This window comes from Granulimonas faecalis (assembly GCF_022834715.1).
Lineage (GTDB): Bacteria > Actinomycetota > Coriobacteriia > Coriobacteriales > Atopobiaceae > Granulimonas > Granulimonas faecalis.
Genome location: NZ_BQKC01000001.1, coordinates 453,187 through 566,567, shown reverse-complemented (window position 1 = coordinate 566,567; position 113,381 = coordinate 453,187). Strand labels below are relative to the sequence as shown.

Here is a 113,381-nt window from a genome sequence, read left to right as displayed (position 1 = left end):
CATGCGGGACCGCCCTTTCTCCATGGAGCGCGGGTCTTGGGGGCCGAGAGCTACTCGGCGTCCTCGCCGAGCAGGGCCTGGGTCATGGACGCGGCGGCCTGCTTGCCGGCTCCCATGGCCAGGATGACCGTGGCGGCACCGGTGACGATGTCGCCGCCGGCCCACACGCGCGGGTCGCTCGTGCGGCCGTCCTCGTCGGCCTCGATGTAGCCCCACTTGTTGAGCTTCACCGGGGCGGCCTTGGAGGCGAAGGGGTTGGCGTTGGTGCCGATGGCGGTGATGGCCACGTCGCAGGGCAGCTCGAACTCGCTGCCCTCCACGCGCACCGGGCGGCGGCGGCCGGAGTCGTCGGGCTCGCCGAGCTCCATGCGCTCGAGCTTCACCTTGGCCACGAAGCCGTCCTCGCCGGCCTCGAACTCCAGCGGGGAGACGAGCTCCAGCACGCGGACGCCCTCCTCCTTGGCGTGGTGCAGCTCGGCCACGCGGGCGGGCATCTCCTTCTCGGTGCGGCGGTAGGCCAGGGTCACCGACTCGGCGCCCAGGCGCAGGGCCGTGCGCGCCGCGTCCATGGCCACGTTGCCGCCACCGAAGACCGCCACGTTCTTGCCGTGCTTGATGGGGGTGTCGAACTCGGGGAAGTCCATGGCCTTCATGAGGTTCACGCGGGTGAGGTACTCGTTGGCGCAGAAGACGCCGGGGAGGTTCTCGCCCGGGATGTTGAGGAACTTGGGAAGGCCGGCACCCACGGCCAGGTACATGGCGTCGAAGCCGTGCTCGTTGAAGAACTCGTCGGCGTCGTAGAGGTTGCCCACCACGGCGTCGTACTCGAACTTCACGCCGAGGTCCTTGAGGCCGTCGATCTCACGCTTGACGATGGCCTTGGGGAGGCGGAACTCGGGGATGCCGTAGGTGAGCACGCCGCCGCCGGTCTGGAAGGCCTCGAACACCGTGACGTCGAAGCCCTCGCGGGCGAGCGCACCGGCGCAGGCGATGCCGGAGGGGCCGGAGCCCACCACGGCCACCTTCTTGCCGTTGGCCGGCTTGCACTGGGGCGTGGCGCCCACGGACTCGGTCATGTCGCCGAGGAAGCGCTCGAGCTGGCCGATGGCGATGGGGTCGTTGCCGGTCTTGTTGAGGATGCAGTTGCCCTCGCACTGGTTCTCCTGGGGGCACACGCGGCCGCAGACCGAGGGGAGCATGTTGGAGTCGCGGATGGTGGCCAGGCCGCCGGCGAAGTCCTCGTCGCGGATCTGACGGATGAAGGTGGGGATGTCGATGCCCACGGGGCAGCCGGCGACGCAGTGGGGCTTCTTGCAGTCGAGGCAGCGGTTGGCCTCCTCGATGGCGTCCTCGGTGGTGTAGCCGGTGTCCACGGGCTCGAAGTTCTTGGCGCGGACCTCGGCCGGCACCTCGTTGGCGGGGACCCTCGGGTCCTTGTTGTTGGCGCGGTACTTGCCGTTTACGAGTGGCATTTGCAACCCCCCTCATGCTTGGCGTGCTCCAGGGCCTCGCCCTCCTCGGCGCGGTAGGAGCCCTGACGGGCGGCGAGGTCGGCCCAGTCGACCTTGGTGGCGTCGAAGTCGGGGCCGTCGACACAGGCGAACTTGGTCTCGCCGCCCACGGTGACGCGGCAGCAGCCGCACATGCCGGTGCCGTCGACCATGATGGGGTTGAGGCTGGCCGTGATGGGCATGTCGTACTTCTCGCAGGTGAGGGCCGAGAACTTCATCATGGGCACGGGCCCCACGGCGAAGACCTGGTCGATGGCGTGGTCGATGCACAGGCGCTCGAGCGGCGCGGTGACCACGCCCTTCTCGCCCTCGGAGCCGTCGTCGGTGGTGATGATGAGGTTCTCCAGGGGAAGCTCGCGGAACTGCTCGGTGAGGATGAGCAGGTCCTTGGTGCGGGCGCCCATGATGACGGTGACCTTGTTGCCTGCCGCCACGAGGGCGCGGGCCACGGGGTAGGCGATGGCGAGGCCCACGCCGCCGCCGATGACGCACCAGTTGCCGGGTTTCATCTCGGTGGGCTGGCCCAGAGGGCCGGTGACGTCGAGGATGGAGTCGCCCGCCTGGAGCTGGGAGAGGTCCTGGGTGGTCTTGCCGATCACCATGAAGATGAACTCGATCCAGCCCTCCTCGGGGTTCCAGTCGGCGAAGGTGAACGGCACGCGCTCGCCCTTCTCGTCCGTACGCACCATCAAGAACTGACCCGCCTTGGCCTTCTTGGCCATCTGCGGCGCATGTACGCGGAATTTGAACACCTTCTCCGAGTACTGCGTCTTCTCGAGGATTTCGAACATGCAGCGGCTCCTCTCTCCTCCTCGACAGACATCTGGTTCATGGGGACATGCGCGGCACGGACACATGGCCCGAATCCACGGTTGCGTTTCAGTTTAGCGCAACCGGTTAACCCCACAGGCCGCGGTGAGCCCCGCGCACCATAGTTACCCTCGGAAAACTCCCGTGGAACCGGCCCCTCACCACTCCTCGAGGGGGTGGCAGCCCACGAGGTCGACCTTCTCCGCGTCCACCGAGAAGTCGGCCTGCCAGAGCTCGACGCCACGGGCACGGACCTCGTCGACGCAGGCCATGACCTCGTCGTAGGTGGTGCCGTGGTAGAAGTGGAAGCCGTCGTTGGCGTAGTAGAGGCAGTAGAGGATCACAGCCCGGTCGTGGTCGGCCAGGGAGTCGGCCAGCTCGTGCAGGTGGCGCACGGCGCGGTCGGTGGACGAGAAGGGCGGCTGCGGCAGGCGCCCCACCCCCTCGGGGACGGCGCACTCCAGCTGGCGCAGGGGCGTCTTGACCTCCAGGTACACGGAGTCGTCCACGAGGAAGTCCAGGCGGGAGGAGCCCAGCGGCACCTCGCGGCGCACGGGCACCGGCTCGTCGACGATGCCGGGTACGGCCCCCTGCCGCAGGAAGTGCTCCACGTAGCGGTTGGAGGCGTTCTGGTTGAGGCCCACCCAGCGGCGGCCGGGGTCGCCCGGGGCCGTGAGCGAGAGGGCCTCGACGGTGAGCGGGAGCTTGCGCCGGGGGTTGTGGGAGTCCGAGACCAAGCAGGGCAGCCCCGCGGTGTCGATGTCGCCGATGCGGCTCACCACGGGGCAGTGGCACCGCACGGTCTCGCCGTCGAGGTCCACGTCCATGATGAAGCGGTTGGGCCGGGCGAGGATGGTGCCCTCGCGCAGGGGCTCGGGAAAGCGGTAGGGCTCGGCCACTACCCCACCTCGACGAGCTCGATCTCGAAGGTAAGGGGCTTGCCGGCAAGCTCGTGGTTGGCGTCCACGGTGACGGAGTCGTCGGTCTTCTCGGTCACCGCGGCGGCCACGGTGGAGCCGTTGGAGGTGGAAAGGGTCACGGTGTCGCCCACCTCGAGGGAGTCGAAGTCGGGGACGTCGTCCTTGGAGAAGGTGGTCACCATGGCGTCGGAGCGCTCGCCGTAGGCGTCGGCAGGCTCGAGACGCACGGTCTTCTTCTCGCCCACCTCCATGCCCTCCACGGCGGCGTCGAAGCCAGAGATCATCTGCCCGGCGCCGACGGTGAACTCTAGGGGCTCGCCGCGGTCGTAGGAGCTGTCGAACTGCGTGCCGTCGTCAAGGGTGCCGCGGTAGTTCACTTTCACGGTGTCGCCCTTCTCGGCCACGGTCTTGGCCTCGGCCTGCCCCTCCTGGGCGGGCGGGTCGCCGGCGTCCTGGGAGGCGGGCTGGCCGGAGCAGCCGGCGAGGGCGATGAGAGCGGAGGCGCTGAGGACTGCGAGGGCGCGCGGCAGCGTGTGAGTCATGGACTGGTCCTCTCGGTGGCGGCCGCCGATGGGGCCGGACGATTCTGTCTGGGTCGATGGTTCGGGAAAAGCCTACCGCGTCGACGCTCCCCTCCACAAACGGGCTGAAAAAGCACAAGGAGCCAAAACGCGACGACCCGGCGGTAGAATCGGTGGCGGTCAGATTCTACTAGCTGGAGGTTCGCCGTGTACGACCGATGCCGCGAGTGCGTTGCCAACAATGCCGCCAAGATCGCCAAGGCGGCCGGCGTGGACGAGGAAGGGTGCCACCGCCTTCACGACCGCGCCCTCACGCTCATCGCGCACTTCCCCTCCGACAACGACATCTCCCGCGCGCCCTACGCCATGAGCGAGGTGTGGGCGGACCTCGTCGACGCCGTGGGACCCGACCCCTACGCCGAGGTCAAGTCCACCTTCGAGCGGCTCACCACATCGCTTGCCCCGCGCATCCGCTCCGTCGTGGAGGCCTCCGACGACCCCGCGCCCCTCGCGGTCCGCTTTGCCGTGGCCGGCAACCTCATCGACGTGGGCACGCCGATGGGCTTCACCGAGGACCGCGTGGCCGAGCTCCTGGACTCCGTGCCGTCCCTCGCGTTCGCCCGAGACGACTCCCCCTCGCTCATCGAGCGCGCCTCCACGGCCCGCACTATCGTCTTTCTCGCCGACAACTGCGGGGAGTCGGCCCTCGACCGCATCCTCATCGAGACCCTGCACCGCCTGAACCCGTCGGCTCGCATGGTCTACGTGGTGCGCAACAACGTCATCCTCAACGACCTCACCATGGACGAGGCCCTGGCGGCCGGCATGGACGAGGTGGCCGACCTCATGACCAACGGCGACGCCGACTACGGCGCGGGCACCCTGCTCGACGGCTCGCTCTCGCCGGAGTTCAGGCACCTGGTGGAGATGGCCGACCTCGTGGTCTCCAAGGGGCAGGGCAACTTCGAGACCCTCTACGGCCGCCTCCACGACCGGCTCTACTTCCTGTTTATGGCCAAGTGCCAGCACATCGCCGACGTCCTGGGCGTCCCCATGGGCGGCCTCCTCTGCCTGGAGAACCGGGTGTAGGCCGGCCGCCGCAACGGGCGCCATCCCACCCCTCACGCCGTCGCCGCCGCGGCCTCCCTCGGCGACGAGAACAGCCCGCACGCCAGGCTCGCCCACAGGCGGGCCTTGGCCGCGGTGGCAAAGTCCACGCTCGCCTTGGCGCCCACCAGCTGTGCGCGCCAGACGTCCTTGTCCACCTCGACGACGGTCGCGACCTTGCCAGCACCCTCGATCCGCTCCACCATGGAATGCTCCCCTCTCTCGTCACCGGGGAACCCATGATAGAACATCTGTTCTGATTTGGGAGCGCCAACCGGTTACCGGTTTTCCAACGCTTCCGCCCAGGCTCGGGCCACTTCGCGGCAGTCCCCCACCACGGCGTAGTCCGCCGCCGCGAGGATCGGCGCCTCCGGGTCCTCGTTCACGGCCACCACGCAGCCGGCGCCGGAGATGCCGGCGAGGTGCTGCACGGCGCCGGACACACCGAGGCTCACGAGCAGCCGGGGCGCCACGGAGACGCCGGTCTGACCCACCTGGCAGCCGTGGTCGAGCCACCCGGCCTCCACCACGGGACGCGTACAGCCCAGACCGGCGCCGAGGGCGTCGGCCAGGCGACGGGCCACGGCGAGCGACTTCTTGTCGCGGATGCCGCGCCCCACCACCACGAGCACGTCGCACGCCGCGATGGAGGTGCCGTCGTCGGCGGGCTCCTCGGCGAGCACCTCCGGCGCCGCCACGTCGCACGGCGCGGGCGGCATCTCGTAGACGGTGCACACCCGCGAGGCGTCGCGCTCCGGGGCCGCGAAGACGCCCGGGCGCACCGTGGCCATCTGGGGCCGCGCCTCGGGCGAGACGATGGTGGCCATGAGGTTGCCGCCGAAGGCCGGGCGCGTCTGGAGCAGGAGGCCCGTCTCAGAGTCCACAGCCAGCCCCGTGCAGTCGGCCGTCAGGCCGCAGCCCAAGCGCTGCGCCACGCGCGGCGCGAGCTCGCGGCCGAGGTCCGTGGCGCCGAAGAGCACGGCCTCGGGCTTGGTGGCCCCCACGGCGGCGGCCACCGTGGCGGCCATGGCGGCGCAGTCGCGGGCGCCGAAGCGCGGGCTGCGGGACACGAGCACCTCGTCCGCGCCGTCGGCCCCGAGCCCGGAGAACCCGCCGGTGCAGGCACAGCCGTGGGTGCCCGGCGCCAGCACGAGGACCCTGAGCGCGCAGCCTCGGGCGTCGGCCAGGCCGCGGCCCACGCCCACGAGCTCGCTCGCCACGGGAAGCGGCGCGCCGTCGGCGTCGGTCTGGGCCACCACGAGCACGCCCGACCACTGCGAGAGGTCCGCGCCGGTGCCCTCGCGCACCATCTCGAGGGCGCCCACGGGGCAGGCGTCCACGCACATGCCGCACGAGACGCACCCCGGGAGCACCCGGGCGAGACGGTCGACCACCTCGATGCCGTCGTTGGCGCACACGCGCACGCAGCGCCCGCATCCCACGCAGAGGTCGGCATCCACGACGAGGCCGCTCATGAGGCCGCTCCTTCCAGGACGTGGGCGAGGAGGTCGCACAGGCGCGCCGCGGCCTCGGCCGGGGCGCCCTCCACGACCACGCAGGACGACGAGGTCTCGGGCACGGTGCAGGAGGCCACCTGGGTGGGCGAGCCGTCGAGGCCGCAGCGGGCCGGGTCGGCCCCCGCCTCGGCCGCACCCATCACGGGCACGGGCCGGCCCTCGGCCGCGAGCACGCCCTCGACGGAGGGCATCCGGAGATCGGCCGCGGCCTTCTCGACCGTGAGCACGCAGGGCAGCGGCACCCTCACGGTGCGGCGCACGCCGTCGGAGACCGCCGTGCAGGTGGCGCGGCCGGCGCCCACGGAGAGCGACCCCACGGCCGAGACACAGGGCACGCCCAGGGCCTCGGCCACCTCCGGGCCGATCTGCGCGGTGTCGCCGTCCACGGCCATCTTGCCGCAGAGCACGAGGTCGAAGCCGCCGAGCGCCCGGAGCCCGAGCGTGAGGGCGTAGGACGTGGCGAGGGTGTCGCTGCCGGCGAAGGCGCGGTCGGACAGCAGCAGGCAGCGGTCGGCGCCCCGGGCCACGGCGTCGCGAAGCAGGGCGGCGGTGGCCGGGATGCCCATGGAGAGCACCGTCACCGTGGCGCCGCAGCCGTCCTTGAGGCGGAGGGCCAGCTCCAGGGCCGCGGTGTCGAAGGGGTTCCAGACGGCGTCGCCGCCGTCGCGCACGATGGTGTGGGTCACCGGGTCCATGGAGACCTCGGTGGAGGCGGGGACCGCCTTCATGAGCACGCAGACGTCCACTACGCCTCACCCCCTTCCAGAAGCGACGCGTCGAAGAGGTTGCCGCGGCCGAGGACTCCGTCCGGGTCCAGCGCCCGCTTAACGGCGGCCATCTCGGCCACCCCCTCGCGCCCGTACATGGGCACGAGGAAGTCCCGCTTGATCTTGCCCACGCCGTGCTCGGCCGACACGGTGCCCCCCATGGCCGAGACCTCCTCGGCCCAACGGCGGAACAGCGCCTTGCCGCGCGCATGCTCCCCGGCGTTCCGGGGGAGCACGTTCACGTGGAGGTGGTTGTCGCCGATATGGCCCCATGTGGCGCTCTCGAGGCCCTCCTCGGCGAGCGTGCGGCGGTAGAGGGCCACGACGTCGCGGAGGCGGCCGTCGGGCACGGCCATGTCGCTGCCGAGCTTGGTGATGGCGGGGTCGGTGCGGCGGCGCTCGTCGATGAGCATGTTCACCGACTCGGGCACGGCGTGGCGGAAGAACCGCTGGCGCTCGCGGTCCACATCCGTCGTGCCCACCCACGTGGCCGCCGGGTCCGCGCCGGCCTCCCCCATGGCGCGGCCCACCGCGGCGAGCGCCTCGAGGGCCTCGGGGCGGCCCGGCTCCTGGAGCTCCACGAAGACGCAGCAGGCGTAGGCGGGCGGCACCTCGGGCAGCGAGGAGAACGCCGGGTCGCAGTGGCGCTGGGAGCGCAGGATGTCCAGGGCCGCCGGGTCGAAGTACTCCACGGCCCCGAGGCCCGGCACGGCGCCGCGCACGGCCCCCACGAAGCCCACGGCGCGGTCCTCGCCGTCGAAGAAGCAGTTGACACCCCACACGACGGGCGGCATGGGCGCGAGGGCCAGCTCCACCTCGGTGACGACGCCGAGGGTGCCGTCGGACCCCACGAAGAGGTCCACGGCGTCCATGGCGCCCGCGGCGAAGTAGCCGCTGGCGTTCTTGACGTCGGGCATGGAGTAGGTGGGCAGCGGCACCTCGATCACGGTGCCCTGCTCGGTCGTCAGGGTCAGGCGGCGCCCATCCGCCACGGCCGCGCCGCGGGAGAGGGCGAGGGTCTCGCCGGAGGGCAGTACGACGCGGAGGCCCCGCACGTGGCGGCGCATGGCCCCATAGCGGTAGCTCCGGGCGCCCGACGCGTTGCAGGCCACCATGCCGCCGACGGTCGCCGAGGTCTCGGTGGGGTCGCAGGGGAAGAAGACGGGATCGGCCCCGCGGAGGCGCCCGAGGGCGGCCAGGGACGCGTCGTCCCAGCCCGCGGTGTCGAACGCCCGCTTGGCCAGGGCGTTCCTGAGGTCCTGGAGCACCACGCCCGGCTGCACGCGCACGGAGAAGCCGCCCTCAGCGTCGCCGGAGACGCCGAGCACCCGGTTCATGCGCTGGAGCGACATCACGTGGCCGCCGTCCGGCACGCAGCCGGCGGCGAGGCCCGTGCGGGCCCCCTGCACCGTCACCGGCACCGGAGCACCGGGGACCGACGCGAGCTCGCGGAACACCTGCCGGACCTCGGCCTCGTCGGCCGGCTGCGAGATCGTCTCGGCCCGGCCCTGCGTGCGCGACTCGTCGCGCAGGAAGCCGGCGAGGGTCTCGTCGACAGGTCTGATCAGCGCCATGGCCGTGGCCTTTCTCGATCGGCGGAACCGTCCGTGGGGATAGAGCGTACGTCGCCCACGTTGCCCCGGCGTTACGCGGCGGGAACAACGGCGCTTCCCACGGGGCGCCTCCCCGCGAGACGAATCGCGCCGAGTGCCCCATAATGGGGTGATCCCAAGGGAGAGAAACCGAGAGAGGGGTCTTCATGCAGGCTCTGGAAGAGCGCATCCGCCGTGACGGGATCGTCCGCGAGGGCAACATCCTCAAGGTCGACAACTTCCTCAACCACCAGTGCGACACCGCCCTCTACGACGAGCTCGGGGCCGAATGGGCGCGGCTCTTCGCCGGGCGCCCCGTGGACAAGATCCTGACCATCGAGTCCTCGGGCATCGGCCTCGCCTGCGTGGCGGCGCGCCACTTCGGCAACGTGCCGGTGGTCTTTGCCCGCAAGACCGAGTCGCTCAACCTCGACGGCAGCCAGTACCGCAGCCACATCGTGAGCTACACCAAGAAGCGCGAGTACGACGTCATCGTCGCCAAGCGCTTCATCCAGGAGGGCGAGCACATGCTCATCATCGACGACTTCCTGGCCATGGGCTGCGCCTTGAACGGCCTGCTCGAGATCTGCGAGGACGCCGGCGCCGTGGTGGAGGGCATCGGCATCGCCATCGAGAAGGGCTTCCAGCCCGGCGGCAAGAGCCTCCGCGAGCGCGGCTACAACCTGGAGTCGCTGGCCGTCGTGAGCTCCATGGACCCGAAGACCGGCGCCATCGAGTTCGCCTAGGGCGAGACGGGCGGGACGGCCCCGGCGTCTTCGGACGTCGGGGCCTTTTCCATGGGCCGACACCGCCCCTGCCGCGCCACAGTGGCGCGTCCCGCCAGAAAAGGGCCCTTGGGCCGCAGGCCGCTACTCCCCCACCTCGACGAGCTCGATGTCGAAGTTCAGGGGCTTGCCGGCGAGCTCGTGGTTGGCGTCCACGGTCACGGCCTCCTCGGTGATGGAGGTCACGGCGGCCGGGATGGGCTGGCCCATGGGGCCCTGGAGGAAGATGCGGTCGCCCTCGGAGAGCTGGTCCAGGTTGGGCACCTGGTCCACCGGGAAGCTCACCACGAGCTCCTCGCGGGGCTCGCCGTAGGCGTCGGCGGGCTCCAGGTGGGCGGTCCTCTTCTCGCCCACCTCCATGTCCACGACGGCCTTGTCGAAGCCCGGGATCATCTGCCCGGCGCCGACGGTGAACTCCAGGGGCTCACCGCGGTCGTAGGAGCTGTCGAACTGCGTGCCGTCGTCAAGGGTGCCGCGGTAGTGGACCTTGACCTTCTTGCCGGTGTTGTCTGCCATGGTGTCCCCCTTCTGGGAAGGTTCCTCTCGTACCAGCTGGTGCCTACCCGCCCGCGACCACCCCAAGCGTCAGGCGCCCACACTCCACGGATACCGAGCGGCCCTACTCGTGCCTAGCGGCGGGCCTTGAGGGAGGCGAAGAGCCGCGGGTCGGCGCCCTTGACGAGGGAGATGACCCGACCCTCGAGCATGGCCATGGAGGCGTCCTTGCGGCGGATGGGCATGAGCATGGCCCGCATCATGGCGCTCCGGGGCTGAGCGAGCTCCACGGCCATCTGGGCGCGCGGCGTGGAGATCATGGCCTCGATCTGGGCGCGCTTCTCCTCGCGCGGGAGCGTGCAGGCGTCGTTGCAGACGTTCTCGATGCAGCCCACGAGGCGCTCGATGTAGCGACGCTGGACCATCTCCACCGACGACGGGTCGGCCGAGAGGCCCCAGTGGTCGTAGAGGTCGAGCATCCAGCCGTGCTCCTCCTCGCGCTTCTCGTACATGCCGGGGCGCCAGCGGGCGGTCTCGCTCTCCGCGCGGCTGCGGCCGAAGTGGTAGAAGCACTCGCCCATGACGCCCACGCGCCCGACGTCGCGGATGTAGTCGAGCACGAAGGGGAAGTCGTCCCAGAACGTGGGCCTGAAGCGCAGGCCCATCTCCTCGATGCGGCCCCTCAGGAACAGCTTGTTCCAGGGCACGTACAGGAGGTTCTGGTCGAAGAGGCGGAAGGCCTGGGAGCGGAACTCGGACCGGGTGGCGAAGACCTGCCCGTCCACACGCTTGGCCTCGGTGAGGTGCTCTCCGCCGTTGCCGTAGAAGGTCTCGATGTAGAAGCCGGCCACCACGAGCTCGAGGTCGTTGGCCTCGGCGAAGGCCACCTCGCGCTCCAGCATGGCCGACTCGACCCAGTCGTCGCCGTCGAGGAAGTGGATGTAGCGGCCCCGGGCGCGGTCGAGGGCGGTGTTGCGCGCCGCCGCGGCACCGTGGTTCTCGGTGTGGATGACCTCGATGCGCCAGTCCCGGGAGGCCAGACGGTCGAGGATCTGACCGGTGCGGTCGGTGGAGCCGTCGTCCACGACGATGAGCTCCCAGTCCCGCAGGGTCTGGTTCTGCACCGACTCCACGGCCCGGGCCACATAGGCCTCGATGTTGTACGCAGGCATGATGAGCGTGACGGCGGGCGGCTTGGGAGACATAGGGCTGGAACCCCCTGACGGGTCGTGTGGTCAGAGGTAAATGTAGCAGCGTCACAATATAAGCTTTAAAACGAGACGCGCCACCACACACCCGTCACCGAGCCTTCAGCAAACACCCACAGAGTCATCCGCGGAGCGTGCCCACGAGGACGCCGAGGGCCGCGCGGTCCACCCCGTCGCCCGCCATGGGGCAGGGCTCGGGCTCGGCGGCCGAGACGCCGGTCCCCGCGAGGGAGTCCGGCAGGTCCATGAGCTGCCCGGTGTCCATGTCGGTCCTGAGGGAGGAGAGGAGCTCCGGCCCGGCCTGGGCCGCCCCCTGGATGCCGCCGGCCACCGCGCGCTCGAAGAGCGACCAGCCCTCGCCGTCGAGCTCCACCACATGGGAGACCGCGAGGCCCGTGGCCGCCGAGACCGGGGCCACGCAGGCGCCCTCGCCCCGGGCGGCGAAGAGGTCGGCGAGGGTGGTGGCCGCGCCGCCCGCCGTCACGGCGAGGTCGGTGGGGAGCGTGACCCGGTGGCTGTCCTTGGCCGTGTGGTCGACGCAGAGGAGCTCGGCCCCCTGGAGGGCCGGGGCGTCGGCGCGGACGTCGCCCACCGTGAGGACGAGGAACGTCTCGACGTCGGCGCCGGTGGGCTCGGAGCCCTCGGGGACCGCGAGGGCGTTGTCCCGGGACGCCACGGCCTCCTGCAGGGCCCCGTCGCCCAGCGTGGAGGCGTTGGTCTCGTTGGCGAGGTGCCAGAGGGCCGGCAGGCCTACGAGGAGGGCGCAGCCGATGGCGACGAGCACCGCCACCGCGACGGCGGTGCGGTGCCTGCCGGGCTTGGGGACGTCGGGGCGCTCGTACACGGCTGCCTCCTCGGATACGCGCCCCGGGACCCGGGGCCTTGGGTCAGAACACGAACCCGCTGACGTTGACGCAGAGGCCGCACACCACGGCCACGACGTAGAGCACGGCCACGATGGCCAGGTTCGAGCGGAGCGGGCGGTTGGCCCTGAAGAGCACGAGCAGGCCCACGCCGGCACCCACGAGCAGGCCGCTGATCATGGCGCCGGAGCCCAGGGCCCCCTCGAGGAAGAGCTCGCTGATGAGGACGGAGGCGGCGCAGTTGGGGATGAGGCCCACGAGGCCGGCGTAGAAGACGGCCTGGCCGGGGTGGGCGAGCATGAAGGCGGCGAAGACGTCGGTGCCCACGGCCTCGATGACCACCTCGAGCACGAGGGTGATGACGAAGATGAACGCGGTCACCTGCACCGTGTGGACGAGGGCGCTCCGCCAGATGGAGCCGTGGCCGCCGTGGGAGTGGCCGTGGGAGTGGCCCTCGGCGTCGTGGCCGTGGCCGCAGGCCCCGTGACCGCCCCCGTCGTGGCAGCACCCGTGGCCGCGGGCCTCAGCCGGGAGCTCGTGGCCGCAGGACGGGCAGCACCCGCCGTGGGCCTCGGCCTCGGCAAGGTCGCCGTCGTCCTCGTAGACGCGCTCGGCGAGGCCCTCGACGTCCCCGCAGCCGCAGTGGTCGCGCTCGCACAGCTCGTGGATGCGCAGGGCGTTGGAGGCGGGTATGCGCAGCACGCGCACGGCGAGGTCCACGAGGAGGCCGGCCACCATGCCCACGGCCACCTTGAAGGCGAGGATGGCGGCGATCTGCGACACGGGCGCCCCGTTGGCCACGAAGACCGGCAGCATCTCGTCGGACGTGGACAGGATCACCGCCACGAGCGTGCCCACGGTCACCACGCGGGCGCTGTAGAGCGTGGCGCCCATGGCCGAGAAGCCGCACTGCGGCAGGGCCCCCAGGAGCGCGCCCACCACGGGCCCGGCCTTGCCGGCCCTGAGGATGACGCGCTCCGAGAACCCCGCCGCCCCGTGCTCCAGGGCCTCCATGGCCAGGTAGGTGACAAAGAGGAACGGGACGAGGACCAACGTGTCCTCGACGCTGTGCTCGAGCGAGTGCCCGAGCAGGTGCCAGAGACCCTCTTCCATACCGTTAGATCACATCCCGTTCTGATCGGAGGTTTCGGACCGACGCCCTACTCGCCGTCCTTGCCGAAGGTGTCGCGGTCGGGCGCGATGGCCTTCATACCCTCGATCACCATCGCGAACAGCTCGTCGAGCTCCAGCCCGTTGATCTCGGCGCCGCGGCGGATGTCGTCGCGGTTGCAGCCCGCCGCGAAGCTCTTGGTCTTGAACTTCTTCTTGAGCGACTTCACGTTGAAGTCCATGACGCTCTTGGACGGGCGCATGGCCACGGTCGCCGTCACGAGGCCCGAGAGCTCGTCGCAGGCGTAGAGCATCTTCTCCATCTTGAGCTCGGGCGCGGGGAGCTCCGGGTTGAGATCGGACTGGTGGGTCTGGATGGACTTGGCCAGCTCCGGCGAGGCCCCGGCCTCCTCGAGCAGACGCGCCGTCTCCACGGTGTGCAGGTCGGGGTCGAACATCTCCCAGTCGAGGTCGTGGAGGAGCCCCACCTGGGTCCAGAAGTCCACGTTCTCCGGGTCGTACTCGGCGGCGAAGTAGCCCATGAGGCCGCCGACGGTCTCACCGTGCTGGACGTGGAAGGGGTCCTTGTTGTAGGTGGTGAGAAGGTCGTGGGCCTGATCGTAGGTGAGCCCGCTCTCAAGGTTGGCCATGGCCGGTCCTCTCTCTCGCTCGCGGCCCGCAACCGGGCCTACGAATGAACGTCGCGCCGACGTGCGGCGCCTGTCCTCGCAACCCAGGTGCTGTGCCACGGCCTGGGCCGCGCCACTCCCCTACCAGGTGACAAGTGCTGATGGGGGATATTGTACCTCAACAAAGGTCAAACCCTCGGGAGGCGCCGTGGGGCCGGCCGCCTCGCGGTCGCACGCGGCCAGGACGTCGGCCACCCAGGACTCGGGCCTGCGGCCGGCGCCCACCTCCACGAGGGTGCCCACGACGATGCGCACCATGTTGTGGAGGAACGCGTTGGCCGCCACGTCCACGCACACGAGCTCCTCGCCGGCCTCCACCTGGCGCGAGACAGCGCACCCGGTGAGGCAGCGAAAGGTGCGCCGCCCCTCGGCCGACGACTTCTTGCAGAAGCTCCTGAAGTCGTGCTCGCCCACGAGGGCGCGGGCCGCGCGGTCCATGGCACCCACGTCCAGCCCGTCGCGGAGCCACCAGACGTGGTCCGCCAGCAGCACCGGCTGGGACCCGCACTTGATGCGGTAGCGGTAGCGGCGCCCCAGCGCGTCGAAGCGCGCCGAGAAGCCCGGCGCCGCCCGCCAGGCCCCCATGACCGAGATGTCCGGCGGCGTGAGGGCCGTGAGCGACCAGAGCAGGCGCCGGGCGGTGAGGCCCTCCCACTCCCCGCGCGTCACCGGCAGCGAGACGTGTTGGGCGACGGCCGAGACGCCGGCGTCCGTGCGGCCGGCGCAGGCGATCTCCACGGGCCTGCGGAGCAGGGTCTCCAGGGCGCGCACGAGCTCGCCAGCCACGGTGCGTTGTCCCTCCTGGGCCGCGAAGCCCGAGAAGCCGGCGCCCCGGTACCCCACCTTGAGCACGAGGGTCCCCGCGTCGGGGGCGTCCGTCGAGGTCTCGTCTGTCACGGCAGTCTCCTTCCTACAGGGCACAGCATAGGCACACGAGGGCCACCGCCGCCACCGCGCAGGCGACGTCGGCGGCCGAGGGGGGCCGGCGCGCGGGGGTCCGGGGGCCGTATCCCCAGCAGCGGTCGGCCATGGCGCGGGCGCTCTCGTCGGCGCGGCGGAACAGTGCCACCACGAGCGGCGCCAGCACGAGGCGCCAGCGGGCGAGCCGGGCCACGGGGCCGCCGCCGTCGAGCATGACGCCGCGGGCCCGCTGGGCGTCGCGCACGCGCACGAGCTCCTCGCCGCAGAGCGGCACGAACCGGAGCACGAGCGAGGCCACCATGGCCCAGGAGTCCACGGGGGCGCCCAGGCGCCCGAGGGGCGAGAGCGCCCGGGAGAGGGCGTCCACGGTGGCCTGCGAGGGCGTCGTGGCCGTGTAGACGAGGGCCCAGGCCACGAGGGCCACGATGCGCAGCACGGCGGTGACGCCCCGCACGAGGCCCGGGAGGCTCACCCCCACGGTGCCGAGCAGCACGACGTCGCCGGTGCCGTCGGCCACGAGGGCGTTGGCGGCCAGGGCCAGGACGAGGACGACGGCCGTCGGGGCCACGGCCTCCCCGACCCGGCGCCAGGCGACCCCGGCGACGCGGGCGCACACCGCGGCCCCGGCCACCAGGGCGAGGACAACGGCGGGCGACGGGGCGGCGAAGGCGGCCACGGTGACGCCGAGAAGCCAGAGGATCTTAGGGCCGGCGGAGAGCCGCTGGAGCGGCCCGTCCAGACCGAGGTAGGCCCCGGGGACGGTGCGGATCACAGGAGCCCCGCCTCCCTCGCCACCGCGAGCTCCAGGGGGAGCCTCACGCCGGCCGCCTCGAAGGCGCCCGAGGACGGCCCCTGGGCGGCCGGGCCCTCCCACACCGTGCGGCCCCCGGCCACGAGGGCGAGGCGGTCGGCCACGGGGAGCCACTCCCCCACGTCGTGGCTGACCACGCACACGGCCGCGCCGCCGTCGGCGAGGGAGCGCGCCACGGCGTGCACGGCGGCGCGGCCCGGGCCGTCGAGGCCCACCGTGGGCTCGTCGAGGATGTAGGCGCCGGACGGACGGGCGACCACGGCGGCCAGGGCCGCGCGCCGCCGCTGGCCGCCCGAGAGGCACCAGGTGGGGCGGTCCCAGAGGGACTCGTCGAGCCCCACGGCGGCCAGGGCCGCGGCGGCCCTCCCGCGGGCACCGGCCGGGTCGCACGGGGGCAGGGACGGCCCCATCATGGCGTCCGCGAGCACGGAGTCGGCGAGGGTCTGGTCCTCGGGGCGCTGGAAGGCGATGCCCACGGCGCCGGCCCGCACGGGGGCGCCGTCGAGGGTGGCCGAGCCGGAGTCGGGCCCGAGGAGGCCCGCCGCCACGCGGGCGGCCGTGGTTTTGCCGCTGCCGGAGACGCCGGCCACGAGCGTCACGGCGCCCCGGGGCACGGCGAGGGAGAGGCCGGCGAGCACGGGGCCCGAGGGGGCCGTCACGGACACGCCGTCGAGCACGAGCCCGCCCGCGGCGCCGGACGCCGTGTCGAGCGCCGCGGCCGGGCGCCGGCCGATGCCGCCCGCCGCTGCCGGGCCGAGGGCGCGCGCGAGGGCGCCGGGGTCTGCGAGAAGCGAGAGCGGCAGGCCGGAGAGCACGAGGTCGCGCGCCCACGCCGCGGGGACGGACCCCCCCATGCCGGCCTCGGCCACGAGGTCGAGGTCGCAGAAGAAGTCCCAGGGGCTCCCCTGCCAGGTGACACGGCCGCCGGCCATGACGGCCACGGACGTCGCAGACGCCACGTCGAGCACGTCATGGGTGGCCCGCACGCGGCCGCAGGAGGCCAGGGGCCCCTTTCCGAGGAGCGCCCGCACACCGGCCCGCGCGCCCTCGTCGAGCTCGCCGCCCACCTCGTCGAGGGCAAGGTACGGGGGCTCCATGGCGAGGGCCGACGCGAGGGCGAGCCGCTGGGCCTGGCCGCCGGAGAGCTCCGAGCACGGCTGTGCCGCGCGGTCCGCGAGCCCGACGGAGCCGAGGGCCCACGCGACGCGGCGCGCGACCTCCTCCGGGGCGAGCCCGAGGTTCCGGGGGCCGAAGGCCACGTCCTCCCCCACCGTGGAGCCGAGGATGCGCGACTCCGGGTCCTGGGAGACGAGGCCCACGGCCCGGGCGGCCCCGAGGCGCGACGACCGGCCTGCCCCGACGGTCGCACCGTCCACCACCACCCCGCCGCGCCTCGGGGCGAGGCCGCCGTTCAGCGCCGAGAGGAGCGTGCTCTTGCCAGAGCCGTTGCGCCCCACGAGGCAGAGGTCCTCGCCCGGCCGCACGGCCAGGGTGGCGTCCTCCACCGCCCAGGCCCCGTCCTCGCCGTAGGCGAGCCAGACGGCCCGCGTCTCGAGCATGTTCCCTCCCCTCTCCGTCGGGCGGTCAAAAGAACGGGGCCCCGAAGTAACCTTCGAGGCCCCGTTGGTCTGTCGCTGCCGCAGGGGCGCCTACTCGGCGTCCTCGGCCTTCTCGGCGACCGGCTCCACCTTGGTGGGAGCGGCGGCCTTCTTCACCGGCTCGTTGACGAGCTCGATGATGGCGATCTCGGCGTTGTCGCCCTTGCGGGGGCCGAGCTTCATGATGCGGGTGTAGCCGCCGTTACGGTCGGCCCACATGCCCTGCTCTGCCTTCTCAAAGACCTCGCGCACGATCTCCTTGTCGCCCACGGCGGCGATGGCAAGGCGGCGGGAGTGCAGGTCGCCCTTCTTGGCCCACGTGATGACGCGGTCCACGTTGCCGCGGATGGCCTTCGCGCGGGGGAGCGTGGTCTTGATGCGGTCGTTGGCAAGCAGCGCCGCGACCAGGCTCTTCTTCATGGCCTTGGTATGGCTGGCATCGGTGCCGAGCTTCATACCGCGCTTCTTCTGGTGCCTCATGTTGCGTTACTCCTAAAAGTTCAGTGTCGTCGACGTCAGGCCTTGAGGCCGAGGCCCATGGACTCGAGCTTGTCCTTGACCTCCTCGATGGACTTCACGCCGAAGTTGCGAATGTTGAGCAGGTCGTTCTCGGAGAAGTCCACGAGCTGGCGCACGGAGTGGATGCCGGCGCGCTTGAGGCAGTTGTAGGAGCGGACCGAAAGGTCGAGCCCCTCGATGGCCTTGTCAAGCTCGCTGTTGTCGTCCTCCTCGCCGGTGGCGAAGATGGAGACCTCCTCCTCGTCCTCGCCCTCCTCGTCCTCGCCCTCCTCGTCCAGCGACATGAAGGCGCTCATGTGCTGGTTGATGATGTTGGCGGCGTCGACCACGGCCTCGCGGGGGGTCATGGCGCCGTTGGTCTCGATCTCGAGGACGAGGCGGTCGAAGTCGGTGTGCTGGCCCACGCGGCAGGGCTCGACGGTCTTGGCGCAGCGGCGCACCGGCGAGTAGAGGGAGTCGACGTGGATGACGCCGATGGCGTCGTTGTCGCCCTCGTTGCTCTCGCCGGACACGTACCCGCGGCCGCACCCCACGTACATGGTCATCTTGAGGTGCGCGCCCTCGGCGAGGTGGCAGATGACCAGCTCGGGGTTGACCAGCTCGAAGCCGGCGGGGACGGAGAAGTCGGCGCCGGAGACGGTGGCGGGACCGTCGATGTTGACCTCGCACTCGGCGGTGTCGACGGAGCCGGTGCGCTGGAAGACGAGGCGCTTCACGTTGAGCACGATGTCGGTGACGTCCTCGTAGACGCCCTCGACGGTGGTGAACTCGTGCTGCACGCCGTCGATGCGGATGGCCTGGACGGCCGCCCCCTCCAGGGAGGAGAGGAGCACGCGGCGAATGGAGTTGCCCAGCGTGTCGCCGAAGCCGCGCTCGAGCGGCTCCACGGTCACGCGGGCGACGTCGCCCTTGACCTCTTCCACCGACACCTGCGGTCGGATGAACTCGGACATGTATACCTCCAACCGGGGTGACGGGCTACTTGGAGTAGAGCTCGACGATGAGCTGGGCGTTGATGTCGAGGTCGATCTGGTCGCGGGAGGGCACCTGAAGCACCTTGCCCGAGAGCTTCTCGATGTCGACCTCGAGCCACGACGGGACAGCCATGTGCTCGGAGGCGATGATGGCCTCCTTGATGGGAAGGAGGTCGGAGTACTTGGGGGCGACGGACACGACGTCGCCGCCCTTCACGCGGTAGGAGGGGATGTCCACGCGGTGGCCGTTCACCTGGATGTGGCCGTGGCGGACGGTCTGGCGGGCCTCCTTGCGGGTGCGGGCGAAGCCGAGGCGGAAGACGACGTTGTCGAGGCGGGTCTCCAGGATCGACATCAGGTTGTCGCCCGTGATGCCCTCGACCTTGAGGGCCTGCTCGTAGTAGCCGTGGAACTGCTTCTCGAGGACGCCGTAGATGAACTTGGCCTTCTGCTTCTCGCGGAGCTGACGGCCGTACTCGCTCTCCTGGCGACGCTGACGCTTGGGCTGACGGTTGGACTTCTTGTTGATGCCCATGACAATGGGGTCGATGTCGAGAGCCCTGCACCGCTTCAGGACAGGAGTCCTATCAACTGCCATGCTTGTATTCCTTCCTGATCCTGATTACATGCGACGACGCTTGCACGGACGGCAACCGTTGTGCGGGATGGGGGTCTTGTCCTGGATGCTCGAGACCTCGAGGCCGGCGGCCTGGAGGGAGCGGATGGCGGTCTCGCGGCCGGAGCCGGGGCCCTTGGTGAACACGGCGACCTTGTGCATGCCGTGCTCCATGGCCGTCTTGGCGCAGGCCTCGGCGGCCATCTGGGCGGCGAAGGGGGTCGACTTGCGGGAGCCCTTGAAGCCCACGGTGCCGGCGGACTGCCAGGCGATCACGTTGCCCTGGGGGTCGGTGATGCTGATGATCGTGTTGTTGAAGGTGCTCTTGATGTGGGCCTGGCCCACAGCGATGTTCTTGCGCTCGGCACGACGGATACGCGTCTGCTTCACGTTCTTCTTCTGAGCCATGTCTCTCCCTTAGCCCCTCTTCTTGGCACCGATCTGACGCTTCTTGCCCTTGCGGGTGCGAGCGTTGGTGTGGGTGCGCTGGCCGCGGACGGGCAGGCCCTTGCGGTGACGGAGGCCGCGGTAGCAGCCGATCTCCATCAGGCGGGCGATGTTGGTGCGGGTCTCGCGACGGAGGTCGCCCTCGACCGTGAGGTTCTGGTCGATGTAGTCGCGCATCTTGGAGACCTCGTCCTCGGTGAGGTCGCGGACGCGGGTGTCGGGATTCACGCCGGTGGCGGCGCAGATCTTCTCAGCGGTGGTGCGGCCGATGCCGTAGATATAGGTAAGACCGATCTCCACGCGCTTCTCGCGCGGGAGGTCGACGCCGTTGATACGGGCCAACTTGAAGCTCCTCTCGATTCTTTAACCCTGGCGCTGCTTGTGACGGGGGTTCTCGCAGATGACGAGGACCTTGCCGTGGCGCCTGATGATCTTGCACTTGTCGCACATCTTCTTGACGGAAGGACGTACCTTCATCTGTCATCCTTTCAAGTTGCGCTTGCTATATCTTCGCCCAGCCGCTGGCGTAAGTTTCTGCGGTTGGAATGCGAGGGCGTCGCCCTCCTATTTGTAGCGGTAGGTGATGCGCCCGCGGGTGAGGTCGTAGGGGGAGATCTCTACGACCACACGGTCGCCCGGGAGGATGCGGATGTAGTTCATCCGGATCTTGCCGGAGATCGTGCACAGGATGGTGTGACCGTTCTCAAGCTCGACGTTGAACATGGCATTGGGCAGGGGCTCGATGACCTTGCCCTCGAGCTCGATCGCGTCCTGTTTACTCACGTGGCAACCTTTCTCCACACGTTACGGCGATTTTCCAGTGTATCCGATGGTCCCCCACCCGTCCACGAGCACGACGGAGCAGGACCCCGTGACGGCGGTCCTGCACACAGGATGACCACGCTTGGCGTCAGTTCTGGCCGCCCTCCATCGGGCACCAGGGACCCTGGTCGTCCTCGGTGAGGATGACCGGGCCGTCCTCGGTGATGGCCACGGTGTTCTCGTAGTGGGCCGCGCAGCCGCCGTCGGCGGTGACGACGGTCCACCGGTTGGCCATGACGCGGGAGGCGTAGTCGCGCTCCACGATCATGGGCTCGATGGCGATGACCATGCCGGCCTGGAGCTTCACGCCCCGGCCGTGGTGCCCGTAGTTGGGGACGCTCGGCTCCTCGTGCATCTCGTGGCCCACGCCGTGGCCCACGTAGTCGCGGATGACCCCGAAGCCGTGGCGCTCGGCGTGCTCCTGCACGGCGTGGCCGATGTCGCCGAGGCGGTTGCCCGGGACGGCCTGCTTGATGGCGAGCTTGAGGCAGTCGCGGGTGACCTCGCAGAGCTCCTTGTGGGAGGGGGTGGGCGTGCCGCAGTAGAACGTCCAGGCGTTGTCCCCCACCCAGCCGTTGAGGACGGCGCCGGTGTCGATGGACACGATGTCGCCGTCCTTGAGGATCACGTCCGCGGACGGGATGCCGTGGACGATCTCGTCGTTGATGGAGCAGCAGATGGAGGCCGGGAAGCCGCCGTAACCCTTGAACGCGGGCACGCCGCCGTGCATGCGGATGATGCCCTCGGCCACGCGGTCGAGCTCGAGCGTGGAGACGCCGGGCACGATGCGCGCGCCCACGCGGCGGAGCGCCGTCTTGGAGAGGGCGCCCGCGTTCTTCATCTGCTCGATCTCTTCGGGGCGCTTGATCTTGATCATGGGGGATCAGCGTCCTTTACAGGCCCAGGAGGGTCTTGACGTCAGCGTAGACCTCGTCCTGGGAGCGGTCGCCGTCCACCTCGCGCAGCAGGCCCTTGTCGCGGTAGTAGCCCACGAGCGGTGCCGTTGACTCCTCGTAGACGTCGAGGCGCTGCTTGATGGTCTCGGGCTCGTCGTCGTCGCGCTGGTACATCTCGCCGCCGTCGCGCGGGCAGGTCTCGTCCGCGGCGGTGCCGGTGTAACCGCAGGTGCGGCAGGTACGCCTCGAGCTCAGGCGCTCCACGATGACCTCGGGCTCCACGGAGACGAGGAGTGCGGCGTCGAGGCTGACGCCCATCCCGGCGAGCTCCGCGTCGAGGGACTCGGCCTGGGAGGTGTTGCGTGGAAAGCCGTCGAGGATGAAGCCCGCGGCGGCCTCGGGCATGCCCAGGCGCTCCTTGACGAGGCCGATGACCACGGAGTCCGGCACGAGCTTGCCGGCGTCCATGTAGCCCTTGGCCTCCTTGCCGAGCTCCGTGCCGGCCTTGACGGCGGCGCGGAGCAGGTCGCCTGTGGAGATGTGGTCGAAGCCGAACTCCTCCACGAGCTTCTGGGCCTGGGTGCCCTTGCCGGCGCCGGGCGCCCCGAGAAGAACGATGTTCATGGTGTCTCCTTACGTTGGGGCGCTCCGGCGCCGGGATGTGGCATCTAGCGGATGAACAGGCCCTCGTAGTCGTGGGTCTTCAGCTGGCTCTCCACCTGGGTGAGGGTGTCGAGGGCGACGCCCACCATGATGAGGATGGAGGTGCCGCCGAAGGCCTGGATGAGGGTGTTCGACGTGAACGTGAACAGGATCGATGGGGCGACCGCGATCACGGCCAGGAAGAGCGCGCCCGGCAGGGTGATGTGGTCGAGGACGCCCTTGATGTAGGCGGCCGTGGCGGCGCCGGGGCGCACGCCGGGGATGTAGCCGCCCTGCTTGCGGAGCTGGTCGGCCGTCTCCTCCGGGTTGAACACCATGGAGGTGTAGAAGTACGCGAAGGCGACGATGAGCAGCACCGACAGGATCCAGTTGAGCCAACCGGCCGAGACCGCGTTGGCAAAGACCTGCATCCAGCCCACCGTGGGGAAGAACACGGCGATCTGGGCCGGGAAGTACAGGATGGCCGAGGCGAAGATGATGGGAATGACGCCGGCGGTGTTCACCTTGACCGGGAGGTAGGTGGACTGCCCACCCATCACGCGACGACCCTGGACGCGCTTGGCATAGGACACCGGGATGCGGCGCTGGCCGCGCTCGATGTAGATGATGAACGGGATGACGGCCAGGATCACCAGCACCACGAGCACGGTCATGAGGGCGCCGTTGTCGCCCTGGGAGACCGAGCTGAAGATGGCCGCGGGAAGGCCGGCCATGATGTTGGCGAAGATGATGAGCGACATGCCGTTGCCCACACCGCGCTGGGTGATGACCTCGCCGAGCCACATGATGATCATGGCGCCGGCCAGCATGGTGACGACCACCATGACGTCCATGAGCCACTCGGGGGCGGGGATGCCCGTGAAGTTGATGCCGTAGGCGTCGCTCTTGAACAGGAAGAGGTAGCCCACCGCGTTGAGCAGCGCGAGCCCCACGGTGATGTAGCGGGTGTACTGAGTGATCTTGCGCTGACCGGCATCGCCCTCCTTGGCGAGCTCGCCGAGGGAGGGAATCACGGCCTGGAGCATCTGCATGATGATCTGGGCCGTGATGTAGGGCATGATGCCGAGGCTGAAGACCGACACGCGGGCGAGCGCGCCGCCACTGAACAGGTTCAGGAGGGCGAGCGCGCTCTGATCGCCGAGTGCGGTCTGGAATTGGTTGAGCATGCCCTCGAAGGGGATGCCCGGCACCGGCACGTAGGCGCCGATGCGGTACAGCACGAGGATGCCGATCGTCAGCAAGATCTTGTCACGGAGTTCCTTCACACGGAACGCGTTGGCAATACCTTTTAGCACGATTACTCGACCTTTCCTCCGGCTGCCTCGATCTTCTTCTGGGCAGAGGCGGACACCTTGTCGACCTTGACGGTGAGGGCCTTGGTGAGCTCGCCGTCGCCGAGGACCTTCACGGGCGTGGAGGCCTTCTTGATGATGCCCTTGGCCTCGAGGGAGGCGCCGTCCACCACGTCGCCGGCCTCGAACTTGGCCTCGAGGCGGTCGAGGTTGACGGGGGCGTACTCCACGCGGTTGGGGTTCTTGAAGCCGGGGAGCTTGGGCAGGCGCATGGCGAGCGGGTTCTGGCCGCCCTCGAAGCCGGCGCCCTTGCCGCCGCCGGAGCGGGAGAGCTGACCCTTGGTGCCGCGGCCGGCGGTGGTGCCGTGACCGGAGGAGTTGCCGCGACCGATGCGCTTGCGCTTCTTCTTGGCACCGTCTGCGGGACGGAGATCATTGAGCTGCATGGGGGTACTCCTAGTTCTCTTCCACTTCGACCAGGTGCTTGATCTTGAAGACCATGCCCCTGATGCTGGGGTTGTCGGGCTGCTCGACGACGTCGCCGATACGACGGAGGCCGAGGGCGCGGGCGGTACGCGTCTGGTCGCCCTTGACCTGGGTGACCGCGCTCCTGACGAGCTTGATCTTGAGGGTGTTGGCCATCGTTAGTTCTCCTTCGTGCCGAACATCTGGGCCACGGTGATGCCGCGGCGCTCAGCGGTCTGCTCGGGGCTCTCAAGCTGCTTGAGGCCGTCGGCCGCCGCCTTGATGACGTTCATGGCGTTGGTGGTGCCGAGCGACTTCGACATGACGTTCTTGATGCCGGCGAGCTCGAACAGCGGGCGCACGGAGCCACCGGAGATGACACCGGTACCCTCGATGGCGGGCTGGATCAGCACGCGGCCGGCACCGAAGTGGCCCATGACCTTGTGGGGGATGGAGCCCTCGTCGGTGACGGGCACGTGGAACATGTTCTTCTTGGCGTCGTCGACGGCCTTCTGGATGGCCAGGGGCACCTCGGCGGACTTGCCCATGCCGAGGCCGACGTTGCCCTTGCCGTCGCCCACGGCCACGAGGGCGACGAGGGAGAAGCGGCGGCCGCCCTTGACGACCTTGGACACACGGTGGATGAAGACGACGCGCTCCTGGAGATCGGAGGCGTCACGCTGCTTCGGGTTACGAGCCATCTGTCATACCTCCTAGAACTTCAGGCCCGCAGCGCGGGCACCATCGGCGAGGGCCTTGACGCGGCCATGGTAGATGCGGCCGCCACGGTCGAACGTGACGGTGGTGACGCCCTTGGCGAGCGCGCGCTCGCCGATGAGCTTGCCCACGATCTCGGCGGCCTCCTTGTTGGAGCCCAGCTTGCCGGTGGCGCGGAACTCGGGGTCGAGGGTGGAGCAGGTGCAGATGGTCTTGGCGTCGACGTCGTCGATCACCTGCGCGTAGATGTTGGCATTGGTGCGGTGCACCGAGAGGCGCGGACGCTCCGCGGTTCCGGTGATCTTGCTGCGGACGCGACGCTCGCGGCGCTTCAGCCCGAGCTTCTTCGCCTTCTGCTTGTTCATGGAAACAGTCTCCTTCTATCACGCCGCCACCTGACGGGGTGGCGGACTTGAAAACCGGGCGCAGACACTACTTGGCGGCCTTACCGAGCTTGCGGCGCACGTGCTCGTCCTCGTAGCGGATGCCCTTGCCCTTGTAGGGCTCGGGGGGACGCTTGGCACGGATCTCGGCGGCAACCTGGCCGACCTGCTCCTTGGAGATGCCCTTCACCACGATGTGGGTGTTGTCGGGGACCTCGAAGGAGATGTTCTCCGGGGCCGCCATGATGACGGGGTGGGAGTAGCCAAGGGAGAGGTCGAGGTCGCGGCCCTTGAGGGCGGCGCGGTAACCGACGCCGACCAGCTGCAGGCGCTTCTCGAAGCCCTGGGACACGCCCAGGACCATGTTGTGCACGAGGGTGCGGGAGAGACCCCACTGGGCGTTGGCCTCGCGGGTCTCGTTCTCGGGGGCGACGAGCACCTCGTCACCCTCGACCTTGAAGGACACCAGGGGCGAGAAGGTGCGGGTGAGCTCGCCCTTCGGGCCCTTGACGATCACGGTGCTGTTGTCGACTGCCACGGTGACTCCGGCGGGAATCTGGACAGGCATCTTGCCGATACGGGACACGGTATCTCCTTTCAGTCCTGCCGGGTTACCACACGAAGGCGATGATCTCGCCGCCGACGCCGGCCTTGCGGGCGTCGCGGTCGCACATCATGCCACGGGAGGTGGAGATCACGGCAGTGCCGAGGCCGCCCAGCACGCGGGGCAGGTCGGCAGCGGAAGAGTACTTGCGCAGACCGGGCTTGGAGATGCGCTTGATGCCCTTGATGGTGCGGGCGCGCTTGGGCCCGTACTTGAGGGTGATGACGAGGGTCTTCTGGGGCTTGGTGTCGTTCACCACGTAGCCCTCGACGTAGCCCTCCTCCTGGAGCACACGGGCGATCTCGACGAGCACCTTTGTGGACGGCATGGCCACCTCGGCCTTGCCGACGGTGTTCGCGTTGCGGATGCGCGTGAGCATATCGCTGATGGGGTCGTTCACGTTCATGCAGATTCTCCTTCGTTACGGATGAAACCACCACGATCGGTTCGTCGGCACCCGTGGCGCCGACGCCTTCTCGCGGGTCCTCCTCCGAGGTCCCCCAGCCTTACCAGCTGGCCTTGCGGACACCGGGGAGATCGCCCTTGTTTGCCAGCTCGCGCAGGCAGACACGGCACAGGCCGAACTTGCGGTACACCGAGTGCGGACGGCCGCACCGCTGGCAGCGGCGCTGCGTGCGCGTGGAGTACTTCGGCGTGCGCTGGGCCTTGACGATCATCGAAGTCTTAGCCACAAATCCTCCTTCATCAATGCGTCCCGGCAGCTGCCGGGCGACACATGGAAACCTGGTTTACTTGCCGTTCTTCTTGAACGGGAAGTTGAAGCCCTCGAGCAGGGCCTTGCCCTCCTCGTCGGTGGCGGCGGTGGTGACGATGGTGATGTCCATGCCGCGGGTATGGTCGACCTTGTCGAAGTCGATCTCCGGGAAGATCGTCTGCTCGGTCACGCCAAGGGAGTAGTTGCCGCGGCCGTCGAAGCTCTTGACGGGGAGGCCGCGGAAGTCACGAATGCGCGGGATGGCGATGTCGATGAGGCGGTCGAGGAAGTCCCACATGCGGTCCTTGCGCAGGGTCACCTTGGCGCCGATGGGCATGCCGGCACGGAGGTGGAAGGTGGCGATGGACTTGCGGGCTCGGGTGACCATGGGCTGCTGGCCCGTGATGGTGCGGAGGTCGGCGACGGCGGCGTCGATGGCCTTGGCGTCGGTGGCGGCCTCGCCCACGCCCATGTTCACGACGATCTTCTCGATCTGCGGGACGGTCATGGGGTTGGTGTAGCCGAACTGCTCGATGAGCTTGGCGCGCACCTCGTCCTCGTACCTGGTCTTGAGACGGGGGACGTACTTCTCTTCTGCCATGGTTCTCCTTCTGGGGTTTTAAGCGCGGGGCTGTCCTATGGCTCCGGGGTCCTCGCGCCCCCTGGTCATGGTCTTTGGCCAGGGGCCGGCACAGTGCAATTCAGAATCATAGGACAGAGTCAATGGCAGGCACGCGAGAATCGCGCCCGCCACACAATGAATCCGACAAAAACGGGCCCCGGCGAACGTGTCGCCGGGGCCCACTGTCAGGCGTTGCCTGGGTTCCTTAGAACTGGGCGCCGCACTTCTTGCAGACGCGGACCTTCTTGCCCTCGTCGTTCCAGTCGTGGCCCACACGGGTGGCCTTGTCGCAGCTCGGGCAGACCAGCATCACGTTGGACACGTAGATGGGGGCCTCCTGGCTCACGATGCCGCCCTGGGGGTTGGCCTGGGTCGGGCGCATGGCCTTCTTGACCATGGCGACGCCCTCGACGACCACACGGCCCTCGGAGGGCAGCGCGCGCAGCACCTTGCCGCGGGCGCCCTTGTCCTTGCCGGAGATGACCTCGACGAGGTCGCCCTTCTTGACGTTCATCTTAGGCATATCGTCTGGACCTCCTACAGCGTCTCGGGTGCGAGCGAGACGATCTTCATGTACTTGCGGTCGCGCAGCTCGCGGGCGACGGGCCCGAAGATACGGGTGCCGACGGGATTGCCGTCCTTGTCGATCAGGACGCAGGCGTTCTGGTCGAAGCGGATGTAGCTGCCGTCCTTGCGGCGGGTCTCCTTGACGGTGCGCACGACGACGCAACGGACGACGTCGCCCTTCTTCACCGAGCCACCGGGGGTGGCCTCCTGGACGGCGCACACGATGACGTCGGCGATGCCGGCGTAACGGCGCTTGGAGCCGCCCAGGACCTTGATGCACTTCACCTTGCGCGCGCCGCTGTTGTCAGCGACGTTGAGCACGGTCTCCATTTGAATCATAGTTCTATCCTCCGTACCGCCGGGTTCCAGAGGTGCGCCCACGAGAGCGACGCACGTGTGCCGGGGTTCTGATGGCGGTGGCTACTTGGCCTTCTCGACGATCTCCACAAGACGCCAGCGCTTGGTCTTGGACAGGGGGCGGGTCTCCATGACCCTCACGGTGTCGCCGATGCCGCACTCGTTGTTCTCGTCGTGGGCGTGGAGCTTCTTGGTGACGTTCATCATCTTGCCGTACTTGGGGTGCGGCTTGCGCTCGGTGATCGACACCGTGATGGACTTGTCGCCGGAGATCGACGACACGACGCCGGTGCGGACCTTGCGCGAATTACGGGAATCGCTCATGTTTCTTCTCCCCTAGCGACTAGTTGGCGGCTTTGGCGGCCGCGATCTCGCGCGCGCGCATCTCGGTCTGGATTCGGGCGATGTCACGCTTGACGGTGGTCACCCGAGCGGTGTTGTCGAGCTGGCTCGTGGCCATCTGGAAGCGCAGGTTGAAGAGCTCGGCCCTGGCCTCCTCGAGCTTGGTGGACAGCTGCTCGTCGGTGAGCTCGCGAATCTCTTTGGCCTTCATACTGGTTAATCCTCCTCGGCCTGGTCGGCGCGGGAGACGATCTTGGTGCGGATGGGAAGCTTGTGCTGCGCCAGACGCAGGGCCTCCTTGGCAACCTCTTCGCTCACGCCGTCGATCTCGAACATGATGCGGCCGGGCTTGACGACGGCCACCCACTCCTCCGGGTTGCCCTTACCGGAACCCATGCGGGTCTCGGCGGGCTTCTTGGTGATGGGCTTGTCCGGGAAGATGGTGATCCAGACCTTGCCGCCACGCTTCATCTGGCGGGTCATGGCGATACGGGCGGCCTCGATCTGGCGGTTGGTGATCCAGTGGCACTCCTCGGCGCGGATGCCCCAGGAGCCGAAGTTGAGCTTGGTGCCGCCCTTGGCCTTGCCCTTCATGGAACCGCGCTGCACCTTGCGGTGGAGAACACGCTTGGGAGCCAGCATTAGTTGCCCCTCCTCTCGTTACGGCGACGGGGGCGGGACGGGCCCTCGAGCGCAGGGTTGGGCGCAGGCTGGCCCGGCAGCTTCTCGCCGAGGTAGATCCAGGTCTTCACGCCGCAGGCACCCATGATGGTGCGGGCAGTGGCCTCGGAGAAGTCGATCTTGGCACGGAGGGTCTGCAGGGGCACGCGACCCTCGCGGTACCACTCGCGGCGGCCCATCTCGGCACCACCGAGACGGCCGGAGCACTCGATGCGGATGCCCTTGGCGCCGGACTTGCGGGCGCTCTGGACGGCCTTGCGCATGGCGCGACGGAAGGCGATGCGCTGCTCGAGCTGCTCGGCGATGGACTGGGCGACCAGGCTGGCGTCGAGCTCGGGGCGCTTGACCTCGATGACGTCGACGGACACGCCGCCCTTCTCGGTGCCGGCGATCTTCTCGAGCTCACGACGGAGGGCGTCGATCTCGGAGCCCTTCTTGCCGATGACGATGCCGGGACGGGCGGTGTAGATGACCACCTTCACCTTGTTGCCGGCACGCTCGATGTCGACCCGGGAGAGGGCGGCACGCTCGAGGCGCTTCTTGAGGAACTTGCGGATCTTGAGGTCGTTGCCGACGTTGGCCGAGTAATCCTTATCGGCGTACCAGCGAGAACGCCAGTTCTCGGTGACGCCGAGACGGAATCCGGTGGGAGAAACCTTGTGACCCATGGATCTGTTACGCCTCCTTTCGGGGAGCGACGGTGACGGTGATGTGGCTGGTGCGCTTGTTGATGCGCGAGGCCGAGCCCTTGGCGCGGGGACGGATGCGCTTCAGGGTGGGGCCCTCGTCGACGTAGGTCTCGACGATCACGAGGTCGTCGGGACGGAAGCCCTTGTTCTGGTAGGCGTTGGCCACCGCGGAGCGGAGGACCTTCTCGACGTCGACCGCCACGGCACGCTCGGAGAAGCGGAGGATCTCCATGGCGCGCTCGACGGACTTGTTGCGGATCTGGTCGACGACCAGGCGCGCCTTGCGCGGCGCGACGCGCACGTACTTCGCGGTCGCGGACACGTGCGACGGATTAGTGGTGCTCTTTGCCATGCTTGTCTATCCCCTCTTTTAGGCCTTGTGTCCGCGGAAGGTGCGGGTGGGGGCAAACTCGCCGAGCTTGTGGCCCACCATGGACTCGGTGATGTACACGGGCACGTGCTTGCGGCCGTCGTGGACGGCGATGGTGTGGCCGACCATGTCGGGGAAGATGGTGGAGGCACGCGACCAGGTCTTGATGACCTCCTTGGTGCCGGCCTCGTTCTGCGCGACGACGCGCTGGAGGAGGCGGGTCTCCACGTACGGGCCCTTCTTGAGACTCCTGCTCATAGGTAATTGCTCCTGCTTCTCGCGACTGCGCTACTTCGTCTTGCGACGGCGGATGATGAGACGGTTCGAACCCTTCTTCGGGTCGCGGGTCTTGGCGCCCTTGGACGGCTTGCCCCAGGGAGAGACCGAGGGACGGCCGGAGGTGTGGTTCTTGCCCTCGCCGCCGCCGTGCGGGTGGTCGACCGGGTTCATGACCGTGCCGCGGACGGTGGGACGGATGCCCTTGTAGCGGTTACGGCCGGCCTTGCCGATGCGGATGTTGGAGTGGTCGGCGTTGCCGACCTCGCCCACGGTGGCGCGGCAGGTGACCAGCACACGGCGCATCTCGGAAGACGGCATGCGCAGGATGGCGTACTTGCCCTCCTTGCCCATGAGCTGCACCGAGGTGCCGGCGGAACGGGCGATGGCAGCGCCCTTGCCAGGCTGGAACTCGATGGCGTGGACCAGGGTGCCGACGGGGATCTCGGACAGCGGCAGGGCGTTGCCGGGCTTGATGTCGGCGCCGGGGCCGGAGATGACGGTGTCGCCCACCTTGAGGCCCTTGGGGGCCAGGATGTAGGCCTTGGCGCCGTCGACGTAGTGCAGCAGGGCGATGCGGGCCGAGCGGTTGGGGTCGTACTCGATCGTGGCGACCTTGGCGGGCACGCCGTCCTTGTTGCGCTTGAAGTCGATGCGACGGTACTTGCGCTTGACGCGGCCGCCCTGGTGACGGGTGGTGATGCGGCCGTTGTTGTTGCGACCGGCCTTCTTGGGCAGGGGCTCGAGAAGCGACTTCTCGGGCGTGGTGCAGGTGATCTCGGAGAAGTCCGAGACCGTCTGCCAACGCCTGCCCGCGCTGGTCGGCTTGAGATGCTTGACTCCCATGGTGATGTTCCCTTTCGAATATGTCCGATGGCCGCCCCGGCCAGGGATCGGCTTGACGCCGGGACCGGGACGACGCCGGATTACCACGGTACCGCGCGTATCCATTGCGGCACCGACCCGGACCCGCGACGGGGCCCGGGCCTCATCAGAGGACTACTCTGCGACCTGCTGGCCGAAGATCTCGATGGTGTCGCCCTCGGCGAGGGTGACGATGGCCTTCTTCCAGCGGCGGGTCTTGCCCTGGGCGTAGCGCACGCGCTTGTTCTTGGGCTTGACCCACATGGTGTTGACCTTGACGACCTTCACGTTGAAGATCTGCTCCACGGCGCTGGCGATCTCCTGCTTGGCGGCGTCACCGGCCACCTCGAAGGTGTACTTGTTGTCGCCCATCTGGTCGAAGGTGCGCTCCGAGACGATGGGGCGGATGATGACGTTGTAGACGGAGTTCATTAGACGAGAGCCTCCTCGAGGGTCTTGGCGACGGCCTCGGTCATGAGGAGGGCGCCGTTGTCGATGAGGTTGTGGGTGTTGGCCTCGTTGACGCCCAGGACGCGGACGTTGGGGAGGTTGCGGAACGAGATCATCTCGACGATGTCGTCGTTGCCCACCACGACGGTCACGCGCTTGTCGGCGATGCCGAGGGACTCGAGGAGGGCCTTGGCCTTCTTGGTCTTGGGCTCATCGCCGAAGTCGATGGAATCGACGAGGAAGAGCTCGCCGTCGGCCAGCTTGCCCGAGAGGACAGAGCGCATGGCCAGCTTGATCTCCTTCTTGTTGGTGCGCTTGTAGTGCGAGCGCGGGGTGGGGCCGAAGGGCACGCCGCCGCCGACCCACTGGGTGGCGCGGATGGAGCCCTGACGGGCACGGCCGGTGCCCTTCTGGCGCCACGGCTTCTTGCCGCCGCCGGAGACCTCGGAGCGGCCCTTGGTGTCATGGGTGCCCTGACGCAGGCAGGACAGGTAGTTGACCACCACGTGGTGCACCACCGGGATGTTCGGCTCGATGCCGAACACGCGGGAATCGAGCTCGACGGTCTTGACCGAGGCGCCCTCCGCATTCTTGACTTCGATGTTGGACATCTGGATTCTCCTTGTGAGCCTGAGGGTGAGAACGTTCGAAGGCCCTTAGGCCATGCGGATCTGGACCAAGGCGTTCTTGGGGCCGGGCACGGCGCCCTTCACGAGCATGAGGTTCTGCTCGGGGTCGATGCGCACCAGCTTGAGGTTCTTGACGGTGACGCGCTCGTGGCCCATGTGGCCGGCCATGTGCAGGCCCTTGCGCACGCGGGCGGGGTAGGCGCACTGGCCGATGGAGCCCGGGCGGCGCTGGTTGCGGGAGCCGTGGGTGATGGGGCCGCAGGCGAAGTTCCAGCGCTTGATGGTGCCCTGGAAGCCCTTGCCCTTGGAGGTACCGGTGACGTCCACGTTCTTGACGCCCTCGAAGTCCGCCACGCTCACGACGTCGCCCACCTTGTGGTCGGCGGCGTTGTCTACGCGGACCTCGCGCAGATAGCGCATGGGCTCGACGCCGGCCTTGGCGAAGTGGCCCTTCATGGGCTTGTTGACGCGGGAGGCCTTGATGTCGCCGAAGCCGATCTGGACGGCGTCGTAGCCGTCGGTGGCCTCGGACTTGACCTGCGAGACGACGCAGGGGCCGGCCTGGATGACGGTGACGGGGACGACGTTGTCCTCCTCGTCCCAGACCTGCGTCATCCCGAGCTTGCGGCCGAGAATCGTGCTGACCATTCCTGTTCCTTACCTTCGGTGGTCATGGGACGGCACGGGGACCGCATGCCCCCGTTCCCAGAGGACCACATCCTACGGATCGCCGCTCTTTGGGATACGCCCGACCCCGTGGTATGAGTCTCGGCACAGAACACCCCAAATTGCAGCCTGAATAGTATAGGGCCCGCCTTCCCCATTTCATAGATTCTCCCCAGAGGAAGAACAAAACGGGAATGGCGGGCCCAGGAAAAGGGGCCGGGCTTGCGGCCCGGCCCCTGTCGACTGCCTTGACTTAGGCGTCGAGCTTGATGTCGATCTCCACGCCCGCGGGAAGGTCGAGGCGCATCAGCGAGTCGACGGTCTCGCTCGGGGGGTCGAGGATGTCGATGAGGCGCTTGTGGGTGCGCATCTCGAACTGCTCGCGGGAGTCCTTGTCCTTGTGCGGCGAGCGGATGACGCAGTAGAGATTGCGCTCGGTGGGCAGGGGGATCGGGCCGGAGACGCGGGCGCCGGTCTTCTGGGCGGTCTCGACGATCTGCCGGGAGGACTGGTCGACGACCTCGTGGTCGAAGCCCTTGAGGCGGATCCTGATCTTCTGGTTAGACAACGTGGTACCTCCATCGATGGGCGGGCGGAATGCTCGCGGGCTTGGTGACTAGGCGTTTCCGCCGGCCTTGCTGACGATCTCGTCGGCAACGTTCTTGGGGACGGGCTCGTACTCGGCGAACTGCATGGTGTAGCTCGCGCGGCCCTGGGTCTGGGAGCGGAGGTCGGTGGCATAGCCGAACATCTCGCCCAGGGGCACCTTGGCCTTGATGACCTTGGTGTTGCGGCGGTCCTCCATGCCCTCGATCTTGCCGCGACGGCTGGAGAGGTTGCCCATTACGTCGCCCATGTACTCCTCGGGAGTCTCGACCTCGACGGCCTCGATGGGCTCGAGCAGGACGGGGTTGGACTTCTTGAGGGCGTCCTTGATGGCCATGGAGCCGGCGATCTTGAAGGCGGCCTCGGAGGAGTCGACCTCGTGGTAGGAGCCGTCGGTGAGGGTCACCTTGACGTCCACGACCGGGTAGCCGGCGATGACGCCGGACTGCAGCGCCTCCTGGATGCCCTTGTCGATGGAGGGGATGAACTCCTTGGGCACCACGCCGCCGACGATGGCGTTGACGAACTCGTAGCCGCTGCCGGGCTCGGTGGGCTCGATGTCGATGATGGCATGGCCGTACTGGCCGCGGCCGCCGGACTGGCGGACGAACTTGCCCTCGGCGTGGGTGACGGGCTTGCCGGCGGTCTCGCGGTAGGCGACCTGGGGCTTGCCCACGTTGCACTCCACCTTGAACTCGCGGCGCAGGCGGTCGACGATGATCTCGAGGTGCAGCTCGCCCATGCCGGCGATGATGGTCTGGCCGGTCTCGTGGTCGGTGTGCACCTTGAAGGTCGGGTCCTCCTCGGCGAGCTTGGCGAGGCCCACGGACATCTTGTCCTGGTTGGCCTTGTCCTTGGGCTCCACGGCGACGTCGATGACGGGCTCGGCGAACTCGATGGACTCGAGCACGATGGGGTGGGCCTGGTCGCAGAGGGTCTCACCGGTGGTGGTGTTCTTGAGGCCCACGACGGCGACGATGTCGGCGGTGGAGCAGGACTCGCGGTCCACACGGTCGTTGGCGTTCATCTCGAGGATGCGGCCGAAGCGCTCGCGGTCCTCCTTGACCGAGTTGTAGACGTAGCTGCCGGCGTCGGCGGTACCGGAGTACACGCGGACGTAGGTGAGCTTGCCCACGTAGGGGTCGGTCATGATCTTGAACGCGAGGGCGCTGAAGGGCTCGTCGTTGGACGGCTTGCGGACCTCGGGCTCCCCGTTCTTGGGGTTGAAGCCCTCCACGGGGGGCACGTCGAGCGGGCTCGGCAGGTAGTCGATGACGGCGTCGAGGAGCTCCTGGATGCCCTTGTTCTTGTAGGCGGAGCCCACGAAGACCGGATTCATGGCGTTGCCCAGGGTGGCGGCACGGATGGCGCCCTTGAGGACGTCGACGGGGATCTCCTCGTCCTCGAGCACGAGCTCCATGAGCTCGTCGGAGTAGTCGGCGGCGGCGTCGACCAGCTCGGTGCGCTTCTCGTTGGCGAGCTCGACGAACTCGGCGGGGATCTCATCGAGAGCCTCGGGGTAGATCATGCCCTTGGCGTCCTCCTTGAAGTCCCACGCGGTCATGGTGACCAGGTCGATGAGGCCCCAGAAGTCGTTCTCGGCGCCCATGGGGACCTGGGCGGCCACCGCGGGGGCGGACAGGCGGTCCTTCATGGTCTCGATGGCGTTGAAGAAGTCGGCACCCACGCGGTCGTACTTGTTGATGAAGGCGATGCGCGGGACGTTGTACGTGGAGGCCTGGCGCCACACGGTCTCGGACTGCGGCTGCACGCCGGCCACGGCGTCGAAGACGGCCACGGCGCCGTCGAGGACGCGCAGGGAGCGCTCGACCTCGGAGGTGAAGTCCACGTGGCCCGGGGTGTCGATGATCTGGATGGTGTGGTCCTTCCAGAAGCACGTGGTGGCGGCGGACGTGATGGTCACGCCGCGCTCCTGCTCCTGGGCCATCCAGTCCATGGTGGCGGCGCCGTCGTGCACCTCGCCGATCTTGTGGGTCTTGCCGGTGTAGTAGAGGATGCGCTCGGTGGTGGTGGTCTTACCGGCATCGATGTGGGCCATGATGCCGATGTTGCGCATGTTCTTGAGGTTGTACTTGCTCTTGGCCATTGCGGTGTTCTCCCTTAGCGCGGCTTACCAGCGGTAGTGCGAGAAGGCGCGGTTGGCCTCGGCCATCTTGAAGACGTCCTCGCGCTTCTTGACGGAGGCGCCCACGCCGTTGGAGGCGTCGATGATCTCGTTGGCCAGGCGGTCGGCCATGGTCTTCTCCTTGCGGGAGCGGGAGAAGCCGACGATCCAGCGGATGGCGAGGGTGGTGGAGCGACGGGAGTTGACCTCCATGGGCACCTGGTAGGTGGCGCCGCCCACGCGCTTGGGCTTGACCTCGAGGGTCGGGCGCACGTTTTCCATGGCCTTCTTGAACACGGCGAGCGGGTCCTGGCCGGTCTTCTCGGCCACCTGGTCGAAGGCACCGTAGACGATGCGCTCGGCGGTGGACTTCTTGCCGTCGAGGAGGACCTTGTTGATGAGCTGGGTCACGAGACGGTTGTTGTAGACGGCGTCAGGGGTGACCTCACGGCGGTTCGCTGCTGCACGACGCGGCATGTGTTTCTCCTTACGTGCTGATCTTCAGGGCTTGAGGCTAGGAGCGCTTGGCGCCGTAGCGGGAGCGGGACTGCTTGCGGTTCTGCACGGCGGCGCAGTCGTAGGCGCCGCGGATGATCTTGTAGCGAACACCGGGGAGGTCGCGCACGCGGCCGCCGCGGATGAGGACGATGGAGTGCTCCTGGAGGTTGTGGCCCTCACCGGGGATGTAGGCCGTGACCTCGATGCCGTTGACGAGGCGCACGCGGGCCACCTTGCGCAGGGCCGAGTTCGGCTTCTTGGGCGTGGTGGTGTACACGCGGGTGCAGACGCCGCGCTTCTGGGGGTTGCCCTTGAGGGCCGGCTTCTGGGACTTGGCCTTGGTGCTCTTGCGGCCCTGGCGGACCAGCTGGTTGATGGTAGGCAAGTTTTCTCTCCTTCGTACCTGTTTGAGGCTCACATCGACCATATGTAGAGGCGACGCAGCACAACATCGCCTGGATCGGCGCAAGACGGGATATTATGCCGGTGTTTTCTCGCTGTCAATTGTCCACGTAGCCGGGCGTATCCCATTCCACCCGCCCTCCATCCCACAGGGAAGGGGCCCTCCCGGACATTCCGGGAGGGCCCCTCGGGAAGAGCCGCTCGCTTAGCCGTTCTTGCGGGGACGGCCGCGCTTCTTGGGCCTCAGCGCCTGGGCACCGCCGTCGCGGTAGGCGGCGCACCAACGGAAGAAGGCGCTCTTGCTGGCAACGCCGTGGGAGAGCATGGCGTCGCTTGCCGTCATGCCACGGTCGAGATGATCCTCGACCGCCTTGAGCTTGGTCTCATAGGTGTAGGAATTCCTCTGAGCTCCTGGCTGCATAATCCACCCCAACAATGCATTGGTCCGGGGGTGCCGCATTGGGGAGACGGTCTCCCAGTCCGATGGCGGTCGGCCCCCATATCGATGTGACAAACACTGTTGGTTGGGTACCCAGCGCCCCTCCCCCATTACTTCCCGGTCCATCAAACGTGTCGACACCGTAAACGGCACACAAAAAGGAGCCGGTCCTTAAAGAAACCGACTCCTTTAATTACTAGAAAGCTGTAAGCAGAAAGCTGTTATGCCCCGCCTACTCGCCGCCCAGCATCTCGTCCTGATGGGCCACCTGGGTGAGGATGTCGTCGAGGGAGTTGAGGTCCTCGTTGATGGCGGCGGGGTTGACGTTGTCGCTCGCGGTGCCGCCGATGAGCTCGTCGTCGAACCCGTGGTGGGTGGACGGCGCGGCGGTGCCGAGCATGACGTTGTCGGCATCGGGCGAGAACACCATGTTGAGGAGCTGGGAGAGCTCGTCTACATCGGCGGCGTCGTCGTCCTCCGGCTGGAGCAGGTAGAGGAGGTTGCGCTCCTCGAGGCCCGCACGGAGCTCCTCGATGGCCTTGGCGCCGATGCCGTCGATGCGAAGCAGGTCGTCCTCGGTCTTGCCGATGAGGTCGCCGACGGTCTCGATGCCCACCTCGCTGAACTTGTTGGTCCAGCGCTGGGACACGCCGAGGTCGTCGAAGAGGTAGAGCTTGGCGTCCTCGGAGGACAGCGTGCGGCCGTTCTTGGAGTACACGCCGGGGTAGTAGTCGTCGCCGGCCCACTCGAGCTGCTTGGGCAGCTGCTCCTCGATGCTCTTGAGCTCGTCGGGGGCCCACTCGGGCAGCGACTTGTCGAGCGGCGAGGAGGGGTGGTCGATGGACTCGCCGTGGTAGGTGAGCTCGACGTCGCGGTAGGCCTTGAGGCCGGTGCCGGCAGGGATCTGCTTGCCCACGATGACGTTGCTCTTGAGGTCCATGAGGTGGTCGACCTCGCCCTTGATGGCGGCCTCGGTGAGGACGCCGGCCGTGCGGATGAACGAGGCGGAGGACAGCCAGGCGATGGAGCTCGCCACCTTGAGCGTGCCGAGGATGGCGGGCTCGGCCTCGGGCGGGGTGCCGCCCTCGAGGGCGATCTCGTTGACCTTGTCGGCGAACTCGTAACGGTCCACGTACTGGCCGAGGAGGTACTTGGAGTCACCGGGGTTGGTCACCTGGACGCGGCGGAGCATCTGGCGCGCGATGACCTCGATGTGCTTGTCGTTGAGGTCGACGCCCTGGGAGGTGTAGACCGACTTCACCGACTCCACGAAGGTGTGCATGGTGGACTCGATGTCCGTGAGCTTGCGCAGGTTGCGGAAGTTCACGAAGCCGTGGGTGAGCTGGTCGCCCGCGCGCACCGTCGCGCCGTCCTCGATGCCCGGCATGAAGCGCACCGACGCCGGGACGTCCTTGGTGGACAGCACGCGGCTGGGGTCGTCGGAGTCGAGGATGGTGATGTGGTACTCGTTCTGCTCGGGCACGATGTGCAGGAGGCCCGAGTAGGGGGCGAGGTCGGCCTCGCGTCCGAGGATCTTCTCGTTAACGTTGCCGACGACGTCGAACATGCGGCCGACGGTGGGCAGGCCCTGGGTGATGTCGTCGGCTCCGGCCACGCCGCCGGAGTGGATGGTACGCATGGTCAACTGCGTACCGGGCTCGCCGATGGACTGGGCGGCGATGATGCCCACGGCCGTGCCGATGTTCACCGGGCGGCGCGTGGAGAGGTCCCAGCCATAGCACTTCTGGCAGACGCCGTACTTGGAGCGGCAGGTGAGCAGGGCGCGGAGCTCCACCTTCTTGAGGCCGGCGTCCACCATGGAGCGGATGTCGTCCACGGACTCGATGTAGTCGCCCTCCTGGAAGAGCACCTCGCCGGTCTCGGGGGCCACGACATCATCGAGGACGCAGCGGCCCACGAGGTCGACGTTGAGGTCGTCGGTGCCGGGGAGCACGAGGTTGTAGGTCACGCCCTCGGCCGTGCCGCAGTCGGCCTCGCGCACGATGACGTCCTGGGCCACGTCCACCAGGCGGCGGGTGAGGTAACCGGAGTCGGAGGTGTGCGACGAGGTGTCCACGAGGCCCTTGCGGGCGCCGTAGGTGGAGATGAAGTACTCCAGCGGGCGCAGGCCCTCGCGGAAGTTGGCCTTGATGGGCAGGTCGATGGTGTCACCGGACATGTCGGCCATGAGGCCGCGCATGCCGGCGAGCTGGCGCAGCTGGGTCTTGGAGCCACGGGCGCCGGAGTCGGCGAGCATGTAGATGGGGTTGTCCTCGGAGAAGCCCTTGAGCATGACCGAGCCGAGCTCGTCGGTGCAGGAGGTCCAGGCGTTGACGACCTCGGTGTGGCGCTCGGCCTCGGAGAGGAAGCCCATCTCGTAGTTCTCGTTGATGGTGTCGACCGCGATCTGCGTGTCGGCCAGCATCTTCTCCTTCTCCTCCGGGATGACGGCGTCCCAGACGGACACGGTCAGTCCGGCGCGGGTGGCGTAGTGGAAGCCCGCGTACTTGATGGCGTCGAGGATGGGCTCGACGTCGGCCAGCGGGTAGCGGTCGCAGCAGTCGTTGACCAGACGGCCCATGTCGGAGCTGACCATCTTGTAGTTGATGAAGGGGTAGTCGTTGGGGAGGCACTGGCGGTTGAAGATCACGCGGCCGGCCGTGGTCTCCACGCGGACCGCGCCCTCGGTGACGTCGTAATCAGTGTAGGAGTCCTTGGAATCCATGACGCGGAACAGCAGGCGGTCATCCTCGGTCTGGATGTTGGCGTCCTCGGGCCCCACGCGCACGAAGACCTTGGCCTGGATGTCGAGGTCGGCGTGGGCGTCGTAGGAGGCGATGACGTCGTCGAAGTCGGCGAAGGCCCTCCCCTCGCCCGCGACGCCCTCGTGCTCGGTGGTGAGGTAGTACACGCCGAAGACCATGTCCTGGGACGGCACCGTCAGCACCTTGCCGGAGGCAGGGGTGCGAAGGTTGTTGGACGACAGCATGAGCACCCGGGCCTCGGTCTGGGCCTGGGTGGACAGCGGCACGTGCACCGACATCTGGTCGCCGTCGAAGTCGGCGTTGAAGGGCTTGCAGACGAGCGGGTGCAGGTGGATGGCCTTGCCCTCGATGAGCACGGGCTCGAACGCCTGGATGGACAGGCGGTGCAGGGTGGGGGCGCGGTTGAGGAGCACGAGGCGGTCGGAGATGACCTCCTCGAGGACGTCCCACACGCCCGGCTCGGAGCGGTCGATGGCACGCTTGGCACCCTTGATGTTCTCCACCTTGCCGAGCTCGACGAGGCGGCGCATCACGAAGGGCTTGAACAGCTCGAGGGCCATGGTCTTGGGCAGACCGCACTGGTGCAGCTTGAGCTGGGGGTCGACGACGATGACCGAGCGGCCGGAGTAGTCGACGCGCTTGCCCAGGAGGTTCTGACGGAAGCGGCCCTGCTTGCCCTTGAGGGTCTCGGCGAGGGACTTGAGGGGCCTGCCGCCACGGCCGGTGACGGGGCGCCCGCGGCGGCCGTTGTCGAACAGGGCGTCGACGGCCTCCTGCAGCATGCGCTTCTCGTTGTTGACGATGATGTCGGGGGCCTCGAGGTCGAGCAGGCGCTTGAGGCGGTTGTTGCGGTTGATGACGCGGCGGTAGAGGTCGTTGAGGTCCGAGGAGGCAAAGCGGCCGCCGTCGAGCTGCACCATGGAGCGCAGGTCGGGCGGGATGACCGGGATGACGTCCAGGATCATGTTGGTGGGGTCGTTGCCGCCCTCCATGAAGGCCTCGACGATCTCCAGGCGCTTGACGGCCTTCTCGCGGCGCTGCTTCTGGCCCTTCTCGTTCTCGAGGATGGCACGCAGCTCCTTGGCGGTGGCGGCGAGGTCGATGTCGGCGAGCAGGTCGCGCACGGCCTCGGCGCCCATGCCGCCGTCGAAGTACAGCGAGTAGTACTTCTTCATCTCGCGGAACAGGGCCTCGTCGGCGATGAGCTCGCCCTTGGCCACGGTCATGAACTTGTCGAAGGCGTCCGTGCGGAGCTGCTTCTCCTCGGCGTACTCCTCCTCGAGGTCGGCGATCTCGGCGCGGATCTCGTCGGCGGACATGGGTTCCACGTCGCCGAACTCGTCCTCGCCGCCCTCGCCCTGCTCGCGGATGCGGGCGATCTGCTCGTCGCGCTCGGCGTCGAGCTGCTCGAGGTCGGCGGCCAGCTCCTCCTTGAGGTCGGTGGCGTCGGCCTCGCGGGCCTCCACGTCGACCTTGGTGATGACGTAGCTCGCGAAGTAGAGCACCTTCTCGAGGTCCTTGGACTTCATGTCGAGCATGCGGGCGAGCGGGAAGCTCGTGGGGCTCTTGAAGTACCAGATGTGGCTCACAGGGGCGGCGAGCTCGATGTGGCCCATGCGCTCGCGGCGGACCTTGGAGCTGGTCACCTCGACGCCGCACCGGTCGCAGACGATGCCCTTGAAGCGGATGCCCTTGTACTTGCCGCAGGCGCACTCCCAGTCCTTGGAGGGCCCGAAGATCTTCTCGCAGAAGAGGCCGTCGCGCTCGGGCTTCAGCGAGCGGTAGTTGATGGTCTCGGGCTTCTTGACCTCGCCGTGGGACCAGGAACGGATCTGCTCGGCAGAGGCCAGGGAGATCTTGATGGCGTCGAAATCAGTGGTGTCGAAATCTGCCACAGGGCTACTCCTTATCAGAATCGAGGTCGGCGACGAGGTCGTCGGTGGCGACCTGGGCGGCACCGATCAGGTCGTCGGCGTCGGCGTCGGCGAAGGCCTCAACGGCGTCGACGGTGACCTGGGCCGGGGCGGCGGCGGGCGCCTCGGGACGCTTGTCGGAGATGGGCTCGATGTCGAGGGCGAGGGAGCGGATCTCCTTGACGAGGACCTTGAAGGCCTCGGGGATGGAGGCCTCGGGCACGTTCTCGCCCTTGACGATGGACTCGTAGGCCTTGACGCGGCCGTTGGTGTCGTCGGACTTGATGGTGAGGATCTCCTGGAGGACGTTGGCCGCGCCGTAGGCGTAGAGGGCCCACACCTCCATTTCGCCGAAGCGCTGGCCGCCGAACTGGGCCTTGCCGCCCAGCGGCTGCTGGGTGATGAGGCTGTAGGGGCCGGTGGAGCGGGCGTGGATCTTGTCGTCGACCATGTGGCCGAGCTTGAGGATGTAGCTCGTGCCCACCGTGATCTTGTCGCGGAAGGGCTCGCCGGTGCGGCCGTCGTACAGCGTGGTCTTGCCGAACGAGTTGAGCTGCGGCACGAACGACTCCATCATGGCATCGCCGTAGTCCTCGCGGGCGCGGTTGAGCAGGTTGACGTTGGTGCGGCGGATGCACTCGGCCACCTCGTCGCCCGTGGCGCCGTCGAAGACCGGCGTGGAGACCGGCATGGGGCCGGGCACGTAGCGGTCGGAGTCGGCGGACTCGGTGTCCCAGCCCTTGGCGGCGCACCAGCCGATGTGGCACTCGAGCAGCTGGCCCACGTTCATACGGGACGGCACGCCGAGGGGGTCGAGCAGGACGTCGACGGGGGTGCCGTCGGCCATGTAGGGCATGTCCTCGACGGGGAGCACCTTGCAGACGACGCCCTTGTTGCCGTGGCGGCCGGCGATCTTGTCGCCCTGCTGGATCTTGCGGCGCTGAGCCACGAAGACGCGGACCATCTCGTTGACTCCGGGCGGGAGGTCGTCGCCGGCCTCGCGACTGAAGCGCACGACGTCCACCACGCGGCCGTAGGAGCCGTGGGGCATCTTGAGGGAGGTGTCGCGCACGTCGTGAGCCTTGGCGCCGAAGATGGCGTGGAGCAGGCGCTCCTCCACCGTGGGCGTGGTCTGGCCCTTGGGGGTCACCTTGCCCACGAGGATGTCGCCGGGGCCCACCTCGGCGCCGATGCGGATGATGCCGTCGGCGTCCAGGTTGGCGAGCATGTCGGCGGACAGGTTGGGGATCTCGCGGGTGATCTCCTCGGAGCCGAGCTTGGTGTCGCGGGCGTCGATCTCGTGGCGGGAGATGTTGATGGAGGTCAGCAGGTCCTCCTGCACCACGCGCTCGGAGACGACGATGCCGTCCTCGTAGTTGAAGCCCTCCCACGGCATGTAGGCCACGGTGAGGTTGGCGCCGAGGGCGAGCTCGGAGTTCTCCACGGAGGTGGAGTCGGCCAGCGGCTGGCCGGCCACGACCTTCTGGCCCACCTCGACGATGGGGCGGTGGTTGATGCAGGTGGACTGGTTGGAGCGCTGGTACTTGGGCAGGTCGTAGCGCATGAGGCCGTCGGCGGCGGCGTCAACGACCACGTGGGCGGCGTCGGCCTCGACGACGGTGCCGTCGCGGTCGGAGCAGATGAGCTCGCCGGAGTCCAGCGCGGCGCGGTACTCCATGCCGGTGCCCACGAGCGGAGCCGTGGGACGGATCAGGGGCACGGCCTGGCGCTGCATGTTGGCACCCATGAGGGTTCGCTTGGCGTCGTCGTGCTCGAGGAACGGGATCAGCGTGGCGGCGACGGAGAGCATCTGGCGCGGCGAGACGTCCATGTAGTCGATCTCGGACACGGGGGTCTCGGCGGGGGCGCCGAAGGAGCCGTCGTAGTCGCGGGTACGGGCCACGACGCGGTCGGCCTCCACGAGCTCGCCGGTGAGCGGGTCGACGGTGAGGATGCGGCCGGTCTCCGGGTCGATCGCGGTGTCGGCCGGCGCGATGATGTGGTCCTCCTCCTCGTCGGCGGTCATCCAGTCGATGACGTCGGTGGCGCAGCCGTCCACGACGCGGCGGTACGGGGTCTCGATGAAGCCGTAGTCGTTGACGTGGGCGTAGAGGGCGAGGGTGCCGATGAGGCCGATGTTGGGGCCCTCGGGGGTCTCGATGGGGCACATGCGCGCGTAGTGGGAGTTGTGGACGTCGCGCACGGCGGTGGGCACGTTGGTGCGGCGGCTGGAGCCCGACTTGTGGCCGGCGAGGCCGCCGGGGCCGAGGGCCGACAGGCGGCGCTTGTGGGTGAGGCCGGACAGCGGGTTGGCCTGGTCCATGAACTGCGACAGCTGCGAGGAGCCGAAGAACTCCTTGATGGCCGCCACGATGGGCCTGATGTTGATGAGCGACTGCGGCGTGATGTCGTCGGGGTCCTGGGAGGCCATGCGCTCGCGGACCACGCGCTCCATGCGGCTCATGCCGATGCGGAACTGGTTCTGCACGAGCTCGCCCACGGTGCGGACGCGGCGGTTGCCGAAGTGGTCGATGTCGTCGACCTTCTTGGTGGTGTCGCCGTCGCGGAGGGCGAGGAGGTAGCGGAGGGCCGCCACGATGTCCTCGGCCGTGAGGATGGTCTCGTCGGCCGGCACGTCGATGCCGAGCTTCTTGTCGATCTTGTAGCGGCCCACGCGGGCGAGGTCGTAGCGCTGCGGGTTGAGGTAGAGGCCGTCCACCAGCGAGCGGGCGGCGTCCACGGTGGGGGGCTCGCCGGGGCGCTGGCGCTTGTAGATCTCGATGAGGGCCTCGTCGCGGGTGCGGGCGGTGTCGGAGGCCAGGGTGTCGCGCACGATGTCGGAGTCGCCCAGGAGCTCGACGATCTCGTCGTCGGACTCGGCGATGCCGAGGGCGCGGAGCATGACCGTGGCGTTCTGACGGCGCTTGCGGTCGATGGACACCACGAGCTTGCCGCGCTTGTCGACCTCGAACTCGAGCCACGCGCCGCGGGCCGGGATGAACTGCACCTTGAAGACCTCGACGTTGCTGTCGAGCTCCTTGGAGAAGTAGACGCCCGGGGAGCGCACGAGCTGCGAGACGACGATGCGCTCGGTGCCGTTGATGATGAAGGTGCCGCGGTCGGTCATGAGCGGGAAGTCGCCCATGAACACGAGCTGCTCCTTGATCTCGCCCGTCTCCTTGTTGGTGAAGCGGACCTCTACCAGGAGCGGGGCCTGGTAGGTGACGTCCTTGGCCCGGCACTCGGCCACGGTGTGGGCGGGATCGCCGAACTCGTGGTCACCGAAGGTGATCTCCATGGTGCCGGCGTTGTTCTCGATGGGAGAGCTCTCGGCGAAGGCGTTCGCAAGGCCCTCCCCCATGAACCGCTCGAACGACTCCTTTTGAATGGTGATGAGGTTGGGCAGCTCCATCGCAGGGGCGATCTTGCTGAAGCTCACGCGGCCCGTGACGTCGGTGGAGGTGACGGAAGAGTTTGCGGTACGCACCGGGCATTTCCTCCTTATAACGGCATACAGCGGCAATTGTCGCAAGGTAGTAATCTAGCCAAGAACGACGGGCCCGTCAATGAAAAGTATTGACATTGTCGGGGGCTTGGATAAACTATCCCGTTTTACCCCGACGTCCTGCAGGGATGCCCCTCCCCTCACCGCGGCGGATGTGGAGGGTCTGTGATGGGACGGGGCCCTTCGACCGCTCGTCGGCCGCAAGGCCCCGTCGCACAAGAAAAGGGGCCCCGCTCCCATGAGCGGGGCCCCTCGAAGGTTCGGTGGGAACCGGAGTTACTTGATGGAGACGGCGGCGCCGGCCTTCTCGAGCTGCTCCTTGGCGGCCTCGGCCTCGTCCTTCTTGACACCCTCGAGGATGGGCTTGGGGGCACCCTCGACGAGCTCCTTGGCCTCCTTCAGGCCGAGCTTGGTGAGGCCGCGGACCTCCTTGATGACGGCGATCTTGTTGTCGCCGAAGCCCTCGAGCACGACGTCGAACTCGGTCTTCTCCTCGGCGGGCTCGGCGGCGCCACCGGCGGCAGGCATGGCGCCCATCATGACGGGGGCGGCGGCGGACACGCCGAAGGTGTCCTCGAGCTCCTTGACGAGCTCGGAGAGCTCGAGGGCGGGCATGGCCTTGATGGCCTCGATGATCTCATCCTTGGTGACAGCCATGGCTGTTCTCCTTCTTCATAGGCGGGGCGCGCTGGCCCCGGACTTAAAAACGACGGTGATGCGGGAGCGCCTAGGCAGCGGCCTGGCCCTCCTTCTGCTCGGCGATCTGGGTGAGCGCGGTGGCGAGACCCTGGACGGGCCCGTTGAGGACGCGCACGAACCCGGTGAGGGGCGCGGACACGGCCGCGGCCAGACGGGCGAGCAGCTCCTCGCGGCTGGGGAGGTCGGCGATGGCGAGCGCCTGGGCGGCGTCGATGGCCTGACCGTCGGAGATACCGCCGAGGAACTCGACCTTGTTGAGCTCCTTGGAAGTGTCCTTGATGGCCTTGGCGGCCTCCACGGGGTCGACGGCGTAGAACACGCAGGCAGTGGTGCCCACGAGGATGTCGTCGATGTTGGGCATGTCGTGCTCGGCGAGGGCGATCTTGACGATGTTGTTCTTGTACACCTTCATCTCGGCGTCGGCGTCGCGGAGCTTGCGACGAAGCTCCTGGCTCTCCTTGACCGAAAGACCGCGGTAGTCGATGACGAACAGGCCCTTGGAGGAGTCGAGGGACTCGTTGACCTCCTTGAGCATGGCTTCGTTCTTCTTGGATGGCATGGTTACACCTCCTTGAGGGATTTCCCGGGCATGCCGTGCGGCTGAGGGGAAGCCTCGCAAAAGAAGAGGTCCCGTGTGGCGCCAGCCAGACGGGACCTCGAACCATCGGTTTCGAAGACCACCTCGGCAGGCGGGACTCGCGTCCCCTTGGGTCGCCTTGGCGACACCGGCTGTCTCTGGCAGCGGACATGCTGTGATACGTGCAGGAACCAGTATGGCCCCTTGCGCGGGGGAGTCAAGGGCCCTCGACGTCCCCCTCCCCCGCTCCACGAAAAAGGGACGCGCCGGAGCGGCACGTCCCTTCCTGCGATCGTCTGTGCTGGTGCGCTAGTCGTCGAGCAGGTTGCGCACCATGGTGGGGTCGACCTTGACGCCCGGGCCCATGGAGGAGGAGAACGCCACGGACTTGACGTACTTGCCCTTGGCGGAGGACGGCTTCACGCGGAGCAGCTCGTTGATGAGCGCACTGTAGTTCTCCACGAGGTTCTCCACGGAGAAGGACACGCGGCCCATGGGGACGTGCACGATGCCGTAGCGGTCGGCGCGGTACTCGACGCGGCCGGCCTTGAGCTCCTGGACCATCTTGGCGACGTCCATGGTCACGGTGCCCAGCTTGGGGTTGGGCATGAGGCCGCGGGGGCCGAGGATCTTGCCGATGCGGCCGACCTTGGCCATCATCGGCGGGGTGGCGATGGCGGCATCGAAGTCGATGTTGCCGGCCTGGATGGCGGCCACGAGCTCGTCGCCGCCCACGACGTCGGCGCCGGCCTCCTCGGCCTCGCGGGCCTTCTCGCCCTCGGCGAAGACGGCCACACGCACGGACTTGCCGGTGCCGTGGGGAAGGGAGATGGAGCCGCGGACGTTCTGGTCGGCCTTGCGGGTGTCGACGCCCAGGCGCACGGAGGCCTCGACGGTCTCGTCGAAGTTGGCGAAGTGGATGTCCTTCACCGTCTCCATGGCGGCCTTGGGAGTGTAGAGGCGGTTCTCGACCTTGGCCTCTGCGTCGCGGTACTTCTTGCCGTGCTTGGGCATGGTGGTGCCTTCCTGTGGTCAACGGGCGCGCCGCGCCCTCCCACATCGGACCCCTCGCGGGGCCGTGAGGGGAGCCTGTCTCCCCGGGACTACGGTTGTGCCGGTGCTACTCGGCTATGGTGACGCCCATGGAGCGGGCGGTGCCGGCGACGATGCGCTTGGCATGCTCGATATCGTTGGCGTTGAGGTCCGGCATCTTGATCTCGGCGATCTTGGTGAGCTGCTCGTCGGTGAGCTGGCCGACCTTGTCGCGCTGGGGCACGGCGGAGCCGCTCTTGATGCCGAGCTCCTTGAGGATCAGCTTGGCCGCGGGCGGGGTCTTGCAGACGAAGTCGAAGGAGCGGTCCTCGTAGACCGAGATCTCGACCGGGATGATGTCGCCGGCCTGGTCCTTCGTGGCGGCGTTGAACGCCTGGCAGAACTGCATGATGTTGACCTGGGCGGCACCGAGGGCGGGGCCGACCGGGGGCGCGGGGTTGGCGGCGCCGGCAGGGATCTGCAGCTTGATGAAGTTGACGACCTTCTTCTTGGGGGCCATGGTGATAAGCCTTTCTTTGCGCTGTGACGATCGCTATGACACGCGCCGCCCACAGAAGCGTTTCTCACCAAAACGAGGGCGGTGCCGTGTAGCCGGTTAGTGGATGAGGACCACCTGGTCCACGGAGAGCTCGACGGGGGTCTCGCGGCCGAAGATGAGCAGCGTGACCTTGATCTTGCCGGACTCGGGGTTGACCTCAGAGATGGTCCCGTCGAAGTCCTCGAGGGGGCCGGAGGTGACACGGATGGCCTGACCGGGCTCGAAGTCGGTGACGGTGCGGCGCGGGGCGGTGTCGCCCTTGGGGGTGGCGTTGCCCATCATCTTCTTGAACTCGTCACGGGAGAGCGGGCTCGGCTTGCCGTCGATGCCCACGAAGCCGGTGACGCCGGGGGTGTTGCGGACGACGGACCACGTGTTGTCGTCCACCTCCATGCGCACGAGGACGTAGCCGGGGAAGACCTTGTTCTCCTTGGTCTGGCGCTTGCCGTCCTCCTTGAGCTCCGTGACCTCCTCGGTGGGGATCTGGATGTCGACGACCTGGCGCTGGAGCCCGTAGGACTCGATGCGGCGCTCGAGGTCGGTCTTGACCTTGTTCTCGTAGCCCGAGTAGGTGTGGATCACATACCAACGCTTGGCCATGGCCTATCCCCTCAGTCCGGAGTAACCGATGAGCGCGGCCACGACACCGGAGTCGATGAGCCAGATGGCCACACCGAAGACAACGAGGATGGCGACGACGGCGACGGTGTAGTTCTTGAGGTCCTCGCGGGAGGGCCAGACGACGCGCCGCATCTCGGAGCGGACCTCTCCGAAGTAGGAGGTGGCACGCTTGATGAGACCGGGCTTGCCGGACTTGGCGGCCTTGGCGGGGGCCTTGGAGCCCTCGGACTTGGCCGGGGCCTTCTCGGGGGCCTTCTCGGCCATGATCTGGGCCTGGGCCTCGTTGCGCTGACGCTCGGCCTGACGTGCCTTGCGGGCGGCTCGTTTGTTGCGGTCCTTCTTGGCCATGGGGCTCATGTCCTCCACAAAGCTCGGACTTCTCGACTAGACATTAAAAACCGGCCCGTCCCTATAGGGAGGGCCGGTGAATTGGCTGGCAGCCCAGGTAGGACTCGAACCCACAACAAACGGTTTTGGAGACCGCCGCTCTACCATTGGAGCTACTGGGCTGTGTGAGACTCTATTCTAGCGCGTCTCTTTGTGCAGCGTGTGGTGACGGCACCACCGGCAGTACTTTTTGAGCTCCATGCGCTCAGGATGGGTGCTCTTGTTCTTGTAGGTGGTGTAATTGCGACGCTTGCAATCGGTGCACGCAAGGGTGACGAGAGTACGCATGAATGGATTCCTTCCCAAGTACCGGACATGGCCGCTCTTACGTCACAGCCATGCGCGAGTGATTACGCTACCACCCCGCCGGTAAGCCGTCAACAGAGATGGCCCACCAAATCCTACGTTCACGGGATGGGCACGGCAGAGGTGGGAACGGTCGGCAACAAAAAAGCCCGGCACTCGAGGTGCCGGGCTTTCACGATCGAGGAAGCGAGTTACTCGATGATGGTGGCAACACGGCCGTCGCCCACGGTGTGGCCGCCCTCGCGGATGGCGAAGCGGAGGCCCTCCTCCATGGCGATCGGGTAGATGAGCTCACCGGTGATGGTGACGTGGTCGCCAGGCATGGCCATCTCGACACCCTCGGGGAGGGAGATGTTACCGGTGACGTCGGTGGTGCGGAAGTAGAACTGCGGACGGTAGCCGTTGAAGAACGGGGTGTGACGGCCGCCCTCCTCCTTGGTCAGGACGTAGACCTCGGCGGTGAACTTCTTGTGCGGGGTCACCGAGCCGGGCTTGCAGAGGACCTGGCCGCGCTCGATCTCCTCGCGCTTGACGCCGCGGAGCAGGATGCCCACGTTGTCGCCGGCCTCGCAGAAGTCCATGGACTTGCGGAACATCTCGATGCCGGTGGCCACGGAGTTGGAGGTGGGCTTGATGCCCACGATCTCGACCGGGTCGTTGAGGCGGAGCTGGCCGCGCTCGACACGGCCGGTGGCGACGGTGCCGCGGCCGGAGATGGTCATGACGTCCTCGACGGCCATCAGGAACGGCTTCTCGTTGTCACGGGCGGGGGTGGGGATGTAGTTGTCCACCTCGGTCATGAGGGCGCGGATCTGCTCGACCCACTTCTCGTCGCCCTCGAGGGCGCCGAGGGCGGAGCCGCGGATGATGGGGAGGTCGTCGCCCGGGAAGTCGTACTCGGACAGGAGGTCGCGGGTCTCCATCTCGACGAGGTCGATGAGCTCCTCATCGTCCACCATGTCGCACTTGTTCAGGAACACGACGATGTAGGGCACGCCGACCTGACGGGCGAGCAGGATGTGCTCGCGGGTCTGGGCCATGGGGCCGTCGGTGGCGGCGATGACCAGGATGGCGCCATCCATCTGGGCGGCACCCGAGATCATGTTCTTGATGTAGTCGGCGTGGCCGGGGCAGTCGACGTGGGCGTAGTGACGGTTCTCGGTCTCGTACTCCACGTGGGCGACGGAGATGGTGATGCCACGCTCGCGCTCCTCGGGGGCCTTGTCGATGTCCTCGAACGCGGTGAAGTTGGCGCGGCAGCCAGGGGTCTCGGAGAGAACCTTGGTGATCGCGGCGGTCAGCGTGGTCTTGCCGTGGTCGACGTGGCCGATGGTGCCGATATTGACATGCGGCTTAGTACGCTCGAACTTCTCCTTGGCCATGTGCCATCCTCCTTCTGGAAACAGGACTTCCCGCTTCGCAGCCATTGATGCCTACGTGCTAAATATGTCTAGCGGCCCCCGGAGGGACCGCAAGATAACCTGGTAGCGGTGACTGGATTCGAACCAGTGACGCCGCGGGTATGAACCGCGTGCTCTGACCAACTGAGCTACACCGCCATGCTTGAAATGGAGCCCGCGACCGGATTTGAACCGGTGACCTCTTCGTTACCAACGAAGTGCTCTACCGACTGAGCTACACGGGCATGGTGGGGATGCTTGGACTCGAACCAAGGAACCCATAGGGAGCGGATTTACAGTCCGCCGCAGTTGCCGCTGTGCCACATCCCCATCCGTTTTCAAGCCGCGCTGCCAGGTGCTGGACCCACAACGCGCTAGTGATACTACGCCCGGGGCAAATCCGTGTCAACGTATACCCCGGACCCGGGTGTATCCATACCATCGTTTCTGCACAACCCCAGCTAGACAACCCTATACGACCGCCATTACGGGGGTTTCCGATCGGAGGCGCCACCCACGCACCCAAATCGTACCGAGAAAAAAGGCGGCCCGCGGGCCGCCTTCGTCGGTGGGTGGAGCTGATGGTCGGATTCGAACCGACAACCGTCCGATTACAAGTCGGGTGCTCTGCCGTTGGAGCTACATCAGCGCAGGGACGATGATAGCGCTTAGACCCGGCGCCCGAGCAGTGCGTTGAGCTTGGCCGCCGTCTCGGGGTCCAGGCGGTCCTCCAGGCTCATGCGGGACCACGTGCGCTCCTCGCGCTCCCGCTCGATGGACCGGTTCATGGCCGCCACCTCGTGCACGAGCATACGGCTCGACACGCGGGTGACGCCCGGCCCCTCCACCGTGGCCTGGATCGTGCCGTCGGAGGTGACCACCGTGACCCGGCGGCCGGAGTCGCGCGCCTCGGTCACAAGCCCCTCGATGACGGTGTCCGCCGAGACGCCCCTGCGGGAGAAGACCTCCCGCACGCCGCCGCGCCTCGTCTCGGGGCGGTGCTCCCCGCGATTGTTGGCGCCGTCGTAGACGATGACGGCCTCGTACTCGTGCTGGGCGTAGGCGGCGACGTCGGCCAGGAGCGCCTCGCGGGCGCGGCCGAACGGGTCGGTGCCGAGGCGCTCGGGCACGGAGCCGTCGGGCTCGTCGAAGAGGTCCTGGTAGCGGGGGTCGGCGAAGAGCACGTTGTAGCCGTCCACCACGAGGAGGGCCCGAGGGGCCCCCTTAACCACGGTCGACGCCCCCCTCGCGGCCGGCCTCCCGGAGGCGCCGCATCCACTCGTAGGCCATGACCGTGGCGGCCTGGGCCACGTTGAGCGACTCCACGCGGCCGCGCTGGGGCAGGCGGCACGAGAAGTCGCAGCGGTCGAGGAGCAGGCGGCTCACGCCGGTCTGCTCGTTGCCCATGACCAGGCAGAAGCGACCGCCGAGCGGCGCGTCCCAGACGTCCTGCTCGGCGTGCTCGGTGGCCGCGCCGGCCCAGAACCCGGCCTCCTTGAGGCGGTCCACCGCCGTGGCGAGGTTGGAGACGCGCGCGATCGGCACGTGGAGCACGGCCCCGGCCGACGTCTTGTAGGCCCCCACGCCCACGGAGGCGGCGCGGGCCTTGGGGATCACGACGCCGGCGGCGCCCGCGACCTCGGCGGAGCGCACGATGGCGCCGAAGTTGCCCTCGTCGGTCACATGGTCGAGCACGAGCACGAGCGCGTCGCCGTCGCCGGCGGCCGCCACGACGTCCTCGAGGTCGGCGTAGGGGAAGTCATCGAGCTCCACGACCACGCCCTGATGGGCGCCGTGACTCGACATGGCGTCGAGGCGGGCCTTGGAGCAGATGTCCACCTCCACGCCGTCGGCCTCGAAGGTGGCGGCGAGCCGGGCGAGCTTGGGGTCCTGGCTGCCCTTGTTGAGGGCGATGTGGGCGCGCCTCACGGGCACGCCGGCGGCAAGGGCCTCGTCGACGGCGCGGCGGCCCTCCACGAGCACGCGCTCCTCGGCACGCGGCTGCCGGCGGGCGGCCTGCGGGCTCCCCTTGCCCTGGGCACCCCTGCGGCGGTCCCCCTTGGGGGCCTTGGGCGCCTGAGGGCCCGCCTTGCCGGCGAGGCCCGCCTTGCGGCCGTCGCGGCCCCTCCACTGGCGGCCGTCCTCGCTGCTCCAGGCGCGGGGGGCCTGGCCACGGCCCCGGCCGCGCCTCCCCTGCTGCCCGTTGCCCTGCTGGCCCCTGGGGCCCTGGTTCTTGGACGCCATGGTCAGCGCCCCCCTTCCTGACGGGTGATGCGGGTGCCGGCCTGGGTGTCCTCCACCACGAGGCCGAGGTCCGAGACGGCATCGCGGATGGCGTCGGCGCGCGCCCAGTCCTTCGCGGCGCGGGCCGCGGCGCGGGCGTCCACGAGGGCCGCCACGGCGCCGTCGACGTCGTCGCCGTCGAAGCCCACGAGGTCGCGGGCCACGTCCACGAGCCCGGCGGGCAGCGGGTCGGCCTGAGGCCGGACGCTCTCCAGGCCGAGCACCTCGAGGAGCTCCACGAGGGTGTCGGAGGCGCGCAGCAGCGTGGAGGTGCACGCCCCCGCCCCGGCGGCGTCGAGGTAGGCGTTGGCCTGGTTGGCGAGGGAGAAGACGGCGGCGAGGGCCGAGGACGTGTTGAAGTCGTCGTCCATGGCCGAGGTGAAGCCGTCGCGGGCGGCGTCGATGGCGTCGGACAGGGCCTGGGCGGCGTCGCCGCCGCAGCTGGAGCCGTCGGAGTTCTCGGCCGCCCAGCGCAGGTTCCTCGCCGTGGTGCGCAGGCGCTCCAGCGCGCCCACGCAGCCGTCGAGGCGCTCGAACGAGAAGTCGAGCGACGAGCGGTAGTGGGTCTGGAGCATGAGGAGGCGCACGGCGTCGGCCGGGTAGCGGTCGAGGACCTCCTTGAGCGTGTGGAAGTTGCCGAGCGACTTGCTCATCTTCTCGCCGTCGACGCGGAGCATGCCCGTGTGCATCCACAGGTTGGCCAGCGGCTCGTGCCAGCGGCAGCAGGCCTGGGCGCTCTCGTTCTCGTGGTGCGGGAACACGAGGTCGGAGCCGCCGCCGTGGATGTCGATGGGTGTGCCGAGGTAGCGGTGGACCATGGCGGCGCACTCGGTGTGCCAACCGGGGCGCCCCTCGCCCCACGGCGACTCCCAGCTGGGCTCGCCGGGTTTGGCCGCCTTCCAGAGGGCGAAGTCGAGGGGGTCGCGCTTGTCGGAGTTCTCCTCGATGCGGGCGCCCACGAGCAGCTCGTCGACGTTGCGGCCCGAGACGCGGCCGTAGGTCTCGCAGCTGCGCACGGAGAAGTACACGTCGCCCGAGGGCACGGCGTAGGCGTTGCCCTGGTCGATGAGGCCCGAGATCATGGAGACCATGGCGTCGATCTCCTGGGTGGCGCGGGGCCGGATGTCGGGGGCCAGCACGTTGAGGCGCCCCATCTGCTCGATGAAGGCGTCGGAGTAGGTGCGGGCGAGCTCGGCGGCGGTGACGCCCTCCTCGTTCGCGCGCTGGATGATCTTGTCGTCGACGTCGGTCAGGTTCTGCGCGAAGCGCACCTGGTAGCCCTTGTAGACGAGGTAACGGCGGATGACGTCGAACGCGAGGAACGTCCTGCCGTTGCCGATGTGGATCTGGTCGTAGACCGTGGGGCCGCACACGTACATGGAGATGTGCCCGGGCTCCACGGGGACGAGCTCCTCCTTGCGGTGGGTCTGGGTGTTGTAGACGAGCATGGTCACTCCTCAGTGCCGCTGGGTGCCTGGGCGGCTTCGCCGCCGTCAGGTTGGAATCGTACATCTTGGGAGGGGGCCGCCTGGGCGGTGAGGGCGGCCACCTGCTCCTCGAGCTGGGAGATGCGCGCCGTCAGGATCTCGACGGTCTGCTCCATGGGGTCGGGCAGGTACTGGCGCCGGCGGTCCGTGTGGGCCGGCTGCGTGCGCACCCGCACGCCGCAGCGCGTGGTCACGTGCCCGGGGACGCCCACCACGGTGCAGCCGGCCGGGACGTCCTTCACCACCACGGCGCCGCCGCCCACCTTGGAGCCGTCGCCCAGGGTGATGTCGCCGAGCACGGCGGCCCCCACGCCCACGGTGACGTTGTCGCCCAGGGTGGGGTGGCGCTTGCCGGTCTGCTTGCCGGTGCCCCCCAGGGTGACGCCCTGGTAGATCATGCAGTCGTCGCCGACGATCGTGGTCTCCCCCACCACGATGCCGCTGCCGTGGTCGATGAGGAAGCGGCGGCCGATGGTGGCGCCGGGGTGTATCTCGACCCCGAACCGGTGGCGGCTCCACGTGGAGAGGGTGCGGGCCAGGAAGCGGTGGCCGTGGGTCCAGAGCCAGTGCTGACGCCGGTAGGCCCACACGGCGCGCATGCCGGGCGAGTTGACGAGGATGGAGATGGTGGACGTGGCCGCCGGGTCGTGCTCCCGGAAGGCGCGGACGTCCTCGCGTATGGAATCGAACATGGGTGTCCCATCGACGGGGCGGTTCGGGAGGTCGGCGGGGCGCCTAGGGGCGCTCCATGAGGCAGACCGCCCAGGCCTCGATGCCCTCCTCGCGGCCCACGAAGCCGAGGCGCTCGGTCGTGGTGGCCTTGAGTCCCACGCGGGAGACGTCGCATCCCATGGCGCGGGCCATGGCGGAGCGCATGGCGTCGCGGTGCGGGGCGAGGCGGGGGGCCTGGGCGGCGACGGTACAGTCGCAGTCGAGGAGTTCGTACCCAGCCTCCCGCGCGAACCCCATGACGCGGGACAGCAGGACGAGGGAGTCCGCGCCGGCGTAGGCGGGGTCGTCGTCGGGGAAGAGACGGCCGATGTCGCCCAGGCGGCAGGCGCCGCAGACGGCGTCCATGAGGGCGTGGGTCACGACGTCGGCGTCCGAGTGGCCCGCGAGGCCTCGGTCGCAGGGCACGACGACGCCGCCCAGCACGAGGGGGCGCCCCTCGCAGAAGGCGTGCACGTCGTAGCCGTGGCCGATGGAGAGGGCCATGTCACTCCCCTTCCCGCTCGGCGGCCAGGAGGGCGGCCTCGACGACGGCCAGGTCCTCCGGGTAGGTGAGCTTGAGGTTGTTGCGCTGGGCGTCCACCACGGCCACGGGGAGCCCCATGGCCTCCACGAGGGAGGCGTCGTCGGTGCCCACGGAGCGGGCGCGCCGGTGGGCGGCGCGGATGACCTCGATGGGGAACGCCTGGGGCGTCTGCACGACCCAGAGGTTGCCGCGGTCGGGCGTGGCGGACACGGTGCCGTCCCGGACCACCTTGACGGTGTCGGTGCAGGGGCAGCCGGCCACGGCGCCGCCCAGCGAGGCGTCGGCCCGCAGGCGGGCGGCCACGGCCTCGAAGGTATGGGGGCGCACGAGGGGCCGGGCGCCGTCGTGGAAGGCCACGAGGGGGACCTCGGACGAGACGGCGTCGAGACCCGCGGCGCAGCTCGCCTGGCGGTCGTCGCCGCCGGGGACCACCGCGACGGGGAGCGCCAGGGGCAGGCCGGCCACGAGGGCCTCCATAGCGGCGAGGTCGGCGGGGCGGCAGACGAGCACGAGCGCGGCCACGGAGGGGGCGGCGTCGGCGGCGAGGAGCGACCACGCGACGAGCGGGCGGCCGGCGACCTCGACGAGGGCCTTGCCGCCCGGGTGGCCGAACCGCTCCCCGGAGCCGGCGGCGACCACCACCACGGTGAGGTCCGCGCCCGGGTCGGGCGCGGCGACGGCGGCGGGCCGCGCCTCGGCCTGGCAACGGCAGCGGCTCATTCCTTCCTGCCCCACATGCGGTAGAGGCTGTCGGCCAGGATGCCGGGGTTCTTGACGCCGATGTCGTCGAGGCGGCTCGGGTTGTCCTCGATGTCGTCCATGAGCTCCTGGAGGCTGCCGTACTCGTCCACGATCTTGTCGGCCATGCCCTCGCGCACCACGGAGATGCGCGACAGGGTGCGCAGGCCCAGGGGCGCCATGATGGAGTCCTCGCCGAGGCCCTCGTAGCCGAGCATGGCGCCCACGCGCTTGAACGAGTGGAGCTGCGCGGCGTCGAGCTCGTGGAACTGGCGGCGCACCTCCCGGGCGGTCTCCTCGGAGGAGTCGCGGGCGTAGTCGCGGATCATGAGGGTGTACTCGTCGTCCATGTCGCCCACGAGCTGCTCGCGCTGCATGGCGATGGTGCGGCCCTCGCTGCCGAGCTGGTCGATGAGGTCGTCGAGCTCGTCGGCGGCCGTCATGAGCACCTCGAAGTACGAGAAGATCTTGGAGATGTCGGCCAGGGTGACGTAGTTGTCGAGCTCGAGCGTGGTGAGGCGCAGCAGGTTGCGGTCCAGCGCCTGGCGCGTGGACTGGAGGGTCACCAGCAGCTGGTTGACCATGTCCATGATCTCCTGGACGGTCTTGATCTGGAAGGAGCGGCCGTCGAGGTAGACGTTGACCACCTGGCGGCGCTCGGAGACCGAGATGACCATGGCGTTGGTGAGGATGCTCATGCGCGCGGCCGTGCGGTGGCGCATGCCGGTCTCGGAGGTGGGGAGCGACGGGTCGGGGTTGAGGTGGAAGTTCGCCCGCTTGATCTGGGTGAGGTCCTTGTCGATGACGATGGCCCCGTCCATCTTGGAGAGCTCGAACAGGCGGTTGGCCGTGAACGAGATGTTGAGCGGGAAGCCGTCGTCGCCGGCGGCCAGGACGGCGTCGACGTCGCCCACGCAGATGAGGGCGCCGAGCCGGCCGGCGATGATCATGTCAAGGGCGCGGCGCAAGGCCGTGCCCGGCGCTGTCTGGCGCATGGCGCACTCCATGCGCTCGTCCAGGGACAGCGACCGGTCGCAGAAATCCCCCATGAAGACCCTTCTGTCCGAAGCGCCCCGCGACGCGCGGCACGCCCCTTAACCCTAACAAAGCGGGCGGGCGCCGTGGGGGCGCGGCGGGGCTGCGACAGAGGTCCCACAGAGGGAGAGGTCCCACAGAGCGGCGCCCGGCCCCGCGGGGTGCGGGACCGGGCGCACGGTCGGGTTCGCCTGGAAGGCCCGTCAGGCCGAGGCCTCCTGGGAGCCGGCCCCGGAGCCCTTGGCGAGGGCGCTCCGGCCGGGTGCGCCGCCGGGGGCCGGCAGGCGCGACATGGTCTCGCGGACGGTCTTCTCAGGGATCTCGCCGGCCACGTGGTCGAAGACGAGGGCGCCGTCGCGGACGTCCACGGAGACGACCTCGCCCCTCTCCCACCTCCCCTCGAGGAGCTCCTCGGCGAGCGGGTCCTCGATGAGGGTCTGGATGGCGCGGCGAAGCGGGCGGGCGCCGTAGACCTGGTCGGTGCCCTCCTTGGCCACGAGGTCGCGGGCGGCGTCTGTGAGCTCGATGGACATGCCCTCGTCCACGAGGCGGTCGCGGAGCTCCCGCACCATGAGGTCGACGATGGAGCGGAGCTGGTCCCTCTCGAGCGACTTGAAGACCACGACCTCGTCCACGCGGTTGAGGAACTCGGGGCGGAACTGCCGCTTGAGCTCGCCGGTGACGCGCTGTTTGATCTCGCGGTCCGAGAGGCCCTTGCCCGAGGCGCCGAAGCCCATGGGCGTGGTGGTGGCGATCTCGCGGGCGCCGATGTTGCTCGTCATGATGATGACGGTGTTGGAGAAGTCCACCTTGCGGCCCTGGCCGTCGGTGAGCCGGCCCTCGTCCAGGATCTGGAGGAGGATGTTGAAGACGTCAGGGTGCGCCTTCTCGATCTCGTCGAACAGCACCACCGAGTACGGGCGGCGCCGGACGGCCTTGGTGAGCTCGCCGCCCTCGTCGTAGCCCACGTATCCCGGAGGGGCGCCCACGAGCTTGGAGACGGCGAACTTCTCCATGAACTCGCTCATGTCGTACGTGATGAGGGCGTCCTCGCTGCCGAAGAGGAACTCGGCGAGCGACTTGGCCAGCTCCGTCTTGCCCACGCCCGAGGGGCCCAGGAAGATGAAGGAGCCGCCGGGGCGGCGCGGGTCCTTGAGCGGCGAGCGGCTGCGGCGGATGGCGCGGGACACCGAGCTCACGGCCTCGTCCTGGCCGATGACGCGCTCATGGAGCACGGACTCGGCGCGCAGGAGCTTGGAGGCCTCGGCCTCGGTGAGGTTGGACACCGGGACGCCGGTGATGAAGCTCACGACGTCGGCGATGTCGGCCGAGGAGACCTCCACCGTGACGGCGTCGAGCTCGGCGTGCCACTGGGCCTCGAGCTCCTCGCGGCGGCCGGTGAGCTCCTTCTCGCGGTCGCGCAGACGGGCGGCCTCCTCGAACTCCTGGGCCTTGGCGGCGCGGGACTTCTCCTCGGCCACGGAGGCGAGCTCCGCGTCGCACTCGACGATGGCGTCGGGTACCACGATCTTGTGCACGCGGGTGCGGGCGCCGGCCTCGTCGATGACGTCGATGGCCTTGTCGGGCAGGAAGCGGTCCTGGATGTAGCGGTTGGACAGCACGACGGCGTCCACGAGCGCCTCATCGGTGTAGCGGACGTGGTGATGCTCCTCGTAGCGGTCCTTGAGGCCCTTGAGGATGGTCACGGTGTCGGCCACGGAGGGCTCGTTGATGTAGACGGGCTGGAAGCGGCGCTCGAAGGCGGAGTCCTTCTCGATGTGCTTGCGGTACTCCTCGGCGGTGGTGGCGCCGATGACCTGGATCTCGCCGCGGGACAGCGGCGGCTTGAGGATCGAGGCGGCGTCGATGGAGCCCTCGGCGGAGCCGGCGCCGATGAGGGTGTGGATCTCGTCGATGAACAGGATGTCGCTCTCGGACTCCATGACCTCGTTGACCACCCGCTTGAGGCGCTCCTCGAACTCGCCGCGGTACTTGGAGCCGGCGACGAGGGCGGCCACGTCGAGCGTCCAGATCTGCTTGCCGCGCAGGACCTCGGGCACGTTGCCGTCGGCCACGAGCTGGGCGAGCCCCTCGGCGATGGCGGTCTTGCCCACACCGGGGTCGCCGAGGATCAGCGGGTTGTTCTTCTGGCGGCGCGCCAGCACCTGCATGACGCGCTCCACCTCGGAGTCGCGGCCGATGACCGGGTCGAGCCGGCCGTCGGCGGCCAGCTTGGTGAGGTTGCGGCCGTACTCCTCGAGCATGGAGCCCTCGCCGGGACCCTGGCCGCCGGCCACGTCGGCGCCGGAGCGGACGTCGGCCATGGCCGGGCGCATGCGACTCTCGGACGAGCCGGCGGTCAGCCGGTCCACGGCGTTGCGCACGGCGTCGCCGGAGATGCCCATGCGGGTGAGCGCCTCCATGGCCACGCCGTTGCCCTCGCGGACGATGCCGAGCAGCAGGTGCTCGGTGGAGATGTAGGACTGGCCGCGGGTGATGGTCTCACGGTAGGCCCCCTCCAGCACCCGCTTGGCGCGGGGCGTGAAGGGGATGTGGCCGCCGGGGACGGGCTCGGCCTCGCGGCGCGTGATCTCGCGGACGATGGCCAGGGCCTCCTCGTAGGTGACGTCGAGCTCGGCCATGGCCTGGGCGGCGATGCCGTCGCTCTGCTTGATGAGTCCGAGCAGCAGGTGCTCGGTGCCCACGTACATCTGCCCGAGCTCGCGGGCCTCGTCCTGGGCGAGGCTCATGACCTTGCGGGCCTTCTCGGTGAACTTGTCGAACATGGTGGTTTGCACCCCCTATGCAGTGACCTCCGGGCGCATGTGCGGGAAGGGCAGCACGTCGCGGATGGAGGGTTGGTCGGTGAGGAGCATCGCCATGCGGTCGATGCCGATGCCGATGCCGCCGGTGGGCGGCATGCCGTACTCGAGGGCACGGACGTAGTCGTGGTCGTACTCCATGGCCTCCTCGTCGCCGGCGGCCTTGGCGGCCACCTGGTCGGCGAAGCGGCCCTCCTGGTCGACCGGGTCGTTGAGCTCGGTGAACGCGTTGGCGTACTCATGGCCGCAGATCACGAGCTCGAAGCGGTCGGTCAGGCGCTCGTCGGAGGGCTTGCGCTTGGCGAGCGGCGACACCTCGACGGGGTAGTCGCAGACGAAGGTGGGGTCGACGATGGTGGACTCCACCAGCTCGTCGTAGAGGTTGAACAGGAGCTTGCCGGCCCCCCAGGACTCCTCCCACTCGAGGCCCCGCTCGGCATTGACCTCGCGGAGGCGCTCCAGCGGGGTGTCGATGGAGAGCTCCTCGCCCACGGCCTCGCTCACGAGCTCGGCCATGGTGGCGCTCCGCCAGGTTCCGCCGAGCTCCACAGGCGTGCCCTGGTAGACGATGCTGTGGGTGCCGCAGACCTCGTCGGCCGCGGCCTTGAAGGCGCCCTCGGCGAGCTCCTTCATGCCCTCGATGTCGGTGTAGGCGCGGTAGGCCTCCATGGTGGTGAACTCGGGGTTGTGGGTCTGGTCCATGCCCTCGTTGCGGAACTGGCGGCCGATCTCGTAGACGCGCTCCATGCCGCCCACGATGAGGCGCTTCAGGTGCAGCTCGGTGGCGATACGCAGGTAGAAGTCCATGTCGAGGGCGTTGTGGTGCGTGACGAACGGGCGGGCGTTGGCGCCGCCGAGGGTGTACTGGAGGATGGGCGTCTCGACCTCGAAGTAGCCCTGGCCGTCCATGTAGCGTCTGATGGCGGCGATCATGCGGGAGCGCTTCTTGAAGGTCTCGAGCACCTCGGGGTTCACGATCATGTCGGCGTAGCGCTGGCGGTAGCGGGTCTCCTTGTCGGAGAGGCCGTGGAACTTCTCGGGCAGCGGGCGCAGGGCCTTGGCGAGCATGGTGAGCGAAGTGGGGGCGACCGAGATCTGGCCGCGGCGGGTGCGGAGCACCGTGCCGGTGACGCCCACGATGTCGCCGAGGTCCACCGTGCCCAGGAGGTCCCAGGCCGCGGGCTCGAGGTTGTTCACCCGGAAGAAGAGCTGGATCTGGCCCGTGTGGTCCTGGAGCATCACGAAGCAGACCTTGCCCTGGTTGCGGATGGCGCGCACGCGGCCCGCCACGCAGACGACGTCCTCGGTGTCCTGGCCGGGCTCGAGGGAGGCGTAGTCCTCCTCGATCCGGGCGGCGTGGGCGTCGGGCTCGAAGGAGGACGGGTAGGGGTTGCCGCCGGCGTCGATCATGGCCTGGCGCTTGGCGCGGCGCAGCGTGCGCTCGTCGGTGGTCTCCGGGGTGGTCTGGTCGTCGTGCTGGGACATGCCGTCTCTCCTTCTTAGGTCCTGGCCTCGGGCCGGCGTCGGCCGGCCCCGGTCCACGTATAACGCAAAACCCTGCCTGCGGGAAACCACAGGCAGGGTCTGAGAAGTCTCGCTTCCCCGGCGGGCTTTACGAACGCTCGATGGAGAGGACGGTGTAGGTCCTGGTCGAGCCGTTCGGCGAGGTCACGGTGACCTCGTCGCCCTTCCTGTGGCCCAGGAGCGCCGCCCCCACGGGGGACTCGGTCGAGATCTTGTGCTCCAGGGAGTTGGTCTCTGTGGTGCCCACGATGGAGAAGGTCATCTCCTTGCCGGTGTCACCGTCTTGGAGGACGACGGTGGAGCCGATGGAGACGGCGTCGGCCACCCCGGCCTTGTCGACGATGACCGCGTTGGCGAGGATCTGGCGAATCTCGTTGCAGCGTGCCTCGTTGCGGGCCTGCTCCTCCTTGGCGGCGTCGTACTCCGCGTTCTCGGAGAGGTCACCGAAGTCCTTGGCCGTCTTGATGGACTCGGTGATCTCCTTTGCGTGCTCCCCCTCGCGCCAGGCAAGCTCGTCGGCGAGTTTCTGGCGGCCGTCGGGGGTCAGCTGAATCTGGGTGCTCTGCACGGGTCGACGCCTTTCTCAAGAACGAAAAACAGATGCGACAGGCAATGATACCCGTTTACTGGGCGTCCTTGTCGGAGTCGCCGTTGTCGACGACCTCGACGTCCTCGGCCTCGATCTTCTTCTGGCCCTTGGGGTCGTCGGTGCTCTCCATGCCCTCGCGGATGTTCTTGACGGTCTTGCCGAGGGAGGCACCGAGCTTGGGGAGGTTCTTGGGCCCGAAGATCACGAGCACGACGACGAGGATGATGAGGAGTTCGGGAATGCCGAGTCCACCGAGCATGGAGACCTCCAATGGGTTGAAGGCGCCGTATGCGCCCTAGGTTCTGGTCTTTCTCTGGTCCGAGCTTGCACCCGGACGAGTATATATGGCGACCCCGTGGAGCACAAACCGGGCCGTGTCCCCTGAAATAAATCTGCACAGCAGTTGCGCACCGGCGCCGGGAGCTGGGGGATCCGTCACCGGTGGCCGTGGCCGTGCGCGCGGTCACCGATGGAGGGGCGTCCCCCGCCACCATGCGTACAGGGTATGGGCGCGCACGGCCGCCCGGGCCGCACCCGCGGCGACGGGGCGGGCCCGGGCGGCCAGCGGGGATGGGTATGCCAACCGGTCACCGGACCGGCGGGGCCGCGGCGGCCGCGTGGGGAGAGCAGGGGCTGAGCGGCGTGGCAGGAACAGAAGTGCCCGACCATTGGGACAAAAGTGTCCGGGTGATGGGACAGGGTGTCAGGCCCTGGCGGCCTCCTTCTCGGCCAGCAGGCGCTCGGCCTCGGCGGCCACCTCGCGGGGATAGCCCACGAGGTCCTCGCCCTCGGGCACGTCGGTGAGCGAGACCTCGTCCCAGGCCTCCTCCTCCTCGGCGTGTACCACGGTGGGCTCAGCCACGAAGACGACGTAGCGCACGACCACGAAGGTCACGAGCACGGCGGCGACCACCACCTGCACCGGCACCGCCAGCTCCACGACGGCAAGGGGCGCCCCCTGGGCGGCCGCGGCGCGGGACAGCATGAGGCTCGCCATGGCCGAGATGACAAAGGGGAAGGTGAAGGCGGCGTAGCTGGGATAGAAGTCACGGCGCAGGCACAGCACGCAGTTGACGGCAGACACCACGTAGAGGACGGCGCCGATGGACCAGAGCACGGCCACGAAGGCGAGGGGGGCGGGCTCGACGGAGTTGAGGCACCCCACGACGCACAGGTTGAACGGAGCCGCATAGATGCAGATGAGCGGCAGGGTGGCCTCGGCCATCTCGCGGTGGGCGAGGTAGCGCACGGAGACCAGCACGAACAGCGCCACGAGGGCGACGAAGCCGAACCAGAAGACGCCGGCGCCGAAGGCCTCCAGGCCGAAGGCGGGCGCCGTCACCGAGGCCACCACGAGGCCCACGTAGGCGATGAACCAGCTGGCGAAGACCTGCTCGATCCTCAGATGGAACACGTAGTGCACGGTGAAGAAGACGATGAGCGCCATGTGGAGGGCCACGGCGGCACCCCAGAGGACGAAGGCCACCGGCCCCCAGAACGGCGCCATGAGGGCCGAGAGCTGCATGACGGTCATGGGGAAGGTGCCCGACACCGAGGCGGAGATGGGGTTCTCCATGTTCTCACGGAAGAACCCGGGCACGAGGATGCACTTGGCCACGAGGGCGCAGAGCATGAGGGCCGAGAGAGCGGCCAGGACGTAGCGGATGCCCGGGACGAAGTTGTCGAGCAGGTTCCCGAGGGCGACGGTGCCGAGGGCGACGCCGCACACGGGGAACGGCACGCGCTCGATGGCCTCCTTGAACATTGGCACTCCTTGACAGACAGGCCGGCATGGGCCGGCGAAACGACATGAACCCCCGCGCGGGCGAAGGCGGCGGCAGGTGTCGTCGGATGTCCGTGGAGGACCGGTGACCCGAGGCCACCGGCGGCCCCATCATATGGGGTGCCCGGAAACCCCCACCCCCATATGTCCAAAAGTCCCACCTTTTCACTGGGATTACAGACCGGGGCGGGAACCCTAGGAGAGGGCGGTGTCGACGGGCTCGGCGCCGGGGAGCAGGTCGTAGGGCATGGAGCGCAGGAACGGGTAGAGGGCCACGCAGACAAGAGGCACGAGCAGCCAGTTCCCCGGTGCCAGGCACGGCAGGGTGAACAGGCAGAGGAAGACGAAGAGGCGCACGGAGTAGAACAGCGCCCGACGCCATCCCGTGCGAGCCCTCGTCTCGCAGCTCATGCGCACGAAGGCACCGCCGGGGGTGGAACCGTGGCGGCCCACGGGGACGAGGAGCTCCACCACCAAGAGCAGGGCCGTGAGGGAGCCCACGAAGACCCACCCCACCGCCACCGAGGCCACGTTGGACGCCGTCACCGAGACGCCGGCCAGGGCGAGGCGGGGCTCCAGGGAGCCCGGGGCGGAACCGGGAAGGAGGTTCCACATGGCGAAGGCCGCGACGGCGGCAGCCAGGGCCGCCCCCACGAAGCAGAGCCCCAGGTCGATGACGGCGGCCACGCAACGGCGCACGAAACCGGGGCTGTGGGTGACGGGCGGCGCCACGTAGTCGCCGCGGCCCACCACCCGGCCGACGACCTTGGCACAGGCGAGGCCCACCAGGGCACCCGCGGTGTTGGCCATGAGGTCGTCGACGTCGAAGGTGCGGTAGGCGTAGGGGTAGAGGCCGAAGAAGCCGGTGAGCTGGGCGCACTCCACCAGGAGGGACACGGCGAAGCCCGACGCGGCCACGGCGGGCACCCGCCAGCGGAGCCCGTAGGCGAGCATATAGCCGAAGGGCATGAACAACGCCACGTTGGCCACCACCTGGAAGACCGCCCCGAGGCCGTCGTTACGGATGTCGCCGACGAATGCGAACGGGTGGAGCTGGGGCGCCACGCCGTAGGTGATGCCGGGACCGCTCGTGCCCTCGGGCATGGGGTAGAGGGTGAAGCAGGCGACGCCGAGGGCGTAGAGCACCGCGAGGTAGGACCAGGCGAGCGACGCGAGCGTGACACGGCCGCGGCGATGGTAGACCAGGGCGAGCACAGGCAGCGTGAGCGCCAGCGAGGCCAGGGGCCACAGGGCGATCGCCAGTTTGAACGGGCCGGAAAAGGCGCGGAGCATCGGGTCCTCTCCTCTCGGGAACGGTTCGCGGAGAACAGGATGGCAAAGGAGCCTCTCAGGTTCCATGGAACTTGATGACCCCACGCTTACGTTTTTGAAAGGCACAGGCCCCCGTCCCACCACCCTGTCCCACCACCCGGACACTTTTGTCCCAATGGTCGGGCACTTTTGTCCCACATCGCTTCTGCCACCGGACATTCGTCACGTTGGTCGGGCGCTTTGGGCGTCGCACGCGCTCGTCGCGTCACCGTGGCGTGCCGGCGCCGGCAGGATTCATCACTTATCCAATAGGATAAATGACAGATGGGCCAGGCACCTCTGTCACGCGCAGATGGGCCAGGCACCTCTGTCACGCGTCCGGCGTCAGGCCAGGTCCTGCAGGGCCACGGGGCCGGCCCCTCCCCTGCGGGCCGCCGACACCGCCTGCACCAGGGCCACGGCGCCGCTCATGGTGCTCACGAGGTCGATGCCGCGTGCGACCGCCTCGCCGCGCAGCAGCACGCCGTCGCCGCGGCTGCTCTCGCCGTGGGGCGTGTTGATGAGGAAGGCCACCTCCCCGCCGCGGATGCGGTCAAGGATGTTGGGGTGCCCCTCGGCCACGCGCTTGACCTCCTCGCAGGGAATGCCTGCCGCATGCAGCGTCTTGGCCGTGCCGCGGGTGGCCACGAGGTTGTAGCCGAGGCCCGTCAGGGCGAGGGCCACGGGGGCCACGGAACGCTTGTCGCGGTCGCACACGCTCACCATGACCGTGCCGCCCTCGGGCAGCCGGTAGTCGATGGCCTCGCGGGTCTTGGCGTAGGCCTCGGGGAACGTGGGCGCGACCCCCATGACCTCGCCGGTGGAGCGCATCTCGGGGCCCAGGGTGACGGGGCTGCCGGGGAAGCGGCTCCACGGCATGACCGACTCCTTGACGGCGAAGTAGCCCGGCTCGCGCTCCTCGTCGGGAAGCCCCATGGCCGCCAGGGGCTCGCCCGCCATGACCCGGGCCGCCAGCGCAGCCAGGGGCACGCCGGTGGCCTTGGACGAGAAGGGCACCGTGCGGCTGGCGCGCGGGTTGAGCTCGATGACGAGCACGCGGTCGTCCTTGACGGCGTACTGCACGTTGAGCGGGCCCACCACGCCGCAGGCGAGGGCCAGGCGCCGCGTGATGTCGCGCACCCGCCCCACGACGGCGTCGGAGAGCGAGAAGGGCGGCCAGCAGCAGGCGGAGTCGCCTGAGTGGATGCCGCACTCCTCGATGTGCTCCAGGACCGACCCCACGTAGACGTCGGTGCCGTCGCAGAGGGCGTCCACATCCAGCTCCACGGCGTCCTCGAGGAAGGCGTCCAGGTAGAGCGGCCGGTCGGGGCTCACCGATGCGGCCTGGGACACGTAGGTCCCCAGCTCGTCGGCTGAGTAGACGATGGCCATGCCGCGGCCGCCCAGCACGTAGCTCGGACGCACGATGAGGGGGTAGCCGATGCGCGCCGCGACCTCGGCCGCCTCCGCGAGGGTGGAGGCCACGGCCGAGGGCGGGCACTCCACGCCCAGGCGGTCGAGGAGCGCGGCGAAGCGGTCACGGTCCTCGGCGAGGTCGATGGCCTCGGGCTGGGTGCCGAGGATGGGCACGCCCGCGCGCTTGAGGCGCCCGGCGAGGTTCACCGGCGTCTGCCCGCCCAGCGTGACCACCACGCCGCAGGGGCGCTCCACCTCCACCACGTTCATGACGTCCTCGAAGGTGAGCGGCTCGAAGTAGAGGCGGTCGCTCGTGTCGAAGTCCGTGGAGACGGTCTCGGGGTTGCAGTTGACCATGACGGTCTCGTAGCCCATGGCCGAGAGGGCCTGCACGGCGTGGACGCAGCAGTAGTCGAACTCGATGCCCTGGCCGATGCGGTTGGGGCCGGCCGAGAGGACCATGACCCGCGGGCGCGCGGCCTCGCGGTGCTCGGTGGCGCCGCCCGCACGGTAGGTGAGGTAGTGGTACTCGGTGGCCGCGGCGAACTCGCCGGCGCAGGTGTCAACGGTCTTCACGCAGGGCACCACGCCCAGGATCCGCCGGAGGGCGCGCACGGTGTCCTCGGCCTGGCCGGTGAGGGCGCCGATCTGCACGTCGGAGAAGCCCAGCTGCTTGGCCGCGAGCATGAGGGGCGCGTCGAGCCCGGCGAGGCCGAGCGAGGCGATGCGCCCCTCGGCCGCCACGATGTCCGCGATGCGGCAGACGAACCACGGGTCCACCCCCGACAGGGCCGCCACCCGGCCGGGGTCCCAGCCGCGGCGCAGCGCCTCGGCGAGCCAGAACACGCGATCGGGGGTGGGCTCGGCCACGAGGTCGGCCAGCTCGCCGGCGCCGGCGGCGTCGGCGCCGGCGGGGCGGTCCAGGCCGGTGTGGCCCTGCTCGAGCGACCGGAGGGCCTTCTGCAGCGCCTCCTCGAAGGTGGTGCCGAGCGCCATGGCCTCGCCCACCGACTTCATGCGGGTGGTGAGCTCGCAGGACGCGCCCTCGAACTTCTCGAAGGCGAAGCGCGGCACCTTGACCACGCAGTAGTCCAGGGCCGGCTCGAAGCACGCCGGGGTGGCGCCGGTGACGCGGTTGACCACCTCGTCGAGCGTGAGGCCCACGGCGAGGAGCGCGGCGCACGTGGCGATGGGGAAGCCCGTGGCTTTGGACGCCAGGGCCGAGGAGCGGCTCACACGCGGGTTCATCTCCACCACGAGCACGCGGCCGTCCTCCGGGTTCACGGCGAACTGCACGTTGGAGCCGCCGCAGGCCACGCCCACGCGCTCGAGGACGGCGAGGGAGCAGTCGCGCAGGTGCTGGAGCTCGGTGTCGGTGAGGGTCTGGCATGGCGCCACGGTGATGGAGTCGCCGGTGTGCACGCCCATGGGGTCGAGGTTCTCGATGGAACAGACCACCACGCCGTTGCCGGCGCCGTCGCGCACCACCTCCATCTCGATCTCCTTCCAGCCCTCCACGGACCGCTCCACGAGCACCTCGGACACGGGTGAGAGCGAGAGGCCCTCGGCCGCGACGGCGGCGAGCTCCCCCGCGTCCCGGGCAACGCCGCCGCCGGCGCCGCCCAGCGTGAAGGCGGGGCGCACCACCACGGGGTAGCCGATCTCGTCGGCCACCGCCAGGCACTCCCCCACCGTGCGGCCCACCTCGGAGCGGGCGCACTCGAGCCCGATGTCGGCCATGGCGGCGGCGAAGAGCTCGCGGTCCTCCCCCACCTTGATCGACTCGATGTCGCAGCCGATCACCTCCACGCCGAAGCGCTCGAGCACGCCCTCCTCGGCGAGGGCCACGGCGCAGTTGAGGGCCGTCTGGCCGCCCATGTTGGCGAGCAGGGCGTCGGGCCGCTCCCGCTCGATGACCTTGGCCACGCAGGCGGGCGTCACGGGCTCCACGTAGGTGCGGTCGGCCATCGACGGGTCGGTCATGACGGTGGCGGGGTTGGAGTTGACGAGCACCACCTCGATGCCCAGCCCCTTGAGGGCGCGGCACGCCTGGGTGCCGGAGTAGTCGAACTCGCAGGCCTGGCCGATGACGATGGGGCCGGAGCCGATGACGAGGACCTTGCGGATGTCTGCGCGCACGGGCATCAGGCGCACCTCCCCTGGACGGCGTGGACGAGGTAGTCGGGGTCGCCGGCCATGAGGGCACAGAAGGCGTCGAAGCCGTAGGCGCCGTCGAGCGGGCCGGGGCGCCCCTCGGGGTGGTACTGGAGCGAGAAGGCGCGGCGGTCGAGGTACTCCACGCCCTCGCAGGTGCCGTCGTTGAGGTTCACGTGGGTGAGGCGCACGCGCCCCACCTCGGGCGACAGGGCCACCGGCGCCACACCCCGCTCGGCCCAGCACCGGAGGTCGGCCTCGTGGGAGGTGCGGCCGCCGGACTCCCCCGGGACGAGGGGGCCGAACGAGGGGAAGTCCACGGCGTAGTTGTGGTTCTGGGCCGTGACCTCGCAGGTGCGGGTGAGGAGGTTCATCACCGGCTCGTTGCCGCCGTGGTGGCCGTAGGCGAGCTTGACGGTGCGCGCGCCCGCAGCGAGGGCCATGACCTGGTGGCCGAGGCAGATGCCGAAGGCGGGCACGCGCCCGAGGAGCCCGCGGGCGCAGGCCACCACCCCGGGCACGGAGGCGGGGTCGCCCGGGCCGTTGGATAGAAAGGCGCCGTCGGCGCCGAGGGCCAGGACGTCGGCGGCCGTGGCGTCCCACGGCAGCGTGTGCACCGTGAGCCCGCGGGCGGCGAGGCCGGCGACGATGCCCGCCTTCTGGCCGCAGTCCACCGCCGCCACGGAGCGGCCGCAGCCCGCGGCGGGGGTCTCGGTCCACGGGGCGTCGCAGGAGACGGCCGCCACGAGGTCGCGCTCGGCGATGGGCGGCTGGGCGCGCACGAGGGCCACGAGCTCGTCGGGGTCGAGCACCTCCGTGGAGACGCCCGCGGCCATGGCTCCCCCGCCGCGGACCGCGAGGGTCACGGCGCGGGTGTCGACCCCCTCCACCGCCACGACGCCGTGGCGCGCCAGGTAGGACGGCAGCGTCTCGCGGCTCCGCCAGTGGCTGGGGGTGCGGCAGGCGTCGGCCACCACGAGGGCCGAGAGCGCCGGGCGGGCGGCCTCGGAGGCCTCCGGGGAGATGCCGTAGTTGCCCTGCTGGGGATAGGTGAGACAGACGACCTGGCCGGCATAGGAGGGGTCCGTCGCGATCTCCTGGTAGCCGGCCATGGACGTGTTGAAGACGATCTCGCCGAAGGCGGTGCCGGGCGCGCCACAGGAGTGGCCGCGGTGCCAGGTGCCGTCCGCGAGGGCGAGCAGCGCCGGCATGGGCGGGGTGGGTGAGGCAAGGGGATTCATGGCCGTCCTCTCCATCGTGGCCTTCGGGCCGTCCCGCGGCCCCTTAAAGGTGCTCGGGCCATGCTAGGCGCGCCCGCGCCGGGTCTCCCCGCCACGGGTGCCCATGACACAAGATGGATACACATGCCGGTAATATGCGCTAATCGGTGTATAAATGGCAGAGTTATCCGCATACAGGTGCCGGATGCGGCCGGGACGCGACCGCCAGCCGCCGGCCGCTCCTCGCCCGGACCACGACTGCCACCTGAAAGCGGTTGAGGGCGACTCAGGAGGCGCGGACGTGCCGGAATCCGCCCCCAGCCGCGTTCAGGTGCCCGGAATCCGCCCCCAGCCGCGTTCAGGTGCCGAGAGGGTCGCCCTCAACCGCGTTCAGGTGCGGAGAGAAGGCAGGATGCGGAGAGGCCGGCTGCTGGGGGACGGGCGTCACGCCACGTCGGCCCCGAGGGGCGGCACCTTCCCCTCAAAATGGAACGACACCGTGAGCGGCTCGCCGTCGCGGACGTTCTCCACCAGCACGAAGGCCGCCTCCACCTCGCGGTACCCCTGGGCCATGAGCACGTGGGCGTAGTAGCGGGCCTGCATGGCGTGATGCTCGGCGGCCGCCGCCGCGTCCATGTAGGTCTCGCCGGTCTTGTAGTCCACCACGAGGGCGCGGCCGTCGCCGTCCGACGAGAACAGGTCGATGGAGCCGGTGACGTAGCCCGACGCGCCGCCGTCCTCCGCCGAGAAGAACGGCAGCTCCGGCACCACCGTGGCGGCCGAGAGGGCCCGCTCCCGCAGGGGCGTGGCCCACCAGGCGTCGAGGGAGCGCGCGAGGCGCCCCCGGGCGTCGCGGTCCAGGCCGCGGCGGTCGGCCACGGCGACCACCCGCGCGGCATCGGGCAGCCGGCCGTCGCCCGCGGCCAGGCGCGCGAGCTCGTGGAAGGCGTCGCCGAACCGCACGGCCTCGTCGTCGAAGGCCGCCGGCGCGTCCCAGCTGGGCTCGTCGCCCGCGGGGGGCTCGGCGTCCTCGGGGACCTCCGTGGCGTCCGCCTCGGCGTCGAGGGAGGCCGCCACCTGGGCCTGGTGGAGGTCCTTGGAGTAGCTGCGCACGTCGTCCCGGGCCGACCACGCCGTGGTGGGCGGGGCCGTGCGCACCTCGTCGAAGAGCGGGAAGTCCGGGCGCTCCTCCTCAGGCCGCTCCACGGGCTCCTCGGGCTCCACCGGGTCCTTGGGCGTGGGCTCGGCCACCACGGTGACCAGGCGCCCCTCCTGCCCCCCGCCGTAGTCGATGGGCACGGTGCCCTGCAGCGTGGGGACCTCGCCCCAGAGGGCCTCGAGGAAGCTCTCGGCCATGGCCGGCCTGACCGTGCCCTTGGCGGAGACCGCGGTGGTGACGCCCACCACGAGGGCCTCGCGGGCGCGGGTGAGGGCGACGTAGAGCAGGCGCGCGGCCTCCCGCACCTCGGCGTCGGTCTCGCACTCCTCCAGCCGGCGGCGCCACTGGAGGCCGGTGCGCGGCTCCCCCTCCGGCTCCCCGAGGAGCTTGGCCGCCGCCTCGGCCGGCGATCCCTTCTCGGCCTTGGGCTTCAGGGAGAGGCGCACCTCGGACCCCTCGCGGCTGGTCACGAGGTTCTGCCTGCTCTGGCTGTGGGGGTCGTCGAAGACGCCCGCCACGGCCACCACGGGGAACTCCAGGCCCTTGGAGGAGTGGACCGTCATCACGCGCACGGCATCGGTCTCCTCGCCCGAGAGGGCGCCGGGACCCTCCTTGGCGCTCGCGAGCCAGTCGCCGAAGACCTTGGCCGCGCGGGAGAAGCCCAGCCCCGCGTCGTCCACGAGCCGGCGAATGTGCCGCACGGCGGAGAGCACGTTGGCCGCTCGGGAGCGGCCCACGACCCCCTCGCGCTCCAGGCGGGGGAGCCAGCCCGACTCCGTGCACACGGCCAGCACGGTGTCGGCCACGCCGGTGTAGCCCATGCGGCGGCGCGCCAACTCCATGACCCTGAGGGCCTGGGCCAGGCGCGGGCCGGGGCGCTCCCCCAGCACGCGCTCGGCGCCCTCGGGTCCGGCGAGCAGGCCCTCCACGAGGCCGGCGGACGAGCCGCCGCGGGCCAGGAGCACGAGGTCGTCGTCGCCCAGGGAGAAGATGGGGCCCTGGAGCACCGGGAGGAGCCCCCGCTGGGTGTCGCGCGGGTTGGCGAGGGCCCAGAGCAGCGCCTGCACCTGCTGCACCTCCATGGCCGAGGCGAAGGTGGAGCCGCCGGCCACCACGGCCTCGAGGCCGTGGTCGCGCAGGGCCCGGAGGTAGGGGTCGGCGACGTTGAGGCCGCGGAGCAGAAGCGCCATGTCGCCGGGGCGCACGCCCTGCTTTGCGAGCTCCTGCAGGCGGTTGGCCACCTGCTCGGCGTTCCGGGCGACGAGGACGTCCTTGGTGGCCTGCTTGAACCCCTTCTCGGCCGGGGGCGCCTGGGTGTGCTCCACCATGATGCGGGGCATGTCGCGGGCGGCGTAGCCGTCGGGGCGGCCGGGGAAGGCCTCGAGGTCCATGAATCCGGGGAGGATCTCGGAGTCGCCGAGGGCGCGGCTCACGAACCGCAGGATGTCGTCGTGGCTGCGGAAGTTGCGGTCCATGCGCACCACCCGGGAGGCCCGCTCGCGGGCCAGGTCGTACTGCTCGACGTCCGCGCCGCGGAACCGGTAGATGGACTGCTGGCGGTCGCCCACGAAGCACAGGCGGCTCTCGTCGGGCGCCAGCAGGCTCACGATGCGGAGCTGCTGGGAGTCCGTGTCCTGGAACTCGTCGATCATGACGAGCTCGAAGGTGCCCTGGAACCGCTCCTTGACCACGGGGTGCTCCGAGAGGCCCTTGAGGGCCAGGCGCAGGAGGTCGCCGTTGTCCAGGGCGCCGCGCTCGCGCTTGACGGCGCGGTACCGCCCGTCGATGGCGCGGGCGAGGTCCATGAGCGGGCCCTCCAGCCGGCGGATGCGGGAGTAGGAGCCCTCGAGGACCAGGGCAGCCACGGCCTCCTTGGCGTCGGCGAGGAGGTCCAGGGCGTCCTTGGCCTTGATGAACGTGCCGCTGGGCAGCACGACCGACGCCTCCAGACCGTCCCAGGCGTCGGCCGGGGCGCCGGCCTCCAACCAGGCGGTCAGGGCCTGGGAGGTGCGCGCGAGGTCGGCCTTGTGCTCCATGCCCTTGGCCCCCTTCTTGGGCACCCAGGCGTCGAGCAGGGCGTCCAGCGCCGCCACGGCGCGGCGGGCCAAGGGGCCGAGCTCGGCGTCGCCCCCCTTGAAGGCCACGGCGTCGAACCCCTCGGGGCTCTCGTTGGCCTTCTTGGTGATGAGCTCGGCCATCTCGGGGGCGGACATGGGCCGGTTGAACCCGCGGCGGCGCTGGGCCACGCCGGACTCCGAGGCGGCATCGAACGAGTCGCCGAAGGTGGCGAAGAGCTCGGTGTAGCGGGGGTCGCCGCGCACCTCGAGGAGCACATCGGAGACGGCGCGGCTGCGCAGGTACTGCTCCTCGTTGTCGGCGATCACGGTGAAGGCCGGGTCGATGCCCAGCTCGAGGGCCGAGGAGCGCAGGATGCGCTCGCACATGCCGTGGATGGTGGATATCCAGGCGCGGTCCACGGCCAGGGCCTCGTCGTGGAGGCCGCGGGCCATGAGCTCGGCGCGCACGCGTTCGCGGATCTCCGACGCGGCCTTGTTGGTGAACGTGATCACGAGGGCGTTCTCGATGGACGAGAGCGGCGCCCTCCCCGTGGCCGGGTCGGGCTCCAGGGCGTGGGCCAGGCGCTGCACCAGGGTGAACGTCTTGCCCGAGCCTGCGCCCGCCTCCACGAAGAGCTCCTCGTCGAGGGTCTCGACGATGGTTCGCTGGGGTCCGTCGAGCTCGATCATCGGTCGATCCTCTTCTCGCAGGCGACGGCGGGGCAGCCCATGCAGGCCCACCGGTCGCGGGGTCGGGGTTCCACGTGGCCGGCGGCCATGGAGGCCACCGCCTCGGCGGCGACCTCCTCGGCGCGGGCGAGCACGTCCTCGAAGGACGCGGCCGCCACGTGGTCGGGGGTGACGACATTGGGGGTCTTGCCGCGGTACGCGCCCTCCATGGACTCGGCGAAGCCGCGCTCGGCCATGCCCCCTACCCCGGGGTCGTCGCCCGTGGTGAGGTAGACGGCGGCCACGGGGTCCAGGCCGGGTGCCACCTGGGGCAGCACACGGGCGTAGAGCAGGGCCTGGATGTTACCCGGCACCCAGGAGGAGAGGTCGTCGGCGGCCTCTGGGCGGTAGCGGGAGCCGCCGGAGTTGCCGCTCTTGTAGTCGATGACCGCGGCGCGGCCCCTCGCGTCCACGTCCACGCGGTCGATGGTGCCGCGCACCCGCACGCCGGCGTAGGTCACCGGGTCCTGGCCCGGGTTGCCGAAGGTCTGCTCGAACAGCCGCGGCGTGAAGCCGACGAAGGAGCCCTCGTTGCGGTCGAGCGTGACCAGGAGCTGGTCCTTGAGGTGGCGCACCTGGCTCTCCTCGCTCACGGAGTGGGGCATGAAGCCGGCGGCCGGCCCCTGGCCCGTGGGCGCGGAGGCCACGGCCCCGTCGAAGACGCGCGAGAGGACGTCGCCGGCGAGCCCCCGCTCGAAGGACCCCTGGGCCTGGAGCTCGCGGCCGGTGCGCTCGAGCACGCCGTGGGCGAAGCTGCCGCGGTCGAGGCCCGAGAAGTCCGCGTCGAGGCGGTCGGCCGGCACGGCGCGCTCGAGGAACCAGCGGCGGGGGCAGCCGAGGTAGGTCTCGAGGTCGGTGGCCGACACCACCGGGACGTCGCCGGCGACGTCCGAGCGCATGACGGCGAAGTGCGCCGCCCGCCCCGACAGCGTGCCCACCTCCAGCGGGGGGACGAAGCCCGAGGGCTCGGGCTCGCGGCCCAGGGGCGACAGGTTCTTGGAGACGCGCTCCTCGCCCAGGGCCACGGTCTCGGGGCGCTCGCGGTAGCAGGACAGGAGCTCGGCGAAGAGCGGCGAGGGGTGCGTGGCCTCGGCCGAGGCGTCGCGCAGGGAGCGCTCGACGGCCAGGCCGTGGGTGGGGGCGGCCCAGACGTGCCAGGCGCGGGCCCGGGCGACGGCGTCGGGGGCGGCGGGGCGGGCGAGGCCGAGGAGGCCGAGGAGCCCGTGGACCGCGTCGTGGGGCGCCGAGATGGGGTCCTCGGCCGCCGTCTGGCCGCAGAGCAGCGCGTCGTCCACGGAGCCCGGGGGCGTGGAGGCGGCGCGGGCGGGGTCGAGGATCTCCACCGTGCAGCGCTGGGCCTCCCCGTAGCGGCCGCGCTCGGGCGAGCGGGCTACGCCCATGCGCGAGAGCACGGACGCGAGCACCGTGAGGCGGGCATGGGGGTCGAGGCCGTCGCCGAACAGCCCGTCCACCGCGGCGCAGGCGTCCTCGACGGCGCAGAGGGCCTGGTGGGCCTCGCGGTCGCGGGCGGCCTGGGCGTTGGGGCGCAGGGCGCGCGCGGCGCCGGCCCAGTCGCCGGCGGCCACGAGCTCCACGGTGCGGGCGAGGGGCTCGCTCTGGGTGGCCACGCGGGCGACGTCCGAGAGCACCGCGGCCGGCGAGAGGGCGCGGTTCTGGCGCCAGGCGGCGTCCAGGGAGAACACGATGTCGCGAGGCAGGCCGGAGAGCTCCGAGAGCAGGAAGTCCGTCACGGCGCGGGGAGGCCACCAGCTGCGGTCCGCCTCCACGGAGGCCGAGAGGACCTCCTCGGCCGCGGCCGCCGCGTCGGGGGCGCCCTCGGCCGCGCGGTCCAGGCGCCACTGCGACGCAGCCGCGGCGATGGCGGAGAGCTGCTCCACGAAGGCGAGGAACTGGCGGGTGGCGCGGAGGTCTGACGCCGGCTCCACCCACGAGGCGCGCACGGCGATGCCGCGGTTGGAGGCCTTGGGCGACACGGTGCGCCAGGCCTCGCGGGGGTCGCGGGTGACGAGGAGCACGCGCTCGGCGCCAGCCTCGGCCAGGCGTGCGAGCTCGCGGGCCACGAGCTCGGGCTCGGCCTCGGGGCCGGCCGCCTCCAGCAGGCGCACGGACCCGGTGGGCTCCACGGAGCCTCCCCCGCCGAACACGGAGCCGAGCAGGGCCTGGAGCTCCGGCGAGCGCGGCGGCGCCGGGACCGCGGCACGGGCCGGGGCCTCGGAGACGGGGGCGCCGGCGAGCGCGGCCTCGGAGGCGACGGCGGCCTCGCAGGCCCGGGCGGCGTCGCCGGCGGCGCCGGGGTGGGCGGAGGCGGCCCAGGTGAGGCCCACCCGGGCGGCCAGGCGCCCGAAGAGCCGCGCCTGGGAGGCGTCGAGGTCCTCCCAGCCGGCGGCCACGAGGGCGCAGCGGGCCTCGCCGGGATGGGCCGCGAGGGCGTCGGGAAGCTCCTCGAAGACGCGGGAGCGGGTGGAGAGCCCCCGGGCCACGAGGGCGTCCGCCAAGGCGAGGGCCATGGTGCAGGCGTCGCGCTGCTGCGGCGAGAGCGCGTCGCCGGCAGCGGCCGCGGCGGCGGGCAGCTGGACCGAGAAGGTGCCGGCGAGGGTAGCGACGACGTCCACGTAGCCGGGGTAGACGCCGGCGGACTCGGGGCGGCCGTCCATGAGCGCGTTGCCTCCGAGGACCTTCCAGGCCGTGGCCGTGACGTCGGCACCCCGGGCGAGCGCGGTGCCGTCCCCCAGGCGCCCCCAGAGGGCGTCGGCCCAGGGCACGGGGCAGGTGACGTCCACGCCCACGCCGATGCCGGCGCGCGCCAGGGCGCGGCGGGCGTCCAGCGCGGCACGCATGGAGGGGACGATCACGGTCACCGGCCGGTGCTCCGCCAGGGCCTCCGTGACGGCCGTCAGGGCCGCGGGCCCGAGGACGGCCCCCTCTGTGTCGCGGACGACGGTCAAAGCCATGGCGGCCCCCTTCGCATCGGTGGACGGCGATAAAGACGTCAAACCACCCTACCACGGCCGGCCGGGGCCGGGATGGCGCCATGGGGCAGGGACGGCGCGCCACCGTGGTGCGTCCCACCCGCCAGCACGCCACCGTGGTGCGGGCGGGGACGGCAGGGCCTCTCGCCCGACAGGCTTCCCGCCCCCTCCTCCGCACCTGAATGCGGTTGAGGGCGACTCCCGAGCGCCCCGGCGACCCGAACCCGCCCCCAGCCGCGTTCAGGGAGGGGGAAACCCGACCTCAGACGCGTTCAGGTGCGAAAGGGGTCGCCCTCGGACGCGTTCAGGTGGGAGATGGGGTGGGCCGCCCGACCGGCGCGGCATAGCAAAGCAGGCCATCGGGCTACCCCGATGGCCTGCGACTTTGCTGGTCGGGTTGACTGGATTCGAACCAGCGACTTCTGCGTCCCGAACGCAGCGCTCTACCAAGCTGAGCCACAACCCGTTGCAGTTGTGCAGTGTAGCACGTTTCTCCCAGGACGGTAAAGCCCTCCTCGGCCTTCCCCCTCCCCTACCCGTGCCAGGTGTCCGAGACGATCGCCGGGCCGCCCCCGCGGGTGGACGTCCCGCAGGCCCACCATCCCCGACGGGCGGCGTCGGTGGCCGCGCCCTCGGCGGCGGCGTGGGAGGTGCAGAACCCGAAGACGCAGCTCCCCGACCCCGACACCTGGCTCGCCAGCACGCCCGGCCGGGCGGCGAGCCAGGTGGCCACGGCCTCCTCGGCGGGCATGAGGCGCCGGGCCACGGGGTCCAGGTTGTTGGCCACGGCGAGGGGCACGGCGCAGGCGTCGCCGGCCTCGAGGGCCGAGACGAGCGGCGCCGGGTCGGCGGCGGGCACCGGGCTGCGGTCGAACTCCCGGTAGGCCTCGGCCGTGTCGACGCCGGGGCCCAGGGGCCGCACGAGCACCACGGGCAGCTCCACCGGGTCGAAGGTGCGCTCCAGCACGTCGCCGGCGCCCCCCATGAGGGCCGGGGCACCGTAGAGGAAGAACGGGACGTCGGCGCCCACCGCGCGGGCCGCCCCCACCACCTCGGGGCCGGCGGGGTCGAGGTCCCAAAGCCTCGCCAGGGCCACGAGCGTGGCCGCGGCGTCGGACGACCCGCCGCCGAGGCCGGCCTGGGACGGGATGCGCTTGTCGATGACGATGCGCACGTCGGGCACGCGGTCGATCGACTCCGAGAGGACGAGGGCCGCCCGTGCGGCCAGGTTGTCACGGGGGGCGCAGCGCACGGACGGCACGCACACCACCTCCAGGGTGCTCGCCGGTTGGAGGGTGAGGGTGTCGACGAGGTCCACCGCGGTCATGACGGTACGGACGGCGTGGAGCCCGCGGGGCGTGCGCTCCGTGGACACGCCCAGGTAGAGGTTGACCTTGGCGGGCGTGGTGACGACGATCTGGGGCAGGGCCACGGCGGCTCCTCTCGACTGCGCACGGAAAAGGGGCACGGACCCGCCGGCCCGCGCCCCTGAAGTCTAGCCGACGGGCGTCGCCCCTAGGCCTCCTCGACGAAGTCGAAGATGGGCTCGCCGCTCTCGGTGTCGAACAGCTCCACCGAGCCGGTGAGGACGTCGACGTACTGGTAGCTCTGGCGCGCGATGCGGCCGCGGCGCTCCTCGACCTCCACCATGAAGAGGGAGGGGTGGGCCGAGACGAGGGTGCCGGTGCGCTCGACGATGCGCGAGCGGCCCATGTTGGCGCGGACCCGGATGCGGCTCCCGGTGAGCGATGCCAACTCCTCGTGGATCTGGTCGACGCGGTTGACGGACGGGATCTCGTTCTCCATGCCTGTTACTCCAAACGCCGGCTCTGAGACGCCGCTCACCGGATGGGTGGCGTCGAGACAGAATCCAGCCAATATTGAATGTGCGGTGACTTATACTATCTGGTTTTGCTTTTGGGAGGAAGGGCCCTCACAGAGAGCGTACAGTCGGGCGAAACGGGCACGTACCCCCGAAATGTCTCGAGAAAGGAAGCCCATGAACGTCCAGCGCCTGGACCGGGTGCGCCAGAACCTGCGCGACCTCGGCCTCACCCAGACCGTGGTCACCGACCCGGTCTCCATCGCCTACCTCACCGGCTACGACAACGACCCGATGGAGCGCTTCGAGGCCCTCTACCTGGCCGTGGACTCCGAGCCCGTGCTCTTTGTCAACCGCCTGTTCCCCGACCCCGGCGACTGCGTGCCCAACGTGGTCACGCTCTACGACACCGACGACCCCGTGGCGTCCCTCGCCCAGGTCACCATCGCCGAGGCACCCCTCGGCATCGACCGCACCATGGAGGCCCGCTGGCTGCTTCCCCTCATGGAGGCCGGCGCCGCGTCGTCGTTCCGCCTGGCCTCCTCGGCGGTGGACGACGCCCGTGCCCGCAAGGACGCCGACGAGCGCGAGGCCATGGCCGCCGCCTCGGCCATCAACGACCGCGCCATGGACTGGCTCAAGGACCAGCTCAAGACCGGCGTGACCGAGCGGCAGATCGCCGAGGCCCTCGAGGGTGAGTACCGCCACCTCGGCGCCGACGGCAACTCCTTCGACCCCATCGTCTCCTTCGGCGCCAACGCCGCCGACCCGCACCACGAGCCCGACGGCACCGCCCTCGAGCCCGGCATGGTGGCGCTCTTCGACGTGGGCTGCCGTCTGGGCGGCTACTGCGCCGACATGACCCGCACGTTCTTCTTCGGAGCCGAGCCGGACGAGGAGTTCCGCCGGGTCTACGAGGCCGTGGAGGCCGCCAACGCCGCGGCCGAGCAGGTGGCGGCCCCGGGCGTGAGCTTCGCCGCCATCGACCGCGCCGCCCGCGAGGTCATCGAGCGCGCCGGGTACGGCGAGTACTTCACCCACCGCACCGGCCACTCCATCGGCCTGGAGGTCCACGAGCCCGGCGACGTCTCCAGCGCCCACACGGCCCCCGTGGAGCCCGGCATGTGCTTCTCGGTGGAGCCCGGCATCTACCTGCCCGGGAGGTTCGGCGTGCGCATCGAGGACCTCGTGTGCGTGACCGAGGACGGGTCGCAGGTGCTCAACCACCGCCCCAAGGACCTGGAGGTCGTGGGCGCGTAGCCCGGCCGCACCCCCATGGGAACGGGGCCGCGCCCGCAGGTTGACTGCGGGCGCGGCCCCGTTTTGGTACCTCTCGACGGGCGGGCGCCGCCGGCCGGGACGTCAGCGGCGAACGGCCCGGACGAGACCCGCGGCCACGACCGCGGCGGCGAGCGCCAGCCCGAGGACGGGCGCCCCGACGTCGCCGGTGGAGGCGATGCGGGCGGCACCGGTGGACCGGCCCCCTGCCCCTGCCGTCGGACGGCTCGCCCCGGGCCCGGGACCGTCCGGGGTCCCCGTGGGCCCGTCGGGTGCGCCCGGCTCACCCGGGTCATCGGGCGCGGCCGGGTCATCCGGCCCCTCAGGATCCTCGGGCCCGTTCGGGTCATCTGGACCCTCAGGGTCATCGGGCTTGCCAGGATCTTCCGGCTCGCCCGGATCGCCCGGGCCCTCAGGGCCGCCCGGGTCATCGGGGCCATTCGGGTCATCGGGCTCGCCCGGGTCCTCGTCCACGACGTTCACGAACACCGCCGTGGCCACGCCCCCGGCAGGGACCTCGCCCCCGAGGGAGGGCTCCCTGGCCGAGAAGCCCTCGGCCTCGCGCTCGGTGAGGGTCCAGCGGGTGCCCTCCGGCAGTCCGCCCACCACCGCTATCTGGCCGTGGGAGAGCTCGAGGGTGTCCCCGGAGGCGACCGTGCCGGAGGCGCCGTCGGAGCGCTCCCACCCAAAGTCACCGGCCAGCGGCTCACCCTGGGCGTCCGTGAGCACAAGCTCGAACACGAAGGCGGTCTGCCGGTGGCCCTCGTCGCCGCCCTCCACCGTCTTGGAGACGGCGATCGAGCCCGTCGCCGGAGCAGGCTCGTCGGGGGGGCGTCACCGGGTCGGGGTCGCCCTCCACCGTCACCTCGACCCCGTTGGACGGGATGTCGGTCCCCGGGCCGGCCGGGTCGTTCTCAAAGCGGGCCACGCCCACGTTCTCCCAGGTGACCTTTGCCCCCGCGGCCACCTCGGGCAGCCTCACGGAGAAGTGGACGAAGACCGTCTGGCCGGGCCGGAGATCGCCTACGTCCCACGACACGGTGCCGGTCTCGGCGTCGAAGGAGCCCGCCTCCGGGGAGCCCGCGATGCCGGCCGAGCCCTCCACGTACCCGAGGGCCGGCCCCTGGGAGCCGGACGGCTCCACCGGGGTCTGGGGCACCGTGTCGGTGACCGTGACGCCGCGGGCGACGGCCGCGCCGTCGTTGGTCACGGCGAGGCGGTAGGTGAGCAGGTCGCCGCCGCGGCCCTCCACGGGGTCGGCGGTGAAGGCGCCGCCGGCCAGGGACTGCTCCTTCCTCAGGGCCAGGTGGGCCACGTCGGTGGCGACGAACACGTCCTCGGAGGGCGGCACCTCCACCCGGGAGGACGGGTCGTCGGGGGTCCCGTGGTCGGCCACGGCCACGTTGTGCCAGACCGTGGCCTCCGCCACCGTCGGGACCTCCACCTCGAAGGTCAGCTCCACGGTGCCGCGGGACGCCAGCTCGCCGAGATGCCAGACGAGGGTGCGGGCGCCCCCGTCGTAGACGCCCCCGTGGGAGGCGGACCCCTCCACGTAGGCGAGGCCGTCGGGGAGCGGGTCGCGCACCACCACGTCGGGGGCCGCGCCGGCGCCGTTGTTGACCACCCGCAGCCGGTAGACCACCGTGTCACCGGGCTCCACGGGCAGGGGCGAGTCGGCGCCCTCCTGGCCGAACCCCGCGTCGGAGCCCTTCACATGCTGGTGCTTGTGGATCTCCACGAGCGGGCGCGGCTCCCCTTCCTCCACGTCCACGGGGTTCGAGGGGATGTCGGCGGGCGGATCGGAGGGGTCGGCAGGGTTGTCGGGGTTGTTGGCGAAGCGGGCCACGGCCACGTTGCGCCAGCTCCACACGGCACCGGAGTCCTCCGGGGTGACAGGCGCGTCGGGCACGGGAAGGGCGACCCTGAAGCTCACCGTGCGCGACTCACCGCCCGCAAGGGTCCCGAGGCGCCATGTCACCCGGGCCGCCCCGTCGGCGTCCGCCGGCCGGAAGACGCCGCCATCCGAGGCGGAGCCGTCCACGTAGGTCAGGGGCAGGTCCACGGTCCCGGCGGGGGCCGAGGTGCCGGGCGACGTCTTGGTGGCCGTGGCGGGGACCTCGTCGGACACCTCCACGTCCTCGGCCGCCGCCTCGCCGGTGTTGGTCACCGTGAGGCGATACTCCACCGTGGCCCCCTCGGGCACCTGGAGGCCGTCGGAGGTGAGCCCGGAGGCCGTGCCGTCGGCCGCCACCGGTGCCTGGGTCTTCTCGACCTTGAGGGCGGGCGGCGCCACCCGGCGGTTGACGAAGGCGAGGCTGCCGGTGGAGGAGCCCTCCTCGACCGCCCCCTCCAGCGTGGGCTCGGCGGCGGTGAACCCGTCAGACGGCTCCTCGGCCACGGCGTAGCGGGTGCCCACCGGCAGGCCGTGGATCAGGAGCACCTGGCCGTGGCGCAGCTCGAACCGGCCGCCGTCGCCGAGGGTGAGGGAGGAGACGTCCGCGCCGTCCAGCAACTCGGCGTCCACCGTGCCGCCGAGAGGGGCCCCGTCGCCGTCGGTCAGGGAGAGGACAAAGGTGAAGGCCCGCTCAAAGTCGCCGTCCTGGGCGCCGGCGGGGTCGACGGTCTTGGAGACCGCCACGTCGCCGACGGGCTCCTCGGGCCCGGGCCCGGGTCCGGGCTCGGGGTCCTGGGGCTCCCGCACGTTGACGAAGGTCGCCGAGGCCTCCGCATCACCGGGGACGACGCCCTCCTGGCCCACCGAGACCGCCTCGAAGCCCTCCGTCTCCTCCTCGGTCACGGCGTAGCGGGTGCCCTGGGGCAGCCCGTCCACCGTGACCTGCTGCCCATGGGCCAGGGCGAACGTGGAGCCGTGGGAGACCTCCGAGGCCGAGCCGTCGGCCATGGTCGCCGGGAAGCTCCCCGCCAGGGGCCTGCCCTCCCCGTCGAGGAGGGACAGGGAGAACGTGAAGGCGCGGGCCCGGTCGTCGTCGGTGGCCGCCCCGGCCACGGTCTTGGCGATGGAGAGGGAGCCGAGCACGGGGTCGGGCTCGTCGGGCGGCAGGGCCCTGTTGACGAAGGCCGCCTGGGCGCCGGCGAGGCCCACGGCACCGCTGGCCTTGTCCCTCTCGGCCTCGAAGCCCTCCGCGGGCTCCTCGGTCACGGTGTAAAAGGTGCCGTCGGGCAGCCCCTGCACCGTGGCCGTCTGGCCGTGGGAGAGCGAGACGGTGAGCATGCCGCCGAGCTGGGTGTAGTTGGCGAGGGTCACGGTCTCACTGCCCACGGGCGCGCCACCGTCGCCATAGTCCACCGTCACCTGGGCCGGCAGGGGCACCCGGGGGTGGGCCAGGCGCACGGTGAAGTGGAACCGGGCGCCGCGCTGGTCGTCGGTGGGCTCGGAGCCGTCGGCGGCGGTCACGGTCTTGGAGACCCCGAGCGCCCCCGTCCCCAGGTCGGTGCCCACCCTCACCGGGTCGGTCGGCAGCTCGGCGTCGGGCCCGTGCGGGTTGTTGGCATACCGGGCGACGCCCACGTTCTCCCACTCGGTGGCCTCGCCCACCCAGGGGACCGTCGCCGAGAACTCGACGGTGCGGCTCTCCCCCGCGGGAAGGTCGCCCAAGACCCACGTCACGGTCTTGGAGTCGCGGTCATAGGAGGCCTCGCCGCCGCCCTCCACCACCCGGGCCGAGCCGTCGACGTAGCCGAGGGCCGGCCCGTCGGCGCCGGCGGGCTCCACCGGGGCCTGGGGCACCGCGTCGGTCACGGTGACGCCCTCGGCCACGGCGCCGGTGTGATTGGTGACGGTGATGCGGTAGGTCACCGTGGCGCCGTGGGCGGCCGTGAGCGGGTCCGTGGTGAACTCGCCGTCGTCGCCCAGCCTCTGGGTCTTCGCGACCTCGAGGCCCGGATCGGCGAGCCTGTTGGCAAAGGCCACCCTCACCGGGGCGTCCCCGGAGCCGATCTCACCCTCGAAAGAGGGGGTATCGGCCTCGAAGCCCGCCTGCGGGACCTCGCTCACCCGGTAGGTGGTCCCCGCGGCGAGGCCGGCGATGGCCAGCGCCTCCCCATGGGTCAGGGAGAACGTCGCGGACGCCTCTTTGGCGTCGCCGTCGAGGGCGAGGCGCTCCGCGGCCTCGGTCCCGTCGGCCCTCACGCGCACCGCCTCCACCTCGGCGGGCAGCAGGCCGCCGCCGCTCCGGAAGGTGACGGAGAAGCCGAACTCACGCTGCGCGAGGAAACCGGTGATCTCGGGGGCCTCCAGCACCTTGGAGACGTACAGGCCCCCGACGGGCACCGTGACGGACGCCTCCACCTCGTTGGAGGTCAGGGACCCGCCGCCGTCGGGGTCGTTGGCATAGCGGGCCTCCCCCACGTTCTGCCAGCGCGTGGTGCCCGTGACCAGGGGCGCGGGCACCGTCGCCTGGAACTCCACGGTGCGGCTCTCCCCCGCGGGGACGTCGCCCACCTCCCAGGTCACCGTCTTGGTGCCGTCGTCGTAGGAGGCCTCGCCGGCGCCGTCCACCACCCGGGCCGAGCCGTCGACGTAGGCGAGGGCCGGGCCGTCGGCGCCGGCGGGCTCCACCGGGGCCTGGGGCACCGTGTCGGTCACGGTGACGCCCTCGGCCGCGTCATCGCCGCCGTTGGTCACCGTCAGCCGGTAGGTGACGGTCTGGCCCTCCACCACGGCGATAGGCCCGTCGGTGAAGGAGTCGGGGTCGCCCGTAGCGCTCTGGGACTTCTCGATGGAGAGGTCGGGCCACACCGCCGTGTTCGTGAAGCCCAGCGCGCACCCGTCACTCTCCACCACGCCCTCGAGGACCTTGTCCACCGCCTGGTAGCCGGGGGCGTCCCCCTCGGTCACCTCCACCTCGGTGCCCACGGGCAGGCCGGACACGGTGGCCGTCTGGCCGTGGGAGAGTCCCAGCCCGAACGTGCCCCGGGCGGGGTCGGTGCTGTCGGCCGCCACGGCCACCTCGGTCTCCTCGGGCTCGCCGCCGTCGGAGGCTACGGACACGGCCAGTCTCTCCGGGAGCGCGCACGCCTCCGGCACCGTCACCGCCACGTCGAACGTGAAGGCCCGGTTCCTCTGGTCGTCCGTGAGGCCGGAGCCGCCCTCGGCGGGCAGCACCTCCTTGGACAGGGACAGCGTCGCGGTGGGCACGTTGGCAACCTCCACCACGGGCGCCCCGCCCACGGCGTCGCCCATCTGGGCGCCGGACTCACGGGGGTTGGCCACGCTCAGGGCACCGTCGTCACACGCGAGGACGATGGGCGCCGCCGGGGCGGCATAGCCGTCGGGGGCCGCCACCTCCCGCAGGGCGAAGCGGGCGGAGCCGGTCTCGGGGAACCCGTGGGTGAGGGTGACGGACCCGTCCTCCGCGGTGGTGGCCCTCTCCAGGGCGTCGCCGACCGCCTCCCCGCCCTCGCCGAGGGCGTAGAGCTCGAAGGTCACCCCGGCCAGGGGCGCGGACGTGGCGCCGTCCGTCTTCACCAGGCGCAGCGTGGCCACACCCTTGGCGTTCACGAAGGGGGCCGAGAACACCTTGCCGTCGGGGTCGTCCTCCCCTATCTCGACGACGCCCTCATGGACGGCGTCGTACGGCGTCTTGGTGTAGAAGCCCGATCCGTCCGGCACGGTCTCGGTCACCCGGTAGCGGGTGCCTGCGGGCAGGCCGCGGACCTCTATGGTCTCGCCGTGGTGGAGGGGGATGGTGTCGCCGCTCTTGAGGGAGCCCCACTCGTCCCGGCCGATGAAGTGGTAGGAGCGGTCGCCGTCGAGGGGCCTGCCCTCCCCGTCGGTGAACTCGAAGGTGAAGGAGAAGCTGCGCAGGTAGTCCTCGGAGGTGAGGCCGTCGCCCTCCACCGTCTTGCTCACCTCGAGGGTGCCGGTCTTTTCCGGGTCCACCTCGCGGTCGGTGACCACCACGACGTTGAGCAGGCTGAAGAGCCCGGTGATGTCCCGGCCCTCGATGTCGTCGAAGTTGACCCCGCTGGCCCCGCTCTCGGTGCGAAGGGCCTGGGTGTCCTGGCTCACCGCGGCACGGACGTAGCCGGTGTCGGTGACGAAGAACGGGCGCACGGTCCGGCCGCCGTCCTCGTCGGACAGCCCGTAGTCGACCAGGGCGTTCTGACCGTAGACGAGACGCATGATACGGGGCTGGGCGGGATCGCCGGAGTCGGGGAGCTCCATGGCGGTCCAGTCGCCGTCCCATCCACCGCTCGGCTTCGTCTGCCCCGCGGCCAGGATACGCCGGAGGGTGATGTTCACATCGCCCTTGGTGTACTTGACCATGGTCTGGGTGAGCTTGCCCACCCCGGCCATGACTGTGACGCCGTCGTCGGCGTCACCCGCGTCGGCGTAGATGGAGTAGACGCCCACCTTCACGGGGATCACAGTGTCGTTGGCCTCGTAGCCCTCGGGGACGCCGGTCTCCTTGAGGTAGTAGGTGGCCATGGAGGAGTTGTCGGAGGTGGCCGGGGTGTCGGGCCAGACCATCCGGCCGTGGCCGTCCTCCTGGGCCTCGCCGGGCCCGAATACGAGCATGCCGTCGACCCCGTCCACCGTGGCCGTGGTACCCGCGGCCACGGGCGCGCCCTCGCAGGCGGCATTGTCGTAGAGGGAGAAGGTGGCCCCGTTCACGGGGGCACCCTTCTGGTCCACCTTCATCACGCGGAGCTGCCGTACCTCGTTGGGCACGTTGATCACCGAGCGGTAGTTGCGGACGAAGTCGCGGATGTCCACGGCGGAGTAGCCCCTGGAGACCGCCTCCGGGGCGGCCAGGTCGAGGCGGTCGAGGAGCCCGTCCACGTCGTCTCCCTGGACCGCCTGGCCCAGGGCGAGGTAGCGCTCCTCCGGGGCCATGGCCCCCACCGCCTCGGGGCCGAGGCCCGTCACCTCGGCGATGGCCTCGGCGTCGATGAAGCCGTAGAGCATGCGCATGTCCCCCTGGGCGTTGACCTGGAGGTAGCGGTCGGAGCGCCCGGGCAGGTCGTAGAGGGTGCCGGCGATGCGCCCCGTGGCCTCGTCCCAACCGAGGTACCACGGCTGGGCGCCACTGTCCCGGGCGTACAGGGCCGCCTGACGCAGGGCACCGGCGAGGGTCGCCCGCCGCACCTGCACGAGGCGCTCCCCGTAGTCGTCGCTCCGCTCGTACTCCACGGCGTCGAAGCCGTTGAGGTTGTCGCCGTAGAGGGGCAGCCAGGCGTCCGCCCTCCTCAGCATGGGCACCGCCAGGACGAGGCCGCCGCGCTGGGTGTCGGTGTCGATGGGCGTGGCGCCGTCGGGCTTTGACACCAGGCCGCCGTCCTCGGCGAAGTCGCCGTAGAAGATGCCTCCCGGCTGCCCGGTCACAAGGACGTTGAAACCGGCGTAGGCTCCGGTCTGGTAGCGGTTGTTGACCCTGAACTGGCTGGTGGCCGGGTTGTAGGAGAGCACGATGTCCTGGGGCAGCGACTTGTAGCCCGCGGGCGCCCGGGTCTCCCGAAGCACGTAGAGCAACCCGTCACCGGTGGCCTGGTTGTAGCGGTCGGCGAAGTTGAGGGGGTCGCCGTTCCCCTCCACGAACCGGGCCACGCCGTCGTCCCCGGTGGTGACACCCGAGGCGACGGGTGCGGAGGAGAGCCGGAGCTCCGCGCTGTCGGCGTAGGAGGGGGCCGTCTCCGGGGTGGGGACGGAGCTGTCGGGGGGCCGGGCGGCGTAGAGGTCGAACTCGGCGCCCGCGAGGGGGTTGCCGTACTGGTCGACCTTCACGACCTCCTGGAAGAGCTCGGGCTGGAGGTTGAAGCGCAGGGAGAGCGACGAGTCGTAGTTGCCGCGCTCGAGGTAGAACATCTTGAGGCTGTGGCCGGTGTCGGAGGCGAAGGTCTCCCCGTTGAAGCGGACGCCGCCCACGGTGGCGGTATCGGTGCGCGCGGGGGCGTCGCCCTGCCACGTCCCGTCCTCGATGACGTAGCCGTTATCGGTGGAATGGGTGTAGGACCGGCTCGCATAGGGGTCGGAGGCGCCGTCGGGGTCCTGGGCGTACTCGAACATGCGGCGGATGGTGGTCTTGCGAACGGCGAAGTCGGCGGGGTCCTCCGGGATGCCCTTGGTGCCATAGGAGGGACCGAGGAGCACCTCGCCGGTGGCGAAGTCGATGGTGCCGAAGAGCTCGGAGTGGATGCCGCCCAGGTCGAGGACGAGCACGTCGTCGATGAAGACCCAGACGTCGTCGCCCGAGAACTGGAAGGTCATGGGGGCGCCGTTGTCGCCGATGGTTCCCCCCGAGGGCTGGCGGAACACCGTCTCCACGGTCATGCCCAGGTGGTGGTTGAGGTTGTGTTCCTTGCTGTTGTCCGCGGCGACCGCGTTCTCCAGCTTGCCGTCGGCCACGCGGAACACCTCGGTGGCCGGGTCGAAGGGGAAGAAGCCGCCCACGGAGTTGGTGCCGTTCACGGCCGGGGCGTCATAGAGGGTGAAGTGGCCGGCGCTGCCCTCGGTGGCGTCCTCGGTGAACTCGGCGAAGTTGCGACGCATGTTGTAGTAGTAATAGCCCTCGTCGTCGAGCTGGAAGAGGCCCGTGACGTTCTCGTAGCGCGTCTTTCCCGGCTGGTCGGAGCCGTCGAAGAGGTAGCCGAGGGAGAGCAGGTCGTCGGGGAGCGACCCGCCCTCGAAGGAGCCGTTGCCCTGTTGGACCTTGGCGGCGTCGCCGTACTTGCCCAGGTGGTCCGCCAGGTACTGCACGCCGGTGGCGACGTTCCTGGCCCCGGCGCTGGCGAAGATGCGGTCACCATCGCCGGCCTCGCCGCGCTGGGCGTCCTTGTAGACCGACGGGTTGCCGTTGTAGCCGACGAGGACCGAGCCGGCGGGGTCGGTGCGGTCGCTCAGGGACGGCTGGCCCTCGGAGAGGGTCGGGGCGACCATGAACGGGAAGCCGGGGTTGTTGTAGGAGAACAGCCCCTGGCTCGATCCGGAGCCCTGGTTCCAGTAGCCCATGAAGCTTTTCATGCCGGTGCCGAAGGTGAGCAGGCGGCCGCTGTTGATGTTCTTGCCCTCCTTGCCCCCGAACCACCACTCGTACACCGACGCCTCATCGGTCTCGAGGAGGGGGCGGTTCAGGTCACCCGTGCTCTCGTCGAGGCGCCCCATGTCGTAGTCGAAGAGATTCACCACGGTGTTCTCGGGGTCGAGGCCCGGGACCACGTGGGAGGCCAGCTCCTCGGCGACCGCCGCCCGGGCCGGTGCGGCCGGGAGGAGGGAGAGAAACACAAGGGCCAGGGCAGCGGCGGCAGCCACGACCCGCCGTGCGGCCCGGAACCGCAGGGTCCGTTTCCGGTCTCGTCTGAACGCGAACATGAGTTCCTCCTTGCACTCGGGGCCGCCCGCGGCCGAGAAAGGTGGCAGGCGGTGCCCCGACCCCGTTTGCCCAGGGCCTGCAGACCATCGATTGCGAATGTACTTGGAAAGCTATCACGTTAAGACTGATTTCAATCTGCAACTCTCCACGTTGCGAACCATATCTTTTATTTTTATTTTTGTTATAATGGAGGGTAGAAATGCGTTACCCAAAAGTAATCGCTGGTAAATACCGGTTATTCTGTCAAAAAAAGAAACTGCCGATTACAAATCCTGAGTACTGTTTTTATTCTCTTTATGGGAACAAGAACCGCATTGATTTCTCTATTGTTCTCAATGTCCCATGCACCAGCAGGTAGAAAACGGTTGTGCGCGGCACGGCGGGGCCGACCCCGCCTCGGCAGAAGAAAAGGGCGCTCTTTCAGACTCCTAGAACCTTTTGGTTGCTAGAATTGATATATTTGGCGTCCCCAGCCCAAGGACCCGCCCGGCCGCCCCTCGCGACCGGGCGCCCGGACCGTCATACAAAAGACAACGGAAAGGCGCCCCCTCGCGACCGTGTCGCAAGGGGGCGCCAGACCACGGCAACGGGCCCGCATCCGCAGCGTGGCTGCAGGCACGGGCCCGTTCACCGTGGCTATGATGCCGCCGCGCCCCTCAGAACCTCCTCGGGACAGCCATGCCGCCGCAGAACCCGACGGCCAGGAAGGCCCACGGGACCCCCGTCGGGAAGCCGAAGGCGAGGCCGAAGACGAGCATGTCCGCATCGACCACCCCCAGCAGGGAGAGCGCCGAGAGCGCCGCCCAACCCACGACGAGGGCCGCAGCCGCCCACCCGAGCCACACCGGGGCGCAGAGACGGCCGCCCGCCGCGCACCGGACGCACCCCGCCCCGCCAAAACCGGTCAGTAGGCCCGCCCCGGGCACGAGGACGAGCAGCACGAGAAGCCCGAGCACGACGCCCGTGGAGATATTGCCCGGAGAGACCGCGGCATGGATCGCACCCACCTCGCCGCCGGCGCCTGCTACCCCCGCGAAGGCCCACGGGGCGAGGGCACGCCCGGCGCAGAGCAGGAGGACGCCGGACGCCGCCTCGGCTACGGGAGGAAACCACGGGGACCTGGCAACGGAACCGCCGACTGCGCCGACCATGCCGACTCCTTCCTGTTTTGATTGATTTTTATTGTAGGCACCGGGGTCGAAAAAAAGGGGGGGGGGGTGGCCGGCGTCGTCATGCGAACGGTTAAAAAAAGACTGTAAACGGTTTCCTTTGTCTGTAGAGGCCGGGAGACGGCGCCCGGCCGGCCCCAAGAAAAAGGGCGCCCCGCGGCCAAAAGCCGCGGGGCGCCCCATGGGGCACGTCGTTTGTCTCGCCGCCCTTACTGGCCGGGACAGAGCGACAGGGCCGCGTCGTCGGCCACCACCACGCAGTTGGTGTGCAGCTGCAGAATGGAGGCGGGGCACTGGGGCGTCACGGCGCCGAAGACCATGTCGTGGACGGCCTGGGCCTTGTCCTCGCCGGTGGCGGCCACCACGATCATGCGGGCGTTCATGATGGTCTGCACGCCCATGGTGTAGGCCTGGCGCGGGACGTCCTCAGGGTCGTCGAAGAGGCGGGAGTTGGCCTCGATGGTGGACTCGGTGAGGTCCACGCACTGGGTGCCCTTGGAGAAGGCGTCCGCCGGCTCGTTGAAGCCGATGTGGCCGTTGCGGCCGATGCCCAGGAGCTGGAGGTCCACATAGCCGGCGTCCTTGACCATCTTGTCGTAGGAGGAGCAGGCCTCCTCGATGTCGGGGTTGGAGCCGTCGGGCACGTGGGTGTTGGCCTTGTCGATGTCGACGTGGTCGAAGAACTGGGTGTTCATGAAGTAGCGGTAGCTCTGGGGGTCGTCGCCCGTGAGGCCGCGGTACTCGTCGAGGTTGTAGGTGGAGACCTCGGCGAAGTCCACGTCGCCCTTGTGATACCAGTCGATGAGCTGCTTGTAGGCACCGATGGGGGTGGTGCCGGTGGCGAGGCCGAGCACCGAGTTGGGCTTGAGGATGACCTGGGCCGAGATGATGTTGGCCACCTTGCGGCTCATGTCGTCGTAGTCCTTCACGCGGATGAGTTTCATCGCCGCGCTCTCCTTTCCCTTGGCCTTGCGGCCTCTCTACAATCCGTCCCAGTGTCGCACGTCTACCATCATGCCCCCGGCACACAGGACCCAGCGGGACGACATGGCCGACCGACGTGGACTACACATACCAGATTCGTTTTGATTCGTGATGTTAGTCGCGGCCGTGGGCCAGGGCGGCCGCCAAGGCCTCCAGGGCGTGGAACCGGTGCGAGATGCGGTTCTTCTCATCGGCCGTGAGCTGGGCCATGGTGCGGCCCGGGGTCTCGTCGGGCAGGAACAGCGGGTCGTAGCCGAAGCCGTTCTCCCCCACCTGCGCCCGCCCGATGGAACCCTCGCAGTCGCCCTCGCCGGCCAGCCAGGAGCCGTCGGGCTCCACAAGGGCCACGGCCGAGTGGAAGCGGGCCGTCCGGGCGCCGTCGGGCACGTCCGCCATGGAGGCCTCGAGCTTGGCGTTGTTGGCGGCGTCGTCGCCGTGGACGCCGGCCCAGCGCGCCGAGAAGATCCCGGGCTCGCCGCCCAAGGCGTCCACCACGAGGCCGGAGTCGTCGGCCACGGCGGGAAGGCCCGTGGCCTCGGCGGCCGCCCGGGCCTTGATCAGGGCGTTGGCGAGGAACGTGTCGCCGTCCTCCTCCGGGTCCTCCCAGTCGGGCAGGTCGAGCTCGCCCACGGCCACGAAGCGCGTGCCGGCCATGACCGGGGCCAGGATGGCCTCGATCTCGGCCACCTTGTGCGCGTTGCCCGTGGCCACCACCACGGTCCTCTCCTCTTGGACCACAGGTCCTCCCTCCTTGAGGGCGCCACGGTGGTGCGTCCGCGGGGACCTTGCACCACGGTGGCGCGCTTTTCTGCGTCACAGGGCGATTCTCGCACCACGGTGGTGCGCCTGCGGGGGATATCGCACCACGGTGGCGCGCCTGCATGCCCGTCACGCCGGGCGAGCCCTACTTCCGGAACCCCGTGACCTCGGTCTGGAGGTCGCAGAGGCGGGCCACGGCCCCCTGCCCCAGGTCGAGGAGGGCGTCGAGCTGGGCGCGGTCGAAGGCGATGCGCTCCCCGGTGCCCTGGACCTCCACCAATGTGCCGTCGGCACAGCCCACGAGGTTCATGTCCACCTCGGCGCGGCTGTCCTCGGAGTAGTCGAGGTCGAGGAGGCAGCGGCCGTCCACGACGCCCATGGACACGGCGGCCACCTGGCCGGTGAGGGGCAGGCGGGGGATGCGGCCGGCCCGCACCCACTCGGCGAGGGCGTCGTGGAGGGCCACCCAGGCGCCGGTGACCGAGGCGGTGCGGGTGCCCCCGTCGGCCTGGATGACGTCGCAGTCAACGGTGACGGTGACCTCGCCCAAGGCCTGCATGTTCACCACGGCCCGCAGGCTCCGGCCGATGAGGCGCTCTATCTCCATGGAGCGGCCCTTGCGGCTGCGGGTCTCCCGGCGGCTGCGGGTGGAGGTGGATGCCGGCAGCATGGCGTACTCGGCGGTGACCCACCCCTTGCGGCTCGCCTTGCGCCACCCGGGCACACCGTCCTCGATGGTGGCGGCGCAGAGCACCCGGGTGTCGCCGAACTCGGCCATGCAGCTGCCGAGGGCGTTCTTCATGACGTTGCGGGTGAGGGTGACGGGGCGAAGGTCGCCGGGTGCGCGGCCGTCGTGGCGGGGAGCGTCGAGGGTCATGGTCCTCCGATCGGGTTGTGCGGGGTTTTCGACCAGCATGCTAGCACGGGGACCGCGGGGCCTTCGCCACCAGGGGCCCACGGCCTCCGTCCCAGCGGTCGTCCCGCCACCCGGACACTTCTGTCCCAATGGTTGGGCACTTTTGTCTCAGTTTCACCTCGGCGGGCGGGCCGTCTTCTTGGCCATCCTGTCATGCGCGGCAAGAGGAGCACCCGCAGAACCTTCTACGGGTGTCGCTGGAGGCAAAAACCACCCGTAGAACGTTCCATGGGTGCCGGGACGGTTCGAGGGCACCCATGGAAGCTTCTACGGGTAGCCAAACGCCCGTAGAACGTTCTGCGGGTGCAGTGCCTGCGACCGCCCCGTAGCCCGTCACTTTGGTCGGGCCCCTCGCCCTCACAGGCCCGGCTGTGCGCTCGCCGCCCCGTGCCACCGTGGCGTCTTTGCCGAGGAATCGCGCCACCGTGGCGCATGACGGTGGGGGCCTGGCGCACCTGCCACTTCGCTTGTCTCGCGGATTGTGTAGCCCGGACATGGCGGAGGGGCCTTCGGCATGTCCGGGCCCTCCATCGACCGCGTGACCGGGGGCCGACCAAAGTGACGGCGATTCGACGGCCGAAGCGAGGCTGGGAAAAGGTGCCCGAACATTGGGACAAAAGTGTCCGGGTGGTGGGACACCCCGCCACGGCCTACAGCGGCCAGCCTTCGGATGCCAGGGCCTCGAGGTCGGCCACGTCCACGTGCTCCACGGCCTCCAGCTTGCGGCCGAAGACGTACTCGCCCGCCACGCAGAACTGCGCGAGCTCGGGCGAGGTGGTGGCGAAGTGGTACTTGGCCTGGTGGCCCTCGGGGGCGAGCTCCCCCGCCCGCCCGAGGTACTGGCGCACCTCCCGGGCGGTCTCCTCGGCCGAGCTCACGATGGTGACGCCGGGCCCCAGCACCCGCTGGTAGACCTGCTTGAGCAGGGGAAAGTGCGTGCAGCCGAGGATGACGGCGTCGATACCGTGGCCCATGAGGGGCGCGAGGTCCTCGGCGGCCACGGCCAGGGCCTCCTCGGTGTCGAGGTAGTCCTTGTCGCCCATCCAGTCCCGCCCCATGGCATGGGGCGACGCCACGGCCCGCTCCACGATCTCCACGGAGCGCGGGCTCGGCGCCTGCCACACCCGGACGCCGGCGTCCAGGGCGTGGATGGCGCGCCGGTACCGGCCGGAGTCGCAGGTGCCCTTGGTGGCGAGCACCCCCACGCGCCGGGTATGGGTGGCCTGGACCACGGCCCGGGCGCCGGGCACGATGACGCCCAGCACCGGGATGTCAAGCATGCGCTGGGCCACGGAGAGGCCGGCGGCCGTGGCGGTGTTGCAGGCCACCACGAGGAGCTTGACGTCGCGGGCGTCGAACCAGCGGGCCAGCTGGGCCACGAAGCCGCGCACCTCGTCCTGGGGGCGCTCGCCGTAGGGGCAGCGCTCGGTGTCGCCGAAGTACCGGATGGACTCGCTCGGGAGCTCCGTGGCGATGGCGCGCGCCACCGTGAGGCCACCGAGGCCCGAGTCGAACACACCGATGGGGCGCGTGTCTCCCATGGCTCTCCTCCGTACACGAAAGGGCCGGCCCTGAGGCCGGCCCGCGGAATCCCTGGTGGGCGATGAGGGGTTCGAACCCCCGGCCTTGTGCGTGTAAAGCACCTGCGCTACCGCTGCGCCAATCGCCCCCTGCGCGGCACCGGCACAGCCGGGCGTCGCGGTCCCTGAGTATACATGGCCGCTGTGGGCACCCCGTGATGGCGGCTCGGTCAAACCGCCCCATAGAGGCGGTCATAGGCCTCCCTGGCACCTTGGCCGGAGGAAACCTCCACGAGCTCGTGCCCCTTGATGAAGACCATCCCGTCGCACACGGCGTCGATCGTGTCCAGCAGATGGGAGCTCATGAGGACCCCGCGTCTCCCGTCCGCCGCCGCCCTGACCCACCCGAGCGCACGCCTGCTCCACGTGGGGTCGAGGGCGTTGAGGGGCTCGTCCAGCAGAAGGTACTTGGCGGGCGACGAGAACGCGAGGCCGAGAACCAACTGCTGCCTCATGCCCTGGGAGTAGCGAAACACCGGTTTGCGGCCCAATCCGGCGACCCCCACCGCTCCATGAGCTCCGCCGGTGAATCCTCGATACCCCAGTGGGACACGAGCAGGTCGAAATGGTCGCGGGCGTTCAGGTCCCCGTAGAGCAACGAGCCGTCACCCGGCGCATAGAACACCAGCTCCTGATAATCGCCCGTCCGGCAGCCCGGCACCCCGTCAGCCTGCACCGCGCCCCTCGCCGACCCCAGAGGGGCTCCGGCCAGGGCTTTGAGCAGTGTCGTTTTCCCGCTTCCGTTGGGCGCCACGAGGCCCAGGACCTGGCCCTCCCGCAAGGATAGGGAGGCGTCGCCGAGGACGGGGCGGCTCCCAAACGAGAGCGTGAGGTCTTCACAGGTCAGCATGGAGCACCAGCCCTTTCTGCCGCCATGCGCCTCCCCATGCGGCTGGCGCGGCGGCCCCTCACGGCCTGCCGTACCGCCACGGCCCCGACCCCCAGGACATCGAGTACGAACGACCACAGCAAGAAGGCCATCACACCCTGGTCCCACGTGCTGCCGGGAAGCTTGAGCAGCTCCTGTCCTCCGGGAGCCAGGCTGAAGAAGTCAAAGAGGGCGATGTGGGCCATCGGCTCCATATAGGCAAGCGGGACCCACCGGGTGACCGGCGACTCGCCGTCGAGGGGCACCTGCGAGCAGAGCGCCGGCACGACGCACACGACGGCACAGACCAGGGCGTTGGCGCCCAAGGCCCGGGCCAGCGAGCCGAGCGCCACCACAAAGGCGGTCAACGCGCACCAGAGCACCGCCAAACGGACGAGCGCCGCCCCCACCGTCAGGCGGTCGACGTGCCCATCCACAATGGAGAAGACCGGGTATGCCGGGTCTCCCCACCCGTTCAGCACGGTAAGCGTCAGGGCGATCGGCACAACCGCCGCAACCGTCAGCAACAGGGCCACCACGAAGGCCAGGAACAGCGAGCGCAGGAACGTGCCCAACGGAGGCATCGGCTGCTGGGAAAGGAGACGCCCCTTGTCCGCAAGCCTCCCTACGGCAAAGACGGCCACCGCCCCCGGGAGGGCCCAATACACGGCGGGCAGCCATGTTGCCTGGTACACAAGGTAGAGAGAGGCCGGCACCTCCCGGACCTGCGAGGTCACCTGACGGTCCTCAAGACCCGCGAGCGCCTCATAGGAGGAGGCCCAGAGGCTCCTCTGCGCATAATCCGACGCCGTCGCCCCGGGCCACACCGGCAGCAACGTGCGCGCATCAAAAAGACGGAGGGCAGCCAGCGCATCGATTTGGGCGTCTGCATCCGCCGCCATAACTGCCTCCTGGCGCAACGCCTCCCGCCGACGGTAGGCATCCAGCAGCTTTGGGTCCACGCCGTCGTGAGAGCCCACTATCTCGAACTCGGTTGTCTCGGCAACGCCTTGGATGTCATAGGAGAGCCCCATCTCGGTTGCCGGGTAGTTCTGGATGAACGCAGAAAAGAGAAAGAGCGCCAGGAACAGGAGGGCGCCCCAGAGAACCCGCATCGATAGGACAGCCTTCAAACAGACAAGCGACGGCCAACGGCCCATGGTGCACCCCCGTAAAGCGCGACGACACGACAAATCAATGCCGTGCCGTCTTTGATTCCTATATATTTACCAATGCATCGGATATTCTTATGATATGGTCTCGTCCTCTCATTTCAGTCTGAAATATATAGATGGATGCCAAACGGTCGTTATCGTGGTGTGAACGATTAAAAACACTTAGCTCTCAGCTCGATTGTGTCGGTTGGAACAATTTCCACGCCGCGCGGGACCGGGGCCCCGCCCCACCCACAGCATCCCCAAGCGGGGGCAACGGCCGCTGTGGGCACCCCGTGGTGGCGGCCAGCAAACGGGCCGCACCCGCGCGCGCCCCTGCCATACTTGGACCCATGGACACCATCACCCTGGGAGAGCTCGCCTCCCTCCTCGACCAGCACCGCCTCGACGCCGCCCTGGAGGGCGACCCCTCCGTGGCCGTGGCCGGTGCCGCCTGTGACTCGCGCCAGGTGACCCCCGGAAACATCTTCGTCTGCAAGGGGGCGGCCTTCAGGCCGGAGTTCCTCTCGGCCGCCCTCGAGGCAGGGGCCGCGGCCTACCTCTGCACGCCGGACGCGGCCCCGGGGTTCGCCGCCGTGGCCCCGGACGTGCCCCGCATCCTCTGCGCCGACATCCGCCCCGCCATGGCATGGGTCTCCAAGGCCGCCTGGGGAAGCCCCGACCGCGACCTGCAGATCGTGGGCATCACCGGCACCAAAGGCAAGTCCACCACGGCCTACCTGCTGCAGATGCTCCTCGACGCCGCGGGGCCCGAGCCCTGCGCCATCTTTGGCACCCACGCCATCTTTGACGGCACGGGCACCTTTGAGAGCGCCAACACCACCCCGGAGCCGCCCGACCTCTGGCGCCACCTGGCCAACGCCCGCCGCTCCGGCCTCAGGCGCGTGGTCATGGAGGTCTCCAGCCAGGCCCTCAAGTACGACCGCGTGCTGGGCCTCTCGCTCTCGGTGGCGTGCTTCCTCAACATCGGCAACGACCACGTCTCTCCCGTGGAGCATCCCAGCTTCGAGGACTACCTGTCCGCCAAGCTGCGCATCTTCGAGCTGGCCGACCGCTGCGTCGTCAACCTCTCCGGCGACCACGCCGACGAGGCTCTCGCGGCCGCCCGGGCCCGCGGCGCCGAGGTGACCACCTTCTCCCTGGACGACCCCGCGGCAGACGTCTGCGCCACCGCCGTGGCGCCCGCCGCCCACGGCATGGACTTCACCTGCCGCACCCCCAAATGGACCCGCGACGTCTACCTGAGCCTCCTTGGCGAGCACAACGTGGAGGACGCCCTGGCGGCCGTGGCCTGCGCCCGGGCCGTGGGCGTGGAGGACCCGGCCGCCCTCGACGCCCTGGCCGACGCCCACGTGCCCGGGCGCATGGAGGTGCGCCCCACGGCCGACGGCTCCATCGTCACCATCGTGGACTACGCCCACAACGACATCTCCTACCGGCGGTTCTTCGATACCGTGGACGAGTTCTTCCCCGGCGCCTACAAGGTGGCGTTCTTCGGCGTCTCCGGCGGCAAGGCCCTCGACCGCTACCGGGACCTGCCGGCCATCGGCTCGCGCCGCGCCGACTACGTGGTCCTCACATCGGACGACCCCGGCCCCGAGGACCCGGCCGAGCTCTGCCACAAGATCGCCGCCAACCTGGCCCCGGGCACCCCCCATGCGGAGGAACCCGACCGCGAGGCCGCCTGCGAGCTCGCCTTCGCCCACGCCCGCGCCCACGTGGCCGAGCACGGCGGCCGCACGGTGGTGTGCGCCCTGGGCAAGGGAGCAGAGACCGAGATGCGTATCGGCAACGAGGACGTGTCCTACGAGCCCGACGGCGCCCACCTGGCCCGGCTCGTGGCCGCCTACGACGCCGAGGCCCCACAGGCCCGCTAGACCCGACGGACACCGGGCCCGCCCGGCACCCCGTCACGTAAAAGCGCGCCCCGACCGCCATGGCCGGGGCGCGCTTTTCTAAAGACCTGGAGGGGCGGACCGGTGCGGTGCCCGGCCCCTAGCCGCGCCTGGGGAGCAGTATCCAGCAGAACAGCAGGACGAGCAGGCCCACCGTCACAAGGGCCAGGGGCGCCACGAACGCGGGGTCGCCGAGGACCGGGACGAGCTGCGCGACGCCGGTCCCGCCGTCACCGCCGGCCGGGCCGTCGGGGTCGACCGGGTCGCCCGTGCCCGGACCCGGCAGCACCGGGTCCTCCCCGTCCACCGGGGTCTTCACCACGACCTCGTTCGACGGGTCGGGGTCGGTGGGGTCGCCCTCGTCGTCGGTACGCACCACCGTGGCCACGTTGCGCCACGCGGTGGGCTCGGACACCTCGGGCACCGTCACCTGGAAGCTCACGGTACGGGATTCCCCCGCCGCCAGAACTCCCAGCTCCCAACGGACGACGCCGCCCGCGACGGAGGCACCGTCGGAAGCGGAGCCCTCCACGAGGGTCAGGCCCTCGGGCACCTCGTCGGTCACCACCACGTCGCGGGCCGGGCCCTCGCCGTCGTTGGTCACCGTCATGCGGTAGGTCACCACGTCACCGGAACCCACGTCGAGGGTGTCGCCGGTGAAGCCACCCTCCCCCACGGCCTGCTCCTTGACGATGGAGAGCTCGGGCGGGGCGGGGCGGGTCCCACGCACGTTCACGAAGTCGGCCCGGTGGGTGCCGTCGGCCTCCACGACCACGTCATGGGTGCCGGAGGCCGGATAGGTGTAGTAGCCGTCCCCGTTGGCCTCGCGCTCGGTGACGGTGGCCACGCACCCCTCGGGCAGACCCTGGACCACAAGCTCCTCGCCGTGGTGCAGGGGCAGCACGTCGCCGCTCCTGACCAGGCCGGCCCGGTCGCGGCCGTAGTAGTGGAAGGAGTCGGTCAACTCGTTGCCGTCGCTATCGTGGAGGCGCACCTCGAAGTTGAAGTTGCGCAGGTAGTCCTCGGGGGCAAGGCCGTCGCCCTCCACCGTCTTTGACAGCACCAGGCTGCCGGTGGCGGGCAGGGCCGGGTCGCGGTCGGTGACCACCACGGTGTTGATGAGGGAGAACAGCCCCGTTATGTCCATGTCGCCCAGGTCGTCGGCCTCGGCGGTGGAGTAGAACGGGTCGTCGGGGTCGTCGTGCTCGTGGAGGTTCTGCTGCACCCGGGTGCGCACGTAGCCGGTGTCGGTGACGAAGAACGGGCTGTAGTTCTTGCCGCCGTCCTCGTCGGACAGGCCGTAGTCCACCACGGCGTTGATGCCGTAATGGAGGTTCAGGGAGCGCACCTGGTCGTCGGTGCCCGGCAGCACCGTGTCGGCCCATCCGTCCATGGCGAAGGAGCCGGAGGGCTGACCCTGGGCGAAGGCGGTGATGTCGCGCAGGGTGATGTTGACGGCCCCGTCGGAGGCGTACTTGACCATGGTCTTGACGAGCTTGCCCACGCCGGCCATGACGGTGACGCCGTCGTCGGCCTCACCGGCGTCGGCGTAGATGGAGTAGACGCCGGCCTGGACCTCGACGATCTGGGGGTTGAGCTCGCAGCCCTCAGGGGCGGAGACCTCGCGCAGGTAGTAGGTGCGGGCCTCGCCGTCGTGGCGGGTGTCGGGCCAGGTCATGTCCCCGTAGCCGCCGTGGTCCCCGGCGGCCTTGTGGCCCTCGTGGGGCTCGAAGACAAGCATGCCGTCGGTGCCGTCGAGGGTGGCCGTAGTGCCCTGGGACAGGGCCCGGGCCGGGTCGTTGGCCTCGGCATCTGCCCGGGACCCGTACAGGGCGAAGACCGCGCCGTTCCTGGGGGTGCCGGTCTGGTCGACCTTCATGACGCGGAGCTCGCGCTGCTCGTTGGGGATGTAGATGCGCGAGCGGAAGTCGCGGATGAACTGGCGGATGTCCAGGGAGCAGTAGCCGCGTTGGAGGTAGTCCTCGGGATCTGGGTCGATGGCGTCGACGATGGCGTCGAGGGAGTCCGGGGAGCCCGAGCCGTCGGCGTCGAGGGTCTCGGCCACCTTGGCCCCCAGAGCGGCGTAGCGCTCGGAGGAGTCCATGGCCGCCACCGTCTCACGGCTCACGCCGAGGGCCCGGGCCAAGGCGTCGGGCTTGATGATGGCGTAGAAGTTGCGCATGTCGCCGGTCTCGGGGTTCTTGAGCAGGTAGCGGTCGGCCCGGCCGGGCAGGTTCTCGAGGAGGGCCTGGAGCCTCTGGGTCTCGTCATCCCAGGTAAAGTACCAGCCCGAGGCGTGGGTGCCGTCACGCTCGGCGTTGTGGACGGCCGCCATCTGCATGAGGGCGCCCCGGAGGGTCACCTGGCGGGCCTGGCGCTTGAACTCCTCGTAGCCCACCCGGTCCTCGGAGTACTCCACGGCCTGGAACCCCGTGAGGTTATCGCCGTAGAGGGGCAGCCAGCGCTCCTCGCCGGCAGGGGTGGTGGAGCGCAGCATCGGCACCGCCACCACGAGGCCGTCGGCCTGGTCGGCCACGGGCACCGGGTCGGACCCGGGAATCTGGGTGACCAGGCCGCCGTCCTCGCCGATCTGGCCGTAGTAGACCTCGGCGTTGTTGCCGGTGACGCGGCTGATGAAGCTCGCGTAGGCGCCGGTCTGGTAGCGATTGTTGACCACGAGCATGGTGTACTGCGGCTCGAAGCGCAGCAGCAGGTCCTGGGGGGTCGACTTGTAGCCCGCAGGTGCCTTGGTCTCCCGAAGGATGTAGAGCAGGCCGTCGCCCGTCTCGGCGTCGTAGCGGTCGGAGAAGTTGAAGGGGTCGGCCTGGGCCTGGGTCGCCCGGGGCTCGGGGTCCTCGAAACGTGCCACGCCGTCATCGTCGGTGACCAGGTGCGTGAGGGGGCCGCCCACGACCTCGACGTCGTCGAGGCCGAAGGTGGAGGAGTTCTCCTGGGTGGGGACGGTGCCGTCGGAGGGCCTGACCGCATAGAGGTCGAACTCGGCGCCGGCAAGGGGGTTGCCGTACTGGTCGACCTTGTAGATCTGCTGATAGAGGGCAGGCTGGAGGTTGAAGCGCAGGGCGATGGACGAGTCGTAGTTGCCGCGCTCGAGGTAGAACATCTTGAGGGTGTGGCTCGTGTTGGAGGCGAAGGTGTCGCCGTTCCAGCGCACTGCGTCACCGTGGCCGGCGGCCTCGAACGCGGCCTTGATGGTGGTGGAGTCCGTGGCGGCGGCGGCCGGGTCGTCGGGGATGCCGTGGAAGTCGAAGGCAGGGCCCATGTGCACCTCGCCGGTGGCGAAGTCGATGGTGCCGTAGACCTCGGAGTGGATGCCGCCCAGGTCGAGGACGAGGACGTCGTCGATGAAGACCCAGACGTCGTCGTCACCTTCGAACTCGAAGGTCATGGGGTTCGCGCCCACCTTGCCGTCCACGGGCTGGCGGAAGGTGGTCTCCACAGTCATACCCAGGTGGTGGTCCACCGGCTCGGCGTTGCCCTGGTTGTTGGCGTTGAGGACGTTCTGGAGCGAGCCGTCGGCACCGAGGGTGAAGGCCTTCTCGGCGCTGTTGAACGGGAAGAAGTTGCCCACGGAGCCCTTGTCGTCGGTGCGCAGGCCCGCCGGGGCGTCGTAGAGGGTGAAGTGGCCGGCGCTGTCCTCGGTGGGGTCGGCCGTGAACTCGGCGAAGTTCCGGCGCATGTTGTAGAAGTAGTAGCCTTGGTCGTCCATCTGGAAGAGACCGGTGACGTTCTTGTAGGACTCCTTGCCGGCGCAGTCCTGGTCGGGGTCGAACAGGTACTGGAGCGAGCGCACGGACTCCGGGAGATCGTAGCCCTCGCCGTCCTTGAAGTTCACCACGGAGCTGTTCTCGAGCGCCGTCTTGATGGCGGCGGTGCTCGGGTCGGGGTCGTTGCCGATCCCGGAGAAGTTCACGTTGCCGGTGCCGTTGGCCACGGAGAGGGCCTGGGCCTGGACCACACGGTCGATGTTGCGGCCCCATACCGGGTGGAAGAGGCCGTTGTCGGCGGTGTTTGTGAGGTTGGAGATGTAGAGGGGGCCGGCGTTGCCGTAGAACGACTGGTTCTTCACCCAGGCGGTGTCGCCCGTCGCGTCGCTGTAGGACCCGTCGTTGACGTCGAGGCCGATCTCGGGGGAGGCGCTCACCACGGGGAAGCCCGTGGCGGAGAGCGCGGGCTCCACGATGCCCTGCATGCCGGCGTTCTCGCGGGCGATCTGGCCGTAGTTCTCCACGAGGCCCTGGTTCCAGTAGCCGAGGTGACGCATGCCGTCACCAAACAGGAGCAGGCGCCCGTAGTTGATGGAGTCAGGGTTTGCGAGCCATGTGTCGTAGTTGACCTTGGGCGTGGCACTGCCGGTGGTGCCCAGGGTGTCGGTGCCGGCCATGGCACCGGCGCCGGTCGCGCCGGCGCTGTAGTTGAAGAGGTTGACCGTGGTGCTCTCGGGGTCGAGGCTCGGGACCACGTGGGAGGCCAGCTCCTCCGCTGTGACCGCCGCCCGTGCCGGTACGGCCGGGAGGAGGGAGAGTGCCACGGAGAGGGCAACAAGGGTCAGGACGGCGACCCTGAAGGGCCGGGAAACGGGTCTTTTGAGCATCGTTTCGCCTCCGATGGATCCAGGATTATCGACACATACTTTATTCTCACTTTCAGATAATAATAAAGCAACCCAAAATAAGCCAAATAATCATGGCCCTCAAGGGCCATGATCGCGGGCTCGAAGCCATCTCCTTTTTTGGCGGAGCCGATTCCCGACAGGCCGCCGCGACCCTAGGGACGCTCGCCGGGCCGCTCCTGGGCCGGGTCGCGCGCCACGACGGCCCAGGTGAGCACGGCACCCGCGGCCACCAGGGCGGCAAAGACCCAGAACACCGCCTGGAACCCCGCCATGAACCACTCGGGATGGGCGGCCTCGAAGGAGGTCTGGGGGGCGCCTGCCGCCCGCCCCATGGCCCCGTAGAGCACGGCAGAGCCGAACGTGACCCCCAGGGCCATGCCCAGGGTCCTGAAAAGCGCCGCGATGGAGCTTGCAAAACCCAGCTGGCCCTCGTCCACGCTGCCCATGACGAGGGAGTTGTTGGGGGCCTGGAAGAGCCCCACCCCCACGCTGGCGAGGCCGAGCACGCACACCACGAGCCAGAGCGGCGTGGACAGCCCGAGGAAAGCCACGGCGGCCAGGCCCGCGGCGTAGACCGTGAGGCCCACGGCCGTGGGACGCCCGCAGCCCACCCGGTCCGACAGGGCGCCGGCCACCGGCCCGAGGATGCCCGAGACCACCGGCATGACCATGATGGCCAGGCCCGCCGCCGCGGCGTCGAGCCCGCGGGCGTCCTGCAGATAGAACGGCACGATGTACTCGCTCATGCCCACGGCGAGGAAGCTCGCGAACATGGTGGCGAGGTTCACGTCGAACGCCGGGTTGCGGAAGCTGTCGAGGCAGATCAGGGGGTCGGCGCACCGGCGCTCGCGCACGACGAAGGCGCATAGCAGGAGCGCCCCGCAGGCGAGGAGAGCCACGGTGGCCGGTGACGGGTGCGTGGTCACGAACGTGAGGCCCGAGGTGAGGGCGAGCACGGCCGCGGCCACGAGGACGGCGCCGGGCGTGTCGAAGGGCCGGTCCGAGGGCGCGGGGGCGTCGTCGGGCAGCGTCATGCGGCCCAGCACCAGGCAGAGCACGCCGAACGGCACGCTCATGGGAAAGACCCAGTGCCAGCCGGCCGTGGTGACCACGAACCCGCCTACGGTGGGGCCGCACATGAGGCCCAGGGAGACCGCCGTGGCCACGACGCCCAGGGCGCGGCCGCGCTCGTCCGACGGAAACGCCTCGGTCACGATGCCCATGTTGGTGGCGAGGGCGAACCCGGCCCCCACGGCCTGCACGGCGCGGGCGGCGATGAGGGGGACGAGCCCCTGGGTGAGGCCGCACAGGAGGGAGCCCACCGTGAACACGAGCACGCCCGCCTCGAAGAACCGGACCTTGCCCAGGCGGTCGCCCAGGGCGCCCACCACGGGCATGACGGCGCACATGACGAAGAGGTACGCCGTTGACACCAGCTGCACCGAGTCCATGGCCACACCCAGCTCCCGCTGGATGGAGGGCATGGCCACGTTGACGGTGGACCCGTTGAGCGTTGACATGAACGACATGATCGCCACCGTGCCGAGCACGGCCCAGCGGTTGCCCGCGGCCTTCCCCATGAAGATCCCTCCCACAGAAAAACCCGCCATCACCGTTGGGGCGATGATGACGGGTTCGCATCCGTTACCCCGGGCGTGCCGCCCGGCCTTGGGGCCAGTGTAGGGCCGCCCCCCTTAGAAGTCCACGTCGATGTCGTAGTAGACGCACTTGAGGAGCTTCTCCATCTCCTCCTGGGTGGGGATGCGCGGGTTGGAGCCGGTGCAGGCGTCGCCGATGGCGAGCTCGGCCACCTGGGGCAGCTTCTCCAGGAACTCGGCCTCGTCGATGATGGAGGTCTCGGCCGGCAGGCCGCCCTCGCCGTAGTACTTGATGGCCTGCGGGATGTTGAGCTCGTCGTTCATGTGGCGCAGCTCGGCCACGAGGGAGGCCACGAGCTCCTCGGTGGTGTCGCCGGACAGGTGCAGCCTGCGGGCGATGTCGGCGTAGCGCTCGGCGGCGCGCGGGTCGCGGGCGTTGTACTGGATCACGCGGGGCAGGTACATGGCGTTGGCCGCACCGTGGATGATGTGGCCGCCGGAGAAGGCGGCGCCGGTCTTGTGGGCCATGGAGTGCACGATGCCGAGCAGCGCGTTGGAGAAGGCCATGCCGGCCAGGCACTGGGCGTCGTGCATCTGGCGGCGGGCCTCCTTGTCGCCCTCGTAGGACTTGACCAGCCAGTCGTGGATGAGCTCGATGGACCACACGGCGTCGGCGTCGGTGAAGTTGCAGGCGGCGGTGGAGACGTAGGCCTCGATGGAGTGGGTCATGGCGTCCATGCCGGTGTGGGCGCAGAGCTTGGCCGGCATGGTGTAGGCGATCTCGGGGTCCACGACGGCGACGTCGGGGGTGATGTTGAAGTCGGCCAGCGGGTACTTGACGCCCTTGGCGTAATCGGTGATCACCGAGAAGGCCGTGACCTCGGTGGCGGTGCCGGAGGTGGAGGGGATGGCGCAGAACTTGGCCTTGGTGCGCAGGGTGGGGAAGTTGAAGGGGATGCAGAGGTCATCGAAGGTGACGTCGGGGTACTCGTAGAAAGCCCACATGGCCTTGGCGGCGTCGATGGGGCTGCCGCCGCCGATGGCCACGATCCAGTCGGGCTGGAACTCGGTCATGGCCGCAGCGCCGCGCATGACGGTCTCGACGGAGGGGTCGGGCTCGACACCCTCGAACAGCAGGGTCTCCATGCCGGCCTCCTGCAGGTACTTCTCGGTGCGCTCGAGGAAGCCGCCGCGCCGCATGGAGCCGCCGCCGGTGACGATGACGGCCTTGGAGCCCTTGAGGCCCTTGAGCTGCTCGAGGGCCCCCTCGCCATGGAAGATGTCGCGGGGCAGGGTGAACTGAGCCATGGGTGAATCCTCCCAATCGCTGTGGGGGCGCCTGTTGCCCCCGGTTGCAAGATGACGGGCGCCGGGCGCCCGATGAAGCCTCGGCCGTGCGGCCCGCACGGACCGCATCAGGGCGATAGTTTATATCCCTCAGTGGGGGGCGCCTGTGAAAAGCGGTTCGCCGAAAACACGGGTCTGCCCATGGTCCAAAGGATTATAATTAGTGGTTCTCCGGCCTCGGGACCTAGCGGATGCGCTCCACGCTCACCCGGGAGGCGAGCTCGTCCACGCGGGCGAAGTCGCCGAGCCCCGGGCAGAGCGCCACGTTGGCGCCGGTGGCCATGGCCCGCACGAGGGCACCCTCCACGTTGGAACGGTCGTCGTACCAGGCCGACAGGAACGCCCCCAGGGTGCCGTCGCCGGCGCAGGCCGTCTGGAACGGCTCGATCCTGGCGGCGCCGCACCTCCACACGCCCTCCCCGTCTGTGAAGTAGGCCCCCTTGCCGCCCATGGTGAGCAGCACGCTCTTGGCGCCGGCCGCCACCACCTCGTCGAGGGCCGCCACGGCGCTGGCGTCGTCGACGACGTCCAGGCCAAAGATGTCGCGGAGCTCGTCGTCGTTGGGCTTGATGAGCAGGGGCCCGCGCCCCACGAGGTTCTTGAGGTGGGCGCTGGAGACGTCGAGCACGAACTCGGCGCCGCGCTCCTCGAGGACGTCGAGCAGGCGGTCGTAGAAGCCGCCGTCCATGAGGGGCGAGAGGGACCCCGAGACCACCAGGCAGGTAAGGTCGGGCAGGGCGCGCACGAGCTCGAGCATCTCGTCCTGCTTCTCCAGGGGCACGGGCGCACCGGCGCCGGGCATGGTGTACTCCACCTCGCCGGCGCGCACGAGCACGGTGATGCGGGTCGTCCCCTCCACGTAGACGGGCTCCACGGGACACACCTTGCGGGCCCCCTCCACGATGTAGTCACCGGTGAAGCCGGCGAAGAAGCCCAGGATGCAGGAGGGAGAGCCGTAGTGCTCGAGGGTGAACGACACGTTGAGGCCCTTGCCGTTGGGCGAGTAGTCGGCGGCCCCCACGCGGTTGACGGCGTCGGGCACGAGGGCGCCGTCGTTGGTGGTGACGTTCATGTCGATGGCCGGGTTGGTGGTGAGGGTGTGGATCACGGGAGGCGTTCCTTTCTATAGAAGAGGGCCCGGCATACGGGTGATGCCGGGCCCTGGGGTCTCGCGGGTGGTGCTGGCCGTCCGGGGTTAGGCGGCGTTGGGGGTGGTGCCGGTGCCCACGCCCTCGGAGCGGCGCTCACGGTCGTACTGGGACTTCTTGAAGAGCACGAAGAGCATGCCGCCGACCACGGAGCCGATCAGGATGGCCCCGATCCAGGCGATGGGGTTCTCGACCACGGGGAGCACGAGGAAGCCGCCGTGGGGGGCCGGGACGTGCACGCCCAGCATGAGGGTCAGGATGGCCGCGATGGAGCTGGAGAGCATCATGATGGGCATCACGGGCCAGATGTTCTTGGTCATGAAGGGGATGGCGCCCTCGGTGATGTGGGTGCAGCCGAGGATGAAGTTCACCAGGCCGGCGTCGCGGTCCTCCTGGGTGAAGTACTTGCGGCCCACGACGGTGGCGAAGGTGGTCACCAGGGGCGGGGCGATGCAGGCGGCGGACACGGCGGCCATGAAGGCGGTGCCGGAGACGTACTCGGGGGTGCCCACGCCGGCGGCGAGGCCGGTGCCGAGCAGGGCGGTGCCGGTGACGTAGGCGGCCTTGTTCACGGGGCCACCCATGTCAAAGGCGCACATGCAGCCGATGGCGAGGCCGAGGACGATGGGGCTGGCGGTCTGCAGGCTGGCAAGGAAGCCCATCATGCCCTCGTTGATGGCCACCATGGGGCCGGAGATGGCGAGCATGGCGAGGCCGGTGATGAGGGTGGAGCACAGGGGGTAGAGGAAGATCGCCTTGAGGCCGTTGAGGTTCTCGGGCAGGCGGGAGAAGGCCTTCTTGAGGCCCTCGATGACGTAACCGGCGAGGAAACCGCCGATGATGCCGCCGAGGAAGCCGAAGCCCACGCCGGCGCCGCCGGCGTCGATGAGGCCGGTCTCGGCGTTGACGGGCAGACCGGTGATGGCGATCATGCCGGCCACGAAGCCGGGCACGAGGCCGGGACGGCCGGCGATGGACTCGGCGATGTAGGCGGCGAGCACGGGTACCATGAGGTTCATGGCGATGCCGCCGATGGTCTTGAGCATGGCGGCGAAGGCGTTGTAGTCGGCCGCGGTGGAGTCGAAGCTCGTGATGCCCCAGAGGAAGGAGACGGCGGTGAGGACGCCGCCGGCCACCACGAACGGCAGCATGTGGCTGACGCCGTTCATGAGGTGCTTGTAGATCTCCTGGCCGATACCGCCCTTCTCGAAGCCGTGGTTGTCCATGGCCAGCTCCTCGTCGGAGGGCACGGAGGCGCCGGCGTTGGCGGGCTTGGCCACGAGGGCACGGTCGATGAGGCCGGCCGGGTCCTTGATGCCGGCGGTCACGCCGGCCATGACCATGGGTTTGGAGGTGAAACGGCCCTCGTCGACGTTGACGTCGGCCGCGATGACCACGGCCTTGGCGTTGGCGATGTCCTCGGCGGTGATGGCGTTCTTGACGCCCTCCTGGCCGTGGGTCTCCACCTTGATGGTGAGGCCCTTGGCCTTGGCAGCCTGCTCGAGGCCCTCCTTGGCCATGAAGGTGTGGGCGATGCCGGTGGGGCAGCCCGTGCACGCGAGGATGTCGTAGTGCTCAGCCATGCGTACTCCTCTCTTCTTCCTACTCTCTACTCTCGCCGCGGGGCGGCGCCTTCCGAGTGGTGCGGGGTCCGCGACTGGCTCCGCGCCGCCCCTCTCGTTGCGACCATTGAACGGCACCTGAGAAAATCATTGAAGATTTCTGCAAGGCGAGCGGTAGTTTTGGAAGCGTGGACGGTAGTTTTGATTAGAAAAACGAAGTAGTTGACCATTGAAAAGAGGTCAACAAGATCGACGGCCGTCGACGCTCACGACGGCCCGGTCCTGCCATTTCACAGGTCCTTTTCAACCCTGAACACGGGTCGTCCGGCCGACGGGTATCGATGGAACCCTTGCTATAGTGGTGGCGCTGTGGCTCTTTTTTAGGATTTCAAAGGGGGTGACCATGGCCTTCGACCCGGCACAGGAGGAGTACCGCAGGCTGAGCCTGCGCTTCGCCAGGACGCAGGAGATCGGCGACGCCTACACGGCCACGCGCGCGGCGGCCGCGTTCCGCCGGCGCTTCGCATGGAACCACGACTCCCTTCCCCAGACCGACCAGGACCGCGCCTTCCACCTCGTGGCGCGCGCCTCCGAGCTCGTGGACCGCGAGCTGCCCTTCGCCGAGGACGGCGACGTGGCCGGCCTCGTCGCCGAGGCCCGGTCGCTCCTCGAGGAGGCCGTCTCCCTCGACCCCGAGTGCCACGACGCCCGCCGCATGCTCGCGGCCCAGGAGTGCCCGAGCTTCGAGGAGCACTACCGCTTCCTCGTCGACAACGTCGACGAGGTGCGCGGGCGCACCCTCGCCCGGCGCAACGAGGCGCTCGCCTCCGGGCGCACCGGCGCCGACATCGAGGCGCGGCTCGTCTCGTACCCGCTCTACCGCTGGCTCGCCTCGCTCGCGGCCCGCGCCCTCGTTTGCGGCCGCTACCGCAAGAGCCTGGAGTTCTGCCGGGAGGTCCTGGAGATGGACCCCAAGGACCACGCCGACGCCCGCTTCACCGCCTACCTCGCCCTCGCCAAGCTCGAGGACGCCGATGGGCTCGAGGCCCTGGCGGACCACGCGACACGGAACGTCCCCCACCGCCCGGCGCCGGACGCTTGGCTCCTCATCGCCTCCATGGCCCTCGCGGCCCGCCGGGGTGACCGCCAGGGGGCCCACCGCCACCTCCAGGCGCTCCTCGACGGCTACCCCCACGCCGGCATGGTCCTCTCCTCCCAGAGCGAGCTCCCCGACGGCGTGTTCGCGCGCCTGGCGGTGGAGCCCTACTCCAACGACGAGCTCGTGCTCGCCGTGAGCGAGAGCAGCGTGGTGTTCCAGGAGGGCGTGGACCTCAAGGGCATGGGCGCCCTCGGCTCCTTCGTGGCTGCCGACCCCTCCGTGGTGAGCGCCCGCATCTCCGACGAGATGAGCCTCGGGCGCACCCAGGACGCCGTGACCGACTGGAGGGGCTGACCGTGGACTGGTACGGCGAGCTCACCCAGCGCGTGGCCGCCCGCTACCTCCAGGAGCACGGCCCCATGAGCGAGGGGGCGCGCCAGGAGCTCATGGGGGCCGTGGCGGCCGACGTGGACTCCTTCGTGGACCACCCGGCCGACCGCGCCTTCGCCATGGTGGCCCAAGCCCAGGCCGCCCTCGCCAAGGCCTCAGCCGACGACGAGTTCCTGAGCGACGACGAGTACATGGCCTCACGGGCACGGCGACTGGAGAGGCTCTGCGCCGCGTGCGACGAGGCCCTCTCCATAGACCCCGACGCCACGGACGCCGCCCTCATCCGCCTGCTCGCCACCGAGGCCGACGCCCTGGAGCACGTCACGGCCCTCCGCGCCCTCGACGGGAGCCTGGGCGCGGAGGCCCCGGCCGAGGCGACCGACCCCGTGGACGCGTGGGCCGACGTCTTCCGGCACCCCGCCCTCAGGGTGCGGGCGGCCCTGGCCGTCACGGCGCTCGACGCCGCCAACGTCTCTATGGCGCTGGGGTGCGCGAGGTCGCTCCTGGACGTCATGCCCGGCGACGAGCTGGGCATGGGCGGCACGGCGGCGCTGGCCCTGGCACGCCTGGAGGACGAGGAGGGCTTCAACGAGCTGGACGCCCGCCTGGGGCGCCGCGGCAGCGCCTGGACCAACCTCGCCCGCACGCTGCTGCTCTTCAAACTCGACCGCCTGCCGGCGGCTCGGCGCGCCCTCGCGGGGTTCAGGTCCCTCAACGAGGGCGCGGCCTACGCGCTTCTGCGCCCCACCTACGTGGAGACCTACCTCCCGTGCCGCCCGGAGTTCGTCCCGGGGTCGTTCGAGGAGGCCGTGCTGGCCGTCCACGAGGCCGATCCGGTGGTGGTGGACGCCCCCGACTTCGTCAACTGGGCCTCGGAGCAGCCGGGCGTGCTCGACGACGCCGTGGCCTTCGCCCGCTCCAACGGCATGGACTGGTAGCCTTCGGGCTGCGGCCGGGCGCGGCGATGCTGCTATACTTGGCAATCGCGCGCCGACGTCCCCATCGTCTAGCGGCCGAGGACACCGCCCTTTCAAGGCGGGAACACGGGTTCGAGTCCCGTTGGGGGCACCATAGGAAAACAGCAGGCCGGAGGGTGTGAACCCCTCCGGCCTGATTTTTGGTCGATGTCGTGGCGCGGCCTCGGGCGCCCTAGCCCACGAAGTAGCGGCCCACGCGGTAGAAGGTCACGGTGCCGGAGGTCTTGTTGTCGGAGAACTGCACCACCTCGACGGAGTGCTCGCCGTCGGAGAGCTGGCCGTCGGTGAGGTCCAGGGCGTGGACGCCGTTCTCCATGGGCTCGGCCAGCACCTGATCGCCATCCACGAACACGTAGGTGGTCCTGTCGACCGGGATGCCCTCGGTGACCACGGACACCTGGGCGTGGAGCTTCTGCGGGTTGACGGCCATGTGCGGGATGCCGCCATCCTCGGTGGTGCCCTCGTCGCAGGAGAAGTAGGCCGTGCCCTCCCCCACGTTGCCGTACTGGTCGTGGCCGAAGGTCGCGGGCTCCGTGGCCGTGGCGTCCTCGGTGGAGGAGGCGGCCGCGTCGTCCGCCGGCTGTGCGGCCGGCGCCCCGCCGCAGCCCGCCAGGGCCAGGGTGAGCATTCCTGCCGCGACCAGCTTGCCTACCTTCATCACGATCCTCCTCGATCGAACGCCCCGGCGGGACGACGTACCTGTCAGGGGATTACTACCCCATCAGGGCGAGGACGGCTCGCTCGGAGGCGGCCATGTTCTCACCCAGGAGGAACGGGACCCCGTTGACGTAGGGGCACTCCAGGTGCTGCGGCGCCATCATGGTGGCCACGAGGAAGTCGAACCCGGCCGAGAGGCGCGGCGCCTCGGCGATCTTGCACTGCCGGATGGTGTAGGCGCCCTCGTAACCGTGGGAGTCGAGGAACCGCTCCAGACGGGCACGGACGGCGGTGGAGGTGGCGAACCCGGACCCGCAGGCCAGGAGGATGCGCTTCATGGGCGTTCAGCTTTCATATCCAAGGCGCCCCTGGGGGCCGCCGAGAGGTTCTCGTCCCTGCGGCGCCGCCGTCGCGGCACCGAGGTGGTAGGGGCGGTGGGACTCGAACCCACACGCCGTGAAGGCCGAGGTTTTTAAGACCCCTGCGTCTACCGTTCCGCCACGCCCCCGTCCTTGAACCATCCTAATCCTTTATGGCTCCACGAGGTCGGCGAGACCCACGGTGGCGGGCAGGAAGCCCACGGGGCCCGGGGTCCCGTCGAGGGACCTCTCCACGGCCATGCAGGCCCCGGCGAGGCCGTCGAAGTCGCTCACCGTGAGCTCCCTGAAGCCGCTGGCCCTCATGAGCTCGCCCACCAGGAGCGTGCCACCCAGGATCACAGGCGCCCGGTTGGGCTGGAGACCCGGGATGCGGGCCCTCTGGGACTCGGTCATGGCGGCAAGGCGGGCGCCCAGGTCGTCCACCTCCTCCACGGTGAGGGTGGAGCCCTGGACCACCGCGCTGTCGTAGGTCTCCAAGCCCAACCCCATGGCGGACAGGGACGTCACGGTGCCGCCGGTGGCGATGAGGATGTCGGGGTGGGCCAGGGCCCCCTCCATCCAAGGCATCTGGGCCT

At 69.6% G+C, this 113,381-nt stretch carries 104 protein-coding genes and 9 tRNA genes (1 of these 113 running past the window's edge); 7 read left to right on the top strand and 106 right to left on the bottom strand.

The genetic code is table 11. From position 1 onward, the window contains the following. Positions 1-50: 50 nt before the first annotated feature. The 4 genes from gltA to OR600_RS02595 form a co-directional block, all read right to left on the bottom strand. Positions 51-1,472 (bottom strand): NADPH-dependent glutamate synthase, encoded by a 1,422-nt coding sequence (gene gltA, locus OR600_RS02610; RefSeq protein ID WP_265590594.1) that lies wholly within the window; start codon positions 1,470-1,472, stop codon positions 51-53. After that, positions 1,460-2,302, bottom strand: a complete 843-nt coding sequence (locus OR600_RS02605) for a sulfide/dihydroorotate dehydrogenase-like FAD/NAD-binding protein (protein ID WP_204407038.1) — start codon at positions 2,300-2,302, stop codon at positions 1,460-1,462. Before OR600_RS02605 ends, gltA begins: the two co-directional genes overlap by 13 nt. Positions 2,303-2,479: 177 nt before the next feature. After that, positions 2,480-3,220 (bottom strand): DNA/RNA nuclease SfsA, encoded by a 741-nt coding sequence (locus OR600_RS02600; protein WP_204407037.1) that lies wholly within the window; start codon positions 3,218-3,220, stop codon positions 2,480-2,482. Beyond that, a complete protein-coding gene (locus tag OR600_RS02595) occupies positions 3,220-3,783 on the bottom strand; it encodes an FKBP-type peptidyl-prolyl cis-trans isomerase (protein WP_168354110.1) in 564 nt (187 codons plus the stop codon). The genes OR600_RS02600 and OR600_RS02595 overlap by 1 nt, the downstream gene beginning before the upstream one ends. Positions 3,784-3,969: 186 nt before the next feature. On the opposite strand from OR600_RS02595, the gene OR600_RS02590 reads away from it, so the two are divergent. Continuing rightward, entirely contained in the window at positions 3,970-4,851 is an 882-nt protein-coding gene (locus OR600_RS02590) for a damage-control phosphatase ARMT1 family protein (RefSeq protein WP_265590593.1), read from the top strand. 32 nt (positions 4,852-4,883) lie between these two features. Here OR600_RS02590 and OR600_RS02585 read toward each other — a convergent pair whose 3' ends face one another. The 4 genes from OR600_RS02585 to OR600_RS02570 all read right to left on the bottom strand — a co-directional run bounded on the left by OR600_RS02585 (position 4,884) and on the right by OR600_RS02570 (position 8,727). Continuing rightward, complete coding sequence (locus OR600_RS02585) at positions 4,884-5,075, bottom strand: hypothetical protein (RefSeq protein WP_204829641.1); 192 nt, start codon at positions 5,073-5,075, stop codon at positions 4,884-4,886. Between the two features lie 72 nt (positions 5,076-5,147). Continuing rightward, a complete protein-coding gene (locus tag OR600_RS02580; protein ID WP_265590591.1) occupies positions 5,148-6,344 on the bottom strand; it encodes an electron transfer flavoprotein subunit alpha in 1,197 nt (398 codons plus the stop codon). Continuing rightward, complete coding sequence (locus OR600_RS02575; RefSeq protein WP_251164036.1) at positions 6,341-7,132, bottom strand: electron transfer flavoprotein subunit beta/FixA family protein; 792 nt, start codon at positions 7,130-7,132, stop codon at positions 6,341-6,343. The genes OR600_RS02580 and OR600_RS02575 overlap by 4 nt, the downstream gene beginning before the upstream one ends. Then, complete coding sequence (locus OR600_RS02570; protein WP_265590590.1) at positions 7,132-8,727, bottom strand: FAD-binding oxidoreductase; 1,596 nt, start codon at positions 8,725-8,727, stop codon at positions 7,132-7,134. The genes OR600_RS02575 and OR600_RS02570 overlap by 1 nt, the downstream gene beginning before the upstream one ends. Positions 8,728-8,912: 185 nt before the next feature. On the opposite strand from OR600_RS02570, the gene OR600_RS02565 reads away from it, so the two are divergent. Next, entirely contained in the window at positions 8,913-9,491 is a 579-nt protein-coding gene (locus OR600_RS02565) for a xanthine phosphoribosyltransferase (protein ID WP_135978718.1), read from the top strand. Between the two features lie 123 nt (positions 9,492-9,614). Here the strand turns inward: OR600_RS02565 and OR600_RS02560 are convergent, their stop codons facing one another. From OR600_RS02560 to OR600_RS02175, 78 genes are all read right to left on the bottom strand, one after another. Further along, the gene (locus tag OR600_RS02560; RefSeq protein WP_204407075.1) at positions 9,615-10,046 is read right to left on the bottom strand and encodes an FKBP-type peptidyl-prolyl cis-trans isomerase; all 432 of its coding nucleotides are present in this window, start codon (positions 10,044-10,046) and stop codon (positions 9,615-9,617) included. 113 nt (positions 10,047-10,159) lie between these two features. Beyond that, positions 10,160-11,230, bottom strand: a complete 1,071-nt coding sequence (locus OR600_RS02555) for a glycosyltransferase family 2 protein (protein WP_204407076.1) — start codon at positions 11,228-11,230, stop codon at positions 10,160-10,162. 124 nt (positions 11,231-11,354) lie between these two features. Beyond that, complete coding sequence (locus OR600_RS02550; protein ID WP_204407077.1) at positions 11,355-12,077, bottom strand: hypothetical protein; 723 nt, start codon at positions 12,075-12,077, stop codon at positions 11,355-11,357. Positions 12,078-12,120: 43 nt separating this feature from the next. After that, positions 12,121-13,209, bottom strand: coding sequence for a putative manganese transporter (locus OR600_RS02545; protein ID WP_265590589.1), 1,089 nt, complete (start codon positions 13,207-13,209; stop codon positions 12,121-12,123). Positions 13,210-13,256: 47 nt separating this feature from the next. Then, entirely contained in the window at positions 13,257-13,856 is a 600-nt protein-coding gene (locus tag OR600_RS02540) for an HD family phosphohydrolase (RefSeq protein ID WP_251173929.1), read from the bottom strand. A gap of 120 nt (positions 13,857-13,976) precedes the next feature. Continuing rightward, complete coding sequence (gene truA, locus OR600_RS02535; protein ID WP_251164034.1) at positions 13,977-14,792, bottom strand: tRNA pseudouridine(38-40) synthase TruA; 816 nt, start codon at positions 14,790-14,792, stop codon at positions 13,977-13,979. Between the two features lie 13 nt (positions 14,793-14,805). Then, on the bottom strand, positions 14,806-15,588 hold the full coding sequence (locus OR600_RS02530; RefSeq protein ID WP_265590588.1) for an energy-coupling factor transporter transmembrane component T family protein: 783 nt from the start codon (positions 15,586-15,588) through the stop codon (positions 14,806-14,808). After that, on the bottom strand, positions 15,585-17,186 hold the full coding sequence (locus tag OR600_RS02525; RefSeq protein ID WP_265590587.1) for an ATP-binding cassette domain-containing protein: 1,602 nt from the start codon (positions 17,184-17,186) through the stop codon (positions 15,585-15,587). The genes OR600_RS02530 and OR600_RS02525 overlap by 4 nt, the downstream gene beginning before the upstream one ends. 90 nt (positions 17,187-17,276) lie before the next feature. Then, positions 17,277-17,705, bottom strand: a complete 429-nt coding sequence (gene rplQ / locus OR600_RS02520; RefSeq protein WP_204407064.1) for a 50S ribosomal protein L17 — start codon at positions 17,703-17,705, stop codon at positions 17,277-17,279. Positions 17,706-17,740: 35 nt separating this feature from the next. After that, positions 17,741-18,697, bottom strand: coding sequence for a DNA-directed RNA polymerase subunit alpha (locus tag OR600_RS02515; RefSeq protein ID WP_265590586.1), 957 nt, complete (start codon positions 18,695-18,697; stop codon positions 17,741-17,743). 25 nt (positions 18,698-18,722) lie between these two features. Then, positions 18,723-19,316 carry a 30S ribosomal protein S4 gene (rpsD, locus tag OR600_RS02510; RefSeq protein ID WP_135978826.1) on the bottom strand — a complete coding sequence of 198 codons (594 nt, stop codon included), beginning with the start codon at positions 19,314-19,316 and terminating at the stop codon, positions 18,723-18,725. A gap of 24 nt (positions 19,317-19,340) precedes the next feature. Further along, positions 19,341-19,742 carry a 30S ribosomal protein S11 gene (gene rpsK / locus OR600_RS02505; protein ID WP_135978827.1) on the bottom strand — a complete coding sequence of 134 codons (402 nt, stop codon included), beginning with the start codon at positions 19,740-19,742 and terminating at the stop codon, positions 19,341-19,343. A gap of 9 nt (positions 19,743-19,751) precedes the next feature. After that, positions 19,752-20,123 carry a 30S ribosomal protein S13 gene (rpsM, locus tag OR600_RS02500; RefSeq protein WP_135978828.1) on the bottom strand — a complete coding sequence of 124 codons (372 nt, stop codon included), beginning with the start codon at positions 20,121-20,123 and terminating at the stop codon, positions 19,752-19,754. A 21-nt stretch (positions 20,124-20,144) separates the two neighbouring features. Further along, positions 20,145-20,258 (bottom strand): 50S ribosomal protein L36, encoded by a 114-nt coding sequence (rpmJ, locus tag OR600_RS02495; protein ID WP_006363204.1) that lies wholly within the window; start codon positions 20,256-20,258, stop codon positions 20,145-20,147. An 87-nt stretch (positions 20,259-20,345) separates the two neighbouring features. Then, positions 20,346-20,564, bottom strand: a complete 219-nt coding sequence (gene infA, locus OR600_RS02490; protein ID WP_135978829.1) for a translation initiation factor IF-1 — start codon at positions 20,562-20,564, stop codon at positions 20,346-20,348. Between the two features lie 127 nt (positions 20,565-20,691). After that, positions 20,692-21,480, bottom strand: a complete 789-nt coding sequence (map, locus tag OR600_RS02485) for a type I methionyl aminopeptidase (protein WP_265590585.1) — start codon at positions 21,478-21,480, stop codon at positions 20,692-20,694. Between the two features lie 16 nt (positions 21,481-21,496). After that, positions 21,497-22,123 (bottom strand): adenylate kinase, encoded by a 627-nt coding sequence (locus OR600_RS02480; RefSeq protein WP_135978831.1) that lies wholly within the window; start codon positions 22,121-22,123, stop codon positions 21,497-21,499. Positions 22,124-22,167: 44 nt separating this feature from the next. Then, positions 22,168-23,457 carry a preprotein translocase subunit SecY gene (gene secY, locus OR600_RS02475; RefSeq protein WP_135978832.1) on the bottom strand — a complete coding sequence of 430 codons (1,290 nt, stop codon included), beginning with the start codon at positions 23,455-23,457 and terminating at the stop codon, positions 22,168-22,170. Between the two features lie 2 nt (positions 23,458-23,459). After that, positions 23,460-23,900, bottom strand: coding sequence for a 50S ribosomal protein L15 (gene rplO, locus OR600_RS02470; RefSeq protein ID WP_135978833.1), 441 nt, complete (start codon positions 23,898-23,900; stop codon positions 23,460-23,462). A gap of 10 nt (positions 23,901-23,910) precedes the next feature. Beyond that, positions 23,911-24,096 carry a 50S ribosomal protein L30 gene (gene rpmD / locus OR600_RS02465; protein ID WP_135978834.1) on the bottom strand — a complete coding sequence of 62 codons (186 nt, stop codon included), beginning with the start codon at positions 24,094-24,096 and terminating at the stop codon, positions 23,911-23,913. Positions 24,097-24,098: 2 nt separating this feature from the next. After that, complete coding sequence (gene rpsE / locus OR600_RS02460) at positions 24,099-24,620, bottom strand: 30S ribosomal protein S5 (RefSeq protein ID WP_135978835.1); 522 nt, start codon at positions 24,618-24,620, stop codon at positions 24,099-24,101. A gap of 12 nt (positions 24,621-24,632) precedes the next feature. After that, a complete protein-coding gene (gene rplR, locus OR600_RS02455) occupies positions 24,633-25,001 on the bottom strand; it encodes a 50S ribosomal protein L18 (RefSeq protein WP_135978836.1) in 369 nt (122 codons plus the stop codon). Positions 25,002-25,068: 67 nt separating this feature from the next. After that, a complete protein-coding gene (gene rplF / locus OR600_RS02450; protein ID WP_135978837.1) occupies positions 25,069-25,605 on the bottom strand; it encodes a 50S ribosomal protein L6 in 537 nt (178 codons plus the stop codon). Positions 25,606-25,630: 25 nt separating this feature from the next. After that, positions 25,631-26,029: a 30S ribosomal protein S8 gene (gene rpsH, locus OR600_RS02445; RefSeq protein WP_135978838.1), complete on the bottom strand. Its 399-nt coding sequence runs from the start codon at positions 26,027-26,029 to the stop codon at positions 25,631-25,633. 100 nt (positions 26,030-26,129) lie between these two features. Beyond that, positions 26,130-26,315, bottom strand: coding sequence for a type Z 30S ribosomal protein S14 (locus OR600_RS02440; protein WP_135978839.1), 186 nt, complete (start codon positions 26,313-26,315; stop codon positions 26,130-26,132). Positions 26,316-26,372: 57 nt separating this feature from the next. Next, positions 26,373-26,939 (bottom strand): 50S ribosomal protein L5, encoded by a 567-nt coding sequence (gene rplE, locus OR600_RS02435; protein WP_135978840.1) that lies wholly within the window; start codon positions 26,937-26,939, stop codon positions 26,373-26,375. 226 nt (positions 26,940-27,165) lie between these two features. Beyond that, positions 27,166-27,483, bottom strand: a complete 318-nt coding sequence (rplX, locus tag OR600_RS02430; RefSeq protein WP_204406481.1) for a 50S ribosomal protein L24 — start codon at positions 27,481-27,483, stop codon at positions 27,166-27,168. 14 nt (positions 27,484-27,497) lie between these two features. Continuing rightward, positions 27,498-27,866, bottom strand: coding sequence for a 50S ribosomal protein L14 (rplN, locus tag OR600_RS02425; protein ID WP_135978841.1), 369 nt, complete (start codon positions 27,864-27,866; stop codon positions 27,498-27,500). A gap of 81 nt (positions 27,867-27,947) precedes the next feature. Next, entirely contained in the window at positions 27,948-28,208 is a 261-nt protein-coding gene (rpsQ, locus tag OR600_RS02420) for a 30S ribosomal protein S17 (protein ID WP_135978842.1), read from the bottom strand. 19 nt (positions 28,209-28,227) lie between these two features. Beyond that, the gene (gene rpmC, locus OR600_RS02415) at positions 28,228-28,437 is read right to left on the bottom strand and encodes a 50S ribosomal protein L29 (protein WP_135978843.1); all 210 of its coding nucleotides are present in this window, start codon (positions 28,435-28,437) and stop codon (positions 28,228-28,230) included. Between the two features lie 5 nt (positions 28,438-28,442). Continuing rightward, positions 28,443-28,868, bottom strand: a complete 426-nt coding sequence (rplP, locus tag OR600_RS02410) for a 50S ribosomal protein L16 (RefSeq protein WP_135978844.1) — start codon at positions 28,866-28,868, stop codon at positions 28,443-28,445. Beyond that, positions 28,868-29,575 carry a 30S ribosomal protein S3 gene (gene rpsC, locus OR600_RS02405; protein WP_135978845.1) on the bottom strand — a complete coding sequence of 236 codons (708 nt, stop codon included), beginning with the start codon at positions 29,573-29,575 and terminating at the stop codon, positions 28,868-28,870. The genes rplP and rpsC overlap by 1 nt, the downstream gene beginning before the upstream one ends. Positions 29,576-29,582: 7 nt before the next feature. Then, positions 29,583-29,948, bottom strand: a complete 366-nt coding sequence (rplV, locus tag OR600_RS02400) for a 50S ribosomal protein L22 (RefSeq protein WP_135978846.1) — start codon at positions 29,946-29,948, stop codon at positions 29,583-29,585. Positions 29,949-29,966: 18 nt separating this feature from the next. Then, a complete protein-coding gene (gene rpsS / locus OR600_RS02395; protein ID WP_135978847.1) occupies positions 29,967-30,224 on the bottom strand; it encodes a 30S ribosomal protein S19 in 258 nt (85 codons plus the stop codon). Between the two features lie 30 nt (positions 30,225-30,254). Next, positions 30,255-31,088 (bottom strand): 50S ribosomal protein L2, encoded by an 834-nt coding sequence (gene rplB / locus OR600_RS02390; protein ID WP_135978848.1) that lies wholly within the window; start codon positions 31,086-31,088, stop codon positions 30,255-30,257. A gap of 153 nt (positions 31,089-31,241) precedes the next feature. Beyond that, positions 31,242-31,538, bottom strand: a complete 297-nt coding sequence (rplW, locus tag OR600_RS02385) for a 50S ribosomal protein L23 (RefSeq protein WP_204406482.1) — start codon at positions 31,536-31,538, stop codon at positions 31,242-31,244. Beyond that, positions 31,538-32,167, bottom strand: coding sequence for a 50S ribosomal protein L4 (gene rplD / locus OR600_RS02380; RefSeq protein ID WP_135978850.1), 630 nt, complete (start codon positions 32,165-32,167; stop codon positions 31,538-31,540). Before rplD ends, rplW begins: the two co-directional genes overlap by 1 nt. A gap of 45 nt (positions 32,168-32,212) precedes the next feature. After that, positions 32,213-32,833 carry a 50S ribosomal protein L3 gene (gene rplC / locus OR600_RS02375; RefSeq protein WP_135978851.1) on the bottom strand — a complete coding sequence of 207 codons (621 nt, stop codon included), beginning with the start codon at positions 32,831-32,833 and terminating at the stop codon, positions 32,213-32,215. Positions 32,834-33,104: 271 nt separating this feature from the next. After that, a complete protein-coding gene (gene rpsJ / locus OR600_RS02370; protein ID WP_135978852.1) occupies positions 33,105-33,419 on the bottom strand; it encodes a 30S ribosomal protein S10 in 315 nt (104 codons plus the stop codon). A 48-nt stretch (positions 33,420-33,467) separates the two neighbouring features. Next, positions 33,468-35,564: an elongation factor G gene (fusA, locus tag OR600_RS02365; protein ID WP_135978853.1), complete on the bottom strand. Its 2,097-nt coding sequence runs from the start codon at positions 35,562-35,564 to the stop codon at positions 33,468-33,470. Between the two features lie 24 nt (positions 35,565-35,588). Beyond that, positions 35,589-36,059, bottom strand: coding sequence for a 30S ribosomal protein S7 (rpsG, locus tag OR600_RS02360; protein WP_135978854.1), 471 nt, complete (start codon positions 36,057-36,059; stop codon positions 35,589-35,591). 37 nt (positions 36,060-36,096) lie between these two features. Next, complete coding sequence (rpsL, locus tag OR600_RS02355) at positions 36,097-36,465, bottom strand: 30S ribosomal protein S12 (protein ID WP_135978855.1); 369 nt, start codon at positions 36,463-36,465, stop codon at positions 36,097-36,099. Between the two features lie 222 nt (positions 36,466-36,687). Next, a complete protein-coding gene (locus OR600_RS02350; RefSeq protein WP_168354118.1) occupies positions 36,688-36,903 on the bottom strand; it encodes a helix-turn-helix domain-containing protein in 216 nt (71 codons plus the stop codon). A gap of 250 nt (positions 36,904-37,153) precedes the next feature. Continuing rightward, a complete protein-coding gene (locus tag OR600_RS02345; protein ID WP_265590583.1) occupies positions 37,154-41,581 on the bottom strand; it encodes a DNA-directed RNA polymerase subunit beta' in 4,428 nt (1,475 codons plus the stop codon). A 4-nt stretch (positions 41,582-41,585) separates the two neighbouring features. After that, entirely contained in the window at positions 41,586-45,086 is a 3,501-nt protein-coding gene (rpoB, locus tag OR600_RS02340) for a DNA-directed RNA polymerase subunit beta (protein ID WP_265590581.1), read from the bottom strand. A gap of 294 nt (positions 45,087-45,380) precedes the next feature. Then, positions 45,381-45,761 carry a 50S ribosomal protein L7/L12 gene (gene rplL, locus OR600_RS02335; protein WP_135978859.1) on the bottom strand — a complete coding sequence of 127 codons (381 nt, stop codon included), beginning with the start codon at positions 45,759-45,761 and terminating at the stop codon, positions 45,381-45,383. A 70-nt stretch (positions 45,762-45,831) separates the two neighbouring features. Next, complete coding sequence (gene rplJ / locus OR600_RS02330) at positions 45,832-46,362, bottom strand: 50S ribosomal protein L10 (RefSeq protein ID WP_135978860.1); 531 nt, start codon at positions 46,360-46,362, stop codon at positions 45,832-45,834. Positions 46,363-46,689: 327 nt separating this feature from the next. Beyond that, on the bottom strand, positions 46,690-47,394 hold the full coding sequence (gene rplA / locus OR600_RS02325) for a 50S ribosomal protein L1 (RefSeq protein WP_135978861.1): 705 nt from the start codon (positions 47,392-47,394) through the stop codon (positions 46,690-46,692). Between the two features lie 106 nt (positions 47,395-47,500). Next, entirely contained in the window at positions 47,501-47,932 is a 432-nt protein-coding gene (gene rplK, locus OR600_RS02320; protein WP_135978862.1) for a 50S ribosomal protein L11, read from the bottom strand. Between the two features lie 96 nt (positions 47,933-48,028). Continuing rightward, on the bottom strand, positions 48,029-48,571 hold the full coding sequence (gene nusG, locus OR600_RS02315) for a transcription termination/antitermination protein NusG (RefSeq protein ID WP_135978863.1): 543 nt from the start codon (positions 48,569-48,571) through the stop codon (positions 48,029-48,031). A gap of 3 nt (positions 48,572-48,574) precedes the next feature. Beyond that, the gene (gene secE / locus OR600_RS02310; RefSeq protein ID WP_135978864.1) at positions 48,575-48,940 is read right to left on the bottom strand and encodes a preprotein translocase subunit SecE; all 366 of its coding nucleotides are present in this window, start codon (positions 48,938-48,940) and stop codon (positions 48,575-48,577) included. A gap of 86 nt (positions 48,941-49,026) precedes the next feature. Then, a tRNA-Trp gene (locus tag OR600_RS02305) sits at positions 49,027-49,102 on the bottom strand. 15 nt (positions 49,103-49,117) lie between these two features. Further along, positions 49,118-49,267: a 50S ribosomal protein L33 gene (rpmG, locus tag OR600_RS02300; RefSeq protein WP_135978865.1), complete on the bottom strand. Its 150-nt coding sequence runs from the start codon at positions 49,265-49,267 to the stop codon at positions 49,118-49,120. Positions 49,268-49,476: 209 nt separating this feature from the next. Then, complete coding sequence (gene tuf / locus OR600_RS02295) at positions 49,477-50,667, bottom strand: elongation factor Tu (RefSeq protein ID WP_135978866.1); 1,191 nt, start codon at positions 50,665-50,667, stop codon at positions 49,477-49,479. 100 nt (positions 50,668-50,767) lie between these two features. After that, a tRNA-Met gene (locus tag OR600_RS02290) sits at positions 50,768-50,844 on the bottom strand. 10 nt (positions 50,845-50,854) lie between these two features. Further along, positions 50,855-50,930: transfer RNA gene (locus OR600_RS02285), tRNA-Thr, on the bottom strand. Between the two features lies 1 nt (position 50,931). Continuing rightward, positions 50,932-51,015 (bottom strand) — tRNA-Tyr (locus OR600_RS02280). Positions 51,016-51,258: 243 nt separating this feature from the next. Further along, a tRNA-Thr gene (locus OR600_RS02275) sits at positions 51,259-51,334 on the bottom strand. A gap of 19 nt (positions 51,335-51,353) precedes the next feature. Then, positions 51,354-51,917 carry an NYN domain-containing protein gene (locus OR600_RS02270; protein WP_135978867.1) on the bottom strand — a complete coding sequence of 188 codons (564 nt, stop codon included), beginning with the start codon at positions 51,915-51,917 and terminating at the stop codon, positions 51,354-51,356. Beyond that, positions 51,910-52,929, bottom strand: coding sequence for a 23S rRNA (guanosine(2251)-2'-O)-methyltransferase RlmB (gene rlmB / locus OR600_RS02265; RefSeq protein WP_135978868.1), 1,020 nt, complete (start codon positions 52,927-52,929; stop codon positions 51,910-51,912). Before rlmB ends, OR600_RS02270 begins: the two co-directional genes overlap by 8 nt. Positions 52,930-52,931: 2 nt before the next feature. Continuing rightward, on the bottom strand, positions 52,932-54,416 hold the full coding sequence (gene cysS, locus OR600_RS02260; protein ID WP_135978869.1) for a cysteine--tRNA ligase: 1,485 nt from the start codon (positions 54,414-54,416) through the stop codon (positions 52,932-52,934). 2 nt (positions 54,417-54,418) lie between these two features. Continuing rightward, positions 54,419-55,147 carry a serine O-acetyltransferase gene (gene cysE / locus OR600_RS02255; protein ID WP_251173884.1) on the bottom strand — a complete coding sequence of 243 codons (729 nt, stop codon included), beginning with the start codon at positions 55,145-55,147 and terminating at the stop codon, positions 54,419-54,421. A gap of 43 nt (positions 55,148-55,190) precedes the next feature. Beyond that, positions 55,191-55,670: a 2-C-methyl-D-erythritol 2,4-cyclodiphosphate synthase gene (gene ispF / locus OR600_RS02250; protein WP_251173885.1), complete on the bottom strand. Its 480-nt coding sequence runs from the start codon at positions 55,668-55,670 to the stop codon at positions 55,191-55,193. A gap of 1 nt (position 55,671) precedes the next feature. Further along, complete coding sequence (ispD, locus tag OR600_RS02245; RefSeq protein ID WP_251173886.1) at positions 55,672-56,430, bottom strand: 2-C-methyl-D-erythritol 4-phosphate cytidylyltransferase; 759 nt, start codon at positions 56,428-56,430, stop codon at positions 55,672-55,674. Further along, the gene (disA, locus tag OR600_RS02240; protein ID WP_251159191.1) at positions 56,427-57,497 is read right to left on the bottom strand and encodes a DNA integrity scanning diadenylate cyclase DisA; all 1,071 of its coding nucleotides are present in this window, start codon (positions 57,495-57,497) and stop codon (positions 56,427-56,429) included. The genes ispD and disA overlap by 4 nt, the downstream gene beginning before the upstream one ends. 189 nt (positions 57,498-57,686) lie before the next feature. Next, positions 57,687-60,269: an ATP-dependent Clp protease ATP-binding subunit gene (locus OR600_RS02235; protein WP_265590580.1), complete on the bottom strand. Its 2,583-nt coding sequence runs from the start codon at positions 60,267-60,269 to the stop codon at positions 57,687-57,689. Between the two features lie 15 nt (positions 60,270-60,284). Beyond that, positions 60,285-61,790: a lysine--tRNA ligase gene (lysS, locus tag OR600_RS02230; RefSeq protein ID WP_135978874.1), complete on the bottom strand. Its 1,506-nt coding sequence runs from the start codon at positions 61,788-61,790 to the stop codon at positions 60,285-60,287. Between the two features lie 127 nt (positions 61,791-61,917). Continuing rightward, entirely contained in the window at positions 61,918-62,397 is a 480-nt protein-coding gene (gene greA, locus OR600_RS02225; RefSeq protein WP_135978875.1) for a transcription elongation factor GreA, read from the bottom strand. 55 nt (positions 62,398-62,452) lie between these two features. After that, the gene (tatA, locus tag OR600_RS02220; RefSeq protein ID WP_135978876.1) at positions 62,453-62,677 is read right to left on the bottom strand and encodes a twin-arginine translocase TatA/TatE family subunit; all 225 of its coding nucleotides are present in this window, start codon (positions 62,675-62,677) and stop codon (positions 62,453-62,455) included. A 444-nt stretch (positions 62,678-63,121) separates the two neighbouring features. After that, positions 63,122-64,183, bottom strand: coding sequence for a TDT family transporter (locus OR600_RS02215; protein ID WP_135978877.1), 1,062 nt, complete (start codon positions 64,181-64,183; stop codon positions 63,122-63,124). 213 nt (positions 64,184-64,396) lie between these two features. Beyond that, on the bottom strand, positions 64,397-65,494 hold the full coding sequence (locus tag OR600_RS02210) for a VanZ family protein (protein WP_265590578.1): 1,098 nt from the start codon (positions 65,492-65,494) through the stop codon (positions 64,397-64,399). 363 nt (positions 65,495-65,857) lie between these two features. Continuing rightward, on the bottom strand, positions 65,858-69,073 hold the full coding sequence (carB, locus tag OR600_RS02205) for a carbamoyl-phosphate synthase large subunit (protein ID WP_265590577.1): 3,216 nt from the start codon (positions 69,071-69,073) through the stop codon (positions 65,858-65,860). Further along, a complete protein-coding gene (gene carA, locus OR600_RS02200; protein ID WP_135978880.1) occupies positions 69,073-70,323 on the bottom strand; it encodes a glutamine-hydrolyzing carbamoyl-phosphate synthase small subunit in 1,251 nt (416 codons plus the stop codon). The genes carB and carA overlap by 1 nt, the downstream gene beginning before the upstream one ends. Positions 70,324-70,746: 423 nt before the next feature. Beyond that, positions 70,747-74,208: a UvrD-helicase domain-containing protein gene (locus OR600_RS02195; protein WP_265590576.1), complete on the bottom strand. Its 3,462-nt coding sequence runs from the start codon at positions 74,206-74,208 to the stop codon at positions 70,747-70,749. Beyond that, the gene (locus tag OR600_RS02190) at positions 74,205-77,219 is read right to left on the bottom strand and encodes a PD-(D/E)XK nuclease family protein (RefSeq protein ID WP_265590575.1); all 3,015 of its coding nucleotides are present in this window, start codon (positions 77,217-77,219) and stop codon (positions 74,205-74,207) included. Before OR600_RS02190 ends, OR600_RS02195 begins: the two co-directional genes overlap by 4 nt. Before the next feature lie 407 nt (positions 77,220-77,626). After that, positions 77,627-77,703: transfer RNA gene (locus OR600_RS02185), tRNA-Pro, on the bottom strand. Between the two features lie 66 nt (positions 77,704-77,769). Next, positions 77,770-78,669: a 4-(cytidine 5'-diphospho)-2-C-methyl-D-erythritol kinase gene (gene ispE, locus OR600_RS02180; RefSeq protein ID WP_168354120.1), complete on the bottom strand. Its 900-nt coding sequence runs from the start codon at positions 78,667-78,669 to the stop codon at positions 77,770-77,772. A gap of 83 nt (positions 78,670-78,752) precedes the next feature. Further along, a complete protein-coding gene (locus OR600_RS02175) occupies positions 78,753-79,043 on the bottom strand; it encodes a Veg family protein (RefSeq protein ID WP_135978884.1) in 291 nt (96 codons plus the stop codon). Between the two features lie 193 nt (positions 79,044-79,236). On the opposite strand from OR600_RS02175, the gene OR600_RS02170 reads away from it, so the two are divergent. Beyond that, positions 79,237-80,319 (top strand): M24 family metallopeptidase, encoded by a 1,083-nt coding sequence (locus OR600_RS02170; protein WP_265590574.1) that lies wholly within the window; start codon positions 79,237-79,239, stop codon positions 80,317-80,319. A gap of 102 nt (positions 80,320-80,421) precedes the next feature. On the opposite strand, the gene OR600_RS02165 is transcribed toward OR600_RS02170, so the two are convergent. The 11 genes from OR600_RS02165 to OR600_RS02115 all read right to left on the bottom strand — a co-directional run bounded on the left by OR600_RS02165 (position 80,422) and on the right by OR600_RS02115 (position 97,105). Then, entirely contained in the window at positions 80,422-81,117 is a 696-nt protein-coding gene (locus tag OR600_RS02165; protein WP_444979512.1) for a DUF7601 domain-containing protein, read from the bottom strand. Further along, positions 81,044-89,668: a DUF7601 domain-containing protein gene (locus tag OR600_RS02160; RefSeq protein WP_265590572.1), complete on the bottom strand. Its 8,625-nt coding sequence runs from the start codon at positions 89,666-89,668 to the stop codon at positions 81,044-81,046. The genes OR600_RS02165 and OR600_RS02160 overlap by 74 nt, the downstream gene beginning before the upstream one ends. A 657-nt stretch (positions 89,669-90,325) precedes the next feature. Next, positions 90,326-90,820, bottom strand: a complete 495-nt coding sequence (locus tag OR600_RS02155) for a hypothetical protein (protein WP_251164026.1) — start codon at positions 90,818-90,820, stop codon at positions 90,326-90,328. Between the two features lie 227 nt (positions 90,821-91,047). Beyond that, positions 91,048-91,782 carry a glucosamine-6-phosphate deaminase gene (gene nagB / locus OR600_RS02150; protein ID WP_135978076.1) on the bottom strand — a complete coding sequence of 245 codons (735 nt, stop codon included), beginning with the start codon at positions 91,780-91,782 and terminating at the stop codon, positions 91,048-91,050. Between the two features lie 154 nt (positions 91,783-91,936). Further along, complete coding sequence (gene rdgB, locus OR600_RS02145; RefSeq protein WP_204407282.1) at positions 91,937-92,560, bottom strand: RdgB/HAM1 family non-canonical purine NTP pyrophosphatase; 624 nt, start codon at positions 92,558-92,560, stop codon at positions 91,937-91,939. A 166-nt stretch (positions 92,561-92,726) separates the two neighbouring features. Continuing rightward, positions 92,727-93,458 carry a ribonuclease PH gene (gene rph / locus OR600_RS02140; protein ID WP_135978078.1) on the bottom strand — a complete coding sequence of 244 codons (732 nt, stop codon included), beginning with the start codon at positions 93,456-93,458 and terminating at the stop codon, positions 92,727-92,729. A gap of 689 nt (positions 93,459-94,147) precedes the next feature. Beyond that, positions 94,148-95,038: a glutamate racemase gene (gene murI / locus OR600_RS02135; RefSeq protein ID WP_265590571.1), complete on the bottom strand. Its 891-nt coding sequence runs from the start codon at positions 95,036-95,038 to the stop codon at positions 94,148-94,150. A 53-nt stretch (positions 95,039-95,091) separates the two neighbouring features. Continuing rightward, positions 95,092-95,166, bottom strand: a tRNA-Val gene (locus tag OR600_RS02130). Positions 95,167-95,247: 81 nt separating this feature from the next. After that, entirely contained in the window at positions 95,248-95,532 is a 285-nt protein-coding gene (locus OR600_RS02125; RefSeq protein ID WP_265590570.1) for a P-loop NTPase family protein, read from the bottom strand. Continuing rightward, on the bottom strand, positions 95,529-95,927 hold the full coding sequence (locus OR600_RS02120) for an ABC transporter ATP-binding protein (RefSeq protein ID WP_265590569.1): 399 nt from the start codon (positions 95,925-95,927) through the stop codon (positions 95,529-95,531). The genes OR600_RS02125 and OR600_RS02120 overlap by 4 nt, the downstream gene beginning before the upstream one ends. Then, positions 95,921-97,105 (bottom strand): hypothetical protein, encoded by a 1,185-nt coding sequence (locus tag OR600_RS02115; protein WP_135978081.1) that lies wholly within the window; start codon positions 97,103-97,105, stop codon positions 95,921-95,923. Before OR600_RS02115 ends, OR600_RS02120 begins: the two co-directional genes overlap by 7 nt. Before the next feature lie 347 nt (positions 97,106-97,452). On the opposite strand from OR600_RS02115, the gene OR600_RS02110 reads away from it, so the two are divergent. Further along, entirely contained in the window at positions 97,453-98,997 is a 1,545-nt protein-coding gene (locus tag OR600_RS02110; protein WP_135978082.1) for a Mur ligase family protein, read from the top strand. Positions 98,998-99,115: 118 nt separating this feature from the next. Here the strand turns inward: OR600_RS02110 and OR600_RS02105 are convergent, their stop codons facing one another. The 5 genes from OR600_RS02105 to OR600_RS02085 form a co-directional block, all read right to left on the bottom strand. Next, positions 99,116-103,627, bottom strand: coding sequence for a DUF7601 domain-containing protein (locus OR600_RS02105; protein WP_265590568.1), 4,512 nt, complete (start codon positions 103,625-103,627; stop codon positions 99,116-99,118). A gap of 173 nt (positions 103,628-103,800) precedes the next feature. Further along, positions 103,801-105,228: an MFS transporter gene (locus OR600_RS02100; protein WP_251164023.1), complete on the bottom strand. Its 1,428-nt coding sequence runs from the start codon at positions 105,226-105,228 to the stop codon at positions 103,801-103,803. 114 nt (positions 105,229-105,342) lie between these two features. Then, complete coding sequence (locus OR600_RS02095; RefSeq protein ID WP_265590567.1) at positions 105,343-106,554, bottom strand: iron-containing alcohol dehydrogenase; 1,212 nt, start codon at positions 106,552-106,554, stop codon at positions 105,343-105,345. Positions 106,555-106,777: 223 nt separating this feature from the next. Further along, entirely contained in the window at positions 106,778-107,701 is a 924-nt protein-coding gene (locus OR600_RS02090) for a 1-phosphofructokinase family hexose kinase (protein WP_265590566.1), read from the bottom strand. Between the two features lie 87 nt (positions 107,702-107,788). Further along, positions 107,789-109,324, bottom strand: coding sequence for a PTS fructose transporter subunit IIC (locus OR600_RS02085; protein WP_251164022.1), 1,536 nt, complete (start codon positions 109,322-109,324; stop codon positions 107,789-107,791). A 382-nt stretch (positions 109,325-109,706) separates the two neighbouring features. Between OR600_RS02085 and OR600_RS02080 the strand changes: the two genes are divergently transcribed. The 3 genes from OR600_RS02080 to OR600_RS02070 all read left to right on the top strand — a co-directional run bounded on the left by OR600_RS02080 (position 109,707) and on the right by OR600_RS02070 (position 111,863). Continuing rightward, complete coding sequence (locus OR600_RS02080; RefSeq protein ID WP_265590565.1) at positions 109,707-110,756, top strand: tetratricopeptide repeat protein; 1,050 nt, start codon at positions 109,707-109,709, stop codon at positions 110,754-110,756. Between the two features lie 2 nt (positions 110,757-110,758). Next, entirely contained in the window at positions 110,759-111,730 is a 972-nt protein-coding gene (locus OR600_RS02075; protein WP_135978089.1) for a hypothetical protein, read from the top strand. A gap of 57 nt (positions 111,731-111,787) precedes the next feature. Next, positions 111,788-111,863 (top strand) — tRNA-Glu (locus OR600_RS02070). A 78-nt stretch (positions 111,864-111,941) separates the two neighbouring features. Here OR600_RS02070 and OR600_RS02065 read toward each other — a convergent pair. The 4 genes from OR600_RS02065 to OR600_RS02050 form a co-directional block, all read right to left on the bottom strand. Beyond that, positions 111,942-112,427 (bottom strand): hypothetical protein, encoded by a 486-nt coding sequence (locus OR600_RS02065; protein WP_135978090.1) that lies wholly within the window; start codon positions 112,425-112,427, stop codon positions 111,942-111,944. A 55-nt stretch (positions 112,428-112,482) separates the two neighbouring features. Next, positions 112,483-112,764, bottom strand: coding sequence for a PTS sugar transporter subunit IIB (locus OR600_RS02060; protein WP_135978091.1), 282 nt, complete (start codon positions 112,762-112,764; stop codon positions 112,483-112,485). Positions 112,765-112,849: 85 nt separating this feature from the next. Then, positions 112,850-112,934: transfer RNA gene (locus tag OR600_RS02055), tRNA-Leu, on the bottom strand. Between the two features lie 22 nt (positions 112,935-112,956). Beyond that, a protein-coding gene (locus OR600_RS02050; RefSeq protein WP_135978092.1) for a Ppx/GppA phosphatase family protein crosses the window boundary here: on the bottom strand, positions 112,957-113,381 show its 3' end. 586 nt of this gene lie beyond the right edge of the window; only the last 425 of its 1,011 coding nucleotides appear in the window; its start codon lies off the right edge, out of view; its stop codon occupies positions 112,957-112,959.

Coding starts and splice junctions, on each gene's coding strand:
- gltA (WP_265590594.1), bottom strand. CDS start 1,472: ATGCCACTCGTAAACGGCAAGTACCGCGCCAACAACAAGGACCCGAGG.
- rplW (WP_204406482.1), bottom strand. CDS start 31,538: ATGAACTCCGTCTACAACGTCATCATCCGCCCCATCGTCTCGGAGCGC.
- rplP (WP_135978844.1), bottom strand. CDS start 28,868: ATGCTGGCTCCCAAGCGTGTTCTCCACCGCAAGGTGCAGCGCGGTTCC.
- tuf (WP_135978866.1), bottom strand. CDS start 50,667: ATGGCCAAGGAGAAGTTCGAGCGTACTAAGCCGCATGTCAATATCGGC.
- OR600_RS02100 (WP_251164023.1), bottom strand. CDS start 105,228: ATGGGGAAGGCCGCGGGCAACCGCTGGGCCGTGCTCGGCACGGTGGCG.
- murI (WP_265590571.1), bottom strand. CDS start 95,038: ATGGGAGACACGCGCCCCATCGGTGTGTTCGACTCGGGCCTCGGTGGC.
- OR600_RS02125 (WP_265590570.1), bottom strand. CDS start 95,532: ATGAGGCAGCAGTTGGTTCTCGGCCTCGCGTTCTCGTCGCCCGCCAAG.
- OR600_RS02160 (WP_265590572.1), bottom strand. CDS start 89,668: ATGTTCGCGTTCAGACGAGACCGGAAACGGACCCTGCGGTTCCGGGCC.
- OR600_RS02115 (WP_135978081.1), bottom strand. CDS start 97,105: ATGGGCCGTTGGCCGTCGCTTGTCTGTTTGAAGGCTGTCCTATCGATG.
- OR600_RS02605 (WP_204407038.1), bottom strand. CDS start 2,302: ATGTTCGAAATCCTCGAGAAGACGCAGTACTCGGAGAAGGTGTTCAAA.
- rlmB (WP_135978868.1), bottom strand. CDS start 52,929: ATGGCGTCCAAGAACCAGGGCCCCAGGGGCCAGCAGGGCAACGGGCAG.
- OR600_RS02195 (WP_265590576.1), bottom strand. CDS start 74,208: ATGATCGAGCTCGACGGACCCCAGCGAACCATCGTCGAGACCCTCGAC.
- rpsC (WP_135978845.1), bottom strand. CDS start 29,575: ATGGGTCACAAGGTTTCTCCCACCGGATTCCGTCTCGGCGTCACCGAG.
- OR600_RS02170 (WP_265590574.1), top strand. CDS start 79,237: ATGAACGTCCAGCGCCTGGACCGGGTGCGCCAGAACCTGCGCGACCTC.
- OR600_RS02525 (WP_265590587.1), bottom strand. CDS start 17,186: ATGCTCGAGACGCGGGCCGTCTGGCTCGCCTACGGCGAGGACGGGGCC.
- rplB (WP_135978848.1), bottom strand. CDS start 31,088: ATGGGAGTCAAGCATCTCAAGCCGACCAGCGCGGGCAGGCGTTGGCAG.
- nagB (WP_135978076.1), bottom strand. CDS start 91,782: ATGAAACTCATCCGCGTGAAGGACTACGACGACATGAGCCGCAAGGTG.
- rplD (WP_135978850.1), bottom strand. CDS start 32,167: ATGTCCAACATCGAAGTCAAGAATGCGGAGGGCGCCTCGGTCAAGACC.
- rplE (WP_135978840.1), bottom strand. CDS start 26,939: ATGGCAGAAGAGAAGTACGTCCCCCGTCTCAAGACCAGGTACGAGGAC.
- OR600_RS02110 (WP_135978082.1), top strand. CDS start 97,453: ATGGACACCATCACCCTGGGAGAGCTCGCCTCCCTCCTCGACCAGCAC.
- disA (WP_251159191.1), bottom strand. CDS start 57,497: ATGGGGGATTTCTGCGACCGGTCGCTGTCCCTGGACGAGCGCATGGAG.
- OR600_RS02515 (WP_265590586.1), bottom strand. CDS start 18,697: ATGTCCGAGTTCATCCGACCGCAGGTGTCGGTGGAAGAGGTCAAGGGC.
- OR600_RS02190 (WP_265590575.1), bottom strand. CDS start 77,219: ATGGCTTTGACCGTCGTCCGCGACACAGAGGGGGCCGTCCTCGGGCCC.
- OR600_RS02480 (WP_135978831.1), bottom strand. CDS start 22,123: ATGAACATCGTTCTTCTCGGGGCGCCCGGCGCCGGCAAGGGCACCCAG.
- OR600_RS02175 (WP_135978884.1), bottom strand. CDS start 79,043: ATGGAGAACGAGATCCCGTCCGTCAACCGCGTCGACCAGATCCACGAG.
- rpsH (WP_135978838.1), bottom strand. CDS start 26,029: ATGAACGTGAACGACCCCATCAGCGATATGCTCACGCGCATCCGCAAC.
- OR600_RS02570 (WP_265590590.1), bottom strand. CDS start 8,727: ATGGCGCTGATCAGACCTGTCGACGAGACCCTCGCCGGCTTCCTGCGC.
- rplO (WP_135978833.1), bottom strand. CDS start 23,900: ATGCAGCTCAATGATCTCCGTCCCGCAGACGGTGCCAAGAAGAAGCGC.
- OR600_RS02580 (WP_265590591.1), bottom strand. CDS start 6,344: ATGAGCGGCCTCGTCGTGGATGCCGACCTCTGCGTGGGATGCGGGCGC.
- OR600_RS02565 (WP_135978718.1), top strand. CDS start 8,913: ATGCAGGCTCTGGAAGAGCGCATCCGCCGTGACGGGATCGTCCGCGAG.
- rplA (WP_135978861.1), bottom strand. CDS start 47,394: ATGCCCAAGCACGGCAAGAAGTACCGCGACGCAGAGGCCAAGGTCGAG.
- OR600_RS02080 (WP_265590565.1), top strand. CDS start 109,707: ATGGCCTTCGACCCGGCACAGGAGGAGTACCGCAGGCTGAGCCTGCGC.
- rplR (WP_135978836.1), bottom strand. CDS start 25,001: ATGAACAAGCAGAAGGCGAAGAAGCTCGGGCTGAAGCGCCGCGAGCGT.
- OR600_RS02210 (WP_265590578.1), bottom strand. CDS start 65,494: ATGCTCCGCGCCTTTTCCGGCCCGTTCAAACTGGCGATCGCCCTGTGG.
- rpsD (WP_135978826.1), bottom strand. CDS start 19,316: ATGGCAGTTGATAGGACTCCTGTCCTGAAGCGGTGCAGGGCTCTCGAC.
- nusG (WP_135978863.1), bottom strand. CDS start 48,571: ATGGCCAAGCGTTGGTATGTGATCCACACCTACTCGGGCTACGAGAAC.
- OR600_RS02350 (WP_168354118.1), bottom strand. CDS start 36,903: ATGCAGCCAGGAGCTCAGAGGAATTCCTACACCTATGAGACCAAGCTC.
- secE (WP_135978864.1), bottom strand. CDS start 48,940: ATGGCCAAGAAGGACCGCAACAAACGAGCCGCCCGCAAGGCACGTCAG.
- rplC (WP_135978851.1), bottom strand. CDS start 32,833: ATGGTCAGCACGATTCTCGGCCGCAAGCTCGGGATGACGCAGGTCTGG.
- rpmG (WP_135978865.1), bottom strand. CDS start 49,267: ATGCGTACTCTCGTCACCCTTGCGTGCACCGATTGCAAGCGTCGCAAT.
- ispF (WP_251173885.1), bottom strand. CDS start 55,670: ATGGCCCTCTCCATCGGCCACGGCTACGACGTGCACGCCTTCTGCGAG.
- OR600_RS02555 (WP_204407076.1), bottom strand. CDS start 11,230: ATGTCTCCCAAGCCGCCCGCCGTCACGCTCATCATGCCTGCGTACAAC.
- rpsK (WP_135978827.1), bottom strand. CDS start 19,742: ATGGCTCAGAAGAAGAACGTGAAGCAGACGCGTATCCGTCGTGCCGAG.
- OR600_RS02085 (WP_251164022.1), bottom strand. CDS start 109,324: ATGGCTGAGCACTACGACATCCTCGCGTGCACGGGCTGCCCCACCGGC.
- OR600_RS02155 (WP_251164026.1), bottom strand. CDS start 90,820: ATGGTCGGCGCAGTCGGCGGTTCCGTTGCCAGGTCCCCGTGGTTTCCT.
- OR600_RS02560 (WP_204407075.1), bottom strand. CDS start 10,046: ATGGCAGACAACACCGGCAAGAAGGTCAAGGTCCACTACCGCGGCACC.
- rpmJ (WP_006363204.1), bottom strand. CDS start 20,258: ATGAAGGTACGTCCTTCCGTCAAGAAGATGTGCGACAAGTGCAAGATC.
- cysE (WP_251173884.1), bottom strand. CDS start 55,147: ATGTTCGATTCCATACGCGAGGACGTCCGCGCCTTCCGGGAGCACGAC.
- rpsG (WP_135978854.1), bottom strand. CDS start 36,059: ATGCCGCGTCGTGCAGCAGCGAACCGCCGTGAGGTCACCCCTGACGCC.
- rplQ (WP_204407064.1), bottom strand. CDS start 17,705: ATGAGGCACCAGAAGAAGCGCGGTATGAAGCTCGGCACCGATGCCAGC.
- rplL (WP_135978859.1), bottom strand. CDS start 45,761: ATGGCTGTCACCAAGGATGAGATCATCGAGGCCATCAAGGCCATGCCC.
- OR600_RS02120 (WP_265590569.1), bottom strand. CDS start 95,927: ATGCTGACCTGTGAAGACCTCACGCTCTCGTTTGGGAGCCGCCCCGTC.
- rplX (WP_204406481.1), bottom strand. CDS start 27,483: ATGCCTAAGATGAACGTCAAGAAGGGCGACCTCGTCGAGGTCATCTCC.
- rph (WP_135978078.1), bottom strand. CDS start 93,458: ATGACCCTCGACGCTCCCCGCCACGACGGCCGCGCACCCGGCGACCTT.
- rplN (WP_135978841.1), bottom strand. CDS start 27,866: ATGATTCAAATGGAGACCGTGCTCAACGTCGCTGACAACAGCGGCGCG.
- lysS (WP_135978874.1), bottom strand. CDS start 61,790: ATGTCCCAGCACGACGACCAGACCACCCCGGAGACCACCGACGAGCGC.
- OR600_RS02595 (WP_168354110.1), bottom strand. CDS start 3,783: ATGACTCACACGCTGCCGCGCGCCCTCGCAGTCCTCAGCGCCTCCGCT.
- carB (WP_265590577.1), bottom strand. CDS start 69,073: ATGCCCGTGCGCGCAGACATCCGCAAGGTCCTCGTCATCGGCTCCGGC.
- rpsE (WP_135978835.1), bottom strand. CDS start 24,620: ATGGCTCGTAACCCGAAGCAGCGTGACGCCTCCGATCTCCAGGAGCGC.
- rplK (WP_135978862.1), bottom strand. CDS start 47,932: ATGGCCCCCAAGAAGAAGGTCGTCAACTTCATCAAGCTGCAGATCCCT.
- tatA (WP_135978876.1), bottom strand. CDS start 62,677: ATGCTCGGTGGACTCGGCATTCCCGAACTCCTCATCATCCTCGTCGTC.
- carA (WP_135978880.1), bottom strand. CDS start 70,323: ATGAATCCCCTTGCCTCACCCACCCCGCCCATGCCGGCGCTGCTCGCC.
- OR600_RS02540 (WP_251173929.1), bottom strand. CDS start 13,856: ATGGCCAACCTTGAGAGCGGGCTCACCTACGATCAGGCCCACGACCTT.
- ispD (WP_251173886.1), bottom strand. CDS start 56,430: ATGAGCCGCTGCCGTTGCCAGGCCGAGGCGCGGCCCGCCGCCGTCGCC.
- OR600_RS02060 (WP_135978091.1), bottom strand. CDS start 112,764: ATGAAGCGCATCCTCCTGGCCTGCGGGTCCGGGTTCGCCACCTCCACC.
- rpsS (WP_135978847.1), bottom strand. CDS start 30,224: ATGAGCAGGAGTCTCAAGAAGGGCCCGTACGTGGAGACCCGCCTCCTC.
- OR600_RS02095 (WP_265590567.1), bottom strand. CDS start 106,554: ATGGCTCAGTTCACCCTGCCCCGCGACATCTTCCATGGCGAGGGGGCC.
- OR600_RS02235 (WP_265590580.1), bottom strand. CDS start 60,269: ATGTTCGACAAGTTCACCGAGAAGGCCCGCAAGGTCATGAGCCTCGCC.
- rpsQ (WP_135978842.1), bottom strand. CDS start 28,208: ATGAGCGATTCCCGTAATTCGCGCAAGGTCCGCACCGGCGTCGTGTCG.
- OR600_RS02215 (WP_135978877.1), bottom strand. CDS start 64,183: ATGTTCAAGGAGGCCATCGAGCGCGTGCCGTTCCCCGTGTGCGGCGTC.
- rpmD (WP_135978834.1), bottom strand. CDS start 24,096: ATGGCCAACACCCTCAAGATCAAGCTCGTCAGGAGCGCGGTCACCCAG.
- OR600_RS02105 (WP_265590568.1), bottom strand. CDS start 103,627: ATGCTCAAAAGACCCGTTTCCCGGCCCTTCAGGGTCGCCGTCCTGACC.
- rplJ (WP_135978860.1), bottom strand. CDS start 46,362: ATGCCATCCAAGAAGAACGAAGCCATGCTCAAGGAGGTCAACGAGTCC.
- rpmC (WP_135978843.1), bottom strand. CDS start 28,437: ATGAAGGCCAAAGAGATTCGCGAGCTCACCGACGAGCAGCTGTCCACC.
- rplV (WP_135978846.1), bottom strand. CDS start 29,948: ATGGCAAAGAGCACCACTAATCCGTCGCACGTGTCCGCGACCGCGAAG.
- fusA (WP_135978853.1), bottom strand. CDS start 35,564: ATGGCCAAGAGCAAGTACAACCTCAAGAACATGCGCAACATCGGCATC.
- OR600_RS02545 (WP_265590589.1), bottom strand. CDS start 13,209: ATGGAAGAGGGTCTCTGGCACCTGCTCGGGCACTCGCTCGAGCACAGC.
- OR600_RS02585 (WP_204829641.1), bottom strand. CDS start 5,075: ATGGTGGAGCGGATCGAGGGTGCTGGCAAGGTCGCGACCGTCGTCGAG.
- map (WP_265590585.1), bottom strand. CDS start 21,480: ATGATCAAGATCAAGCGCCCCGAAGAGATCGAGCAGATGAAGAACGCG.
- OR600_RS02065 (WP_135978090.1), bottom strand. CDS start 112,427: ATGAAGGTAGGCAAGCTGGTCGCGGCAGGAATGCTCACCCTGGCCCTG.
- cysS (WP_135978869.1), bottom strand. CDS start 54,416: ATGCTCGTCTACAACACCCAGACCCACCGCAAGGAGGAGCTCGTCCCC.